The organism is Trichocoleus sp. FACHB-40, from assembly GCF_014695915.1.
Taxonomy (GTDB): domain Bacteria; phylum Cyanobacteriota; class Cyanobacteriia; order Cyanobacteriales; family FACHB-T130; genus Funiculus; species Funiculus sociatus.
Window position 1 is genome coordinate 1 of the sequence record NZ_JACJPF010000107.1, and the last position, 115,343, is coordinate 115,343.

The 115,343-nt window shown below is 46.3% G+C and carries 101 protein-coding genes, 2 tRNA genes, 1 other RNA gene and 2 pseudogenes (1 of these 106 running past the window's edge); 49 read left to right on the top strand and 57 right to left on the bottom strand.

Annotated features, from left to right (window positions below; translation table 11 throughout):
• Positions 1–162, top strand: a pseudogene (locus H6F63_RS30235) (IS701 family transposase); the annotation flags it as partial.
• Here H6F63_RS30235 and H6F63_RS25765 read toward each other — a convergent pair.
• Complete coding sequence (locus H6F63_RS25765; RefSeq protein ID WP_190640162.1) at positions 92–361, bottom strand: hypothetical protein; 270 nt, start codon at positions 359–361, stop codon at positions 92–94. The pseudogene H6F63_RS30235 and the gene H6F63_RS25765 sit on opposite strands and share 71 nt — an antisense overlap.
• A gap of 270 nt (positions 362–631) precedes the next feature.
• Positions 632–796, bottom strand: coding sequence for a hypothetical protein (locus tag H6F63_RS25770; protein ID WP_190640163.1), 165 nt, complete (start codon positions 794–796; stop codon positions 632–634).
• A 64-nt stretch (positions 797–860) separates the two neighbouring features.
• Here H6F63_RS25770 and H6F63_RS25775 point away from each other — a divergent pair, with 64 nt between their 5' ends.
• Positions 861–1,103, top strand: coding sequence for a hypothetical protein (locus tag H6F63_RS25775; RefSeq protein WP_190443720.1), 243 nt, complete (start codon positions 861–863; stop codon positions 1,101–1,103).
• A gap of 4 nt (positions 1,104–1,107) precedes the next feature.
• Here H6F63_RS25775 and H6F63_RS25780 read toward each other — a convergent pair.
• Positions 1,108–1,181: transfer RNA gene (locus H6F63_RS25780), tRNA-Pro, on the bottom strand.
• Positions 1,182–1,317: 136 nt separating this feature from the next.
• Here H6F63_RS25780 and lipA point away from each other — a divergent pair.
• The 4 genes from lipA (at position 1,318) to H6F63_RS25800 (ending at position 5,705) form a co-directional block, all read left to right on the top strand.
• Entirely contained in the window at positions 1,318–2,196 is an 879-nt protein-coding gene (gene lipA / locus H6F63_RS25785; RefSeq protein WP_190640164.1) for a lipoyl synthase, read from the top strand.
• A gap of 101 nt (positions 2,197–2,297) precedes the next feature.
• The gene (locus H6F63_RS25790) at positions 2,298–3,218 is read left to right on the top strand and encodes an NAD(P)H-dependent glycerol-3-phosphate dehydrogenase (RefSeq protein WP_190640264.1); all 921 of its coding nucleotides are present in this window, start codon (positions 2,298–2,300) and stop codon (positions 3,216–3,218) included.
• A gap of 479 nt (positions 3,219–3,697) precedes the next feature.
• Complete coding sequence (gene sigC / locus H6F63_RS25795) at positions 3,698–4,969, top strand: RNA polymerase sigma factor SigC (RefSeq protein WP_190640165.1); 1,272 nt, start codon at positions 3,698–3,700, stop codon at positions 4,967–4,969.
• 280 nt (positions 4,970–5,249) lie between these two features.
• Positions 5,250–5,705, top strand: a complete 456-nt coding sequence (locus H6F63_RS25800; protein WP_190426608.1) for a transcriptional repressor — start codon at positions 5,250–5,252, stop codon at positions 5,703–5,705.
• An 81-nt stretch (positions 5,706–5,786) separates the two neighbouring features.
• Here H6F63_RS25800 and H6F63_RS25805 read toward each other — a convergent pair whose 3' ends face one another.
• The 12 genes from H6F63_RS25805 to H6F63_RS25860 all read right to left on the bottom strand — a co-directional run bounded on the left by H6F63_RS25805 (position 5,787) and on the right by H6F63_RS25860 (position 15,918).
• The gene (locus H6F63_RS25805) at positions 5,787–6,947 is read right to left on the bottom strand and encodes a peptidoglycan-binding protein (protein ID WP_190640166.1); all 1,161 of its coding nucleotides are present in this window, start codon (positions 6,945–6,947) and stop codon (positions 5,787–5,789) included.
• A 258-nt stretch (positions 6,948–7,205) separates the two neighbouring features.
• The gene (locus H6F63_RS25810) at positions 7,206–8,159 is read right to left on the bottom strand and encodes a peptidoglycan-binding protein (RefSeq protein ID WP_190640167.1); all 954 of its coding nucleotides are present in this window, start codon (positions 8,157–8,159) and stop codon (positions 7,206–7,208) included.
• A 70-nt stretch (positions 8,160–8,229) separates the two neighbouring features.
• Positions 8,230–9,093, bottom strand: a complete 864-nt coding sequence (locus tag H6F63_RS29675) for a peptidoglycan-binding protein (RefSeq protein ID WP_190640168.1) — start codon at positions 9,091–9,093, stop codon at positions 8,230–8,232.
• A gap of 599 nt (positions 9,094–9,692) precedes the next feature.
• The gene (locus H6F63_RS25820; RefSeq protein WP_190640169.1) at positions 9,693–10,157 is read right to left on the bottom strand and encodes an SH3 domain-containing protein; all 465 of its coding nucleotides are present in this window, start codon (positions 10,155–10,157) and stop codon (positions 9,693–9,695) included.
• Positions 10,154–11,683 carry an AAA family ATPase gene (locus tag H6F63_RS25825; RefSeq protein ID WP_190640170.1) on the bottom strand — a complete coding sequence of 510 codons (1,530 nt, stop codon included), beginning with the start codon at positions 11,681–11,683 and terminating at the stop codon, positions 10,154–10,156. Before H6F63_RS25825 ends, H6F63_RS25820 begins: the two co-directional genes overlap by 4 nt.
• An 88-nt stretch (positions 11,684–11,771) precedes the next feature.
• Positions 11,772–12,278, bottom strand: coding sequence for a YceD family protein (locus tag H6F63_RS25830; RefSeq protein ID WP_190640171.1), 507 nt, complete (start codon positions 12,276–12,278; stop codon positions 11,772–11,774).
• Between the two features lie 78 nt (positions 12,279–12,356).
• Positions 12,357–12,872: a R3H domain-containing nucleic acid-binding protein gene (locus tag H6F63_RS25835; RefSeq protein WP_190426627.1), complete on the bottom strand. Its 516-nt coding sequence runs from the start codon at positions 12,870–12,872 to the stop codon at positions 12,357–12,359.
• 2 nt (positions 12,873–12,874) lie between these two features.
• Positions 12,875–14,038 (bottom strand): membrane protein insertase YidC, encoded by a 1,164-nt coding sequence (gene yidC / locus H6F63_RS25840; RefSeq protein WP_190436752.1) that lies wholly within the window; start codon positions 14,036–14,038, stop codon positions 12,875–12,877.
• A gap of 175 nt (positions 14,039–14,213) precedes the next feature.
• On the bottom strand, positions 14,214–14,612 hold the full coding sequence (locus H6F63_RS25845; protein ID WP_190436749.1) for a PH domain-containing protein: 399 nt from the start codon (positions 14,610–14,612) through the stop codon (positions 14,214–14,216).
• Positions 14,602–14,982, bottom strand: coding sequence for a ribonuclease P protein component (gene rnpA, locus H6F63_RS25850; RefSeq protein ID WP_190640172.1), 381 nt, complete (start codon positions 14,980–14,982; stop codon positions 14,602–14,604). Before rnpA ends, H6F63_RS25845 begins: the two co-directional genes overlap by 11 nt.
• 73 nt (positions 14,983–15,055) lie before the next feature.
• Positions 15,056–15,193, bottom strand: coding sequence for a 50S ribosomal protein L34 (gene rpmH / locus H6F63_RS25855; RefSeq protein WP_190426639.1), 138 nt, complete (start codon positions 15,191–15,193; stop codon positions 15,056–15,058).
• A gap of 191 nt (positions 15,194–15,384) precedes the next feature.
• The gene (locus H6F63_RS25860; RefSeq protein ID WP_190436742.1) at positions 15,385–15,918 is read right to left on the bottom strand and encodes a DUF2808 domain-containing protein; all 534 of its coding nucleotides are present in this window, start codon (positions 15,916–15,918) and stop codon (positions 15,385–15,387) included.
• A 561-nt stretch (positions 15,919–16,479) separates the two neighbouring features.
• Between H6F63_RS25860 and H6F63_RS25865 the strand changes: the two genes are divergently transcribed.
• The 7 genes from H6F63_RS25865 (at position 16,480) to H6F63_RS25895 (ending at position 28,324) form a co-directional block, all read left to right on the top strand.
• Positions 16,480–17,625 carry a Re/Si-specific NAD(P)(+) transhydrogenase subunit alpha gene (locus H6F63_RS25865; protein WP_190640173.1) on the top strand — a complete coding sequence of 382 codons (1,146 nt, stop codon included), beginning with the start codon at positions 16,480–16,482 and terminating at the stop codon, positions 17,623–17,625.
• 125 nt (positions 17,626–17,750) lie between these two features.
• Positions 17,751–18,041 (top strand): NAD(P) transhydrogenase subunit alpha, encoded by a 291-nt coding sequence (locus tag H6F63_RS25870; protein ID WP_190436737.1) that lies wholly within the window; start codon positions 17,751–17,753, stop codon positions 18,039–18,041.
• Positions 18,042–18,101: 60 nt separating this feature from the next.
• Positions 18,102–19,502 (top strand): NAD(P)(+) transhydrogenase (Re/Si-specific) subunit beta, encoded by a 1,401-nt coding sequence (locus H6F63_RS25875; RefSeq protein ID WP_190640174.1) that lies wholly within the window; start codon positions 18,102–18,104, stop codon positions 19,500–19,502.
• 871 nt (positions 19,503–20,373) lie between these two features.
• Positions 20,374–21,720: a serpin family protein gene (locus H6F63_RS25880; protein ID WP_190640175.1), complete on the top strand. Its 1,347-nt coding sequence runs from the start codon at positions 20,374–20,376 to the stop codon at positions 21,718–21,720.
• Positions 21,721–21,992: 272 nt separating this feature from the next.
• Positions 21,993–24,974 carry an L-glutamate gamma-semialdehyde dehydrogenase gene (gene pruA, locus H6F63_RS25885; RefSeq protein WP_190640176.1) on the top strand — a complete coding sequence of 994 codons (2,982 nt, stop codon included), beginning with the start codon at positions 21,993–21,995 and terminating at the stop codon, positions 24,972–24,974.
• 148 nt (positions 24,975–25,122) lie between these two features.
• Entirely contained in the window at positions 25,123–25,674 is a 552-nt protein-coding gene (locus H6F63_RS25890) for a nuclear transport factor 2 family protein (protein ID WP_190640177.1), read from the top strand.
• Positions 25,675–25,690: 16 nt separating this feature from the next.
• Positions 25,691–28,324 carry a glycosyltransferase family 39 protein gene (locus H6F63_RS25895; protein WP_347276837.1) on the top strand — a complete coding sequence of 878 codons (2,634 nt, stop codon included), beginning with the start codon at positions 25,691–25,693 and terminating at the stop codon, positions 28,322–28,324.
• A 39-nt stretch (positions 28,325–28,363) separates the two neighbouring features.
• On the opposite strand, the gene H6F63_RS25900 is transcribed toward H6F63_RS25895, so the two are convergent.
• Positions 28,364–31,372: a response regulator gene (locus tag H6F63_RS25900; RefSeq protein ID WP_190640178.1), complete on the bottom strand. Its 3,009-nt coding sequence runs from the start codon at positions 31,370–31,372 to the stop codon at positions 28,364–28,366.
• Between the two features lie 241 nt (positions 31,373–31,613).
• Positions 31,614–33,860 carry a PAS domain S-box protein gene (locus H6F63_RS25905; RefSeq protein WP_190640179.1) on the bottom strand — a complete coding sequence of 749 codons (2,247 nt, stop codon included), beginning with the start codon at positions 33,858–33,860 and terminating at the stop codon, positions 31,614–31,616.
• A 759-nt stretch (positions 33,861–34,619) separates the two neighbouring features.
• On the opposite strand from H6F63_RS25905, the gene H6F63_RS25910 reads away from it, so the two are divergent.
• From H6F63_RS25910 to H6F63_RS25920, 3 genes are all read left to right on the top strand, one after another.
• Positions 34,620–35,660: a zinc-binding dehydrogenase gene (locus tag H6F63_RS25910; protein WP_190426679.1), complete on the top strand. Its 1,041-nt coding sequence runs from the start codon at positions 34,620–34,622 to the stop codon at positions 35,658–35,660.
• Positions 35,661–35,743: 83 nt separating this feature from the next.
• Positions 35,744–36,334: a hypothetical protein gene (locus tag H6F63_RS25915; protein ID WP_190640180.1), complete on the top strand. Its 591-nt coding sequence runs from the start codon at positions 35,744–35,746 to the stop codon at positions 36,332–36,334.
• A gap of 62 nt (positions 36,335–36,396) precedes the next feature.
• Complete coding sequence (locus H6F63_RS25920; RefSeq protein WP_190640181.1) at positions 36,397–36,660, top strand: hypothetical protein; 264 nt, start codon at positions 36,397–36,399, stop codon at positions 36,658–36,660.
• A 439-nt stretch (positions 36,661–37,099) separates the two neighbouring features.
• Here the strand turns inward: H6F63_RS25920 and H6F63_RS30240 are convergent, their stop codons facing one another.
• A complete protein-coding gene (locus H6F63_RS30240; protein ID WP_242020125.1) occupies positions 37,100–37,261 on the bottom strand; it encodes a hypothetical protein in 162 nt (53 codons plus the stop codon).
• The gene (locus H6F63_RS25930) at positions 37,251–37,481 is read right to left on the bottom strand and encodes a hypothetical protein (RefSeq protein ID WP_242020127.1); all 231 of its coding nucleotides are present in this window, start codon (positions 37,479–37,481) and stop codon (positions 37,251–37,253) included. Before H6F63_RS25930 ends, H6F63_RS30240 begins: the two co-directional genes overlap by 11 nt.
• A 510-nt stretch (positions 37,482–37,991) precedes the next feature.
• On the opposite strand from H6F63_RS25930, the gene H6F63_RS25935 reads away from it, so the two are divergent.
• Positions 37,992–38,468, top strand: a complete 477-nt coding sequence (locus H6F63_RS25935; RefSeq protein ID WP_190640182.1) for a helix-turn-helix domain-containing protein — start codon at positions 37,992–37,994, stop codon at positions 38,466–38,468.
• Positions 38,469–39,041 carry a PIN domain-containing protein gene (locus H6F63_RS25940; RefSeq protein ID WP_190640269.1) on the top strand — a complete coding sequence of 191 codons (573 nt, stop codon included), beginning with the start codon at positions 38,469–38,471 and terminating at the stop codon, positions 39,039–39,041.
• A 44-nt stretch (positions 39,042–39,085) separates the two neighbouring features.
• Here the strand turns inward: H6F63_RS25940 and bchH are convergent, their stop codons facing one another.
• The gene (gene bchH / locus H6F63_RS25945; RefSeq protein ID WP_190640183.1) at positions 39,086–42,868 is read right to left on the bottom strand and encodes a magnesium chelatase subunit H; all 3,783 of its coding nucleotides are present in this window, start codon (positions 42,866–42,868) and stop codon (positions 39,086–39,088) included.
• A gap of 369 nt (positions 42,869–43,237) precedes the next feature.
• Between bchH and H6F63_RS30705 the strand changes: the two genes are divergently transcribed.
• The 3 genes from H6F63_RS30705 to H6F63_RS25960 all read left to right on the top strand — a co-directional run bounded on the left by H6F63_RS30705 (position 43,238) and on the right by H6F63_RS25960 (position 46,021).
• Entirely contained in the window at positions 43,238–44,164 is a 927-nt protein-coding gene (locus H6F63_RS30705) for an N-acetylmuramoyl-L-alanine amidase (RefSeq protein ID WP_190640184.1), read from the top strand.
• A 148-nt stretch (positions 44,165–44,312) separates the two neighbouring features.
• Positions 44,313–45,386: a peptidoglycan-binding protein gene (locus H6F63_RS25955; protein ID WP_190640185.1), complete on the top strand. Its 1,074-nt coding sequence runs from the start codon at positions 44,313–44,315 to the stop codon at positions 45,384–45,386.
• Between the two features lie 191 nt (positions 45,387–45,577).
• Complete coding sequence (locus H6F63_RS25960; protein WP_190640186.1) at positions 45,578–46,021, top strand: hypothetical protein; 444 nt, start codon at positions 45,578–45,580, stop codon at positions 46,019–46,021.
• Between the two features lie 81 nt (positions 46,022–46,102).
• Here H6F63_RS25960 and H6F63_RS25965 read toward each other — a convergent pair whose 3' ends face one another.
• Together H6F63_RS25965 and H6F63_RS25970 are read right to left on the bottom strand one after the other, a co-directional pair.
• Positions 46,103–47,131: an S-layer homology domain-containing protein gene (locus H6F63_RS25965; protein WP_190640187.1), complete on the bottom strand. Its 1,029-nt coding sequence runs from the start codon at positions 47,129–47,131 to the stop codon at positions 46,103–46,105.
• A gap of 87 nt (positions 47,132–47,218) precedes the next feature.
• Entirely contained in the window at positions 47,219–47,818 is a 600-nt protein-coding gene (locus H6F63_RS25970) for a thioredoxin family protein (RefSeq protein WP_190640188.1), read from the bottom strand.
• A 171-nt stretch (positions 47,819–47,989) separates the two neighbouring features.
• Here H6F63_RS25970 and H6F63_RS25975 point away from each other — a divergent pair, with 171 nt between their 5' ends.
• A complete protein-coding gene (locus H6F63_RS25975; RefSeq protein ID WP_190426728.1) occupies positions 47,990–48,394 on the top strand; it encodes an NIL domain-containing protein in 405 nt (134 codons plus the stop codon).
• A gap of 40 nt (positions 48,395–48,434) precedes the next feature.
• On the opposite strand, the gene H6F63_RS25980 is transcribed toward H6F63_RS25975, so the two are convergent.
• Positions 48,435–49,349 carry a branched-chain amino acid transaminase gene (locus tag H6F63_RS25980; protein ID WP_190640189.1) on the bottom strand — a complete coding sequence of 305 codons (915 nt, stop codon included), beginning with the start codon at positions 49,347–49,349 and terminating at the stop codon, positions 48,435–48,437.
• A 146-nt stretch (positions 49,350–49,495) separates the two neighbouring features.
• On the opposite strand from H6F63_RS25980, the gene surE reads away from it, so the two are divergent.
• The 4 genes from surE to H6F63_RS26000 are packed head-to-tail and all read left to right on the top strand — an operon-like array spanning position 49,496 to position 51,594.
• Positions 49,496–50,173: a 5'/3'-nucleotidase SurE gene (gene surE, locus H6F63_RS25985; protein ID WP_190426733.1), complete on the top strand. Its 678-nt coding sequence runs from the start codon at positions 49,496–49,498 to the stop codon at positions 50,171–50,173.
• A 34-nt stretch (positions 50,174–50,207) separates the two neighbouring features.
• Positions 50,208–50,393: a hypothetical protein gene (locus H6F63_RS25990; RefSeq protein ID WP_190436680.1), complete on the top strand. Its 186-nt coding sequence runs from the start codon at positions 50,208–50,210 to the stop codon at positions 50,391–50,393.
• Positions 50,390–50,671: a hypothetical protein gene (locus tag H6F63_RS25995; RefSeq protein WP_190640190.1), complete on the top strand. Its 282-nt coding sequence runs from the start codon at positions 50,390–50,392 to the stop codon at positions 50,669–50,671. The genes H6F63_RS25990 and H6F63_RS25995 overlap by 4 nt, the downstream gene beginning before the upstream one ends.
• A complete protein-coding gene (locus tag H6F63_RS26000; RefSeq protein ID WP_190640191.1) occupies positions 50,659–51,594 on the top strand; it encodes an NAD-dependent epimerase/dehydratase family protein in 936 nt (311 codons plus the stop codon). Before H6F63_RS25995 ends, H6F63_RS26000 begins: the two co-directional genes overlap by 13 nt.
• Before the next feature lie 41 nt (positions 51,595–51,635).
• On the opposite strand, the gene pgsA is transcribed toward H6F63_RS26000, so the two are convergent.
• Together pgsA and H6F63_RS26010 are read right to left on the bottom strand one after the other, a co-directional pair.
• Positions 51,636–52,157, bottom strand: a complete 522-nt coding sequence (gene pgsA / locus H6F63_RS26005) for a CDP-diacylglycerol--glycerol-3-phosphate 3-phosphatidyltransferase (protein WP_190640192.1) — start codon at positions 52,155–52,157, stop codon at positions 51,636–51,638.
• A gap of 98 nt (positions 52,158–52,255) precedes the next feature.
• Positions 52,256–52,906 (bottom strand): sugar transferase, encoded by a 651-nt coding sequence (locus H6F63_RS26010; protein ID WP_190640270.1) that lies wholly within the window; start codon positions 52,904–52,906, stop codon positions 52,256–52,258.
• A gap of 209 nt (positions 52,907–53,115) precedes the next feature.
• Between H6F63_RS26010 and H6F63_RS26015 the strand changes: the two genes are divergently transcribed.
• A complete protein-coding gene (locus H6F63_RS26015) occupies positions 53,116–53,265 on the top strand; it encodes a hypothetical protein (protein WP_190640193.1) in 150 nt (49 codons plus the stop codon).
• 95 nt (positions 53,266–53,360) lie between these two features.
• Here H6F63_RS26015 and H6F63_RS26020 read toward each other — a convergent pair whose 3' ends face one another.
• The gene (locus H6F63_RS26020) at positions 53,361–58,559 is read right to left on the bottom strand and encodes a hypothetical protein (protein ID WP_190640194.1); all 5,199 of its coding nucleotides are present in this window, start codon (positions 58,557–58,559) and stop codon (positions 53,361–53,363) included.
• Positions 58,560–59,096: 537 nt separating this feature from the next.
• On the opposite strand from H6F63_RS26020, the gene H6F63_RS26025 reads away from it, so the two are divergent.
• From H6F63_RS26025 to cobT, 3 genes are all read left to right on the top strand, one after another.
• Positions 59,097–59,804, top strand: coding sequence for a Crp/Fnr family transcriptional regulator (locus tag H6F63_RS26025; protein WP_190436765.1), 708 nt, complete (start codon positions 59,097–59,099; stop codon positions 59,802–59,804).
• A 191-nt stretch (positions 59,805–59,995) separates the two neighbouring features.
• The gene (locus tag H6F63_RS26030; RefSeq protein ID WP_199298287.1) at positions 59,996–60,823 is read left to right on the top strand and encodes a DUF2232 domain-containing protein; all 828 of its coding nucleotides are present in this window, start codon (positions 59,996–59,998) and stop codon (positions 60,821–60,823) included.
• 3 nt (positions 60,824–60,826) lie between these two features.
• Positions 60,827–62,101 carry a nicotinate mononucleotide-dependent phosphoribosyltransferase CobT gene (gene cobT / locus H6F63_RS26035; RefSeq protein WP_242020128.1) on the top strand — a complete coding sequence of 425 codons (1,275 nt, stop codon included), beginning with the start codon at positions 60,827–60,829 and terminating at the stop codon, positions 62,099–62,101.
• A gap of 56 nt (positions 62,102–62,157) precedes the next feature.
• Here cobT and H6F63_RS26040 read toward each other — a convergent pair whose 3' ends face one another.
• Entirely contained in the window at positions 62,158–62,535 is a 378-nt protein-coding gene (locus H6F63_RS26040; RefSeq protein WP_190640195.1) for a hypothetical protein, read from the bottom strand.
• Positions 62,536–63,016: 481 nt separating this feature from the next.
• Here H6F63_RS26040 and H6F63_RS26045 point away from each other — a divergent pair, with 481 nt between their 5' ends.
• Together H6F63_RS26045 and H6F63_RS26050 are read left to right on the top strand one after the other, a co-directional pair.
• A complete protein-coding gene (locus H6F63_RS26045; protein WP_190640196.1) occupies positions 63,017–63,655 on the top strand; it encodes a phycobiliprotein lyase in 639 nt (212 codons plus the stop codon).
• A gap of 56 nt (positions 63,656–63,711) precedes the next feature.
• Positions 63,712–64,875 carry an extracellular solute-binding protein gene (locus H6F63_RS26050; RefSeq protein WP_199298288.1) on the top strand — a complete coding sequence of 388 codons (1,164 nt, stop codon included), beginning with the start codon at positions 63,712–63,714 and terminating at the stop codon, positions 64,873–64,875.
• Between the two features lie 173 nt (positions 64,876–65,048).
• Here H6F63_RS26050 and H6F63_RS26055 read toward each other — a convergent pair whose 3' ends face one another.
• The 4 genes from H6F63_RS26055 to H6F63_RS26070 form a co-directional block, all read right to left on the bottom strand.
• Entirely contained in the window at positions 65,049–65,600 is a 552-nt protein-coding gene (locus H6F63_RS26055; RefSeq protein WP_199298289.1) for a hypothetical protein, read from the bottom strand.
• Positions 65,601–65,691: 91 nt separating this feature from the next.
• Positions 65,692–67,500: a GGDEF domain-containing response regulator gene (locus H6F63_RS26060; protein WP_190640197.1), complete on the bottom strand. Its 1,809-nt coding sequence runs from the start codon at positions 67,498–67,500 to the stop codon at positions 65,692–65,694.
• Between the two features lie 532 nt (positions 67,501–68,032).
• Positions 68,033–69,157 carry an aldo/keto reductase gene (locus H6F63_RS26065; protein ID WP_190640198.1) on the bottom strand — a complete coding sequence of 375 codons (1,125 nt, stop codon included), beginning with the start codon at positions 69,155–69,157 and terminating at the stop codon, positions 68,033–68,035.
• Between the two features lie 120 nt (positions 69,158–69,277).
• Positions 69,278–69,772, bottom strand: a complete 495-nt coding sequence (locus H6F63_RS26070; protein WP_190426754.1) for a bifunctional nuclease family protein — start codon at positions 69,770–69,772, stop codon at positions 69,278–69,280.
• Between the two features lie 353 nt (positions 69,773–70,125).
• On the opposite strand from H6F63_RS26070, the gene H6F63_RS26075 reads away from it, so the two are divergent.
• The gene (locus H6F63_RS26075; protein ID WP_190640199.1) at positions 70,126–70,812 is read left to right on the top strand and encodes a riboflavin synthase; all 687 of its coding nucleotides are present in this window, start codon (positions 70,126–70,128) and stop codon (positions 70,810–70,812) included.
• Positions 70,813–70,909: 97 nt separating this feature from the next.
• On the opposite strand, the gene H6F63_RS30255 is transcribed toward H6F63_RS26075, so the two are convergent.
• The gene (locus H6F63_RS30255) at positions 70,910–72,724 is read right to left on the bottom strand and encodes a M23 family metallopeptidase (RefSeq protein WP_242020130.1); all 1,815 of its coding nucleotides are present in this window, start codon (positions 72,722–72,724) and stop codon (positions 70,910–70,912) included.
• Between the two features lie 82 nt (positions 72,725–72,806).
• The gene (locus H6F63_RS26085; protein ID WP_190640200.1) at positions 72,807–73,586 is read right to left on the bottom strand and encodes a biotin--[acetyl-CoA-carboxylase] ligase; all 780 of its coding nucleotides are present in this window, start codon (positions 73,584–73,586) and stop codon (positions 72,807–72,809) included.
• 266 nt (positions 73,587–73,852) lie between these two features.
• Between H6F63_RS26085 and pgeF the strand changes: the two genes are divergently transcribed.
• Entirely contained in the window at positions 73,853–74,689 is an 837-nt protein-coding gene (pgeF, locus tag H6F63_RS26090; RefSeq protein WP_347276838.1) for a peptidoglycan editing factor PgeF, read from the top strand.
• A 261-nt stretch (positions 74,690–74,950) separates the two neighbouring features.
• Here pgeF and H6F63_RS26095 read toward each other — a convergent pair whose 3' ends face one another.
• The 4 genes from H6F63_RS26095 to groES form a co-directional block, all read right to left on the bottom strand.
• A complete protein-coding gene (locus H6F63_RS26095; protein WP_190640201.1) occupies positions 74,951–77,488 on the bottom strand; it encodes a hypothetical protein in 2,538 nt (845 codons plus the stop codon).
• A 344-nt stretch (positions 77,489–77,832) separates the two neighbouring features.
• Entirely contained in the window at positions 77,833–79,947 is a 2,115-nt protein-coding gene (locus H6F63_RS26100) for an iron uptake porin (RefSeq protein ID WP_199298290.1), read from the bottom strand.
• 608 nt (positions 79,948–80,555) lie between these two features.
• A complete protein-coding gene (gene groL / locus H6F63_RS26105; RefSeq protein ID WP_190426784.1) occupies positions 80,556–82,199 on the bottom strand; it encodes a chaperonin GroEL in 1,644 nt (547 codons plus the stop codon).
• Positions 82,200–82,279: 80 nt separating this feature from the next.
• The gene (gene groES / locus H6F63_RS26110) at positions 82,280–82,591 is read right to left on the bottom strand and encodes a co-chaperone GroES (protein ID WP_190441269.1); all 312 of its coding nucleotides are present in this window, start codon (positions 82,589–82,591) and stop codon (positions 82,280–82,282) included.
• A gap of 329 nt (positions 82,592–82,920) precedes the next feature.
• On the opposite strand from groES, the gene H6F63_RS26115 reads away from it, so the two are divergent.
• Positions 82,921–83,373: a ferredoxin gene (locus H6F63_RS26115; RefSeq protein WP_190640202.1), complete on the top strand. Its 453-nt coding sequence runs from the start codon at positions 82,921–82,923 to the stop codon at positions 83,371–83,373.
• Between the two features lie 205 nt (positions 83,374–83,578).
• Positions 83,579–84,226, top strand: coding sequence for a response regulator transcription factor (locus H6F63_RS26120; protein WP_190426791.1), 648 nt, complete (start codon positions 83,579–83,581; stop codon positions 84,224–84,226).
• A gap of 64 nt (positions 84,227–84,290) precedes the next feature.
• On the opposite strand, the gene H6F63_RS26125 is transcribed toward H6F63_RS26120, so the two are convergent.
• From H6F63_RS26125 to H6F63_RS26140, 4 genes are all read right to left on the bottom strand, one after another.
• The gene (locus H6F63_RS26125; protein ID WP_190426793.1) at positions 84,291–84,602 is read right to left on the bottom strand and encodes an NIL domain-containing protein; all 312 of its coding nucleotides are present in this window, start codon (positions 84,600–84,602) and stop codon (positions 84,291–84,293) included.
• A 15-nt stretch (positions 84,603–84,617) separates the two neighbouring features.
• Positions 84,618–85,499 carry a sulfate ABC transporter permease subunit CysW gene (gene cysW, locus H6F63_RS26130; protein ID WP_190640203.1) on the bottom strand — a complete coding sequence of 294 codons (882 nt, stop codon included), beginning with the start codon at positions 85,497–85,499 and terminating at the stop codon, positions 84,618–84,620.
• Positions 85,489–86,346 carry a sulfate ABC transporter permease subunit CysT gene (cysT, locus tag H6F63_RS26135; RefSeq protein WP_190640204.1) on the bottom strand — a complete coding sequence of 286 codons (858 nt, stop codon included), beginning with the start codon at positions 86,344–86,346 and terminating at the stop codon, positions 85,489–85,491. The genes cysW and cysT overlap by 11 nt, the downstream gene beginning before the upstream one ends.
• A gap of 184 nt (positions 86,347–86,530) precedes the next feature.
• A complete protein-coding gene (locus H6F63_RS26140; protein WP_190640205.1) occupies positions 86,531–87,646 on the bottom strand; it encodes a sulfate ABC transporter substrate-binding protein in 1,116 nt (371 codons plus the stop codon).
• Between H6F63_RS26140 and H6F63_RS26145 the strand changes: the two genes are divergently transcribed.
• Together H6F63_RS26145 and H6F63_RS26150 are read left to right on the top strand one after the other, a co-directional pair.
• Positions 87,645–87,899, top strand: coding sequence for a hypothetical protein (locus H6F63_RS26145; RefSeq protein ID WP_190640206.1), 255 nt, complete (start codon positions 87,645–87,647; stop codon positions 87,897–87,899). The genes H6F63_RS26140 and H6F63_RS26145 overlap by 2 nt on opposite strands.
• A 283-nt stretch (positions 87,900–88,182) precedes the next feature.
• A tRNA-Thr gene (locus H6F63_RS26150) sits at positions 88,183–88,254 on the top strand.
• Between the two features lie 827 nt (positions 88,255–89,081).
• Here H6F63_RS26150 and H6F63_RS31200 read toward each other — a convergent pair.
• Positions 89,082–89,411, bottom strand: a pseudogene (locus H6F63_RS31200) (cytochrome P450); the annotation flags it as partial.
• A 365-nt stretch (positions 89,412–89,776) separates the two neighbouring features.
• Positions 89,777–91,462, bottom strand: a complete 1,686-nt coding sequence (gene ilvD, locus H6F63_RS26160) for a dihydroxy-acid dehydratase (protein ID WP_190640209.1) — start codon at positions 91,460–91,462, stop codon at positions 89,777–89,779.
• Positions 91,463–91,953: 491 nt separating this feature from the next.
• On the opposite strand from ilvD, the gene H6F63_RS26165 reads away from it, so the two are divergent.
• From H6F63_RS26165 to H6F63_RS26175, 3 genes are all read left to right on the top strand, one after another.
• On the top strand, positions 91,954–92,226 hold the full coding sequence (locus H6F63_RS26165) for a hypothetical protein (protein ID WP_190441290.1): 273 nt from the start codon (positions 91,954–91,956) through the stop codon (positions 92,224–92,226).
• Positions 92,213–93,049 carry a pentapeptide repeat-containing protein gene (locus tag H6F63_RS26170; protein WP_190640210.1) on the top strand — a complete coding sequence of 279 codons (837 nt, stop codon included), beginning with the start codon at positions 92,213–92,215 and terminating at the stop codon, positions 93,047–93,049. The genes H6F63_RS26165 and H6F63_RS26170 overlap by 14 nt, the downstream gene beginning before the upstream one ends.
• 97 nt (positions 93,050–93,146) lie before the next feature.
• Positions 93,147–93,743: a pentapeptide repeat-containing protein gene (locus H6F63_RS26175; protein WP_190441296.1), complete on the top strand. Its 597-nt coding sequence runs from the start codon at positions 93,147–93,149 to the stop codon at positions 93,741–93,743.
• A 104-nt stretch (positions 93,744–93,847) separates the two neighbouring features.
• Here the strand turns inward: H6F63_RS26175 and H6F63_RS26180 are convergent, their stop codons facing one another.
• From H6F63_RS26180 to H6F63_RS26190, 3 genes are all read right to left on the bottom strand, one after another.
• The gene (locus H6F63_RS26180; RefSeq protein WP_242020133.1) at positions 93,848–94,297 is read right to left on the bottom strand and encodes a CAAD domain-containing protein; all 450 of its coding nucleotides are present in this window, start codon (positions 94,295–94,297) and stop codon (positions 93,848–93,850) included.
• A 350-nt stretch (positions 94,298–94,647) separates the two neighbouring features.
• Positions 94,648–95,724: a tetratricopeptide repeat protein gene (locus tag H6F63_RS26185; RefSeq protein WP_190640213.1), complete on the bottom strand. Its 1,077-nt coding sequence runs from the start codon at positions 95,722–95,724 to the stop codon at positions 94,648–94,650.
• Between the two features lie 217 nt (positions 95,725–95,941).
• On the bottom strand, positions 95,942–96,820 hold the full coding sequence (locus H6F63_RS26190) for a 6-carboxytetrahydropterin synthase (protein WP_190640215.1): 879 nt from the start codon (positions 96,818–96,820) through the stop codon (positions 95,942–95,944).
• Between the two features lie 186 nt (positions 96,821–97,006).
• Here H6F63_RS26190 and rnpB point away from each other — a divergent pair.
• The 3 genes from rnpB (at position 97,007) to H6F63_RS26205 (ending at position 99,478) form a co-directional block, all read left to right on the top strand.
• Positions 97,007–97,395, top strand: an RNA gene (gene rnpB, locus H6F63_RS26195) — RNase P RNA component class A.
• Positions 97,396–97,498: 103 nt separating this feature from the next.
• Positions 97,499–98,212: a ribonuclease III gene (rnc, locus tag H6F63_RS26200; protein WP_190422230.1), complete on the top strand. Its 714-nt coding sequence runs from the start codon at positions 97,499–97,501 to the stop codon at positions 98,210–98,212.
• 153 nt (positions 98,213–98,365) lie between these two features.
• Positions 98,366–99,478 (top strand): Gfo/Idh/MocA family oxidoreductase, encoded by a 1,113-nt coding sequence (locus tag H6F63_RS26205; RefSeq protein ID WP_190640217.1) that lies wholly within the window; start codon positions 98,366–98,368, stop codon positions 99,476–99,478.
• Between the two features lie 21 nt (positions 99,479–99,499).
• On the opposite strand, the gene H6F63_RS26210 is transcribed toward H6F63_RS26205, so the two are convergent.
• Positions 99,500–101,578, bottom strand: a complete 2,079-nt coding sequence (locus H6F63_RS26210) for a hybrid sensor histidine kinase/response regulator (RefSeq protein WP_190640218.1) — start codon at positions 101,576–101,578, stop codon at positions 99,500–99,502.
• Between the two features lie 268 nt (positions 101,579–101,846).
• On the opposite strand from H6F63_RS26210, the gene H6F63_RS26215 reads away from it, so the two are divergent.
• A complete protein-coding gene (locus H6F63_RS26215) occupies positions 101,847–102,557 on the top strand; it encodes a RibD family protein (RefSeq protein ID WP_190640219.1) in 711 nt (236 codons plus the stop codon).
• 183 nt (positions 102,558–102,740) lie between these two features.
• Here H6F63_RS26215 and H6F63_RS26220 read toward each other — a convergent pair whose 3' ends face one another.
• The 3 genes from H6F63_RS26220 to H6F63_RS26230 all read right to left on the bottom strand — a co-directional run bounded on the left by H6F63_RS26220 (position 102,741) and on the right by H6F63_RS26230 (position 104,982).
• The gene (locus H6F63_RS26220; protein WP_190640221.1) at positions 102,741–103,031 is read right to left on the bottom strand and encodes a hypothetical protein; all 291 of its coding nucleotides are present in this window, start codon (positions 103,029–103,031) and stop codon (positions 102,741–102,743) included.
• Positions 103,032–103,206: 175 nt separating this feature from the next.
• Positions 103,207–104,595 carry an asparagine--tRNA ligase gene (gene asnS / locus H6F63_RS26225; RefSeq protein ID WP_190640222.1) on the bottom strand — a complete coding sequence of 463 codons (1,389 nt, stop codon included), beginning with the start codon at positions 104,593–104,595 and terminating at the stop codon, positions 103,207–103,209.
• A 24-nt stretch (positions 104,596–104,619) separates the two neighbouring features.
• A complete protein-coding gene (locus tag H6F63_RS26230) occupies positions 104,620–104,982 on the bottom strand; it encodes a DUF2203 domain-containing protein (RefSeq protein WP_190459279.1) in 363 nt (120 codons plus the stop codon).
• A gap of 143 nt (positions 104,983–105,125) precedes the next feature.
• Between H6F63_RS26230 and H6F63_RS26235 the strand changes: the two genes are divergently transcribed.
• Entirely contained in the window at positions 105,126–105,401 is a 276-nt protein-coding gene (locus H6F63_RS26235) for a DUF6439 family protein (RefSeq protein WP_190640223.1), read from the top strand.
• A gap of 93 nt (positions 105,402–105,494) precedes the next feature.
• Here H6F63_RS26235 and H6F63_RS26240 read toward each other — a convergent pair whose 3' ends face one another.
• Together H6F63_RS26240 and rlmD are read right to left on the bottom strand one after the other, a co-directional pair.
• Complete coding sequence (locus H6F63_RS26240) at positions 105,495–105,944, bottom strand: ATP-binding protein (RefSeq protein WP_190422216.1); 450 nt, start codon at positions 105,942–105,944, stop codon at positions 105,495–105,497.
• Positions 105,945–106,374: 430 nt separating this feature from the next.
• Positions 106,375–107,790, bottom strand: a complete 1,416-nt coding sequence (gene rlmD, locus H6F63_RS26245) for a 23S rRNA (uracil(1939)-C(5))-methyltransferase RlmD (protein ID WP_190640225.1) — start codon at positions 107,788–107,790, stop codon at positions 106,375–106,377.
• 75 nt (positions 107,791–107,865) lie between these two features.
• Here rlmD and apcD point away from each other — a divergent pair, with 75 nt between their 5' ends.
• Positions 107,866–108,351, top strand: coding sequence for an allophycocyanin subunit alpha-B (apcD, locus tag H6F63_RS26250; RefSeq protein WP_190422248.1), 486 nt, complete (start codon positions 107,866–107,868; stop codon positions 108,349–108,351).
• A gap of 423 nt (positions 108,352–108,774) precedes the next feature.
• The gene (locus H6F63_RS26255; protein WP_190640226.1) at positions 108,775–109,197 is read left to right on the top strand and encodes a hypothetical protein; all 423 of its coding nucleotides are present in this window, start codon (positions 108,775–108,777) and stop codon (positions 109,195–109,197) included.
• 171 nt (positions 109,198–109,368) lie between these two features.
• On the opposite strand, the gene H6F63_RS26260 is transcribed toward H6F63_RS26255, so the two are convergent.
• The 5 genes from H6F63_RS26260 to H6F63_RS26280 form a co-directional block, all read right to left on the bottom strand.
• Positions 109,369–110,169, bottom strand: a complete 801-nt coding sequence (locus tag H6F63_RS26260; RefSeq protein WP_190640228.1) for a hypothetical protein — start codon at positions 110,167–110,169, stop codon at positions 109,369–109,371.
• A gap of 110 nt (positions 110,170–110,279) precedes the next feature.
• On the bottom strand, positions 110,280–110,825 hold the full coding sequence (locus H6F63_RS26265; RefSeq protein ID WP_190640230.1) for a methyltransferase domain-containing protein: 546 nt from the start codon (positions 110,823–110,825) through the stop codon (positions 110,280–110,282).
• Positions 110,826–110,861: 36 nt separating this feature from the next.
• Complete coding sequence (locus H6F63_RS26270) at positions 110,862–113,093, bottom strand: O-linked N-acetylglucosamine transferase, SPINDLY family protein (RefSeq protein WP_190640231.1); 2,232 nt, start codon at positions 113,091–113,093, stop codon at positions 110,862–110,864.
• 200 nt (positions 113,094–113,293) lie between these two features.
• Positions 113,294–113,860, bottom strand: coding sequence for a type IV pilin-like G/H family protein (locus tag H6F63_RS26275; RefSeq protein WP_190640233.1), 567 nt, complete (start codon positions 113,858–113,860; stop codon positions 113,294–113,296).
• A gap of 123 nt (positions 113,861–113,983) precedes the next feature.
• Positions 113,984–115,306: a class I SAM-dependent methyltransferase gene (locus H6F63_RS26280; protein ID WP_190640234.1), complete on the bottom strand. Its 1,323-nt coding sequence runs from the start codon at positions 115,304–115,306 to the stop codon at positions 113,984–113,986.
• On the opposite strand from H6F63_RS26280, the gene H6F63_RS30710 reads away from it, so the two are divergent.
• On the top strand, positions 115,291–115,343 hold the 5' end (the start) of the coding sequence (locus H6F63_RS30710) for a hypothetical protein (protein WP_277876497.1). 79 nt of this gene lie beyond the right edge of the window; 53 of the gene's 132 nt are visible here — the first part of the coding sequence; its start codon is at positions 115,291–115,293; its stop codon lies off the right edge, out of view. The two genes, H6F63_RS26280 and H6F63_RS30710, sit on opposite strands and share 16 nt — an antisense overlap.

The following is a 115,343-nucleotide window of genomic DNA, read 5'->3' on the forward strand; positions in this document are numbered from 1 at the left end:
CAACGCAATCATATTGGTTTGGCGATTCGAGCGTTTCTACGCCTGGAGATGCATTGGTTCAATACTGGCATTAGTTGGTATGAATCTAAAGTCAGCATTGTTCGTGAGGCTGTGCGCTCTTATTTAGCAGCTCCTTGGTTGACTCTTCCAGCAACTGCGTAAGTCCTGACTCAATTAAAACCAGCTCTCCATCTAGGTCATAGCCAAAAGCATCAACTTCCCAATTTGCTCCCGTTTTCTTGCCAGGAAAAGAACATTTTTCAGCTTCTATTCTATTTAGATCAAGATAAGGGCAAATACGATCATCATTAAGAATTTCTCTGGTCAAATTTTCATATTCTTGTGAGTTATTGTTTGGCATAATCAGCTCTCTGGACAAGTTTAAATAGCCTCAAACTAGGACAGCCAGGCTTTCTGTATAAGGCAAGGAAACAACGATCCCATGATTCTACTTGGGAGCCAGTGCGCGATCGCTCTTTTCCAGATTAGTACATAAACACTAATGAGTAGGAAACCAATTCATAAAAATGTAATCTGTTAACTCCTACAAGCATTGCAGAGACACGATTGCATGATTCTACTTCCGAGACAGTGCGCGATCGCATCCTTCATTTATTCTTCCCACGTACAGCTAAAAAATCCCATCTAGCTGTACCAAAATTACTGGCTGGGTTTTAAACACCAGATGCGATCGCCCCACCCTACTGATATTGATTGTAAAAGCGCGATCGCTCTCAATTTGATTACCACTTTCGACGGATGAACATCTTTCAGAAAATTTCAACACTTGTGACATAACTAACAGCAAAAATTCTGTAGTTACGCATTCTTATGTGTGCCGTGTCCAAGGAGAAAATAAAATGTTTTCACAACCCAAGCACGTTGATGCAGTTGGCGCTGACACCACAGGTAGTGGTTTTCTCACCCCTGATGCTGGCCCTGATACTTCACGCGCCGACTATGCTGATAATCAGGCAGATACGAATGACTCTAGCCACGATTATGACAACGTTGATGAACAAATTCCCGATACTTCACTAAAAGAATCTCAGGCTAACGTTGCCGATCATCAAATGAGGATTATCGGTCGTACATCAGGTTGAAAAATCGGGATGACTGGATTCGAACCAGCGGCCCCTTCGTCCCGAACGAAGTGCGCTACCAAACTGCGCCACATCCCGTTACCATAAAGGCAATCTTAATCCACGATATCACGCCGAATCCCTTTTCACCAACCCACAGCAAGGGAAATTAACTCAAGCAGTAAGAATGCTTGATACTATTAACTCTGTATGACTACAGTGGGAAAAGCGGGTCGTGGCAGTTAAACCAGAATGGTTGCGGGTGAAAGCGCCTCAGTGGGAGCGCGTTGGCAATGTTAAAGAAATATTGCGGGATTTGGGGCTAAATACAGTTTGCGAAGAAGCATCTTGTCCCAATATTGGGGAGTGTTTTAACGCCGGGACAGCAACTTTCTTAATTATGGGGCCTGCCTGCACGAGAGCTTGTCCTTACTGCGATATAGATTTTGAGAAGAAGCCGCAACCGCTAGACGCTACGGAACCGGAAAGATTAGCGGAAGCTGTCCGACGGCTACGACTAAATCATGTGGTGATTACTTCTGTGAACCGGGACGATTTACCAGATGGTGGTGCGTCTCAGTTTGTTCGCTGCATTGAAGCGGTTCGCGCCACCTCGCCAAAGACGACAATTGAGGTGCTGATTCCTGACTTGTGTAGTAACTGGGAAGCGCTGGAGAAAATTCTGCAAGCTGCGCCAGAGGTGCTGAATCATAATACAGAAACAGTTCCGAGTCTGTATCGGCGGGTGCGTCCTCAAGGAAATTATGCGCGATCGCTCGAATTGTTGCGTCTAACTCGTCAGATTGCACCTTGGGTTTATACTAAATCTGGCTTGATGGTGGGACTGGGAGAAACTGATGCCGAAATTCGGCAAGTTATGCAGGATTTGCGCGATGTAGACTGCGATATCTTGACTATCGGGCAATATCTGCAACCCACTCAGAAGCATTTAAAAGTTGATAGCTTCGTGACACCAGCCCAGTTTGACGCTTGGAGACAGTTTGGAGAATCGGTGGGATTTTTGCAAGTCGTCGCCTCTCCCCTCACCCGTAGCTCTTATCATGCTGAACAGGTACGCGAATTGATGCAACGCTATCCCCGAAGCAAATTTTAAATTTCTAGAGGCGAAGTATTGCTGCTGATAATTGGCTGGGATAAGTTAAAATTTCTGCTTGGCAATGCTTCGCCCTAACGGTGATTAATCCAAAATCCAAAATCCAAAATCCAAAATCGATAGTCATTCTGGGATCTGGTGCCTGGGGTACAACATTGGCATCTCTAGCCTCTAAGAATGGCTATGACGTGCGTTTGTGGTCGCGTCAGGGTTCTGTGCTACTAGAGGACATTCTAGAGGGCGCACATATTGTTTTATCAGCCATCTCGATGAAAGGTGTCGCCTCGGTGGTGGCGCAAGTACAATCTTTGCCTGTCTCCCCAGATACCATCTTTGTAACAGCGACCAAAGGGTTAGATCCAGCTACCACAAGTACACCTTCGCAAATTTGGCAAGCGGCGTTCCCCACAAATCCCGTCGTTGTTCTGTCTGGCCCGAATCTTTCTAAAGAAATTCAACAGGGGTTGCCAGCAGCTACCGTGGTAGCCAGCACAGATGCGATCGCTGCTTCATCCGTGCAAGCGGTATTCTCTTCCCCAAGTTTTCGGGTTTATACCAATGCTGACCCTTTGGGAGTCGAACTGGGTGGTACGCTGAAAAACGTCATGGCGATCGCTGCTGGCACCTGCGACGGTTTACAACTAGGAACCAATGCCAAAGCCGCTTTATTAACCCGTGGCTTGACCGAAATCATCCGCATTGGCAACCACTGGGGCGCACAAACTGAAACGTTTTATGGTTTATCAGGACTTGGGGACTTACTCGCCACCTGCAACAGCAGCCTCAGCCGCAATTATCAGGTTGGTTATTCTTTGGCTCAAGGCAAGACGCTTTCTGAGGTTTTAGCTGAATTGGAAGGGACAGCTGAAGGTGTCAACACCACCTCAGTTTTGATTCAAAGAGCCAACGCAAAAGGAATTTCTGTTCCCATATCTTACCAGGTTTACCGCCTACTCCAAGGAGAAATTACCCCGCTCTCTGCGGTTGAGGCATTGATGCTTAGAGACAGCAAGCCAGAGTGATCTGATACAAGGATTTTGGATTTTGCATTAAGGATTTTGGATTGAAAAAAGGTCTTTTCCCAATCCAAAATCCCCAGCCCCCAATCCCCAGTCAGGGAACTTGTGCGAACAATATTCTTTCTAATAAGAGGTAATTCTTCAGGAAATGCTCTTGCTAGTGATGTAGATTAACCTAGCGTATTGACCCAAGTCACTACTCTGGGATTGATAGCTGCTTATACTAGCTCCTAAAGATAGAAATCTGAATCCTTCTGGAGACAGGTTTCTGGAAGTCAAATTGTCCTAGTGTCAGCGCCAGCAGTTGATAGCGATGCGTGTACTAGGTGTCAAAGGAGCGGGGTCAAATAGAAACCCTGTTGGTGGGTGCGAGAAGTAATTAAAAGAACAATAAGCAGTAGTAGTTTCGTCTTGGAGAATGGGAATCCTAAATAAGTAGTGACTAACTGAAAGATTATTCCGGTCGCAATTGAGAGATCCCTATGCCAGCCACCCCTTTCTATACAGAGACAGAATTTGAACCGATCGCTCCTGACTTCAGCTTTGGGCTGTCAAGTCACGGCGACGACGATCGACCACCAGTAGACGATCTCAGTGAGCCTGAGATCGAAATGATAGACGCTCTTGATGAGCAACTCGACGAGTCCCGCCCCTCAGCAAGTGCCAGTCGTCGTACAACCGATTTGGTGCGCTTATACCTTCAGGAAATTGGTCGGGTTCGTTTACTAGGGCGAGATGAAGAAGTCTCGGAAGCTCAAAAAGTCCAGCGTCATATGCGTTTGCTGGAATTGAGAAGTGACGCTGCGACTAAGGGTGATGAAGTAATTAAACCCTATGTCCATCTGATTAATGTTCACGATCGTCTGGCTTCTCAACTAGGGCATCGTCCTTCTTTGGAACGCTGGGCGGCAGAAGCTGGTATTGAAGTAAGCAACCTGAAGCCCAGTTTGGCAGCAGGAAAGCGACGCTGGGCAGAGATAGCTATTCTGAATGTCGAGGAACTAGAGGCGATTCAGAATACTGGCATCCGCGCCAAAGAACACATGATCAAGGCTAACTTGCGCTTGGTGGTGTCGGTAGCGAAAAAATATCAAAATCGCGGCTTGGAATTGTTGGATTTAGTTCAGGAAGGAACTCTCGGACTAGAACGGGCGGTAGAGAAGTTCGATCCGACAAAGGGTTATCGGTTTAGCACCTATGCTTATTGGTGGATTCGTCAGGGGATTACGCGCGCGATCGCTACTCAAAGCCGCACCATCCGCCTTCCAGTTCACATCACCGAAAAGCTCAACAAAATCAAGAAAGCTCAGCGAAAAATTTCTCAAGAAAAAGGTCGCACCGCCACCATTGAAGATATCGGTCATGAGTTAGACATGACAGCCGAACAGGTGCGGGAAGTTTTGCTGCGCGTCCCCCGCTCTGTCTCTTTAGAAATTAAAGTTGGTAAGGAGAAAGACACTGAACTAGGCGACTTGCTAGAAACAGATAGCATATCTCCCGAAGAAGTGTTAATGCGAGAAGCTTTACACCGCGATTTGCAGAATTTGCTTGACGATCTCACCAGCCGAGAGAGAGATGTGATTCAGATGCGGTTTGGCTTAGGAGATGGTCATCCTTATTCCTTGGCAGAAATTGGTCGCGCTTTGGATTTGTCTAGGGAACGAGTCCGGCAAATTGAAGCCAAAGCCCTACAGAAGTTGCGGCAACCCAAGCGCCGCAACCGCGTGCGAGATTATCTAGAATCTTTGGGGTAAAAGAACATAAAAGGTAAAAGGCAATCATCGAATTCTTTCTTTTGCCTTTTACCTTTTATCTTTTACATGATTGCCTTTTAAGTAGTTTCGTCAAAAGTGAAAAAGCAATCATGTAAAAGACATAATTCTTTACTTCTGCTTTTTCCGGTTTCCTTCTATACTTTCCTGCTTCTTGACTGCTTTGCTTATTAATTATCATTCTCAATAAGATAACTTTGTTGCAAATATTCTGGCAATTCGCTATCCTTCTCAATAGGGCTACTTTCTTGAGAAGGTAAATATGTCATTTTATACAGCAACCTCCCTCAAGGCTGAACTCAATGAGCGGGGCTGGCGTTTAACTCCCCAGCGGGAAACTATCCTGAATGTGTTTCAACATCTCCCCAGAGGTCAGCATCTCAGTGCGGAAGACCTATACGAGCTGCTGCACAGCGAAAGTGAGGATATCAGCCTATCCACCATTTACCGAACTCTAAAGTTAATGGCTCGGCTGGGCATTCTACGCGAACTAGAACTGGCGGAAGGACATAAGCATTACGAACTCAATCAACCTTACCCGCATCACCACCATCATTTGATCTGTGTTCGGTGTAACAAGACGATTGAATTCAAGAATGACTCGATATTAAAAACAGGCACCCGAACCGCCAAAAAAGAGGGGTATCATCTGCTTGACTGTCAGTTGACGATTCACGCCGTCTGTCCGTCTTGCCAACGGGCGTTACTGCCAATTTAAGCAAATAGGGGCAGTAGCTAGTACAGCGATGGGAAAACAGCCGCTAAACGAGCGATTAGCTTTTAAAGCTAATCGCCAAAGTTAGAAGCGTCCCTTCACAATGTCATCAGCACTGAGTCCATAGTCACGCTGTGCAGCTTCGACAGCTGCTTTGGTTTGCTTATCGAAAACACCATTTAACGGGCCGTTATAAAAGCCATTTTCTTTCAAACGCTTTTGCAAGGACAGCATACTGGAGCGATCGCTTGCTTTTGCGCTTGCCTTCTGTAATGCTGCTAAAGTATTTGGCCCCACAACCCCATCAGCAGGTAAGCGTTGTTCTTGCTGAAACTTGGTGACAGCATCTTTAGTTTCTTGGTCGAAGTAACCAGTTAACCGACCTTGATAGTATTCCATTTGCCGCAGCTGTCGCTGGACGGCTGCTACCTGTTGGCTGGTTTGACCGAATTGCACGAATGGGCCAGTAGAAACAACGGCTGGTTTTGCCGCAGTCCGAAACTCTCCATTTCCCACACCCAGTAAAGCCGCCTGAGTGTCTGTACCTGCAACGCCATCAACAGGCATTCCCGCCACTTTCTGAAATTGGGTAACGGCTGCTTTAGTTAACGGACCATAATAGCCAGTGGCATTCGCCTTCAAGTAACCCCGTTTTTGCAACTGCTGCTGAAGGGCGGCTACCTCTGCACCCTTGTCCCCTTCCTGCAAAGCGCCACGGCGACGGTTGCTCACCTGTGGAGGGTTCCTCACCTGCGGACGAGTGACCCGTTGACGGTTCACCTGCGGACGGTTAACTAGCAGACGGTTGCTCACCTGCTGACGGTTACTTGCCTGTGTTTGGTTATTCCTCCTTGGAATGCTTAAAGCTGCCTCAGTTTGCGGCCCTACAATGCCATCTGGTGCTAGTCCTTTAGCTTTTTGGAATTGGATCACCGCCTCTGTGGTCAAGGGACCAAAATTTCCAGTGGCATTTGCCCTGAAGTAGCCTAGCTGTTGCAAACGTTTCTGGAGGGTAACTACCTCTGAACCACTTTCCCCAGGCTGAAGCGTTGCCAACGCGACCGATGCCATTCCCAAATAGCTTAAGCTAACTGCCAGCGATAGCATATACATACTCGCCGTGCTGGAAAGCTTTTTGCACTCCAGTCCCTGAAAAAACTTCTGGTTATTGAGGGCAGAAACTTGCTTGATGTTGACGGGTTCCTCGTAGGCAAGAGCAAGATGGATATAGGCAAGAGTTTCCATAATTATCTAGGGCTTCTTTTGATAGCAAGTTTAGCAGGTCAATTTCAACAAATAGACACACTTATAGTAACTATCAGCGGGACTCTTTCACTGCATCCAGCCGATAAGATTGTATAAGCGCATATTGCCTTTCAGCACTGCTTCGGGTTGAAGATATTCTTGCATTCAAATAGGAAGCCTTAGTTTTCTGGCATCTTATATTTTTTACCGCCAGTCTAGCTAGTCGATTAAGAGGCTTGTAAATATATCATATTTTTGCTATTGGCGATAGACTACCCGTGCATCAAGTCCACACGAGCGCAAAAACTCGGACTGACTTTCAGCCCTGTTGTAGTCAGGAAATGCGCCTGTTTGAACGTAATTCCCTAATCTCGAATCTGTCCTAAAATTCACAGAACCAACACGCAAACGCAAACACTGGCGCACGTCATCCAGTTCGTTTTCGCTCCCTGGTACGATCACTACATAGGAAAGGGGACGATTTCTAGCAACAGCACGACGGACTCCCAATTCGTCCAGGGTTTCCCGATCGAGACGACCGTCAGCGAATATATCCCTATCTCTTTGAAACTCCCTGATCGCCTGCCTGGTTCGTGAACCAATAATTCCATCGATGGGGCCAGGGTTGTAACCCAACTGTCTTAACCGTAGCTGAACACTCCTATTAAAAGCGCGATCGCCTTCTCGAAATATGTCTCTTTCACCAAGGTTGTTGGTATCTAATGGTCTGTCAAAATTAGAAAAATCGTCTCTGATACCCGGCAATACGTCATTTCCAAACTCAAAATTGTATTGTTGGCTCTGGGGCCGCCTAACGTTAAATAATGCTGCCCTGGTTGCCGAACCAACCTCGCCATCCGGTGCCAGTCCATTATTTCTCTGGAATTCGATTACAGCTGCTCTGGTCTGCGAACCAAAAAAGCCAGTAATAGATCCCCTGAAGTAGTTCAAATCTTGCAAACGTCTTTGGACCTCTGCCACTTCCGGATCTCTGCTTCCTTGCTGAAGCACCCTCTGTGCCAACGCATCGGAGGCCATGCCCAACACCACCAAAGAAACGGCCAGCGATAGAAAATGAATACTCGCTCTGCTAGAAAGCTTTTTCCAATTCAGTCCGGCAAAAAGTTTCTGGTTGTTCCAGATAGGAGAAAAACTGGCTTCCTTGGGTGTCTCGTAGGCTAAGGAAATATGAAGATATGCTAGAGTTTCCACGGTTATTGCAGTATATTTATCTCGCCAGTCTAGCCGAAAAAATTCATCAAATAGCTATTCCTAAGAGTTGCTACCGTAAGTAAACAACCCTTGCTTGCAACCCACGAGATCGCAGCATTTCCGCTTGGCCTTCGGCGCTAGACGGATTGGGAAATGTCCCTGCATAAATATCTGCATCCTGCCTCGAATCCTTTGGATACGCATTAGACACGTATTGGCGCACTTGTAAAAGCGTCTCGGCACTTTCAGGGATGACTACGACCAAGTAGGGAGAATTTGAACTTCCAAGGTATCCCGCTGCAAACCAGGTTTCCTTCCCAACAATGCCGTCAACACGTAAACCTCTTTCTACCTGAAAACGCTTCACCGCTCGGGCCGTTTGCCCGCCATATTTCCCATCGATAGGGCCTTTGTAGAACCCGGCAGCTTTCAACCTTTGCTGCGCTTCTATGACTTGGGAACCGCGATCGCCTATTCGCAGTCCGCGCACGCTGACACTCAAGCCTTCTGATTGCTTAGTTTTTGTCTTTTTGCCGCCCTCCATGTGACGCTTCAGCGCCGCTAGAGTTTGCGTACCCGCTATGCCGTCAGCAGCTAAGCCATTAGCTGCCTGAAACCGCTTTACGGCAGCTTGGGTTAACTTGCCATAATATCCAGTTACAGGCCCTTTATAGTATTTTGCCGCCATCAAGTTATTTTGCAGCGCCGTCACTTCTGCACCCCTGTCCTCTATTTGCATGGCGCTAGCGCTGGCGATCGCGCTTAGGATAGCTAGATTCAGCGCCAGCGATAGCATATAGATACTCGCTTTGCTGGAAAGCTTATGCCAGTTTAGTCCCTCAAAAAGTTTCAACTTCTTCAGGACAGGCGGAGTACCAGCGTCTGTAGTTTCCTCGTAGGCTACTGCCAGATGAAGATATGCAAGGGTTTCCATTATTGTCCTGCAAAACCAAAACCAATAGGCGCTAATCCACCTTATAGATGTTTTAGCTGCTGTTTTCGGCTTATTTTACGACAATTTAAGGGTTTATAGTTACTTACTTCAGGGATAGTTTATTAAAAATGATAATTGACGGTGTTACTTTGGATAAAATCTGTCCCTTCACACCCATTTAAACTAAACTCTTGGAATCAAAAACTCAGGAAAGCAGCACTGGTAAAGCAGTAATTACCATAACTGCCAGGGAATGTTGACCTTGAGTTAGGGGCAAATAAGCGAAGCTTCTCTTTTCTCAAGCCTGCTATAACAGCAGATCCCAGTTTCTTGTTAGAGTTTTTGTCATACATAATTTGTTATCCATCGGTAAGGTGGAAAATGGCTGTAAGTAATGGTTTTTCAACCTGCCACCCGCTCTTTACCTGCTGGAAAAGTTGCCAGAATATGGCAATTAAAATTTAGCTAATTTTAACATACTGCTCATTTCTTAGGGACGCGGCAATGCCATGTCCCGACGTAGCGCACCCAAGATGCCTGCGCTACGTCGGGGAGAGAAAAATCCCCATTGAAAATTTTAAATTTGCTGGTTGCTACGTTTATTCTGAGTCAACTCGCTTAACGTTACCAGCTTTGATCCAACCTTGTTGTTCGCCATTTTCTAGGCGTACCTGCTGCCACCTTTTATCGTCGCTTTCTTTTATAACCACAACTCGCTGATTGAATCCAACCCCACCAACGCGGCTGGCTTCCAGACTGGGGTTCTCCCGTAGACTCAAGCCTTCTGGCCAGGTGACACTGGCTATGTAGGCTCCTGGTTCTAGCGGAGTCGAGGCTGTAGGAGTGGGACTGGCTGGAGCAGAGGACGCTGGTGTTGGCTTTTTGGACGCGCTGGCTGCCGCCTTGGCTTTCAGCACCGATTTATCGTTTGCATACATCGGTTTCGCGGGCGGTGTTGAGAGTTTAGTCAGGAAGTAATAAGCAGTGGCACCACCAGCCACCAGCAAAAGGGAGATCGCCAGGAAAAAACCTATTAGAAATTTTACTAACCCCGAAAAACTCATGAGGGTGATTCCGGTTGTTGCAACTTATGAAAGCGACTACTCAAACTACAGTGTCTCGAAGCCATACGGGCTTTACCTGCGGCTGCCCAATCTTGTAGAAACTGGATTTGCTCGCTTGCAGTCCGCGCCAGAGGGACAATCTGGCTGGCGGCTTCTAGAATATCATCTACGGTGAAGTCTCGGTTCTGGCTAAATCCAATGTGCATTGCTTCTATAAGCGTTTGCTCAATTTCTGCCCCGGAAAAGTCCGGTGTCTCGTATGCCAGCCGATCTAAATCGTAGCTATTCAAGTTGTGAGGCCGCAGTCGGGATAAGTGTACCGCAAAAATGGCACGACGTTCCTCTGTTTCTGGCAAACCGACAAAAAAGATTTCATCAAATCTGCCTTTCCGGAGCATTTCCGGCGGTAAAGCCTGAATATTGTTAGCGGTGGCAACTACAAAAACTGGGGAGGTTTTTTCTGCCAGCCAGGTAATAAAGGTGCCAAAAACGCGGTTGCTGGTTCCGGCATCTCCTTTACCATCCATTCCAGAGAAGGCTTTGTCAATTTCATCTATCCATAGTACACAGGGAGCTAAGGCTTCTGCGAGTTGAATCATCTGTCTGGTGCGAGATTCTGATTCTCCCACCAATCCCCCAAAGAGTCGCCCAACGTCTAGGCGCAATAGGGGTAGGTGCCAGTGATGGGCGATCGCTTTTGCTGTTAGAGATTTCCCAGTTCCCTGAATTCCCACCAGCAGTAAACCTCTGGGATAAGGTAAACCATATTGCCTAGCTCGTTCTGAGAAGGCACCGCCTCGCCGCAGCAGCCAGTCTTTCAGGTTATCTAAACCGCCAATATCAGAAATTTTCTCAGTTGTCGGATAAAACTCTAATATTTGCGTCTGACGAATGCTCTGACGCTTTTCTTCTAGCACCAGTTCCACGTCTTCGGGACGCAGTTCGCCGTGGGTTGCGATCGCGCGTGCCAAAACCCGTCGAATCCGATCCATTGACAAACCTTGGCAGGAACGCACCAGTTCATCCAAGACTTTGCCGCCGAGAGATTTACCTGTCGCACCTAGCAGACGCTCTACTTCGTTCTTAATTTCTGCTGGTGCTGGCAGGGGAAATTCTATGACTGTCAAAACTTCGCCCAAGTCTGAGGGAATATTAACTTGCGGCGACACAATAACAATGTTTTTTGGCTGGGATTTCAGCCGCCGCGATAAATTCCGAAGTTTTCTGGAGACGGAAATATCTTCTAAAAAGCGGTGAAAATCTCTCAAAAGGAAGATTGCAGGGGAGGCTGCGGGTAATTTTTCTACAAATTCTAATGCTTGTAGGGGATTACGACGACCGAACCCGGCATCGTTGGGGTTGCCTTGGTAGCCATCAACAAAATCCCAGATATAGACTGCGCGCTCGCCCGTTCGTTGAGCGCACTGTGCGATCACCGCTTCTACTCGCTCCTCTTCGGGAGTCGGAATATAAATTGCCGGATAACGGGCGCGTAGGAGCAGTTCAAACTCGTCACTGAAGCTCATATTGTTGTTAAGAAGGCTAATGGCTAATGGCTATTTACTCGCTTGTTCTAAATCCATTAGCCATTAGCCAATAACTAATGACTAATGACTATTTGGGCAGTTGTCTCTTGAGCGCTTCTAAAGCCTCCCAACGCCGATCTGAGGCCATTTCGGAGGCATTTTTATCGCCTGCTTGAATTCCCGAACAGTTTTTGTCACAGAGATTTCTGGGAGGAATTGCTAGACACAGCTGTTCGTACAACCAAACATCGGGGTGAAAATCACCGTATGGCGACAGCATTTCCACCAAATCTTCTAGCGGTGTCTCCCGTTCCAAAGGCCCGCTATCAGGTTTTTCTGCCGCTTCATCTAGCCAAATCATTTCTGAGGTATTAAGGGCTAGGCGGTGGTTATACTGTTGCAAGCAGCGGTGGCAGGTGAGTGTGGTAATTGCTTCTGCAACAGCAGAAACCTCAAGGTAATTTCCTTGATGGGTAACTTTTATCTGTCCGCGCACTGGGGTTAAGGTTTCCAGTTCCGGTAAAAACTCATCAATTTCTATTACTTCGGTGCGCTCTGGCGCTTTTGTCAATCCCGGAATATAAACCGTCTTCATAGTGATTCAGCCATCCTTCTTACAAAATTAAAAATGAAAAATTAAAAACTTAAGCTTTTAATTTTTCATTTTTAATTTTTAACTCCTCAGCCGCACAACCAACCTTCGATCTGGCTCCTGACCTCGACTGTAGGTTTCTAAATCTTCGCTCTCTTGAAAATAGGTATGAACTTGACGACGTTCGGCTGAAGACAATGATTTCATTTCATATTCTTGACCAGTTTGGCGCACCTGCCCTGCGGCATATTCAGCCATTTCCAGTAGTTCTGCTTGCCGCTTTTGCCGATAGCCGTCGAGTTCAATGGTGTACGCTGTTTGATTTTCCCGATCTTGGCCAAGGTTCAAAATCGAATTAGCAAGATACTGGATGGCATCAAGAGCAGTACCTTCAGTGCCAATTAAGGCTTGAATTTGTGCTGGTGTTAGTTTGGTTTCGTCGATAGTCAACCAGTAGCTTACTCCTGATTCTTCTGTTGGCGAGTCAATTGCTGGCTCGATCGCTTGCTTTTCGACTGTAACGCCTGTGGGAAATTTCCCTAACCGCAGAAGTTCTTCCAGCCACTGTTGACCCCGCTGCATTATGCGATCGCTCATGGCTAACTCGAAGCTTTTTTCTTAGATCGACCGGGTTCAAAGGGAAGTGCCTCTCTTTCCTTTGATTTTGTTTCTTTTTCTGTTTCTTTTTCTTGCACCTCTACCATTTTCTGGATATTTTCTGGCAGTGGTTCCCGCGACAGAATAAATGTCTGAGCGGTCTGAAAAATGTTGGCAATGACCATGTACATCAGCACTCCAGCTGGCAAGGGGAAGAACAAAAACATTCCCGAAAACAGGACTGGGGTGATTTTGTTTACCGTCGCTTGCTGTGCGTTTGCGTCGCCTGAACCGCTGTTCTGTCCAGAGAGAACTTGGTTGATATACAAACTGATGCCAAAAAACAGCACCATTCCGATGATATCCCAGTGGATAGTTCCGTCGTCATCAAAAGCGCCCACACGACCAAGCGCATCAATAAATAGGAATCCCTTATCTGCCGCCAGTCCCGGAACTATTCCCTGAATAGTTGCTTCCCCAGGCTGTAAAGCTTCCAGGGTGCCATCTTCATTCAACCGCACCCGATCCTCGCCTTTTGTCACCTTCCAATGAGGCACCAGCTTGGTTTCGGGATAGTCGGTGAGTAGTTGGGACAGGGGTTTTCCCTCAACACTTTGAAATTCTACTTTGGTTTTTTCCCCAATCGCAAGGCGATTGCCCCCAGGCAGCAAAGCTGCAATCGGAGCATGAACGCCATCGGTAAAGTAAATGTTTTGCGGTTTGGTTACAAAAGCTTGCGGTTGGATGCGTTCAATTTGTTCTTGAGGAAATATTTCCAGGTTGACGGAGTAGTTTACATCAGAAAACGGCGAACCCCGCAAAGTGGCGAACAAGGCAAACAGAACTGGCATTTGCACCAACACAGGGAAACATCCTGCCAAAGGGTTGCCAAACTCTTTGAACAGCTTGCTCATTTCTTCCTGCTGTTTTGCCGGATCGTCTTTGTAGAGTTTCTGAATCTCTTCTTGCCGCTTTTTCATCAGCGGTTGAGTAACTTTCATCCGCCGCATATTGCGAATAGAGCCTGCACTCAGTGGATAGAGTGCAAAGCGAATCACAAGTGTCAGCGCCACGATGGCGAGACCATAGCTTGGCACAATCCCGTAGAAGAAATCCAGGATTGGCAGCATGACATTATTGGAGAGAAACCCGATACCAAAGTCCATTCGTTCTGAGTCAAAGAGGGCGCTAGTAACTTGAAGTGAATCTAATCTAAATTTATCTAATGTTTCTCGTTTTGGGGGTTGTATAGCATCACAAAAGCTTCCCTGGCGCTGAATTTAGATTTTAAATGTCATAAATTTCATTGTTCCATCTAAAATTCTTCAGCAAGGAAGAATGCTACCCTAACGACTTGGAGGAACCACCCGGTTTCCCGGTTCTGGCATCTACATTCTCGGTGATGTAATCATAAATTTCCCGGAATCTAGGCAGGGATCTGAGTTCTAGACGGCTACCATCTCTGAGGGTTAGCACCATGTCACCCCAGAGTCCGAGTCCTCTGGGAACTTTAACGGCCTTGACGATTTCTGAGTAGATGATGTCGGTGCGATCGCGCCCCATCCAACCACCTGTCACCGATATCCGGCGATCGGTAATCCGGTAGCGCAACCACAGCGATCGCACAATCGCACCTACTGTCAGCGGCAAACAGATTACTGTGAATCCCAACAGAATATTTATAATCAAATCGCCAATATGCGGCCCACCTTCATAAAAGGTTTCCTCTTTAATCGCCATCTAGTACCTCTGCTTGTGCCAACAACTGCTCTAATTCTCGCAAAATTTGACCATAATCGCACTCAACTGCTGTCGGTCGCACCACCACTACTAACCTCCAGCCTGGTGATAGTCGGGGCAACAGACAGCGAAAAGCTGCTCGAATTCGTCGCTTGATGCGGTTCCGGATTACTGCTCGTTTGCTGACTTTTAAGCTGATAGATATTCCTATCCGTGTCGGCACCTTACCAGTTCCCACACCAGTTGCGCCCCCAAGCGGCGACCTTAGTGCTCGTAAAGTTAAGTGAGTGGTATTGCGCCGCACTCCACTCTGATACACGGCTGTAAAATCTCGCCGATGCCGGAGTCGATTTGCTTTCGATAATGCCACTGGAAACTTCCTTACCTCGGTGGCTTGGAGAAGGTTGAAGGCGAAATTAATTCATCCTTCATCCTCCATCTTCCTAAACGCTAAGGCGATAACGTCCTTTTTTTCTCCGGGCTTTGATAACGTTCTGACCGTTTGTGGTACGCATCCGCGCCCGAAAACCGGATGTTCTTTTTTGTTTGCGGTTAGTGCCGCCGAGAGTCCGCTGAGTCATCGGTGATTACTCCTATAGCAATTGATGCTGTAAAAAAAAGTCACAATTCTCTAGCTTAGCACCAAATCTCTGCGAGTGCCTTTTACCCAATGGCTGGAAGGCTCTCTCCGTAAAGGCAAAATGCCTACAATAATTTGCTCTCTCAGTCCTCTTGCCTGCGCCAAGGACGTGAGAGAAGTTGCTTTTCGTTGTTAATTAATACTCAAAATCCAGGTGCCGAGGTAACGCGGCAACGGTACATCACCGGGAGTGAGGATGGCAGCATTGAAATAATAAACTCCCCCAAAAGGCGGGTTCTTCACGTTAGAGAACACCAATTCTACATTGTTCCCAGCCGGAACTGGCTCCTCCATATAAATTAGAACCTTGTGATTTTCTTTGTCCCAGTTAACCTCTCGAATGGGAAACTTTTTACCTTTGACACGCACCTCCATGCTTTTAGTGTCAAACTTCCCTTTGTAGTAGTCCGGATAAGAAACGATAAACTGGGCAGCGCCTAATTCCATTTTCTTACCGGGAATCTTCAGCCGATAGCGATCCCAATTATCCGATTGACCGCCGAAATCCAAAAAGTAGGACAATTGATTTTGCCGCTCTACACCACTAAAGATGGTTAATCCAGGCAGATTCTGCGCCTGAGTCAGGGTGGAAAACCCCGCAAGCAAGCAACCAGTCGCCGCCAGAGCAGTCAGGAGGCGTCGTGTAGAGGATTTTATGGACAACATAGGCTGATTCCCTCAACTGTAGATAGTGAGATAGTGGGCTGGGCGTTACTAAACTTTACTGTTTTTGACTGTATCAGGTATTTCACAATACCTGATGAATCGGTGCTTGTGACGCGGAAAGCTTATAAAAAGTGCCTCCCGTTGGGGACGCGGGGACGTGGGAGATTTTTGTTTGGTGGCCAAGCGCATGAGCATCTATGGCGAAGAGAGCTGCTGCATCACCGATCTCGCTTAACAGCCATCTTTTTATTGACTAATGTATACCATTGTATAGTTTTTTATTTAATTTTTTGAATAAATTTGACAAAATCAACAGCAACCAGAGGTTTCAATTAATCTTAACTGACGGCACAGAAGCTAATAGCCACCGAAAATTTTTAGGGCAAGCTTTTCCATCATTAAGATGAAAGTTTTTTAAAATTGTCTAGAAGTGTGTGGATATTACAAAGAATGTGCGATCGCGCTCAATCCAAATTCATAAGACAAAATTAAAGATACGGATTGGGATTTAAGAATTAACATAGGATTCCAAAGGGCGGGAAAAATTGATTGGGAGAATTCATGAGAATATCGGTTGCTAAAGAAGTTGAAGTTGGTGAACATCGCGTTGCTCTGGTGCCTGACACTGTAGGCAAGTTGGTCAAACAGGGTTTAGAAGTATGGGTAGAGGCGGGTGCTGGCGAGCAGGCATTTTTCTCTAATGAAGCCTATGAAGCAGCCGGAGCAAAGATTGTCGGCGATACAGCGGCTTTGTGGGGTGAGGCGGATGTCCTACTAAAAGTTAATCCGCCGGCATTGCATGAAGTTCACCAGATGAAGGAAGGAAGCGCCTTGGTTGGGTTTCTCAATCCTCTAGGGAACCCAACATTGGTGCAACGTTTAGCCGAGCAGAAAGTAACAGCTTTCAGTATGGAGATGATTCCCCGCACCAGTAGGGCGCAAAGCATGGATGCTTTGTCGTCTCAGGCGGGGGTGGCAGGTTATAAGGCGGTATTGATTGCGGCGGCGGCTTTGCCGAAGTTTTTCCCAATGTTGACGACAGCAGCAGGTACAATCGCACCAGCGAAGGTGTTTGTGATGGGCGCAGGTGTGGCGGGACTGCAAGCGATCGCTACCGCTAGACGACTTGGCGCTGTAGTAGAAGCTTTTGATATTCGCCCAGCGGTGAAGGAAGAAGTACAAAGCTTGGGAGCCAAATTCGTCGAAGTCAAACTGGAAGAAGAGACTGTGGCGGCTGGAGGCTATGCTAAAGAAGTTTCTGAAGCATCCAAGCAGCGGACTCAGGAAGTCGTAGCCGAACACGTCGCCCAGTCGGATGTGGTAATCACCACCGCCCAAGTACCGGGTAGAAAAGCACCCATACTTGTGACTGAGGAAATGGTAGCTCGAATGAAGCCTGGTTCGGTAATTGTAGATTTGGCAGCCGACCAAGGCGGAAACTGTGCTTGTACCCAAGCAGGGAAAGATGTCCAGCGCAACGGCGTGACGATTATTGGGCCGATTAATTTACCTTCATCTCTGCCAGTTAACGCCAGTCAAATGTATTCCAAAAACGTTTTGACTTTGGTGCAATACCTGATTAAAGACGGTACATTGCAGTTGAATTTTGAAGATGACATCACCAACAGCACTTGTGTCGCCCATGCTGGAGAGATTCGCAATCAACGGGTAAAAGATGCGATCGCTCAAATAACAGTCAACGCATAGTAATGGGGACTGGGAACAAGGAATTTCTGGTTCCCAGTCCCAGGCTGGAAACCAGAATATAGAGGCTAGAGCCTCTTATTGAGACTGGTGCAAGATGTAAGTTTAATGAAAGGATTTGGGAACTGATGACAGAAGCATTGATTGCCGCTTTGTTCGTGTTTGTGTTGGCATCTTTTACTGGATTTGAAATTATCAACAAAGTACCGCCAACGCTCCATACTCCCCTCATGTCTGGGGCAAATGCGATTTCTGGAATTGCCGTGATTGGGGCACTGCTCGTCTCTGGAGAGCGCGATACAAATCTCAGCGTCATTTTGGGCTTGATAGCCGTGGTGCTGGCAACCATTAACGTTGTAGGTGGTTTCTTGGTGACAGATCGGATGTTGCAAATGTTCAAGAAAAAAGCGGCTAGCTAATGGCTAATGGAAAAACAAATTAGCCATTAGCAATCATTCAACTAACAACTAACAACTGATATGACCGATTTTCTGCCAACTGGAATACAACTGACTTATTTAGTCGCAGCATCTTTATTCATTTTGGGGTTGAAAAAACTGGGTTCGCCAGCAACAGCTCGTCAAGGCAACTTATGGGCAGCTATAGGGATGCTGCTGGCGGTGGTGGCAACGCTGCTGGATCGGCAAGTGTTGAACTACCAGATGATTTTGGTGGGTTTGCTGATTGGTTCCGTGTTGGGAGCGATCGCAGCCTATAAAGTAGAAATGACCGATATGCCCCAAATGGTCGGTTTACTCAACGGATTAGGAGGTGCTGCATCTGCCCTCGTTGCCGTGGCAGAATTTGGGCGGTTAGTGGGACATCAAGCCATACCCATCGATGCCAACATCTCGATCATCAGTAGTGTGTTTATCGGTGGTGTCACCTTCACTGGCAGTATGGTTGCCTTTGCCAAATTGCAAGGACTCATCAGCGGTAGCCCAATTACATTTCCCTTGCAGCAACCAATTAATGCTCTCCTTTTGGCAGGCTTTTTTGTTGCCACCGCCTATCTGCTAATCGATCCGCAAAACCTGCCCGTATTCGTGGGCATGGTTGGTATCTCCTTACTATTGGGCGTGCTGTTCGTTATTCCTATCGGCGGCGGCGATATGCCAGTAGTAATCTCCCTGTTGAACTCCCTATCCGGAGTAGCAGCAGCCGCCGCAGGTTTTGTGGTGATGAACAATATGCTGATCATCGCTGGTGCCTTGGTGGGCGCATCTGGATTAATCCTTACCGAGATTATGTGTAAGGCGATGAACCGCTCTTTAGCCAGCGTACTATTCGGTGCCTTTGGCAAAGCTGGCTCGTCTGGCGGCACTGGTGCAGCAGCAGGGGGCGATAAATCTGTCCGCACTGTCGATCCAGAAGAAGGGGCGATGATGTTGGGCTATGCTCGTTCTGTCGTGATTGTTCCCGGCTACGGTATGGCGGTGGCGCAAGCGCAGCACGCTGTCCGCGAATTAGCTGACGGCTTGGAAAAGCTGGGCGTTGAGGTGAAGTATGCGATTCACCCAGTTGCTGGGCGGATGCCTGGACACATGAACGTACTATTGGCAGAGGCAAATGTGCCTTATCCGCAGCTGTACGACATGGATGATATTAATCCCCAGTTTGAGCAGACTGATGTTGCCTTAGTTATTGGGGCAAATGATGTGGTAAATCCATCTGCTCGTCACGATTCTGGGAGTCCTATCTACGGAATGCCAATTTTGGAAGTAGATAAGGCGAAGCACACGATTGTGATTAAGCGGGGGATGAGTGCGGGTTTTGCTGGTGTGGATAATGAGCTTTTCTACAAAGACAAAACCATGATGCTTTTTGGTAGTGCGCGGGATGTGGTTGCGAAGCTGGTTGCTGAGGTGAAGCAACTTTAGGAACACCGCAAAGACACATTAGCGGATGCGCTCTATAGGGCGAAGGAAGAAGTAAAAAAGGCTTGCTGGCGGCAAGCCTTTTTTTTGCTAGAGCAGCTAAAAAAGCTGGAGATTGGTTCAAGGTGTAGAATATTCAGGCGGTTAATAAGCCTGCTTGACTTTTACAGCAAGCATAAAAATGAAGTAGAAAAACCCGTTTTTGGCAACCTTATTTTTTAGTTTAAATTGAATCTATTTTTGTGGTTTAGGGAAAGCATCAAACTCAGCCAAGAGATAAATTAAGCAATTTTCACAGAAAGCAGGGCTAAAATAAAGGTAGAATAAAGTTCTGTCCGTATGCAACTCGATCGGAAATAGGCGTGATACATTGAGAATATCGGCGGCTTCCAAGGAAGTAAAATCAGGGTTTAATTGCTATAGGGATACGCCACTTGAGTCAGCTATCATCAATTCGATGACTGACTGCTCTCAGTAAGGTTTGCGATGATTTGGAAGTGCGATCGCTCGCTTTGAAATCATCTCCCACTATTTCTATTGTGGGTTGTTAAATTCTAAGACTTGAGCCATATCTTGGGAATAGCATCTACCTCCGGTTCGCAAGCAAAGGCTCATCTCCAGCCTACCCTGGCATCAAAAACCGCTCCTTGTTGCTCAAGCCTACTCGCCTTAGAAAGGAAATATCCGTTTTAAGTTTTGAGTTACATATTTTAAATCAATCAAAACCAACAAAGGTGTATAAACAGCTTGCAGCACGGGTTTTAAACTTTTGTGCCAGATGTTTAGTGGGATGAAAGATAGGTTAGGCTAGGTTAACTATAAGCATCTGCTACATTCTCCAAAGCACTGATATGGCATTTTGCATGAAAGCAGCATGAAACAGATCATCGCGGGTTTCACCGCCGCTTTAGTAGGTTTGACGACCACTTTGGCTGGTTCCGCTTTGGCTTGTGAGCCTGGTATCCCTCTGAGTAATAAAACCTCCTCTGCCAATGCAGATGCTACCGCTACCCTGCCCTTAAAGCTTCGCCCTCAGACTCGGACTCCCATAATAATCAGCCAAAACCCATCGGAAAGTGGACAAGCTACAAGAGAGCTGTCTGCTGAGGTAAATACTGTGGTAGAGGGTAACAACGCCTTCGCCTTCGACTTATATAACAAGCTGCGTAATCAACAAGGGAATTTATTTTTCTCTCCCTACAGCATCTCAACAGCACTGGCTATGACCTACGCCGGAGCTAGGGGGCCAACGGCAACAGAGATGGCTACGGTTCTCCACTTCACTAATAAGCCAGAAAACCTACATTCGAGTTTTGCCACGCTCATAACTAAACTGATCTCTAGTAACCCCCAGGGGTATCAACTAAGCATTGCCAATCGGCTTTGGGGTCAGAAGGGATACGGCTTTAGCGATGCCTTCCTCAAAACTAGCCAGAATAACTATGGGGCGGGGTTAGAGCAGGTAGACTTCGCTGGTGCTACTGAACAGGCTCGTGGCACTATCAATAGCTGGGTGGCAAAAAAGACCCAAAACAAGATTGAAAACCTGATTGAACAGGGCATTCTCACCTCGAATACGAAGCTGGTACTGACAAACGCCATCTACTTTAAGGGCGCTTGGGCAAGTCAGTTTAACCCAAAAGATACCAAACAGGAAGCATTCAGTGTCACGGCAACTCAGCAAGTCAAGGTGCCGATGATGTACCAAGAAGCGGCGGTTCCCTTTGCAGATTTAGAGGAGCTGCAACTCTTGGAGCTGCCCTATGCTGATTCGGACATATCTATGGTAGTTCTCTTGCCGAAAAAAGTTAATGGGGTGGAACAACTAGAGCAGCAGCTAACGCCAGACAACCTCCAGAAGTGGTTATCGTCGGTTCGAGATGGGGGTAATGTTAAGATTTGGCTACCCAAGTTCAAGGTAGATTCAGGGATTGAGCTAAGCGATGTACTCTCAAGCATGGGAATGGCGATCGCTTTCAGTAAAACAGCCGATTTCTCTGGTATTAGCCCCAAGAAAGGACTCTCGATCTCGAAAATAATTCACAAAACTTTTGTGGATGTGGATGAGTTGGGGACTGAGGCAGCTGCGACTACAGGTGTTTTAATGGCAAGGGGCGGATCTGGGCAGTTTCGGGCAGATCATCCGTTTGTGTTTTTGATTCGGGATAATCGCTCTGAGAGCATTCTATTCGTGGGTCGTATGGTAAACCCGCTAGAGTAGTCCGTTGTAGCAATTCAAGGCTTGGGTGGGATACATCTGTTGGGGCATGGCATTGTCCCAACCAAGGTGGCGGCAACTTTATAACCGCAATATATTCCACCCAACCCTTGAAACACTATATTTCATCAGTTAAGCGTCATTAGTTATGAGTCATTGACAATCGACAACTGAGAACTAACTAAATTTGCTGCCAATGACGCAATAAACCGAGAAAATAAAAGATAGAGGCTTCCCAAGGTGAAGCTATATCTTGAATTAGGAGTCTGGCAGCTGTGGTTGTACAAATATCTTCTGATAGTAGTTACGAATTAAAAACCCAAGAAATTGCCAAACAGCTGTTGGCAGCAACTAGAGAAAATAAATCCTTTTTTGCCCAAATGCGCGACCAAATGCGCTGGGATGATAAATTACTTGCTTGGGCGATGGCTAGCCCTGGTTTGCGGGTGCAGTTGTTTCGCTTTATTGATACTTTGCCAGCACTACGTAGCAAACCGGAAGTTGCGCGTCACTTGCAGGAATATCTGGGGGATGAGTCGGTTGAACTACCAACTGCTCTCAAGGGGATGCTCAACTTTGCTTCTCCAGATTCTATGCCTGGTACTGTTGCGGCGACAACTGTGAATACAGCGGTTGAAACTTTGGCGCATAAGTACATTGCTGGAGAAAATATTAAGCAGGTAATTAAGACGGTTGAGAGTTTGCGGAAGCAAAAAATGGCTTTCACCATTGACCTTTTGGGTGAGGCTGTGATTACGGAAGCTGAGGCGCAGTCTTATCTTGACCGTTATTTGGAATTGATGGAGCAGTTGACGGATGCGGCTAAGTCGTGGTCAACTGTGGAGGCAATTGACAAGGCAGATGGGGAAGATTTACCAAAGGTACAAGTATCTGTTAAGTTAACGGCGTTTTACTCGCAGTTTGACCCGTTAGATGCTAAAGGAAGTGAGGAGCGAGTAAGCGATCGCATCCGCCTCCTACTACGTCGCGCCGCACAGTTGGGTGCTGCTGTTCACTTCGATATGGAACAGTATGCTTACAAAGACATTACTGTGTCTATCCTGAAAAAACTGTTGCTGGAAGATGAGTTTCGCAGTCGTACCGATGTCGGGATAACAATTCAGGCGTATCTGCGGGACAGCGAACAAGATGTAAAAGATTTGATTCCCTGGCTAAAAGAACGCGGTTATCCCCTGACGGTGCGCTTGGTGAAGGGCGCGTACTGGGATCAGGAGACAATCAAATCGATGCAGAAGGATTGGCCTGTGCCAGTTTATAGCGACAAAGCGGCAACTGATGCCAATTTTGAGAAGATTACCCAATTGTTGCTGGAAAATCACGAGTATCTTTATTCGGCAATTGGCAGTCATAACGTGCGATCGCAAGCACGGGCGATCGCGATCGCCGAAACTCTCAAAGTTCCCCGCCGTCGCTTTGAAATGCAAGTCCTCTACGGTATGGGCGATAAACTGGCAAAATCTTTAGTTGATAAAGGCTATCGAGTACGAGTTTATTGTCCTTATGGCGACTTGCTGCCGGGAATGGCTTATTTAATTCGCCGTTTGCTGGAAAATACGGCTAATAGTTCATTTTTACGGCAAAATCTGGAAGAACGCCCAGTAGAGGAATTGTTAGCGCCGCCTACCCCCTCTAACTCCGCGGTCAACGGGGTAGGGGGGACAAACGGAGCGTTCCCGAATGCGGCTGATACAGATTATGCTGAAATTGAGGCGAGAGCGCGATCGCAACAAGCTTATGCTACTGTGCGCCCCCAACTGGGTAAAACTTATTTGCCGTTGATTAATGGCGAATATGTAAACACAGCAGAAAGAGTTGATTCTGTCAACCCGTCAAATCCTAGCGAAATTATTGGCAAAGTCGGACTGATTAGCATCGAACAGGCAGAACAAGCGATTCAAGCGGCAAAAGCAGCATTCCCCGGTTGGCGGAAGACACCAGTCAGACAGCGGGCTGGTGTGTTGCGGAAAGCAGCAGATTTGATGGAACTCCGTCGCGCCGAATTATCAGCTTGGGTGGTGTTGGAAGTTGGCAAGGCGGTAAGAGAAGCTGATGGGGAAGTTTCGGAGGCGATTGACTTTTGTCGCTACTACGCCGACGAAATGGAACGGCTGGATGAAGGGTATAACTACGATATTGCTGGGGAAACCAACCGTTATATTTATCAGCCGCGAGGCGTGACGGTGGTGATTTCGCCTTGGAATTTCCCGATAGCGATCGCGACTGGGATGGCGGTGGCGGCGCTTGTTACGGGAAATTGTACTTTACTCAAGCCTGCGGAAACATCTTCTGTAATTGCTGCCAAAATAACTGAAATCTTGGTTGAGGCGGGGATACCGAAAGGTGTGTTTCAATACGTACCGGGGAGAGGTTCCCAAGCTGGTGCTTACATGGTGAAGCATCCCGACGTTCACCTGATTGCCTTTACCGGATCTCAAGAAGTTGGTTGTCGGATCTACGCCGATGCTGCGATTTTACAACCAGGGCAGAAACACCTGAAGCGGGTAATTGCCGAGATGGGCGGTAAGAATGGCATCATCGTAGACGAAAGTGCCGATTTAGACCAAGCTGTTGCGGGTGTGGTGTATTCAGCTTTTGGTTACAGCGGACAGAAGTGTTCAGCTTGTTCGCGGGTAATTGTGCTGGAACCAGTTTATGAGGCTTTTGTGGCGCGTTTGGTGGAAGCAACGCGAAGTCTCAACGTTGGGGAAGCCCACTTGCCCAGTACGCAAGTAGGCCCTGTGATTGATGCAACAGCTCAAGCCCGTATTCGTGACTATATCGAGAAAGGTCGCGCCGAAGCCAAACTTGCTTTAGAAATGCCTTCCCCTGATAACGGCTATTTTGTCGGCCCTACGATTTTCACGGAAGTACCGCCAGAGGCGACAATTGTCCAAGAAGAAATTTTTGGGCCAGTTGTGGCAGTCATGCGGGTGAAGAATTTTGAGGAAGCGATCGCAGTTGCCAATAACACCAATTTTGCCCTGACTGGTGGCTTGTATTCCCGCACACCTTCCCACATTGAACAAGCGCAAGCTGAGTTTGAAGTCGGCAACCTTTACATTAATCGTGGCATCACTGGCGCGATTGTCTCAAGGCAACCCTTCGGCGGCTTCAAGCTTTCCGGTGTTGGTTCCAAGGCTGGCGGCCCCGACTACTTGCTGCAATTCCTCGAACCTCGTGTAATCACTGAAAATATCCAACGCCAAGGTTTTGCGCCAATTGAAGGTGTAGATTAAAAAGTTTATTCCCCATGCAAGTAGCTATTTACATGGGGAATTTTTTGATCTAGATTGATCCAGAAGAATTTTTTAATACAGGAAAAAGAACCTATGGATATAAATGTTGTAGCTGTTCCAGTGCTAATGTTACTGGCGGGATATCCTCATGGATATAAATGTTGTAGCTGTTCCAGTGCTAATGTTACTGGCGGGATATCCTCAAGTAGGGTTAAATAACACAGAGTTACAGAAGCAGCAAACTAAAGTTCCTTTGTATGAGGAGCTAAATATTCAGAAAATAAAAAAGCTACCAGAAAAGGCTTTTGTTAAAAAGCAGTTATTGGCAGAAACAAAACAAAATCAGTCAGATAGACAGGCAATAAGAGAGTTGGTCAATAAACAATTCAAGGCTTTAAATGAGAAAAATATAGTAGCTTATATGGATACGGTTGATAAACAATCTCCTGGTTATGACCTCACTAAAGAATTATTAATGGAAGTTTACAAAACCTATGACTTAAAATATCAACTGAATAGTCTGGAGTTTATTCGTATATCTGCTAATGAAGCAAGGGTAAGGATGATTCAGACAACTACGAAGCTGAAAGGCCCTGAGTTTAGGAATAATACGTTAACATCAATAAATATACTGAAGAAAAGAAACGGTCAATGGAAAATGGATTCGACAGAAACAGAAAAAATTGAGTACCTAAATTAGGTTGCAGCTGGATTTTGTGGCTGATAAAGATAAACGCACTCGGTTTAATCCACTACTGGTTTTGGGGATAATTTGGCTGGTTGGGGCGGTATGCGATCGCATTTGGTTTGCCCTTGACCGTTCGGTGCCATCCTGGGATCAGGCAGATTACTTGACAGGCTCTTTAAATTATTGGAAAGCTTTACAACATCCCCAGTGGTTTTCTGGGGAATGGTGGGAGAGTTTTTGGCAACTTTCCTCAAAAGTGCCGCCTTTAACCTATATTGCTACGGCTATAGTTCAAAATCTCTTTGGGACGGGGCCAGATAGCGCCACATTAGTGAATCTGCTATTTAGTGCGATTCTGCTGGCTTCTGTATATGGTTTGGGTGTGCAGCTGTTTAGCGTTGAAGTTGGTTTATGGGCGGCTGGATTGTGCCAGTTGTTACCGGGTCTTTATCGGTATCGTCTGGATTTTCTGCTGGATTTTCCATTGACGGCTGTTGTCACGTTGAGTTTTTATTGTCTGACGGCGTGGAGGAGTAGTCGCAATATTTTGCGCTTAACCTCTCCTTTAAAAAGGGAGGGGAGTCCAATTTCCCCTCACTTTTTAGGGGACGGGATTGAATCATTCGGTCAGCCCCTTCCGAGAAGTATTGAGAGTAGTCGAACCGCAGAGGCGCAGAGGACGCAGAGAAGAGAGTGGTTTTGGGCGGCGGCGTTTGGGCTTTCTTTGGGGCTGGCGTTGATGGTGAAGCAGACGGCGCTGTTTTTTCTGTTGGCTCCGGTGTTGTGGGTGGGTGTTGGTGTAATTCGGCACCGAGCATGGGGACGATTAGCTCAGCTGGTTTTCTCGTTGTTGCTGTCGGTGTTGGTGTTTGGCCCTTGGTATCGCGCTAATTGGTTGCTGATGCTGACATCGGGGAAGCGGGCGACGGTGGATTCAGCGATCGCAGAAGGAGATCCCGCGCTGAATACGCTAGAAGCTTGGACTTATTATTGGAAAATTCTGCCTTATCATGTTTCCTGGCCTTTGTTGCTCGTCCCGATCGTAGGATTGTTGATTTATTGGGGTCGCGCAGCATTTAGCAATCAGAAGGCTCAGCTTGGTAACGAGAATAAATCCAAAATCGGCTGGTTGGCTGTTTTTTGGGTGGGATCTTATTTGCTTTGTTCGCTAAATATTAATAAAGATTCTCGCTATGTGTTGCCTTATTTGCCAGTAGTTGCGCTATTTCTGGCTTATGGTTTGACGCGCTGGGTTGGTCGCTGGAATTACATCCGTTGGGGAACGATTAGTCTGGCGGTGCTGTTGATGTTTATTAACTGGTTCCCCGCGGAAGGTACGGTATGGAAAAATTTCGCGCAAGCCCTCAGTCCCTATGCTCAGCACCCAGTTTATTTAGAAAAAGAATTACCTCACCCCCAGGTAATTAAAGAAATCATTCAAACCGAGCCTTATTTACGTTCGACGTTGGGAGTGTTGCCATCGACTGCCAATATTAATCAGCACAATTTTAATTATTATGGGGCGTTGCAACATTTTCAGGTGTATGGGCGACAGGTGGGGACGAGAAAGAAGCAAGTAGTTCAAGATGCGCGATCGCTTTCCTGGTTCCTAACTAAAACTGGCAAGCAAGGATCTGTTCCCGATGCTCAGGCTACCATTGTCCAAACTGTCGAGCAAGGTTCAGATTTTCAGCTGCATAAAACTTGGAATTTATCCGAAAACAGTAGTCTGAAACTTTATCATCAAAAATCGCCACCCGTACAGGTACAACCGCTATCGGAACCACAAAATAAGGTCAAGTTAGTACATGTAAAAGTACCAGAAATTGCCCTGCCTGGGGTGCCTGTCCCTGTAACCTACGAGTGGACTGGTTCCTGGGAACAGTTGCAATCTGGCATCGTGTTGCTAACTTGGCGTAGCGAAGAGAATACGGAAAATCCAAAATCTCAATGGTTACACGATCGCGCTATTGGGATGGGAAATTTATATCCAGAAATTCTGCCGGATAAATTATTAGCTAAAGGTTTTCGAGTCATTGAACAGACTGCAATGCTGCCAAAAGCTGATACATCTGCTGGGATTTACACCCTGGAGGCGACATACCTGAACCGAAAAACTGGTGAAACTTACCCCATACAAGTGCCGCCAGTGACTCTCAAGATTGACGCTGCTGCTGGTGCTACACCTGCGCCTGAGTTGGATTTAGGGACTCAGTTGCGGACTTTAGCCGCTACTTTACCCCAAGGGACAGCCGCCCTAGAGCAGATTTTTGCGGAAACTGGGCGAATTAATCAGTATGACCCGATTCAAGACTATCTGGTGCAAGCGCAGTTGGCTTTGGAGTATCGACTGCAACGGGAACCAAACCGAGATTTGGCATATGCGCTGGCTTTGTCAAGGGTTTTGAAGCGACAAGCTAAAGATGCGATCGCATCCCTTGAACGAGTGGTGCGACTAGACTCTGAAAATCCCTATGCTTATGCTTATCTTGCCTTTGTTCATCTGTACGAATGGCATCCCAAAAAGGCTCAAAACGTGCTGAAGCCAGCTGTTGCACTCAACCCTAACCTACTCGAAATTAAAGCCTTAAACGGCGTTGCAGCGCTTATGCAGGGCAATTTCTTAAAAGCTTGGCACATCGTTCAGGAAATTAGAAAGTAAAAGGAAAAAACATATAACTTTTTTTTCCTTTTGCCTTCTTTAGAAATAACGCATTAAAACTAATTCTAGTTGTTGGACACCAACTGGCTTGCTGAGATAATCGTCAGCACCAGCATTTAGACAACGCTCTTTATCATCTGCCATCGCCATAGCTGTCACTATCACCACAGGTAGTTCTGCTATATCCGGTTCCTGCCGCAATTGTGTCAGCAGATCCAACCCACTAATACCACCTGTTAAATTGAAATCTAACAAAATCAGATGAGGCTTGAATGTTCGCACCCTGCTGATAAAATTTGCACCATCTATTAAAATTTCTACTGTATAACCAATCGATTTTAGATAGTCATTCAACAGCATCCCGCTGTTTTTATCATCTTCTACAATTAAAATTTTTCCTTGCTCGTTACTTTTAAGCTTTTGTCCATTACTTGATGATTCATGACTGATGATTGATGATTGATAATTTATGACAGATGAAGAATCACTGCCCAAATCCGGTATATCAATAGTAAATGTACTGCCTTTTCCTAGCGTTGAAGAAACTCTCACATCTCCGCCATGAAGTCGGGCTAAACTGCGAGTCAGAGACAACCCCAAACCCGTGCCTGTAAACTGTCGGTTTAGTCCACTGTCCAATTGACGAAATGGCTGAAACAATAACGGCAGCTTTTCTGGGGCAATACCGATGCCCGTATCTGCTACGGTAAATGCCATGCCTTCAGGCTGCTTTTGTACAATTAATTTTACTGATCCTGCTGGTGTGAACTTAATCGCATTAGACAGCAAATTCAGCAACATCTGCTTCAAACGCCGCTCATCGGCTAGGCAGATATTAACATTTGGATCAATTTCGCAGGTGAGTTGCAGCCCCCTTTCTAAGGCCTGCTCTCGCATAATTGTAACTGCGTATTCGCACAAATTCTCGACGTTCACAGCGGTTAAAGTGAGTTGTTCTTTGCCCGCTTCGACTTTAGAAAGGTCAAGAATATCGTTAATCAGCGCCAAGAGATGTTCGCCGCTGCTATGAATGCAGGCAGTGTATTGTTTTTGTTTTTGATTGAGAGTGCCAAATATTTCTTGTAGCAGGAGGTTGGACAGTCCCAAGATGGAGTTGAGGGGTGTCCGCAGTTCGTGGCTGATCGTTGCCAAAAATTCACTTTTTGCGCGACTTCCAGCTTCAGCGGCATCATACGCTTGACGCAATTCGATTTCTGTCTGGATGCGATCGCTTATGTCATAAACTACCGCTTGTAGCACTTGCTGGTTCCCCAACTCGATTGCACTCAGCATCACTTCTGTAGGGAAATCTGTGCCATCTTTACGCCGATGAATCCAATCAAAACGACAGCTGCCTTCTTTTAAAGCAGTGGCTATGCGATCGCAAGCAAGGCTAAAAGAGTCGTTACCATCAGGTTGAGTCGGTGGAGAAAACTCGCTGGGATGTTTGCCGCAAAACTCCTCTAAGTCAGCGCAACCTAATAACTCTAGCGTCGCGCTGTTGCAATCGAAAAATCCTGTTTCATCCAGCAGCATGACTGCGGCGCTGGTTGATTCATAAAGTGTGCGAAATTTGGTTTCTGATTCTCGCAGTGCTTTCTCCGCCTGTTTGCCTTTGGTGATGTCTCGCGTTGTATTCACCGCCAGCAAAACTTCTCCAGCTTCATCAAAGATAGTCGATCCAGAAAGACTCACCCACTTCTGTTCCCCATTCGGACAATCTACAATTAGCTCGTGATTGGTAAAAATTTCTCCTCGAATTGCTCTACTGATAGGTAGTTCCTCAACAGTTGGACAGGAACCATCGGGATTGCGAATTTGTAATTTAGCTAAATAGTCAGTGAAGTGAGGTGCTAATCCCGTCTTAGAGTTAGGTTTTTTAACTTGTCCCTCAAGTCCATATATCTGCGTCGCTGCCGGATTAAACATCACTGCCTGACCATCAGGTTGACTGACAACAATCCCCTCTTGAATTGAATTGAGGATTGCCTCTAGCAGTGCTTTTTCCCGTCCTAACTGCTGGGTGCGCTCTTGCACGAGGTTTTCTAACTGTTCTAGTTCTCGCGCATTGTAAAGAGCGATCGCTGTCTGCTGTGCTAGTTGTTGTAGCAGTTGGATTTGTGAGTTACTAAATAAATTTTCCCCCTGAATATACCCGACAATTAGATTGCCGTAGTATTGGTTCCTAACAAAAATCGGAGCCATCAAGACAGCGGGAATATTCAAAACTAAAGATTCACCATTCAAAATTTCCGCATTTTTTATTTTTATTTTTTCATTTTGAATTGTCATCGGACGATTTTGTAGTAACTCGTCCCTCACCGTTTCCCAGCCTTCAAAGAGCAGCGTTTTTCCCTGCCAAGCTAGGAAATTTCGCCTTTGGTCGCCCTCTGACAAATCAGACCAATATTCGGCTTCAATTAAAAATTGTTTTGATTCAGGCAAGTCGCGGGCTACCATGCAGAAATCGCCGCCCATCGGTTCGAGAGTTTGCCGGACAATTTCCTGCACGACAAATTGAGGATCGAGATTGGAATTCAGGGCGGTGGTAATGCGGTTTATTAAGGCTTCCCGTTCCAGCTGGTGTTGCAACGCTTGCTGAGTTTGTTGGAGTCGTAGTTGCATCCGCTGTCTTTCAATGGCATAGCTTACGGCACGGATCAACCCATGACCGTCTGTATAACCTTTTACGAGATAATCTTGCGCTCCTTCTTGCAAAGCTTTGAGGGCGATCGCTTCATCAGTTAGTCCTGACATGACTACAATCGGGATGTCTGGTGCCGCACTGCGGACTCGCATCACCGTTTCTAACCCGTTGCCATCGGGTAACGACAAATCCAACAAAATTACCCCTACACAAGGCGTTGTCTTCTCTTGGTCAGAAGGGTTAGGCTGCTTGGCGAGGCAAACCTGGCACTCTTCCAGATTAACTACATGGAGCAGCTTTATCTGCGTAGCATTCATTTCCCGCAACATTTCCCGAACCAAACGGGCATCGCCAACGTTATCCTCCACCAGCAAAACGGTGATGGGTTCTTTGATCTGCATGGGCTTTACTTCGCTTGTTGTGCTAGGGGTTTTAGCCTGGGTATGGTCAGATATTCTTTAAGCAGCATTACAATGATCAGTCATGAATTTTAGATTCATTACACAATATTCAAGATGGTAATGTAACATTTCGCATGGTGATTCTATGTATTTTAAATATTTGGGCGTGTCAATAATGTGGGAAGCATTACCAACGGAATTTATTTGAGGTGTTCCTCTGGCTTTTTTGAATTTTTTGTCCCTAATTTATTATAGGAAGAGTGAAATAGAAAGTAGAACCTTTGCCTAACTCAGACTCTACCCAAATTTTACCTTGATGCCTGTTGACAATTTTCTGGCAAATTGCCAGTCCTATGCCATTTCCCGGATAGTCAGATTTTGTGTGCAAGCGCCCAAAGATAACAAAGATGCGCGCGGCGTACTGCGGATCGATGCCGATGCCGTTATCCCTAACAGAAAACACCCATTCCTTGTCACCCAAACGAGCTTCGATATGAATGCGAGGGCTTTGCTGGGAGAACTTGATAGCATTGCTAATTAGATTTTGCAACAGTTGCGTCAGCCCAGCAGCGTTACCTAGCACCACTGGCAGGGGATTGTGAGTCACCACTGCCCCACTTTCGGCGATCGCAGCAGTTAGATTTGCGATCGCTAACAGCAAAACTTTCTGGCAGTTCACCGCGTCAAATGTTTCGGCCCGATGCCCCACCTGGTAAAACGCCAGCAAGTCTTTAATCAGCTGTTGCATCCGGTTAGCACCTTCAACCGCATAACTAATGAAATCATCAGCATCATCATCCAGCTTGCCTTTATAGCGTCTTGCCAAAAGCTGCGTGTAGCTGGCAACCATTCGTAGAGGTTCCTGCAAATCGTGAGAAGCGATATAAGCAAACTGTTCCAAGTGGGAATTAGCGATCGCTAACTCTTCGGCTCGTTGCGTCAACTGTTCTTCAGCGGCTTTGCGGTCAGTAATATCCCTAAAAAAGGCGATATTGTAGGGAATCTGATTGTAGATAATGACTTTAGAGCCAATGTCTGCAAAAAAGATACTTCCGTCTTTTCGTAAGCACGGAATATTTTTGCTATGTCTAATTGTTTCTTTCTCTTTTTCCCGAAGCTTTTCCCATATAACATCTAACTGATCTGGTGGATGAATATCCTTTACAGACATTGATAATAATTCGCTTTCTGAATATCCCAACATATTACAGATTGCTGCATTGGCACGAAGAAACTTTTTTGTCTCTCGATCGGTAATTAGCAGTCCATCCACCATCCCATCATAAATTGCCTGGAGTTGCCCTTTCGATTCTCGCAGCTCCTGCTCAGCTTGGATGCGATCGCTAATGTCTTCAATCACACAAATGAAATATTCTGGTGTTGGGAAGGGGATTGGGGATTGGGGATTGGGAATTGGGAATTGCTGATGGGGAGGACTCTTACCCAGTCCCTTGTCCCCAGTCCCTTGTCCCCAGCTCCCAGTCCCCAGTCCCCTTCCCAACGACACAGTTAAATTAATCCAGACGGTTGAGCCATCTTTACAGATATAACGCTTCTCCATCGAGTAAGTCTCAATTTCGCCAGCCAGCAATCGATCAACTAACGCCAAGTCTGCTTCCAAGTCATCCGGGTGAGTAATATCCTGAAAAGTTAGCTCTAGCAGTTCCTCGCGGGTATAACCCACAATTTCGCAAAGCTTTTGGTTAACTCGTAGCCAGCGACCATCTATCCCCACATGGGCAATGCCAACAGCCGCTTGCTCAAAGGTCGCGCGAAAGCGCTGTTCGCTCTCAAAAAGCGCCTGCTGCACCTGTTGCAACTCTAAAATTTGAGCTGCTAGTAAATTTTCTCGCCTGTGTTTTTCCTGCTGAATTTTTTCGTTGTAGTCAGCAAAGAAATCCGCCAAGTCAGGTTCCTCTTCCAACAAGGCGGTTAGATGAGACTCAGCTCGTAGGTCGGCTTTATATGACAGCTCTGGATAACTTTCTACCCACTGGTGGCACATTTTGATGTAACCCAGAAACGCCACCAAGTGAGCGTAATTAGTTGATCCTAACAACTGACGCAACTGGTTTCGATAAGCTGCTGCACTCTCAGGCTTCAGGAAAATTAAAATCGCATAGTCGTAAAGGCTTTGCTCAGATTGGAGGAGTGCGGTAGATTCTTCTGTATTCTCGATTTCTGATTCCCGATTTCCCGTAGGTGGTGGCGTTTCCAGTAGTTTTAGCAATTCCTTGGCTGTCATTCCTAAAGGTCGCAAGGCACAACTATGGCAAACGATGCAGTAGGGAACTGAGCAATAGCGCGACAGGTAAGCAAAAAGCTTTTCCTTGAATAAAGATGGCAACGGATTATTGACATAAGCCGATAGAGTCTGTTGCCAAAGGTTTTCCAGAATCTGCGGTGTATCGAGTGCAGGTTCAAAAAACGGGGGGAAAAAACCGAATTTTCCTTCTATTTCTGCTTTGATTTCGTCGCTTGTTCGCACTGCTAAAAGCCTCCTTTATCTGGTGGGAATGCCCCACGGGTACGACTTGTCTTCTGCTGGCGAGCGCCGGCAGTTTAGAATCCTCCTGCCGCCAACCCTAATTTAACTTCCTGATCCCGATGATCTTTCGGTGTTTTGCTGCATTCTTAGTGCTTGATATACCCTTAACAAATGATCCCCAGGATAGATGAGCCGACTTGTTGCTTAGTTTTATCTTTATTTATGACACCAGTTTCGCCGCCTACTTTTTGTGTAACGGCATCAGTATCTCGCCATAAAATGTTACCGTCAACCCAACTCTTGCTGGTCGGGGATCTTAAGATAAATTTAACATTTTTAAATTGGTATCCCATCATACATTAGCTTGAGTTGGTACTGAGTCAGTGGTGTACGTTTTTTAAATAGGGAGTTTAATAAAATGCGACTAAATACTTGTCATTGTTGCGGTAGCCCCCTCCTGCGTCATGCGCGGCAAAATGGTGTTTATTGGTTTTGTACCTCATGTCGTCAAGAAATGCTACCCGTAGTTATCGAGAAGACGTCCCCTAGTGAAGTCAAAGTCGTTCAATTATCGCGGACTTTAAAACTTGTAAATACTTAAAGTAAGGCGAAAAGTAAAAGGTAAAAGGCACAAGGTATACGGATGAACAATAACGGTCAGAATGCTTTTCATCCTTAATGCTAGATGATTTCTTGTTTTTACCTTTTTTAAATCTGCCCTGATAAAATCAGCTAGGACACGGTTAGGGGCAGAGCATAATGCTAGCGGCTGTACTTTATGGACAAGAAGATTTACGCCTGGAACGGGTAGCTGACCCTACGCCAGCTGCTGGTGAGGTGGTGATTCAAGTGGCAGCGGCAACGACTTGTGGTACAGACCTGAAGGTTTGGCGGCGGGGAGGTCATGCGAAAATGCTGAAGCCTCCCACTTTGTTTGGCCACGAGGCTGCTGGGCGGATTGTGGCGGTGGGTGAAGGTATCAGCGCTTCGCAGGTAGGAGTTCGCGTAGTTGCTAATAACTCGGCTCCATGTACAAATTGTTTTTTTTGTCAACGTCAGGAATATTCTCTCTGCCCTAATTTAACTTGGAATAACGGCACCTTTGCAGAATATCTAAAAATTCCCGCCCAGATTGTGCAGCATAACCTGTTGCCGATTCCCCCAGACTTGCCAGATGCGCTGGCGGCGATGACTGAACCTCTAGCTTGCGTGCTGCACGGGGTAGCGCGTTCTAATGTGAAACCTGGAGATAGGGTAGTAGTGTTGGGAGATGGGGCAATTGGGCTGATGTTTGTAGCCAAATTAGCATCTGACTCTTCAGCGGAAGTCATACTATTTGGCGGCAATGACCAGCGGTTGCAGATTGGGAAAAAATTGGGGGCAACTCAAACGTTTAATTACCACAAGCAGGCAGATATAGCAAGTGTGGTAAAAGAGCTAACGGATGGCATGGGTGCGGATGTGGTGATTGAGGCAACAGGTGTGCCGAGTGTTTGGGAGAGCGCGATCGCATCTGCTCGTCCCGGTGCTACCGTAAACTTATTCGGCGGTTGTCCGCGAGATACCACCATCACTGTAAATACAGAACAGCTACACTACAGCGAACTCACTTTAAAAGGCGTTTTTCACAACACGCCAAAGTATGTCCGAGATGCTTTATCCTTGTTGGCGAGTCGGACAATTCCCTTTGAGTTGCTAATCAGCGAACATCAGCCTTTAAAGAATTTAGAGCAAGTATTCCAAGATATGAAGAATCGTAAGGTGATTAAGGTCGCCATCGACCCCAGCGTGGCATCTTAGAAGTAGTAACAACACCTAACGACTAAAGTCGCCCTTGTACTACTAATGAATTGTTTTTTTTCTGGGAAAGTTTTAAGGATTAGATGAAAAGCGTCAAATTGTTATCAGTTTTATCCCTGGGAATTTTACTAGCATTGGGAGCCAGTCGTGCCGATGCTTTACCGGGACAGAGAACAGAAGAGGTGACTGCATGGATTAATTCTAATCCCACTCTTCGCCCTGCTGTTGGTGATGGGCTAATCGTGCAAAAGAGTAATACGCCTGCCCAAAGATTTACCTTTCAAGCAACTGTGTTCTCGCCGGGCAGAATTACTTCTATCAGAGAGCGCGGTACAATTCGCAGCGAACGCTTTAATTTTTATGACCAAATTAATGGCGTTACTCCCGAACGCCTGAAGGAATCTTTGCGGGTAATTTATGGCCCAGATATCTATCAAGATTACGACCGTTCGAGACTTGTGTATGAATATCCCACGCCCCTAAGTGTAGACTTATCTCGTCGTCAGGCACTGCCGCTTTTGAGAGCGCAGCAGGGACAATTACGATTAGGAGAGAGATTTGCTTACTGGATGGAAATTGTCAACACCAAGGAAGGTAAGGCTTACAACGGTCAAATGACAGTTTTCCTCAGAGAAGATTTAGATAAGATGGAAACTGAATTACGCGATCGCTAAATCCCAGTCATTAGTCATTAGTCTTAAACTAATGACTAACGATAAATAACAGCTGTAACTACTTGTCCTTATCCTTTTTTTTCCCCTTTCCTTTTCCCTCTGAAGGTGTATCAGTAGTTTGTTCAACAGTTGATGACTGTGGAATTGGTGACTGTACTGTTTGGGTTGACGCTGCTGGTGAAGGTGAGATTGATGCTGCTGGCGATGGTGAGATTGACGCTGCTGGTGATGGCTGCGGAGTATCAGATGGTTTTAGCGCAACAACTAAGCCAGTTACAGCAGTGAGAATCGCCGCAGTTGAAGTTATGATGCCCGGAAGCGTGTGAAACCATCCTTGTGCTTTTGGTTCGTCAGACATAAGTTTAGTTCTAGAATTTCCTCTTTCCTGAATACGGCTAATTACTCGCCGTTCCGAATAAACGAATGCGAGTATAACAAATGTTATCCTATGGCGAGAATGGGAAATTTACTTAGGGAGAAAGAGAATGCGATCGCATCTTTCTTTCATTTCTCCTTCAACAGCTAACCAATATCACCACCTTACAACTGACAACCCATGAACTTCTCTGAAATGCTCATCACGCGATACCAACGTTAATTGGTATTGCTGGGTAATAGCAGCAATCCAAATATTATTTTCAGGGATAGGTCGCCCTTTCTGTCTTAAAATATTTTTTATTTGCCCATACTCGTGTGCTGTTGCTGTGTCGCACACCAGTACAGCACTGCTAGTTGCAAACTCATCTATTCATGCCAAGTTAGCTGCTACACGGGCCGACTTTCGAGCGCCATAATAAAGTAAAGTTCGCCTAACACAATACTTGCGACAAATACAGCCTCAGCCTCAACTATATGCTGCTGAACTGAAGTGTCCTGTGCAAAGAGGGCAATGACAATATTAGTATCTAGCAGGAACCTACCATTCATTCAAATCTACCTGTTCGCAGCCTTCTTTTATTGCCTGTGCCATAAGATTTAGATCATCTGCTGGGATAGCGCCAGCAAAGGGCAAAAGTTTTTTACCTGGAACACCAACAGGCTTTGTCATTACTAAAAATCGAGCAAAGTCCAGCACTTGCTGTTGTTGCTGCGAACTCAACTTGTTTAACTGATTAATAATTTCTTTCTCAACAGATGGGTTAGCCATAATGTGTCCTGCTGATTCAACGGTCAAGCTTTCAATTGCGGCATCTGGTTTATTTTAGGGCGATCGCTCTCGTCAAGACTAAGATTGATGCAATTGAACCTAGTGGCGAGACAGCAAGCGATCGCGCTAATGTCCTACTTCGCTAACGTGTACTCTTTTCAGGTCAAACTTAGTCTGAGCGATTTATAGCATTTATTCCCTCAAGATAGATGTCTTCGAGAGGGAGCAATCGCGCTTTTGTTCGCATCTTTCTTCAACAACTCATCAGCCCCACCCAACACGAGTAACTGGTAGCAACCGGATGCTAGAAGCCTGAAGCAAACAGTGCACCGCTACGTCAAGGCAAAACCAGAGTTATTTCGCTTGTTTCGTTTATTGCGTTCCTTTCGCAAGATTGTTATTATAATATAAGTGATATTACTTATGGCAATCCAACTCCTCGTTTGGAAAAGTAGGACATCCTTTTCGTAAATACGCGCTTTTATATTAGATAGTGCGAGGCCAATCTGTATGAAATTCTCTACGTACCCAATCTCTGAACCCATTGCGCCTACGGAAGAAGACGTTACTCTTGCACAAGTCAGTAGCCGGAAATTGGCATCTTACTTACAAAATAAAGGAGCTTCTCGTACTATCGCAGTAGTGATGCAAGATGACACTACGGGCGAGAAAGTTACTTTACCGCCGGAAGCGTTTCGTCTGCTCGTTGATATTTTGGCACAGATGGCAGAAGGCAATGCCATAACACTTATACCGATACACGCAGAACTCACCACTCAAGAAGCTGCTGACATCCTGAATGTTTCCCGTCCTTATTTAGTAGGGTTGCTAGAGTCTGGAGAAATCCCTTTCCGTAAAGTTGGGACACGCCGTCGGGTGCGTTACCAAGATTTAATGAACTACAAAAATCGAATTGACGCGGCACGCAGGCAAACTCTTGACGAACTGGCTGCACAAGCTCAAGAACTTAACATGGGATACGAGTGAATCTTGGCAAATTTCACGGCTGTCTATGATGCGTGTGTCCTATATCCAGCACCGCTTCGTGATTTGTTAATGGAGCTTGCGCTCACGGACTTGTTTAGAGCGCGTTGGACAGATGCGATTCACGACGAGTGGATACGAAATGTTCTGAAGAACCGTCCCGATCTCACACTCGAACAGCTCACCAGAACTAAAAATCTGATGAATGCCAACGTCCGAGATTGCCTTGTGACAGGTTACGAGGCAATTATCGCAGGGTTGCAACTGCCAGATCCGGACGATCGCCATGTTTTGGCAGCAGCAATCCGGTGTAATGCTAGTGTAATTGTCACTTTTAACTTAGACGACTTTCCCACCCAAGCACTTGCATCTTACAGCGTTGAGGCTCAGCACCCAGATGCGTTCATCCTACACCTGCTTGACCTTAAACCAGCAGCAGTCTGTGAAGCGGCACGAAGACAAAGGAACAGGCTTAAAAATCCACCTAAGACACTTGATGAATACCTGGATACGCTTCTAAAGCAAGGACTTCCACAGTCAACTGCTACACTACGGGAGTTGTGTTATGAGATATAGCGTTGTAGGCGGTACAGGTGCATGAGCGAAGCTTTCCATACTCTCTAAAGTGTCACGCCTTCAATTTCTGCATCTGATAACTCATACAATTCGCGCAACTTCTGCAATTTGTCCTCATCGGGTTGCCAGAAACCACGACCATTTGCTTCTATCATTCTACCGACAATATTGCGGAAGGCTTCGGGATTGGCTTCTTGCAATTTCTTCGCCATTTCTGCATCTAAAGCATAGGTATCTGCTGCTTGGTCGTAAACCCAATTATCGGTAAAATCAGCAGTAGCACCCCAACCAATTAGTGCTGTCATGCGCTGCGAGATTTCGTAAGCACCACCTGAACCTTGATTCGCCATTGCTTGCGCCCATTTAGGGTTAAGCAACTTAGTGCGATACTCCATTCGCAGCAAGTCTTCTAATTTGCGGGGTGTCGTATCTTTCGAGAAACTTTCGACAAAACTGGCGTTAACTTTTTTACCTTGTTGTTTTTCTGCTGCCCTTTTCAAGCCGCCAGTGTTGGCGTAATATTCTTGAATATCGGTGATACCATATTCTACAGAGTCGATTTCTTGGACAATGCGATCGCATTTATCCAACAACTGCGTCAAAACCTCTGGTCTAGCTTGACCTTTATCTTTTCTACCGTAACTAAAAACATTGCGACTTTGCCAAGTATCGCCCAACTCATCACCTGATTCCCAACTGGAAGCGACAACTTGATCGTTTACCAAAGAACCAAAATCACCCGCAGGATTAGAAAATAATCTCGCCGTTACATTCTCTACACCCTTGGCTTTTAAGGCTAAAGCGTGCTTGCGAACAAAGTTTTTATCTTCCGGTTCCTCAGCATCAGCAGCACGTTGAAATAAATCATCAAGTAGTTCGATAATATTTACAAAGCTATCGCGAAAAATGCCAGAAAGATTCCCTAAAACATCGATACGAGGATGATTTAACTGGGATAAAGGTTTTAATTCGTAACGGACAATCCTGCCAGTTCCTTCTTTCACTGGTTCAGCGCCTACTAATTCCAGCAAAATTCCCAGAGATTCACCCTTAGTTTTAATCGCATCCAAACCCCACAACATTACCGCTACAGTTTCCGGATATTGACCATTTTCCTGAAAGTGTTGGTCAATAATTTTTTTAGCAATTTCTCGACCTTTTTCATAAGCCGCAGGTGAAGGCATTCTATAAGGATCTAAAGCATGAATATTGCGACCAGTCGGCAACACACCAGCACCATCTCTTAACAAATCGCCCCCCGGTGCAGGCGGAATATATTCCCCATTAAGCCCTCTGATAAGATTCCTTAATTCTTCCCCAGTTTGCACCAACAAATCCCGAATCTGTATAACCTCCTCCTCTCTACGTTCTGGGGGTCTCGACGGTTCAGTTCCTTCTACAATCCCGCGCACAATACCCTCTGATAACTCCTCGCCAAAATAAGCCTCAAGGTACGACACCATCTCCTCTGAATTAGGCGCTTCACCCAACGTATGCAACCCAGATGAAAAAAGCCGATTTTCCAGAACTTGCAGATACTCGTACAACCGCACCAAATAACTATTAAAGACATCAGCACTAAACATCCTGGCATTTTCAGGAGTAAAGGCAATTCCTAAACGTTTCGCATCCTCAAAGGGACAATCTGCATCCAAACCTATATCTAAAATCTTTTTGCAGATGGCTTCTTTGAGAACGTAATTTTTATCTGTATCTTCCCGATATTCCGCGATTAATTCTCGCAACGTCACCAATTCCTTATACAACCCAGCCCGACCATAAGGCGGTACATTGTGAGAAATTATTACCCCATAGCCGCGACGCTTGGCCAAAATTGATTCGGAAGGATTATTTGCCGCATATACATATAGATTCGGCAAATTTCCTAACAAAATATCTGGCCATGAATACCCAGTATTTCCCAGCGGAGATCCCGGCAACCATTCAACCGTTCCGTGCATCCCAAAGTGAACAATGGCATCAGCTTGAAAATCATTTTGTAGCCACTTGTAGAAGGCAGCATATTGAGGATGTGGTGTCAAATCTCGCTCAAACATTAGCCGCATCGGGTCGCCAGAAATCCCCAATGGTGGCTGTACGCCTATCCAAATATTTCCTAGTTGTATCCCACCAATTTGAAATTCATCTCCATAAGTTTTGATACCAGTTCCGGTGAGAGATTTCCACTGTTTTTCGATGCGGGTTGTGAGTAGGTATCCTAGCCATTTTTCTAGGGCTTTGACGTTGACGGTTTTTACCCCTTCTACTTCTAAACATTTTATTGCCTTCTCTCCTTCAGCGGTGAGGGCTGGGGTGGGGTTCTCATCCGCTTCTTTCACTAATCGAATTAATTCTTCGCCGTCTTCTGGTAATTCCCCAATGTTGTAACCTTGGTCTTTGAGTGCATGGAGAAATTTAAGGAGACTACGTGGTACATTCAACAAAGCTGCTGTACCCGTTGCACCATATCCCGGCGGAAATCCATACAAAATTATGGCAATTTTGCGTTCAGCGGTAGACTTTTGTCGCAAGGAAATCCATTTTTTCAACCTTCCGATTAACCGCTGGACTCGTTCTGGAATTAAGTAAATATCTTCTCCTACCAAACCACCGAGAGGAACTGGATCAATCGCCCCGTCGAGTTCTGGTAAGGCATACAAAACGACACTTTGTAATCCGCCAACACCCTGCCGCGTCCAAGAATGGATATCTTGAATTAGTAGGGGTGCGGCAACGATATAAGGTACATTCTTGGCGGTGAGAATGCGTTTTGCTACTTCCACCTGTCGCCCTGCTTCCATCGACCCCGCAGGGCCACCTACGAGGGGAAAACCAATCGTAGAAACAATGGCATCCACTGGCACTGCTTGATCACACAGCGAAGGAGTTTCAATATTACCGAGTTTTCGTTGGGCGATTTCGTAATTAGTTGTTATCCAATCTCGCACCGCCACATGGCCTTCAACTCCGTTGATAAAAATTGGTAAAGGTATTAACCCAGCTTTCTCAAACTGGCGAATTAACTGAGGGATGTAAGGCTGTTTTGTAATTACGTGTTTGCGATAAAGCAGAATTCCAACAACTGGGGATTGGGAATTGGGAATTGGGAAATCTTCCTTCCCCAGTCCCCAGTCCCTAGTCCCCAGTCCCCAGTCCCGTTGATACCAATCTAAATATGCCTTTGGTGATTCAAAAAATTCTTGATGATCCGGATGCAGTAATCCCATGTTGGGGGTTTCAACTGGCGGCGGGATTTCTCCTACCTTCAGCCCCAAATATTTCTCTACTATAGTCCAGAACATAGAGGCAACATTTTCTGTTCCTCCAGCGTTCCAATAACCGTAGATAATTAGCCAGTTGCGTAAGTCTTGTACTTTTTGCACTGGCACGAATTTTAATAATTTTGGCCCAACTTTTAAAAAGCTAATATAACCAGCAAGTTTGTCTTCTTCTCGCCCGTTGCTGAATTTATCGAGAATAAATTTCACAGGTTTGGGCATTCCCTTGGGATTGTCGCCAATTTTGAAGGCACCTATCTGAGTGAGGCTCATCAATTCCAAGGCTGACTCGAAGACGAGGCGAATGGGGATGTGTTGTGCGCGATCACGCAACCACAAAACTTGGTCATAATCAAATAGCAGACTGCCAAAGAAGACATCTGCCCCCTGGAGTGCGGCTTCTACGGCTTCTGGTTCCGTTGTGAGAGCGCGATCGCTAAACACCCGGATATCCAGTTCCCGACAGCTTGCTTGTGCCAGATCAGCCGCTTTCCGGTACAGGTCAGCGTTGAAAGATTCAAACCCAGCAATTAGAACAATGCGTTTCATGCCGTACAGTTAAAAGGTTCCTAGTCTCGATCTTAAGCAGGAATTGCTATTGCAGGGTATAACTAGCGATCGCCTCCCCTGCGGTCATCATAAGCAATTTCACCCATTCGCCCAGATAAAGTCTGGAACTGAATCAATCTGATTTGTGCTTTCTTCCTGATGTGCCAGCAGCCGTTTCGTAGTAGCCGCTATTGCCTCTTGCCCTACTTATTTAAGACAAAATTAATATTATCTTGTAACAAAATATAACTGTTTAAGTGAAAATAATGGACAGAAAATAAGGTAAAGGTTTTACTATAAAAGTTGCCCTAAACTTTCGGAAACTTAGTTCAACAGAAAATTTGTCATCTCTCAAAGGAGCTAACTGCAATGGAATACGGAATTGATATCGGGCATAATTGTTCTCCCGACACGGGAGCCAGAGGAATTAGAGTTGAAGATGTGATGACAATGGAGGTGGGGACTAGAGTTATATCCAAGTTAAAATCTCAGGGGCATCAAGTTGTAGAATGCAAGCCTAAAAGTGCGAGTAGTGTAGGCAATTCCCTATTGCAAAGATGCAATATAGCCAACGCTAATAGAGTGAACCTATTTGTATCTATTCACTTTAATGCTTTTAACCGTGTAGCTAAGGGAACGGAAGTATTTGCAGCCAGCGATACAGGCCGAAAGATTGCCCAGCCCATACTAGACAATATAGTTAAATTGGGATATTTCAACAGAGGCGTTAAAGATGGTTCGCACTTGTATGTAATAAAAAATACAAATATGCCCGCCATTCTGGTTGAGTGTTGTTTCTGCGACAACCAAGAAGATATGAATCGGTACAATCCAGAAGCTTTGGCGAATGCTATTGTCACCGGATTAACTGGAAAATCTCCAACGCCTCCCGCTCCAAACCCAGCTAAAGATAACGAGATAATCAAACTACAGCAAACCTTAAATAGGTTAAAAATAACCGATAGCAGTGGCAAAAAGTTGGTAGAAGATGGAACAATAGACCATGAAACTAGAGCAGCTACCCAAAAGTTTCAGTCCATTGTAGACATCACTGAAAATGGAATTGCCGGCCCTACTACGTGGATTGCACTTAATCAGATTCTTGCCAAGCCAATACTAAGAGCAAATCATGCTGGCGGTACAGCTGTAAAATACCTGCAATACCGCATAGGTGCAGAAACAGATGGCGTTTTTGGTCCGGGTACAGAGGCAGCAGTTGAGAGATTTCAAAAACAAAATGGCTTAACTGCTGATGGCATTCTGGGGCCGCAAAGCTGGGTTAAATTAATAGGTTAAAGCGGCGTACAACTTTACTGGGGTAATACCTCCCTTCTTTCAAGGGGTAGCTTAGAAAAAAGCGACTAACGTTTTGCCCCGCCAACCGCCCATAAATTGGGAGTTAAGGTATTGCCCACCCTACTACTGTTCAACTCAGGTAAAATCTATGGCTTTCAATATCAGTGTTCTAAAATTGCCTACAATCAAAATTGGCTCTAATGGTTCAGCTGTTAGTGCTTGGCAGAGCTATTTGAAAGAAGCTGAATATCCGATTGGGACTGTTGATGGAGACTTTGGCAAAATAAGTGATACCGCTACCCGCAGCTATCAACAAAGAAATAATTTGCCCGTCACTGGAGTTGTAGATAATACAACTTATACCAAAGCTTTGAGCGACGGGTTTATTTATAAAGTTCCAAATCTTACGGCGGCATTGTTGTTAGCTTACCTGCGCTTTGGTGATCCAGAGGTAAAAGATTTACAAAAGTCTTTGAATACTATCTTGGTTCCAGATTTGGGAGTAGACGGAGACTTCGGTGCCAGAAGTACGCAGGGCTTAGCTCAAGCTTACCTACAAAGAGATGTGCGCTTGCGTAGCGAATTAGAGGAGCTGCTTTCTGCAACTACTAAGCAGAAACTGGGAGCAGACTTTACCGAAGCAATGGATATTCTCATCAACTATGCTAAAAGAATTAGATTTCGTTTGAGTGGACAACATTGGTATGACTTTTTTCCAACAAGCAAGTCTATTTCTGATTTAGCTTCTCCATTCCGCGAAAAGGTACTAGGATTTCAAAAAGCTTTAATCGACGCAGGCGCTCAAACAATTATCGCCGCCACTTATCGACCTCCACAACGAGCTTATTTGATGCACTATGCTGCTAGAATTTCACGAGGAAGTATTAAGGCAGAGGATGTGCCGCGCTTTCCGGGAGTTGACATTCAATGGGTACATTACACAAATGCGGTGTCGGTGAAAGCGGCAGAATTGATGGTAGATGCTTATGGGATTGGCGGTAATCCTGTTGCTCTCAAATCTCTTCATACTGAAAGGTTGGCGATTGATTGGAATATTACCTGGGATGGTATCCTAAAAATTAAAAGACGAGATGGAACCATCTTTAATATCAGCGCTCCTACTAACGGTGCCAGCAATACTATTTTGCACAATGTTGGTGCTTCTTATGGTGTGTATAAGCTATTGAACGATCCTCCACATTGGTCATATAACGGTCGCTAAAAAGGCTCTCATGCGCTCCCCCTAATCGTGTTACAAAAGGGGCAGGAAAAAGGCAAAAATTAAGAAGTTTTTGCCTTTTTACTTCTAGCGATCGCATTTACAAAAAATGTTTTATCTGCTGTTGGGGTTGGCTACAATTATTCTTAACGAAAAGCAAAGACGTAATATATCCCATCCTACGCTCTCGTGCCATGCAACCTCAAAGAATTAACCTTCGCTCAATCATCATCCGCAGTACAACGATAGCGCTGCTGGCGCTAGTGGCTGGGTGTGACTTACTGGAGCCACCCGTAGCATCACAAACTACGCCAAACCAACCCGCCGCGCCTCCCATTTCAGCAGAGGTGGGTTTAGCCAAACATCTCAAAAAAATTGGAGCGAAATTTTACGGTGCTTACTGGTGTCCTCACTGCACGGATCAAAAGCAAATGTTTGGTGAAGAAGCAGTGAAGCAAATAAACTATATTGAGTGCGATGCTGGCGGTAAAAATCCGCGCCCAGACCTCTGCAAAAAAGCTGAAATTGAAGGCTATCCCACCTGGGAAATTCAGGGAAAGCAATACACAGGTGTGCTGGCTTTGCAGAAACTTGCTGATATATCCGGGTATGAAGGCGATCGCAACTTCAAAAACTAAACCCTATAACTCCCAGCATTTTTCCTCGTTCCCAGTCTCAGGCTGGAAACGAGAAATGTTTCCTTTAACAATTAGCCATTATTATTTTGGCTGAACTTGAACTTGATACTGAGAAGGAATCTTTTCCACTCTTCCAGCTTGCGCTAAGGCTTGATAAATCGCAGCCGCAACCTCAGCTCTCGTAGCCGCCTGAGTTGGTTTTAGCAAGTTGGTTTTTGGGTAATTTACCACAAGACCGGATGCCGTAGCTGCTGCGACCCCTGGCTTGGCGTAATTAGGAATCTGCGGAGCATCTTGATAAGCCTGTAAAACTTGGGCAGGATTAGCCGGTGGTGCCAGCCCTAAGCCACTGGCAAGGGCAACGAAGACTTGCGCTTTGGGAATTTCTTGATTGGGGAGAAAGATATTATTTGGATACCCTTTTAAAAAACCCGTTGTAGCAGCTTGCTTAATCGCTGCGTTTGCCCACAATCCAGCTGGAACATCTTTAAAATTAGGTGCGTTTTGAGCTGATTGTTTGTTAAAAGCCTTCTGCAAAATTGCAGCAAATTCGGCTCTAGTTATCGGTCTATCCGGGCGAAAAGTGCGATCGGTAAAACCGGCGACGATGTTACGCTGAGCCATTGCCTGTATGTAAGGACGCGCCCAGTAATTAGCAGGAATATCGGTGAAGTTGAGCGCCCTCGCGGGGGGTGAAGCTGTGGGTGTTGGGGAGGGAGTCGCAGACACAGTTGAGGAAGGAGCTACGGCCACTGGGGCAGGAGCTACGACCACTGGGGCGGGAGCTAAGGGTATGGTTCTCGAAGCCGCTGTGGGGTCTACTGGTATCGGTACGACTGGGGTGAGGTTTCCCGAGGCTTCTGGCGTTGAGGGATCTATGGCTTGGGGAAGGGGCGACTCTTGTGGCAATACGGGCGGTAGTGGGGCTGCTGGCGTGGGACTCGCAGTGGCGTTAGGAATCGGCAAGCCTGTCAGATTCAACCCTTCATCTTTTCTACCTATCACCCAAAAGAAAATCGCGCCAATGGCGGCAAAGGCTACAACAATGCCTATCAACTCATCAAAGCCTAGTTGAGAGGATCTTGGATCGGGGGGCGGTGGATTCGTCATTTGCCATCCTTCATGCAGCAAATAGCTTATAACCCAAAGCGGTAAGCCTAGTCATCCTCCTAGAGTAAAATTAAACATTTTGCATTTTTAATTTTTGACTTGACTACCGTGGCTGCGAGGATCGTCAGGGGTGGCTTTTGCTGGGGTGACGGGCGCTTCAAAGGCAGATAGTTGCCCTGCTTGGGTATAAGGTAGGGGTAAGGCAGCAACTAAAGCTTCAATGTTTGCCTGCATAATGGGACGAGGCATTTCACCAAGGGTTTGAGCGATCGCTTCCCCATTTTTCCCAAAATACACGAAATGCGGAATGCCATCGACTCGGTAGCGCAGCATCTCTGGCAACCACTTGTTATTATCCACGTTCAGCATCACAAAGTTCACAGAGTCCGCGTACTCTTGTTTGAGTTCGCCCAAATCCTTTGCCATCGCCTGACAGCTAGTACACCAGTTGGCATAAAATTCCATTAGCGTCGGCTTACCATTACTCAAAGCCACTTCTAACGGTGCGGATGTTTGCGCCTGTGCGTCGAGGGAAACTGAACTTGTCTCGGTTCGCAGTCCGAAAAATAGGGCAACGGTGAGGATAATTGCTACCATTGCAATCAAGAAATTTCTGATGCGTTTCCCGCCGTCTGCTGGCGGCTGGGTTTGGGGAGTTACAGTTGTTTCAGGTGAATTCACAGGCATTGAAGATTTTGTTTACGATTTGTATATAAGCTTCCTTTAGTTTACTAAGGGGATTAGGAATTAGGGATTAGGGATTGGGGATTGGGGATTGGAAGGACTCTTACCCAGTCCAAGAGTCCCCAGTTTTTAATCCCTAGCCCCCAGTCCCCAGTCCCCAGCCCATCCCCTGCTGTGAAAAAACGAGTAACGCTGACTTTTCCGAAACGCGCAATACAAATGCCAGTGACTTATCGACTGGCTAAAGATTTTAATGTTGCGGCGAATATTATTCGCGCTCAGGTGGCACCGAATCAAATTGGTAAGCTGGTAGTGGAACTTTTGGGCGATATTGATGCGCTGGATGCGGCGATTGATTGGATGCGATCGCAAGATATCAGCGTTTCCTTTGCCAGTCGGGAGATTGTTATTGATGAAGATGTCTGCGTTGATTGCGGACTTTGTACTGGTGTTTGCCCTACGGAAGCCCTTACTTTAGATCCGCAGACATTCCGGCTAACGTTTATGCGATCGCGCTGCATTGTCTGCGAACAGTGTATTCCTACTTGTCCCGTTCAAGCAATTTCCACCAATCTTTAATATCGATTATTCACACCCTCCCCCATTTGAATACTTATGTTTATTCAAGGGGAATTGTGTATACCCATTCACGGTAATTATCGTCTCGATTTTCGGTAATTGCTGTCAGTTTCTCCCTAAGCTTTTCAGTTATGGGTCTAGTTGTTGATAACTCGTAGTTTTCAATTCTTTTTACTGGGGTTATCTTAGCAGCAGTCCCACTTAAAAACACTTCGTCAGCAATCAAAAGCTCAGATTTATCAACGGGCCTTTCTATAGTTTTAATTCCCATATCTTGAGCGATTGTAAGAATGCTCTCTCTAGTTATGCCTTCTAAAATATCTTGTTCAACTCCAGGGGTAATTAGTTGCCCATTTCTCACAATAAAAATATTCATCCCCGAAGCTTCACAGACTTTGCCTTGAGAATTCATTAAAATCCCTTCGTCAAAACCGGATTCTACAGCTTCAGTTTTGGCTAGAGAAGAAGTAATATAAGCTCCTGTAATTTTACCTTTCAGGGGAAAGCTGCGATCTTCTTGTCGATACCAAGAACTAATGCGACAGCTTACTCCTTCAGGAGACATATAATCTCCTAACTCTAATCCATAAACGAAAAACTGTTTTTCAATGTTATGAAGTCTGGGAGCAATACCTATATCTGAGGTGTAGATAAAAGGTCGAATATAAAAAGACTTACTTGGCTTATTAACTCGGACAAAATCGACTATAGTATTTTCGATTTTATCCGCTGGCAAATCGTAGCAAAGAAACTTAGCACTCTGACTCAATCTTTGACAATGACGGTCTAATCTAAACAGCAAAATTTGTTGATGGTTTTGGGGATCGGGGATGCCGCGCAATCCTCCAAAGGCTCCGGTTCCATAATGCAAAGCATGGGTAGCGATGGAAATATTTGCCTCAGCAAAAGGCACAAATTTGTTTTGGAAGTAAGCAAAGGGTAAAGAATTAAGCATACTAAAAGTATCTGGTGAGTGTTATCACTATAGAATAATCTTACAAAATTTAACTATAAATTACTTTGATAGCGCTTGAATTATTTTTATAGTTCTGATTTTAGTATGGCTTGGCAGAACACTACAACACTACTCTCCAAATATCTATGACGTTCATTATCACCAACGACGACGGAATAGACGCTCCTGGTATCCGAGCGCTGTACAAGGCGATGAATGGCAATGGCGTAATTGTTGCTCCCTGTGACCATCTATCGGGTTGCGGTCATCAGGTGACGACGACTAGAGCGATTCATCTCAAGCGACGCTCTAATGTTGAATATGCGATCGCAGGCACTCCCGCTGATTGCGTTCGCATTGCCTTGTCACATTTATGTCCAAATGTCAAATTCGTACTTTCAGGCATCAATGCTGGAGGCAACTTGGGAGTTGACTCTTACATCTCAGGCACCGTGGCAGCTGTGCGCGAAGCGGCGATGCACCGAGTTCCGGGAATTGCCGTTTCTCATTATCGCAAAGGGAAGCGGAATGTTGATTGGGATGTGGCGGCGCGTTGGACAGCTGGAGTTTTAGCAGACTTACTGACTCGTACCATTGAACCGGGAAGCTTTTGGAACGTCAATTTACCACATTTGGAACCAGGAGATCCCGATCCAGAAGTGGTATTTTGCGAACCCTGTAAGCGACCGTTGCCAGTAAATTACCGAATTGAAGGTGATGATTTTTACTATGTAGGAGAATATCAAAAACGCGATCGCACTCCCGGAAGTGATGTTGATGTTTGTTTTTCGGGCAAAATTGCTGTCACTCAACTCAGACTGTAAGATGAGTTTTGGCAAAAATTTAGAATAACAACTTGTGGAACCATCAGAATTACAGTATCTAATTCTTAACGCTCTGGACACCTTAGAACTACTTAGCAATGCGGTGTATGATGAAGAAACAGGAATTTGGGTAATTGAAACACCAAGCTCTGTATTACCTTATGCCCGACTCCTGCAAAATGGCGATATTGTTCCTATGAGATGGAGATCGGAACTATGAAAGAACTGACTGAAGTCCAGAAACAAGAGTCCGAAAGATTAAAAGAACTTTTTGCCCGATCTCGGCAACGCTATCTAGATGCTGGGGGAGATCCTCGAAAGCGTCCAATGGGCCGTAAAGGTGATGACTACTTAACAGATTCAGAGAGAAAAGAAATATTTGCGATTGCACGACGTGGCGTTCAAATCATTGGCGATGAAGTTCACTGCGAAGGACGTTCGTGGAAAATTTCAGACAAATTGGCAAAAAATGAGGATGGTGCAGAATGCGAATCTTAATGATGGGTGGAACCCGGTTTATTGGGGTTTATCTAACAAAAATGCTGGTGGAACAAGGGCATGAAGTCGTACTTTTTAATCGCGGCAACAAGCCTGCACCAGTTGAAGGTCTAAAACAAATTCATGGCGATCGCACTGATGCCTCGCAACTAAAAGAAAAATTATATTCAGAAAATTTTGACGCTATCTTTGATAACAACGGGCGGGAACTAAGCGACACCCAACCTTTAGCAGAAATATTTAAAGACCGGGTGCAGCATTTTGTCTACATGAGTTCTGCTGGTGTTTATCTGAAGTCAGACCAAATGCCTCATGTAGAAGGCGATGCTGTCGATCCAAAAAGTCGTCACAAGGGCAAGTTTGAAACAGAAGCTTACCTGATCCAACAGGGATTACCTGTTACATCTATTCGTCCTACATATATTTACGGGCCTCAGAACTATAACGATTTGGAAGCTTGGTTTTTCGATCGGATTGTGCGGAATCGCCCGATTCCAATTCCCGGAAATGGCTTGCATATCACCCAGTTTGGTCATGTGAAAGACTTAGCGGCGGCGATGGCAGCAGTTTTGGGGAAATCTCAGGCAGTCGGGCAGATTTATAATGTGTCAGGCGATCGCTATGTCACCTTTGATGGGTTAGCGCGTGCTTGTGCTATTGCTGCTGGGAAGTCAGACCAAGATTTGCAAATTGTCCATTACGACGCGAAAAAGTTTGATTTTGGGAAACGCAAGGCTTTTCCTATGAGAACTCAGCATTTCTTCGCTTCAGTTGATAAAGCCAAAACTGAACTAGGTTGGCATCCAGAATATGACTTAATTTCTGGGCTGAAAGACTCGTTCTTAAATGATTATCTCGCCTCTGGTCGCGACCAAACTGAGGTAGATTTCTCAGTTGATGATGAGATTTTAAAAGCAGCCTGATTTAATTCTCGTTCCTGGGCTGTGGCCTGGGAATGAGAACCCTACCCTATCGGTTGAGCGCTTTTTTGAGGTAATACATAAATTGCGCCAGAAATCAAGGTAAGGACAACAGAAACCCAGAAGGCAACCAAAGAGTAAATTTGCCATGAGTCAGGTAGGGGTGCGATGAGGAGTGCGATCGCGAGTATCTGACTGACTGTTTTCAGCTTCCCCCAAATATTGGCACCAGTGATGGTAGTTTGGTTAACGCGCCAACCTGCGATCGCTATCTCTCGTCCCAAAATCAAAAATACACCCCATGCTGGAACTTGATTTAACCCAATCAGCGCCAGTAAAGGAGCTAACACCAATAATTTATCAACTAAAGGGTCAAGAAACTTACCCAAATCTGTAATTTGATTTAGTTTACGAGCTAAGTAGCCATCCAGCCAATCTGTAGCCGCCGCAACCAGGAAAATTGCCAGACTGATCCAGCGAGTTTCAGTTGTTGGGTTTTGCAGGAAATAGAGCAGAAATGGTAGAGATAACAAACGAGATAAAGTGATCCAGTTAGGCAGATTCATCAATAGTTATGATTTATGAGGTAGCCATTAATTACTACCGTCATCATAAAACAAGAGACGCGATTTATCGCGTCTCTACAATTCATAACTAAAAAATTTTAGCAAGCGCCTTTCTTATCCAAAACTGCCATTACAGTCTTGAAAATTAGGCTGATGTCGTAGATAACCGACCACTTGCGTTGGTAGTCGATGTCCATACGAACGATTTCTTCAAAGTCTTCCACAGTAGAACGACCGTTAGCTTGCCATTCGCCAGTGATTCCCGGCTTAACATTCAACCGTTCCCAGTGATGACCGTCGTAGTTCTTAACTTCATTGACTGTGGGTGGACGGGTTCCCACCAGACTCATATCCCCCATCAGAACATTCCAAAACTGAGGAAATTCGTCTAAGCTAGTGCGGCGCATAAATCTTCCCACGCGGGTAATGCGAGGGTCATTTTCATTTTTAAAGATATGCCCTTTTGCCTGGTTCTTCACCAGATGCTGAAGCTTTTCTGCGCCAACAACCATAGAACGAAATTTCCAGATGCGGAATTGGCGACCGTGCAGACCGCAACGAATCTGGCTGTAAAATACTGGGCCGGGGTTATCGAGTTGCATAGCGATCGCTACTGGAATTGCGATCGCAGCCGTAATCCCTAAACCTACAATGCCTCCTAAAATATCAATTAGGCGCTTCGCTTTGCTAGTAACCGATGGATGATGTTCGGCTTGTTTTTCACAATCAACTAAGTAGAGTTCATCCATTTCTGGCGAAGCAACTTTTTTGGATTCCCGGAAGCGATAAGTAGTAATCACAGTTCTGTAGTTGGTTTCTATAATTTAGGCTTTCTATATGTCAATATAAGCAACACCCTTCCCACTTGGAATGTCCAAACCACTTATTTCACCGAATCTTTAAGGATATTCGGCTTTTATATATTTAGTGTTTACGCGGTTGACAAAACTGCATTGATATGATTTCAGGGTTGCAAGTAGAGATTGGGGATTGGGAATTGGGGATTGGGGATTGGGAATTGGGAATTGGGGATTGGGGATTGGGGATTGGGAATTGGGAATTGGAATTCGGTAAGAATCTTGCCCAGTCCCCAGTCCCCAGCCCCTAGTCCCCAGCCCCTAGTCCCCAGCCCCTAGTCCCCAGCCCCTAGTCCCCAGTCCCCAGCCCCTAGTCCCCAGCCCCTAGTCCCCAGTCCCCCAATCCCTAAATTATTGCCAGTTCTAACAAATTGACCGCTAGTGGGTCGTCCAGTTTTTGCTGAGTACCAGCCAGGACGCTACTTAAATAACGCCGCCAAGCCTCGCTTTGCTGTCCATTCATGCGATAAAGCTGCGTCGCCTCTTTCTCGAAAAGAGGTGCGGAAGCGATCGCCTGATAATCAGGATTTTGTGCCGAGGCGGGAGTTAGTAAACCCGAAGCGGTTTGTGACGGCACCAGACCAGCAGGCATCTGACCGTCCAAAAGTGCTATCACGCGAGAAAAGCAAACCCGTGTATTAATACCGCGATACTCTAGTATCTGCAAAATTTCCTCAACTGGAAGCGGTTGGGAGGGCAGTGCGCGTAAAAGTTCCAAAAGCAGAAAATAGTCGCTGTACTGCTGCGTTTGTTGTTCCAACAGTTGGGGATATAACGGTAAAGTAGCCAAACCGTAGGCAACCGGACTACAGCTTCGGGTTGCTTGTTCGCCTGACCAGACACGAAATGTCGTATCTGTGTCCCGAATCAAGATGGCTTTTGGTAATTTTTGACGCAGCCATTGGGCGATTTCACCGATGGCAGCAGTTCCGCCAGTACAGATGATTTGCTTAATCCCTGATTCGCGTATTCCTGTCTGAATTAGCAGGGAATTTAGCTTCTGATTGAGTTGTTCAATAAACGGTTTGAACACCCGGTTTTCTAGGGCTTGGCGCGTCACCACGCAGGAATGTTCGCCCAGTTCCAGGGTATAGCTATCTTGGTGTTGAAGAATCCGTTTTAGATAACTAGCGGCTTCTAGGAGTTTTTGTCCTAGAGGGGAACTTTGCAACAGCGATGATAAGCGATCGCGTGTCGCCAAATCCGGTTCACCCGCCTTAGGAAAGATGAGGGATGAAGAATGAAGAATAAATGAAGATTCTAATTTATCTTTTATTTTGCTGCCTTCATCCTGCAAAAGCAATTGACAGATAATGTCTTGGTCAATGGCATTACCCGCATAGGCAAAACTTTGGCAAGCAAAGTCGGAATGAGTTAAATCTTCCCGATTTTCCGGTAAATTTACCAAAGCGAGTTCTGTTGTGGTGGCACCAGCATTGATTGCTAAAGTGGGGCCTCGCCAGGGTACTTCTGGGAGTGTCGCACCTTCAATTCCTGCCAACACAGTAGCGATCGCATCCTCAAGAAAGAAAATTTGCTCTGGATGCCCCACCAGCTTCGCCTCCAGCAAGGCTTCCCGAATATTAAAGCGGTAGGTATCCCCCCACTGGGCAGGGCAACCCACAATCGCACCGCTTAAGCGGCTCATCGCTGCATTCAGCGTAGATGGCTTTAGACCAGCAGCACCTACTAAATATGAAGGAGCTTGTTCTGAGGAAGATAGAGGGCTTTCCTCGCCTTGTAGGGGTGTCAGAGTAGCTAATAAAGCTTTCAACGAGCGCCCAATCCAGCACAAAGAAATTGGCTGGTCAAGCGACCACTGCAACATTGGCTCCCAGTTTTTCCCGGAGACAGAATAGTAAGGAATGCCAACTTTCAAGTATGGCTTAAAGTTTTGGATGAATATCCCTTCTTTACTATTGGCAACCGATGTTGGAGCAACAGCGATCGCTGCTACTGATGATCCCGGAATATTCCCCTCTGGCCCTATGTAGGTTACAGATGGTAAACGAAAGCTGGTTTCGTTTGACTCTGGCTGTTGGGATTTCATCCAATAGATAGGATATCTTTCGCCAGTGGAGCAATTTAACAAAACTGCGGAAACACCAGTTGTCCCAAAGTCAATTCCTAAATACCAGGTATAGTTGCTGACATCTTCCGAGGCGGCTTTTTTTAAAGGATGAAGGATTAAGGATGAAGGACTTTTAAGATCAAATCCGGTTAATTGTCCATCATTAAAACCCTTTACCCCGAACCCCTCTGCGTCTGTCCCCACTGGAGGCGGAGGCACACTATCTGGCAAAGTGAGGTTCTTCAGAAATGCTGGTTCAGCAAGCGGTGATATCAAAGGAACCGGGTTGAAGGACGAAGGATGAATAAAGTTTTCGGTAAAAATCTGAGATTCAAATATCGCTTCCACCGAAAAATCTGTTTCATCCTCCCTGCTTACGGCTTCCTCATTCGGAGTCACTATTTGTTTTTTTTTTTCCGAATCTGACGATGGGGGTATATCTAGATTCAAATCGTCGGACGTTAGAGTTGCCTCATTATCAAAAGCTTCGTTAAAGGCTTCGTCAAAGGATTCTTCTTGGGATGCGATCGCATCCTCTGGTGCGATCAGTTCCTCCAAGCGTAACAATTCCAACTCCCAATCCATATCATCTGATTGTGTTGTTTCTCCCCCATCGCTTTCTGGCGTTTCTTCCCAATCCCAGGAGGCTAAGTATTCATCATCAGAATCAGAAGGAATGGCGTTTTCTGTTTCCACCCGACTTAATTCTTCTAAAGATAATTCCACCGCTTCATCCCACCCATTGAATGTTTGCTGGCTGGAATTTGATTCAGGTGTTTCTGACAACTCCCAAGAAGCTAAGTATTCATCATCAGAAGCGATCGCGTTTTCTGTTTCCACCCGACTCAATTCTTTTAAAGATAATTCCACCGCTTCATCCCACTCATCGAATGTTTGCTGGCTGGAATTTGATTCCGGTGTTTCTGACAACTCCCAAGCAGCGATCGCATTTTCTGGTACTGCTGTCTGTTCTTCCTCCGCTGTTAATTCCTTAGCTGGAGGAAGCAGACCAATCACCGTGTCTGGAGGTGGATAGAGCGGTTCCCAGGTGTATAATGACGCATCCCATTCAGACACAGATGGTTCTGTTTTCTCCGGCTGTTTAGGGGAATCTTCTTGGTGTAACGCTTCACTTTGAGACTGCGCCTGCTCATTTGGCACACCAGCAGACACATTCTCTGGAAAACTATCCAAGTTTAGATCGTCCCAATCCTCCATCAACACTTCATCCAGTGCTGTGTCTGCCACAGTTTCTTCAAATAAGTGAATTTCTTGATTTTCACTCCTGTGGATTTCGTCTAGTGCCAGTTCCTCTTGAGTAAAAGGCTGCTGCGCCATCAATTCCCCGGTTAACTCGGTTCCAAAAATCTCCTCTTGTTTAAGGAAATCGCTATCAGGTGCCTCTAATCTATACAGATTTTCACCTATCTGCTGAGCTGTCTCCAGAATTTCTGTTTGTTGCTCTCGGCGGCTAGTAGGTGTCTCGAAGCTAAAAAGGTCTTCACTCAGCAGTTGCAAAGTCTCTTGATCCAGCCAAAATTCTTCTGCTTGGCTACCAGAAGCATCTACTGCCAGCAGATCCTCGTCTGGCGAAGCTGGAATATAGGTATCTTCTGGTGGAGACAGGCTAGGTGTCTCTGTTTCTATTGCTTGCTGAGGTATGGTTGGCTCTATTTTCTGAATTTGAGTTATTTCTTGAACGGTAGTTTCTATAGCAGAACTCAGGGATTCATCTGTCAGCGCCTCCGGAAATAAATCAGCTAGCGACGAGATGACCAGATCCCCTGGTTCAACATCGCTATTGGCGGCTAAATTTGTTTCGGCGGCAAAGATTTCTTCACCCAAACGGCTAGCAATTTTGGAGGGTTGCTCTTGCTCATCTGCCGCGATGGGTGCGATCGCTTCTGTGTCTATCTGAAAAACGGTTGCTTCCCAATCTTCCGGAAACAAAGCATTTTCCCAAGGTCTTGTCTGTGGCTGTACAAATGTCGGCTCATCCGACGAATCTATCAGTCCGGCAAACAAAGCATCCTCTAAAGACTGTGTTGTAGGTTCTGTAATAGATTCGGGGGATTTTTCTGTTGCTCCTAGTCTCCCCCTCTCTCCTTCTTCCTGAGCCGTATGTTGTGACTTTTCCACCCCAGTCTCACTCAGCGGTTCCGCACCAAACAAACTATTAAAAAAAACGTCTAGTTCGTCTTCCCGTGTTTCAGGAGGCACGGGAATTACAGCATTCAGCTGTAGGAGGGTTGTCATATCATCGTCATCCAGACTATCCAGATTTAGAGCGGATATATCCATCTCCATCAGTCCTTCATCACTGTCGGCTGCTGCGGATGGCGATCGCTCCTGTCCCTGTACAACCCATGTGCTAATAGTCGGATTCCCCTCCGGACTTGGCTCCTCTACCAGTTCCACCGATCTAGCTGGCAGTTCAATACCTGGATACGGTAATTGTGTGGGAGGGTTGTCAGCATTAGGCGAGAAGCTTCTGTAATTTTGTGAAGGCGAGAACGGAGCAATATTTGCCTCTCTCCAAGGTGCCTGGGTTGCAGATTGCCTGGGTTCCAGGTTGCCTGGGTTTTGCGGCCTTGTAGTCGCGTCTGGGGGTGACTGCAATTCAGAAATCCGCCTAGAGGAGGATTGCATTATGGTAGAGGCTTCTTGCTGTAACTGCTCACTCAGCTGATTTACCAACTCGGTAAACCTGACCTCACTCTGCTGCCCCAAATTGTGAATCTTCTCCAGTCCTTGGAACAAAGACTCTTGATAGCTGTGAATATTGCGCTGTAGCGTCTCGAAGACGGAACAAATAGTAGAATCCAGCGTTATCAACAGTTGATCGGATCGCGCCTGTAGCATTTGCAGTTGTTCCAGGCGCTCACGAGGGTGTAGCGGTGCTGGATTGTTTATCTGGCTGCGGTCGTAGGCTGGGCCAGAGGCGGATGGTGGCGTTTGTTGGGATGTATACGCCAAATTCATAAATTGGGCTTCTAGATTCGTCAGGCTTTGAGCCATCTGTTGCGTCAGGGTTTCCTGCAAGCGACCAGAAAGCGCCTGCAAAAATTCGGAAATCATTTGCTGCTGGGATGCCTGTTGCTGGGTAAGAGTTCGATAGTGCAGCCGGGAACTCTCCATCTGCCGAATTTCTGAAATTAGCGACTCCCGTTGTTGGCGCAGCCGCTCCATTTCCGCCTGTAAAGGCCCAATTAAGCCGGAGCGCAACGAGTGCATCTCTTTCTCAACCGCTTGCACAATTTGTCGCCCCGTTTCCTGCGATCGCTGGAGGTGCTGCTCTTCAACTACAGCATTGGATTGCTGTTGTGCGGCTAAATAATTACGAACTTGCTCCAAAAGCCGCCGCTGCTCTTGGACATCGACCGATCTGAGCCAAGGACGACGGGAGCTGGCCTTTTGGAGGATGCTGTCAATGTCAGCGATGATTGTTGAAATTGAATCTGTTTCGTGAGTCACAAGGGAACCCCCGCCTAGAACGATTGCCCAGTTATCAAAAGCTACTATACTGCTACTGGCTATAATGTTAGACTGCGTGAGCGACAACAACTAAATTTCACAGGGTTCTACATCTACCGGGTGAAGTATTTCAAAACGGGTAATTATAAATGTAGATATATTCAGGAGCGATCGCCCTCAAGTGCCGCCAACCGCGTAACAAGTACGCGATCGCCATAAAATAAAGCGTTTGGAGTAGAATGTGAGTTTTGCTTTTGAACGATCGGCAACTGGTAGTGAGTTTACCGTAGAGAGGATAATAACGGTAGAGTCATTTCTAAATAGGTGCCTCTTGCCTGGGAATGGATTGGCACCTTCGTGCCTCTTGTCCAGCAAAATTGTCTTCGAGTGGGGCAACGCCACCTGCTGTACTATTCTGGCAGTATTGCTGAAAAGTCCAGCTCTTATTATTGCTCTGCGTTAAAACGCTACCAGCTAGCCCCGATGAAGTGGGCCACTAATTATCCGTTTAAAAGCGTTTACTTTTGCGATGGCCCGATGGAAGACAGATACAACTCCCGCGAATCAAATTCTAATCTCAATTCGTTGATTGTCTCCGCTCCTTTGTTTACTGGCTTACCAGACATTGTTGTGCAGAAGGCAACGTCTCATGTCGTTACTCGTACTCATCCAGCAAATCAGGTGATTTTGCTGGAAAACGACTGGGGCGGCTCAGTATATTTTATTTTGGAGGGTTGGGCGAAAATTCGTACCTACAACCTCGATGGCAAAGAAGTTACTCTCAACATTCTTGGGAAAGGAGAACTCTTTGGCGAAATGGCAGCACTCGATGAGGTGCCTCGTTCTACGGATGTGATCACATTAACTCCCACAACGATTGGCAGTATGCCCGCTGCTGATTTCGTTCAGTTAATTAATAATGAACCCCTAGCAGGCGTGCGGTTGGCTCAGCTGATGGCAAAACGTCTGCGTCAAGTTAACCGTCGTCTCCGGTTGCGAGAATCGGACAGTATGTCGCGTGTAGCCGATACGTTGTTATTTCTCGCGGAAGGGCAGGGAAAAACTGCACAAAAAGGAATTAATATCCCGAACTTGCCTCATCGCGAATTAAGTAGTCTCAGCGGACTGGCGCGGGAAACAGTGACGCGGGTACTGACAAAGTTGGAGAAAAAAGGGCTGATTATGCGCGATCACGATATTCTCTGTATTCCCGATATGGGAGCCTTGGAACGACTAATCGTCTAAGGGAAACTTAGGCGTGGGGAGTGAGGCGAAAAGTTGGAAATAAATAACTTACAACTCATAACTTTGTTCCCAATCCCCTATTTATCAATAAAAAATCTGGCTTTTCGGCAAAATCATCAATGGTGCCAGGGAACGATCCGCCTCAAAGTTAGATAAAGGTTAAATTAAAATCTGCCTGTTTTAAAATTTGCATGAGCGATCCTTTTAAAGACGGTGAAGGCGATCGCCCCAGCGATCTGGAAACGGAAAATCAGCCGACCGGACTGGCGAACGCAGCAAGAAAAAGTACCACTGGCCCTGAAAGCTTTAATCCACAATTGTCTGGAGACACGGATAGAAGCGACACAACAGGGACAACCAGCGCCCCACCAGACAATTTTTCTGAAGTTAAGGTGAGTGCGAAGTCTCCCCTGATATTGGTGGAAACTGCCTTTTTAGCTAGTACCTCTAGCTTGATTTGGCTGATTAATTATTACTTTCCCCTGGGGCCGCTGTTGCGAATGTTTTTCCCGGTGCCAATTGCTTTGGCATACTTGCGCTGGGGATACCGCGCTGCTTGGATGGCGGCGTTGGTTACTGGGTTGCTGTTGTCGGTGCTGATGGGGCCTACCCGCAGTATTCTCTTTGTTATCCCCTATGCTTTGATGGGTGTCCAGCTGGGGGCTATGTGGAGGCGCGGGAGTAACTGGCTGTTCTCGATTGGTATAGGTGGGATTATTGGCACGTTTGGATTCTTTTTTCGGTTTTGGCTGCTGTCAATTTTACTAGGCGAAGACCTCTGGGTTTACACGACAAGCCAGGTGACGGAATTGGCAGAGTGGATATTTGTCAAGCTAGGGTTGCTCGCCCAACCGAGTCTTTATGTGGTTCAAGCGATCGCATTCGGCATGGTCATCCTGAGCAATATCATTTATCTATTCGTGGTGCATCTGGTGGCTTTGGTGCTACTGGATCGCTTAGGCAACCCAATCCCCCGTCCGCCAAACTGGGTACAAGTTTTATTAGATTATGAGGAATAAAGGATGATGGGAGAAGAAAGACAAGGGACTGGGGACTGGGGACAAGGTACTGGGGAAGAGATACAAGGGAGATTTCCCAATCCCCAATCCCCAATCCCCAATCCCCAATCCTCAATCCCCAATCCCCAATCTCCAATCCCCATTAACGTCTACACTCAACACGAACAGGGACACCGCTGGCTCCAGCGATATCGAGGACAGCCAGCGGTGTTTGCTTGTATTTTAGGATTTACTGACACCGCCTTGATCCCCGGCATTTCTGCGGCTGGTGCAACGCCAGAAGATCGGCGATACACTGCGATCGCAGATGCTGAATTTTTGTATAACGGCCCTCGCCAACAGCCTCAATACCCTCTACCTCCCCTGCAAGCGGGAGCTTCACCAGTGCTAATCTCTCGCGCTGCAATCGAGGGTCTGAATATTCCAGTTTATTTATTTAATGCAGGTTTGCCCCAGCCGCCGAGTGTCCCAACAATTGATTTAGGGGGCTTTCCCGCCCGGTGTCTCAGTCAAGGAAATGCCCTGGAACTAACAACGGTCAAACATCTGCTCCAGCAGGGGCTTAGGTGGGGAGAAAAGCTGGCGGCAAATATTCCCAATGGGTATTTAATTCTGGGCGAGTGCGTGGTGGGGGGAACCACAACGGCTTTGGCTGTTTTAACTGGCTTGGGTTTCCCGGCTGTTGGTAAAGTCAACAGCAGCCACCCCAGTTGCAATCATTCTCAAAAGTGGGCTGTGGTGCAAGCTGGGCTACAAGCGGCGAGGATTGGGGAATGGGAAGACAAAAAAGTTGCTGCCTTCTCTTCCCCACTCCCCAGTCCCGGCGAAGCAATTGACCCTTTGCAGCTGGTGGCGGCAATTGGAGATCCGATGCAAGTTGTGGCGGCGGGGATGGCGATCGCTGCTAGTCGTAGCTGCGGTGTTTTGCTTGCTGGTGGGACGCAAATGCTGGCTGTATATGCCTTGATGCAGGCAATATCACGTCAATGTAACCTGTCCTGGCAACCAGAACAAGTAGTGGTAGGAACAACCCGCTGGGTGGCAGAAGACTCTACGGGCGACACTATTGGATTAGCAAAAACTATCAACCCAGTTTCCCTAATGGCTACTGGGCTAAGTTTTGCGGCTTCTCGTTACCCTCAACTGAGGGCTTATGAGCAAGGATATGTCAAAGAAGGTATGGGTGCAGGGGGATGCGCGATCGCAGCTACACTAACCCAAGGCTGGCACCAAAAGCAATTACTCTATGCTATTGAAACGTTAATAGAACGTTGTTGAGGTATTGAGTATTCAGTATGAAGTATAAATTTAACCTTTATCCTTCTGACTGTTGCTTAAGAGTGGATTCTTTTAGAAAGTAACTGTTCTTCCAAGGCGGCGATGCGATTATAAGCGGCTGTAAGTTGTGCGGTTAGGCGTTGGATTTGAATTTCCGGCGACAATTCCTTTTCACTACTCTTGAAGTTGCCGTCTAAACCGTTGGTATCAACCAATACATCCTTATGCTCCATCACTGAAGTCATACTGCTGTAGCTTTGATACGAGTAGCGGCTATTATTGGCTCCTATCGGCGGGGGTGTACCAACTTGGACAGGCGCTTGCTTGCTTTGCGACAGAGAGTCAGAGACTTTCTGATTCAGCTGTTCGAGCATTTCGTACACGACATCAACTTTATGACTTAAAACGACAATTTGCTTTTGAAGTGAATCCATGCAATTTCCTGGTGTGTAACTTCTCCGATCTTCATGTTATGAAACAACAGTTCAAATAGCGTTTTACTTATCAATTATTTAACTATTGGGTAAGATAAATTTTTTCACCAGGAGTTAAGCGTCTGTAAGACGCTGTATCCAGCATATAGATAGACATGACTGAGCGATTTCTTGGTTGCCCGATTAATAAACTATGACTGGAAAACTTGCGATTTGGAAGCTTTATGGTAAATTTCGCTCTTTTACGGCTATCTTGGTTGATTTTTATCTTCAACATTAAAAAATTTATTAGTTAAAAGCATGGTAAAAAAATATACTCAGTAAATACGAAAATGCAGGCTATGTATGATGTTCCGGCGGGGGCAAAAAAATATTGAATGTTATAAATATTGTCTGTACACAAGAACACAAAGTTATGTTAATTTAATCAAATAAGCAAAATCCTTTTTATTGACGTAAATTTAGCCATTTAGAAGAAAAAATGCTCAGCATAAGAGAGTTTTTTACCGCTTGCACAGGAGTATGGACAACCGAAAGAACGTATCATTCTGTCTTAAGCGGTCAGGTGGAACGCTCTTATACAGAATTTCGGGTAGAACCCCTGACGCTGGAACAAAAGCAGCCAACTTTCGAGTTTTACTCGTTAAATGGAATTAAGGTAGACACTGATCAGGTGAAGGAAGATGATCATGTCTGTCCGGGGTTTGCGATCGCGTTTGATACCATCTCGGAAAAGGGCGAACAAGTAGCGATGAGTTTGAAGGCGCTATTTGTGCCAGATGCTTACGTGGTGTCAGAAGAATCGCCAGCCAAAAAGCCTTCTCTACCCATCGCCGCTGATGTTCCCGTCGGGGAAGAAGTCATTGAGGGTTTTTATCTGCGGGATGAGGGATACTCAGAACCAGGAGCGATTGTGGGGCGCTTTACTTATCAGCCTACTCGCCAAATCCTGGAAATGATAACTTACTATCGCCGTTCCGTAGCAGTGGATCAAATGCGGATTGTAGAGGATGATATCCGCTTACGCACGATTATTACCTACGAACGCCCTCAAAACGGCGAACCACCAACGGTTATTGAATTGGTAGGCTTTGGGGTAGAGCGGCGACAAAAAAATTAAAAAGAAAAAATTAAAAAGGCATTTTGCCTTTCTAGCCCCTGTTTTCACGACAGTTTATGATAAATCGACGGTCTTTTCTGCTGGGTGCTGGAACCCTGGCAATGAGTCAGCTGCTTGCAAGTTGTGGGAGTTCCCAAAACCCAGCTTTAAGAGTCAAACTGCTGAAAAATTCCATTCCCGCTCAGCTATTAAATGAATTTCGCCAGAGCCTAAAGCAATCAGCTACTCTGGATTTTACGCCAGAAACACAATTAAAAGAGTTATTTACCCGTCTGGAAACTTGGCACAAACCAGGGGAGACGGGAAAGGGTTGGATGCGGATACCCTTTATTACAAAGACACCAGTGATTGCTGACTTAGTGACGTTAGGAGATTACTGGTTAGCACAAGCAATAGAACAAAAGCTAATTCAACCAATTGAGCCAACCCAGACAGCAGGATGGAAGCAGTTACCGCGTCCTTGGCAAGAATTAGTAAGACGCAATGCACAAGGACAGTTGGACGCTTCGGGAAAGATTTGGGGCGCTCCTTACCGCTGGGGAAGCACTGTTATTGTGTATCGCCGCGATAAATTCAAGGCGTTGGGATGGGAGCCTAGAGATTGGCAGGATTTGTGGCGAGAAGAACTGCGCGATCGCATTTCTGTTTTGGATCAGGCACGAGAAGTTATTGGTCTAACTTTAAAACGGCTAGGTCATTCTTATAATACGGAAAACCTGGATAAAGTTTCCGACTTAAAAGACGCTCTTGCTAAGTTAAAAGGGCAGATTAAGCTTTACAGTTCCGATACCTATCTGGAACCCCTACTTATAGGAGACACTTGGCTAGCGGTGGGTTGGTCAACTGATGTGCTGCCAGTTCTAAAAAGCGATCGCAACCTCGCCGCCGTAGTTCCTCAGTCAGGAACCGCTCTCTGGGCAGATGTGTGGGTGCGACCTGCTGCTGCTTCTAAGTCTGAAGATACGGCAAATATCGCCTCTCTCCAAAACCAATGGATTGATTTTTGTTGGCAGCAAAAACAAGCCTTGGAAATTTCTTTATTCACTCGCGCCGCCTCACCAATTATCACAGGCATGAATCGATCTGAGTTACCAAAATCTTTACAGACAAATTCAGTGTTACTGCCAGATACTCAGGTTCTAGAGAAAAGCGAATTTCTCTATCCCCTCTCTCAATCTACGGCCCTTAAGTACCTTTCTCTGTGGCAAGAAATCCGCTAAATGAAAAATTCTCGTTCCCAGCCAGAGAGGGGAACGAGAATTTTTCATTTCTGGTTAGCGTAGGTTGGGAACCTCGGCTAATATTCAATTATTTTTAACTTTTTAAGCCATTGAAGGAGGCAGCGCCTCTAATAACTTCGTTCCCAGTTTCTGACTAACAACGAGGATAATTTTTAATTTCTAGACCGAACCCGCCAACTATCCTGACCAATGGATTCTATATTCAGATCGCACACAGGGTTACTGGTACTAAAATCACAGGTGTAGGTAGCCAGTGCCTCATCCGGCTGGTTAACAATAAAAACTCTAGTGCTGTAGCCGAAATCTCTAGCAACCGTACCCATTTTGTTGACAAAACTATAGCGCCCCATATAGTCCAAAATACTCCAAAGTTGGCGGTTTACTATCAAATCCACCCGACGCTCATTAGGGTACGCTAACCAGTTCTCCAAAAGTTTGCCACCGAACTGTTCGTCAGCCCACCAGAGGCTAGGATTTGTTAGCCCTGTCTCTGACATACTATTTGCTGTGATGACATTGCCTCTTGGCGGTGTTGCCTCCGGATTGAGCAGTTTGAATTCTAAAGGTTTGGTAGAAGGCAGCAGCACGGATGGTGTTTGTGCCTGCACTAAAAAAGGCGATAGACAATAAATAATAGGGAATAAGTAATAAACAATATTTTTTCCGGGTTGCTGTTTCCTGTTTTGTTTTCCTTGAGGTTTCATTTTTACTTACTTTAATCTCGTCTCTATTATTGTCTAAGGATTGTTAGCTAAGGTTCCCGGCTTTAAAAGCGCCTACTACAAGGGGAAAAGCTTAAAGTAACAAACGTTTACCCCTAAATAGCATTGTTTCCATCTCAGCTGCTGGGATGGGACGACTGAACAGATAGCCTTGCATAGCATCGCACTGCTGCTGGCTTAAGAATGCCAGTTCAGCTTCGGTTTCTACTCCTTCCGCCGTGACTTTGAGATTGAGATTGTGAGCCAGTTGAATTACGGCAGTCATAATTGCTTGATTTTGGGCATCGCTGGTGACATCAGAGACAAAAGAACGATCGATTTTTAAGGTATCAAAGGGAAATTGTTTGAGATAGCTCAGGGAAGCATAGCCTGTACCAAAATCATCAATGGCTATGTCAATGCCCAGTTGCTTCAACTCGTTTAAGGTAGCGATCGCGCCTGTAGCATTTTCCACCAAAATGCTCTCAGTCAGCTCTAATCCCAAAGTAGTTGGATTAACACCGACACTTTCTAATATCTGCACAATTCGCTGACTCAGCTCCGGTTGACTGAATTGCCGCCCCGACAAATTCACCGACACCCGGAACGATGAAAATCCAGTATCTCGCCATCTCTGAGCTTGAGCGCAGGCAGTTTGCAACACCCACTCCCCAAGCGGAACAATCAAGCCTGTCTCCTCTGCCAGAGGAATAAACTCTGCTGGTGAAACCATTCCCCGGACGGGGTGCTGCCAACGCACCAAGGCTTCAGCACCGATGATTTTCCCACCGGAAAGATTTACAATCGGCTGATAATAAACCTGAAATTCTTTTTGTTCTAAGCCACGACGCAGACTGGCTTCTAGCTCCAGTTCTTCGCTAGAACCGACATTTATATCTGGAGTGTAAAACTGATAGTTATTCCCTTGAAGTTTTTGGGTATAAAACATCGCCGCTGAAGCTTTCTTCATCAGGCTGTCTAGATCCTGCCCATTGCTTGGATAAAAGGCAATGCCAATGCTGGCAGAGAGGAAAACTTCACCGCTTTCTAAGGTAAAAGATTCATTGATAGATGAGACTATGGCTTGGGCAACACTGGCAACCATTTGTCTTTGACTTAAGGTTGCTAGAATAATTACAAATTGATCAGCATTTAAGCGAGCGATAGTGTCCTGTTTGCTAAGACAGGCTGTTATCCGTTCGGCAATTTTTTTAATTAATCTGTCGCTATTTTGATTCCCTAAGCCCTCGTTGATGCGGTTGAACCGATCCAATCCCAGGTATAGAAGTGGAACCCAACTGTGGAAGGAAGCTTCGCTGATGGGGATTTGGGATGGTAAGAATGTAGATTCTAATTCCTCCCTGCTCCTGAACCCGTCTAGCTCTCTCCCCCGCTCCCTGTTGTCTATTATTTGACTGAACCGTTCTCGCAATAGCAACCGATTGGGAAGGTTAGTAATGTTGTCGTAATAAAGTAAGTGATTTAGTCTTTCTGCTGCCTGTCTGAGTGCTACGGTATAGGGTTGAGTAATGGCTGTTTGTCTTTTTAGGCGGGCAGCGATCGCGCCTAGCAGTTCATCTGGCGTACACGGCTTAGTTACATAGTCGTCCGCGCCTAGCTCCATACCTTGACGCAAATCGCCTCGTTCAGCCTTAGCGCTCAGGAAAATGAAGGGAATTGTCGCCGTCATCGGATCTTGACGTAGCGTTTTCAGCACCCCATAACCGTCTAGTTCGGGCATCATAACATCACAAATAATTAAATCGGGGCCGATAGCCCTTGCCATTTGTACCCCGATTAAGCCATTTTCTGCACCAGTAACATCGAAATTTTCTGCCTCCAGCAGTTCTAAAATGTTGTAACGGACAAATTCTTCGTCTTCTATTACTAAAATTTTTTTCATAGCTTTCTAGTAGTCTTGTCCTTTTCTCTATAATTAACAACTGCTTGCTAACGACCACTTCACAACCAGCGCAGTATCCACATTATCCCTATATTTAAATATTTATTTACATTTTTTAACCTTCTTAACTTGTTAATTATAGCTAATTCTGTTTCTACCAGAAAACGTCACGGCTATTGCTAATTACCTGAAAAATTGCTTTGTTTAGGCTTCCGTTTTCTAAAGAATCGTTAATAGTTTTATTATTCATCCACAATTCTGCTTTTTTACAAGCAAAAGAAATTTATTGGTAATATTTGAAAATTTTAGGGAATATTTGATTAAATAAGAGAGCAAATCGCTCTCTTGTTTGGGCAGTAATTTTTATTCCATGCAACCTTGGAAACGTTTCTGCTATAGACAAAATTCGGCTTTGCTGAATGGAAAGAACCTTTTTAGGGACTCCTGTACTGGGGACTGGGGACTAGGAGGACAAGGAAGCTTTCCCAAAGTCTACCCAATCCCCAATCCCCAATCCCTAATCCCACGATAGTTATTCCCAAAGCCGACGGCCAGCTCGCCCATTGAGACGCTGGTGCGAGTCTCGCAAAAGGGCTGGGATGTCCAGATTTTGGGGACAATGGGGCAGACAATCACCACAGTCGGTGCAGCGATCGCCTTTGCTTCCCCAAAACCAGTGGCCTGCGTTTTCAAACATCCGGTAGCGGTATTTACCATACTCGGTCATGTCGTAAGCAACAGCTAAATTACGCAGCCGCAACACTTCCGGGATATTGATATTTTCTGGACAAGGTAAGCAGGCGTAGCATTGGCTACACAGGTCAGTGGAGAGAGTCTCTACTAAATGAGTCTCCAAGCGCCCAAGAACTTCAACTTCCGCCTGGGTGAGAAATTCATCGCCCTCAGCCACAGTCAAAGGCTCCCTCAGTTCCTCTGGGTTAGCTGCACCTATACTGAGGGTGGTAATCCGGCGATCGCTTAATAAAAATTTGTAATTTAGCTCCAGCGGCGAGAAAGGTTGACACAGATGTTTCAGGGTTTCTGGTGGAGTGTAGAGTTGTCCTCCTTTATCTGCTGGCGAAATAATAAAAATGCCCATATCCTTTTGGTGAGCTAACTCAACCGCTGGGGCATTGTGCTGAAAGAAGTAGTAATAGTGCAGGTTAACAAATTCAAACAGGTCGGTGTTAATCGCCGCCAGAATGACCTCCAGCGGTGCGTGAGTGGAAAAACCAACGTGTCGGACGCGATCGCTATTTACGGCTTCCGCTACCGCCTGCATACAGCCGGACTGCACCCAGTCCAGATGTTCCCAAGTATTGATGCCATGAATTGCCAGACAATCCACGTAGTCCAGCTGTAGTCTCAACAGGGACTCGTCGATGCACTGACGCATAGTATCAGCGTCAGGTGTCGGCGGAATTTTAGTGGTGATGTAAAGCTGCTCTCGTGACAGAGGTAATCCAGCTTTTAAGGCAGCACCAAGATACTGCTCGCTTTTGCCATAACCTCTAGCCGTTTCTAAGTGATTAATTCCTAAAGAAACAGCTTGATGTACCGTCTGGCGTGCATTTTCTTCAGAAGCCAGACAGCGCATAGTTCCTATAGAAAACACCGATAGTGGTAGATTCGTTTTTCCAAACCGCCGATAACGCATATCAATTTTGGATTTTAAATTTTGGATTTTGGATTAAATAGCGCTTAGTCAAGCCTATGAATCTTTACTTGGAGGCTAGATGCCCCAATTCTTCAATCTAAAATCCAAAATTAAAAATTGCTACTCGCTCAAACCTCCTCGCTGAATCAAATCCTCTGGCCTGAGCTTGGAGACAAAATCTCGGAAGGCTCGGCGTTCTGCCTCGTCAGCATCGCGGTCAACGGGAATTGAGGCATCGGCAACGACTTCTTCCATCACCCAGATGGGACTATCAGTGCGGATGGCAACAGCGATCGCATCGCTAGGACGAGCATCAATCTCCTTCTTTACCTCACCTTGGCGAACGCTCAGGATCGCGTAAAATGTATTGTCCTGAAGTGAGTGAATAATGATTCTCTCCAGAGTCATATTCCACGCTTCTAAAATATTGACAATCAAATCGTGAGTGAGAGGGCGGGGAGGAGTCTGTTTTTCCAAAGCACTGATAATTGCCTTTGCCTGATCTTGTCCAATGTAGATTGGCAATGCCCGTCGCTCCGAAGCATCTTTGAGCAATACTATCGGACTGCGCGTGACGGCATCTAATGCAATTCCAGCAACTCTCATTTCAATCATCAGCTTGGCCTCTAGAACACGGTAGGCGTCGGGGTGGGTAAAGCAAAGCTATAAACTGGTATTAGACGGATCTGGGATTTAATAAATACGCTTGCGGTTCTAATCACCTTACCAAGCGACGGTACAACCAGCTGTGAAGACTTGGTTAAGTTGGGATCAACCAAGCTGTATTTCCCAGTATGCCGCAGTCTTAGGTCGATTGGGCTGGGAATTTTACTAAAAAATATAGACCTCGTATTGTCCGTTGCTAATTGCTAAGTGCTAATGGCTAACGGCTAATTGTTTTAATCCATTAGCCAGAGCCATTAGCCAGAGACTAATCACCGTTATTTACCTAATTTCAGCGAAAAATAGTGTTTACCGGATTAATTCAAGCATTGGGAACCATTTATCCCTTGGGAGAAGACCGCTTTGAGCTTTCAGCCCTTGGAGATGCCTCCCAGATGATTTTACCGACTCTTGCGATCGGTGACAGTGTGGCAGTTGATGGCGTTTGTCTGACGGTTGAGGAGATTTTGCCCGAAGGTTTTGTGGCAGCCGCTTCTCCGGAAACTCTCAAACGCACAACTTTGGGACAGCGACAGCAAGCCGCCGCCTATGTGAATTTAGAAACGTCTCTACGGGTTGGCAGCAAGCTGGGGGGGCATTTTGTGACTGGGCATGTAGACGGAATTGGGTATTTAAAGGAATCTTTACAAACCTCTAACTCTTGGGAGATGCGCTTTGCGGCACCTGCGGAAGTTGCACGGTACATCATCCCCAAAGGCAGCATTGCTGTCAATGGGGTGAGTCTAACGGTGGCAGATTGCGACCAGGCTGGCAGCTGGTTTAGGGTTGCTGTAATTCCTCACAGTTATGCCGAGACGAATCTTGCTTATTTACAGACTGGCGGTTTGGTAAATTTGGAAGCCGATATTCTGGGCAAATACGTAGAAAAATTTCTGCGTAATCCAGCTATTGCGGTTGAGGAAGAGACCGCCGCTACTGTTGGGTTGCATAATATTACACCCTCATTCTTGGCAGAACACGGGTATCTGTGAAAGGGTGTAGCTATGTTTCCCCGAATCTTGGGGCAAGACAGGTCAAAGGCAAAAGAGAGAAAAAAATATTAATCTTTTGCCTTTGACTTTTACCTTCTTAACTGTCTGGTTGGATTGTTTGAGGAGCTGTTTGAGGAGTTGTTTGAGGAGTTGTTTGAGGGGTTGTTTGAGGGGTTGTTTGAGGAGCTGTTTGAGGAGGTGCCTGGGCTACTTGTAAGGCTTTGATCAGTTGCGCCAAACCATACTCTAGTTGAGCGCCTGAGTTCATCGCCATCCAGCCTGATTCCGTTAACTGGCGGACTTCAAAGTGGAGATGGGGGCCTGTGGAATTGCCAGTGCTGCCAACTCGCCCAATTACGGTTCCCTGTTCGATAACTTGACCTGGTTGGACAAGGATTTCTGAGAGGTGAGCGTAGAGGGTTTCTTGGGTTTCGTTGTGCTGGAGAACAATGGATTGACCGTAACCGCCCATCCAGTCCGCGATCGCTACTTTACCAGCGTATGCTGCTAGAACTGGCGTTCCCATCGGTGCGCCCAGGTCAGTACCTGCGTGGAATCTGCGACTACCCGAAATCGGATGCACCCGCCAGCCAAACATTGAGGTAATTGGTGCCGGAACCGCCAGTGGGAAAATTAAGCTGGTGTTGCCGTTGCTCAAGCCTCGAAAAATGGTAGGAATTGGTGGCTTGTAACTGGGTACATTTTGTGGTGTGTACTCGCGTTCTGACTGGAAGTTGGAAGCGATCGCAGTCGCTGAGGAGGAAGTCCTGTTGCGACGATAACGAGTGCGATTACTGCGATCGCGAATCGGCCCAATTTGCACAGGCCCGGCAGATGCCAGCAGGGTTCCCCGGCGGTTATTGCGTTCTAGCCTAGATGCCAGACGAGAGCGGCGTAACCCGGAGCGGTTTCCTACAGCCCTGATAGCTTCTGTTACTTCAGCTCGATTCCCGGACTCTCTAGCCCTGATAGCTTGCCGTACCTCATTTCCGTAAGTTCTACGGCTTCTGGGAGAAGAAGCTAGGTTAGCGGTTACGCGATCGCGTCTTCTGGAGGCTACCCTACCACCACCACAAAGCCCGCCGGATACTCCCTCTCCGCTTTGTAAAACACTTTGACATCCAGTTGAGCGTTCCGACAACACAACCTCAGGCGGTTCCTCATAAGAGCCACTAGGCTCCTCGCCTCCACTCGTCGCTCCAAGACTGTAATCTGTAGGGTCGATGTAGTTATTGTTGTAGTCGCTGGAAGCGATCTCTGTCTCCCCTGGTTTGCTGGGTGCAAGCTTAGGAGGCTTCACATAAGAAATCCCGTTCGGCTCCAACAAATTTGGGGCAGAAAGTTCTGGTTCTCTAGATACGGCAGTTGACTCCACTGCTGGTGCTGAGCGACGGCGGCGAACTACAGTAGGCTCGGCGGCGGGTGAATAGCGGCGGCGGAAAGCAGTTGAAGCTTGCTCTAATTCTGGTGCCAAACGGCGACGGCGGGAAGCAATTGGCTTTGGTGTTGAGCGGCGGCGGCGGGAAGCAACTGGCTTTGGTGTTGAGCGGCGGCGAACTACACTAGGCTCTGACGCTGTTGGTGTTGAGCGGCGGCGAACTACACTAGGCTCTGACGCTGTTGGCGCCGAGCGACGACGGGGGACAAAAGCCCTTTCTGGTTGTGCAATAGAGCGGCGACGTGCAGCCGGAGGTGCTGGCGGACGCGGCGAGTTTGACTCAAATCTTACAACAGGCGGTGCTTCTTGGGTTGTGGACGAGCCTATGTTGTCTATACTCGGATCGGTCTGCGCCACAACCCAGCCGCTGCTGATAACTCCGATACCGCCAATCCAACTCAGTCCCTGCATCAACACTTTACGGCGGCAGAACAAGCCAAACAAAGTACAACTAGGGTGGTTTCGCTCTTGCATTTGGGAATCACTCCTCATTTAACTGGCTCTCAATAGTTAAGTCTGGTAAGTCTTCACCCATTTCACCCTGGAGCTGGAAAAATCACCGTTCATAGCCCAGACTGATTGTACCGGGCTGGAGGCAAATTTCTTCGGCTGCGGCTCCTGAGTACAAGCGGACTCGCAGTTCGCCAGTAGGTGCGACTCCCACAACGACTCCAGAACGTCCGTCTACGATTACACAACGACCCTTGCTAGTGAGAAGCTCTAAGTAAGAGGGTAACAGAGTCTCTATCTGTTTCGGCGAGGCGTATTGGTATCCGGTAAAAATTCCCTGTAGAGTAATTGCTGCTAAAATTTCCAGGGATGGAATTACTTGTTGTGGTTGCTGTTCAAAGAATGATTGTAGATTAATTCCAGTTTCAGGCACTGGGTTAGCCCAGTTAATCCCTACGCCTACGACTGCTTTGGTAATTTTTCCCTGCTGCACTCTAGTTTCGGTGAGAATGCCGCCTAGTTTGCGCCCCCAAAGTATTAAATCGTTGGGCCATTTAATAAATACTGGGATGCTGTGACTACGCAATGCTGTGGCAATTCCCCAAGCACTGCATAAAGTCAGAAGAGCGCTATTTGTAGCTGGTAGATTGGGAGCAAGGGCTAGGGATAGGTAAAGTCCACCGAGGCTTGATTGCCATTGGCGGCCCCACTGACCCCGCCCAGCAGTTTGTTCAAGAGCGATCGCTACCGTTCCCGGTTCTGCCCCTTGCTCCATCAATTTCCAAACGGTTTGGTTGGTGGAAGGAAGTGTCTCAAATATATGATAGGAAAGCTTTAGAGGCACTTCCCCTATCGAGGCTTCCAGCCCATGTTGATTAAATGCCACATCTTAGACCAGTTGCAATAACCCGCCAGAGATTAAAATTTCTAGCTAATAGCCTTTAGTCCTCTTAAGAGGACTAAAGGCTGATCATATAAAGATTTCAGTCTATTTTAAGGGACTTTCGCTATTAGCTAAGAAATAAATTTATTGGCGGGTTTTGAGGCTTCTTGAGAATGGGGCAAGATGTCAATTAAATGCCGCTGATGCAAAATCACTAATTGGTTACGTAAGTTAACATGATCTCACTGACATTTGAGGAGTGTTAACAGATGGCAATGCTTTCCCGCACCGATCTGAATTTGGGCGCAGGAGAATCGCAAAATCTTACTAATATCTGGAATTGGCATAATTGGGAAGGATTGCCCTATTTAACTTGTAGCTTGCTAAGAAACCGGCCTCACGGTTTTTTTACGCAACAATTTTCGCCACGCTATCCGGCGGAATTAGTGGGGGTTTTACAGCCCGACGCTCAGGTTTATCGAGTTAAACAGGTGCATGGCAATGTTGTTATGACACCTTCCCAAATCGAAGGTGCTGCTGATTGTCAAGAGTTACCCCCTGCTGATGGGATTGTGACGGAACTTGCCCAGCAGTCGGTGTGGGTAGCAAGTGCTGATTGTACTCCGGTTTTGATTGCTGATACTCAGACGGGGCAGGTGGGGGCAGTTCATGCAGGTTGGCGCGGTACTGCCAGGAAAATTGTTCCGCAAGCGATCGCTCACCTTCTAGCAAACGGGTCTCAACTGCAAAATCTGCGTGTGGCGATGGGGCCTGCGATCGCTGGTGAAGTTTATCAGCTTTCTGTTAATGTAGCGGCTGAAGTTGGAGCTAGCATCATACCACAGCTAGACCCAGAAAAAGATTTAGAAGCAATTTTGGATGCCTTGCAGCAGTTGTCAAATTCGCCTCTGTTGCCAGATCCACAACCAGGACGGGTGCGCTTGGATGTGCGGCGAGTCAACGAGTTGCAACTAGAACAGATGGGAATTAGTAGCGAACAAGTAAGCGTAGCACCTCACTGTACCTACCAGGAACCAGAATTTTTCTTCTCCTATCGGCGGGACAAGCTGAAAAAAGTTCAATGGTCAGGCATTGTTAGCATCTAGAAAGCCAGAAAGCCTTCCGTTGTGCAGGCTTTCTTTGTTCGGCCTTGACTACTCTTCGGGAAGGCGAAGCACCTACAGTTGTTAAGGCTACATAAAGGAAAAAATCGCCTCCAGTTCATGACCTGGAGGCGATCGCTATATCACTTTTCTAACTCAAGTGAGCAGTACCCTAGTCTTGGCAACTCGTCTCCTGTAGCCAAGAGCGCGAGTTGCACGTTTTTCCTCAAATCAGAGCATCAGCATTTGATTGAGTTGTAGCTACTATTGACCTGTAGCGGGTAAGCCTGTTGTGCCTGTAGCTGGAGCTGTTGTGCCTGTTGTACCTGTAGCTGGAGCTGTTGTGCCTGTAGGGGCTGGAGCTGGGGCTGTAGAAGCTCCGTTATCATCGTCGTCATCGTCACCGTCGTCATCGTCACCGTCGTCGTCACCTTGCTCAGTGGTTGTGCCAGAAGGTGATGTAGTCGTCGGTGTGGTTGTGGTGCCGGTGGTAGGGGTTGTAGAGGTTCCGTTATCATCGTCGTCGTTATCGTCGTCGTCGTTGTCGAAACCTTCGGGGTTAGAAACCTGAGTGGTCGGAATCTCATACAGACCAGTCATACCAGGAATGAGCTTACTTGTTGGGCCTACTTGCTGCCAAGCTTGCACCACCCGACCTTGGTCATTTTTGTCTTTGTAATGACCGTAGGCGTTACCGCGACCGTTATTTTGGCGTTCAACCAGCAAAATGCGATCGTTACTACCGCGCTCAACGGATACGCTGACGCTGGCATTACTGCCAGGGGCGAAAACGGGGTAGAGTCTTGAAGAACTGCTGACGAAAGCGTTATTTAGGGCGATCAGGTTGATGGTTTGCTCGTTGTAAAGTGTGACAGTCGTGCCTGAGCCACTGCCTGAGCCTGAGCCACTGCCTGAGCCACTGGCTGTACCTGAGCCTGAGCCACTACCTGAGCCACTACCTGAGCCTGTGCCGACACCAGTACCAGTGCCTGTGCCTGTGCCTGTACCTGTACCGACACCAGTACCAGTGCCTGTGCCTGTACCTGTGCCGACACCAGTACCAGTGCCTGTGCCTGTACCACTACCACTGCCGCCGCCGAAGCTGCCACCGCCGCTGCCGAAGCTGCCGCCGCCGCCGAAGCTGCCGCTGAAGCTGCCACCGCCACTGCTGTAGTAGTTATCGATGTTAACGTTATTGTTCAGGTTAATGGCGAATTGCTGGTTTTGCGAAGAGTAGAAGCCTGTGTTGTTGTTTACATTTGCCCCAGCGCCATAGCTATAGCTGCTGTTGCCATAGTAGAAATTGTTGGTGGTGCTGCTAGCAGAAGCATCGTATGAAGCGAAGTTACTGGCGATCGCACCTACCTTGAATTGGGTACGACCCAGACTATCTCCCTTGGCTGTGAAACCATTAGAGCCATCTTGCTTAAATTCAAACTCAGTTCGGCTCTGCGGGCTGACATAGCTAACAGTTCTGCTGCCTGTCACCGTGGTGATACCAACACCTTCCCCTTTAACTTTAAAGTCGATCGGAGAAGTGTTAACACCAGATGAAAGTTTCAGTTCGCGGATGTTAGATCCACCCAGTTGAATGTCAGCGCCATTTACGGTGCCTTCGACCGTGAATTTTTGGTCTCCTTGACCCTCAATTTTGAATTTGGTTTGGGCAGTATCGCTTTTGAAAGCTAGCTTGCTGTCAGTGCTGGTGAAGCTTTGAGCGATCGTTGTGCTGCTAGTTGTGCTGTCGTCCCCAGTGCCGCCTGTGGTGGTGCCGCCAGTTGCTGTGGTGCCGCCTGTGGTGGTGCCGCCAGTTGCTGTGGTGCCGCCAGTTGCTGTGGTGCCGCCTGTGGTGGTGCCGCCTGTGTTGCTGCCTGTGTTGCTGCCTGTGGTCGTGCCTGTGGTCGTGCCTGTGGTCGTGCCTGTGGTCGTGCCTGTGTTGCTGCCTGTGGTCGTGCCTGTGTTGCTGCCTGTGGTCGTGCCGCCTGTGGTGGTGCCGCCTGTTGCGGTGGAAGTGGTACTAGGTTGCTCGGAAAAAGTGTTAGTTAAGCTTCCGAATCCTTTGCCCTCAATCTCGAATTTTGTTCGTTGCCCCACAACAACTGGAGGAACATTAGGAGTGTTGCCACTTCCGGCACCGAAACGAACAGTTGGAGGCAAAGCAATGGAACCCGAAGTCAGTTGTCCATTATAGGGGCCAACTTGCAGGAACCCACTTCTGGAATTAAAGTTTGTCTGAGACTGAGTAGATAGCGTAATAGGATCCAGTGGCAGGAAAACAGGGGGAGCGTTACCTGCCACCTTAGGAGTAATCAACGAGCCTGTCAAAAAGGCATCGGTGGTAAAGGAATTTAATTTGAAGTCTATTCTTGCTGGGACATTGGTGAACGGAACTAGAAAACCGTTAGATGTAGAGGCTATCCCAGATAAGCCGCCAAGTAAGGTAGCTTCGTCACCCGCCCCAGGAGTACCAACGTTGCCAGCACCAGTATCTTTGAAACTGGCTGCTTGCGGTTTGAAAGTAGCAGTGTTTGTGTTTCCGGAAGTGGTTTGAAGTTGAAGACTGTTGACGGTAGCATCAAACAGAACTGGAGCGTTAGGAGTGGAGCCTAATTGATTTTGTATCGTCGAAAAGAAGGCAGCTGTTCCTGCGACTGTACCGCCTGTAATCTGAACCCTCTGGGCTTGTCCGCTTGTAGTCGTAGTCGAAGTAGCTTGTTGGGCTTGAGCGTTGGAGGCAAGAGCGATCGCTAAGCCTCCGGCTAGACCTAAACAAACAGCATACTTATTTGATTTAGCAATCATGTAAGGACTCCATCAGTGAGTGAATAACAATGTAAGGAACCGTTCTAGCCCAACTCGATACTCAACAAGGGAAAATAAGTGCTTCTGGAATTCATCCTGAGCAAGCTCAGAACTAGAAGTAATAGAAAGTAATAAACAAGGTTCTGATTTGATTGGCGTTTTAGCAATCGGGGGCGGGTATGACTGGGATAAAAACATCAGTTCATACTGTCCTTTAGCCTTGCTGCGCCTTTCTTAAGTAGATGACGCTTTTATTACCAAACCAGTTCCCAGATTACTTAGAATTTTTTTTTGTTTTTTCAGGGCGATTATAAATCGCCCTGAAAAAACTGAACGCCTCTGACTTAGAAGGTAAAGGTAGTACGGATTGAGCCTATAGTTATGGTGTCGTTATCGTCGTTGTGAAGTGGATTAAACAGCACAATGACTCCAGGCGTGATGGTGATATTGTCGGTGACTCGCAAGCGGTAGAAAGCTTCTACATGAGTTGTGCTTGATGGCTGACCACCTTCCTCTCCGAGTCCACCTTTGCTAATAAAGTCGGGATAATTTCTTCCAGTAGGAAGGTCGCTACTGGTAATTTTGGGAGGCTGACCGACATAAATCCCGCCGAGGTTGCCTTGACCAAACAAATCGGGGAAATTCAGGTAAGCCATCCAGTTCACTGTTTCCACAGTTCCCGATCCGACTTTTACATCTGAAGTTGTATAGCCTCCCCAACCGCCAAAAGTAACGCGGGGCGTGATTCGCCATTCCAGGCTGGCACCAAAGGCATTGGTACTAATCGGAGAACGGTTCGACCCGCTAAAGATTCCGAAATCGACGATATCGTCGCCAACACCAGTATTCAATCTTCCAAACGGAGAGTAGGAATTGACGTATTGCACGGCAACATCAATGTTATTGGTGGGCGAAACGACCAATTGCGCCCCGGCTGCGGTTTCTCCGTCATTTCCGCCAAAAATGCCGCCACGGAAGGAATCTGCTGGACGGCTGGCTGAATAAACTGCCTGCAAGCTAAGGCGAGTGCCAAGTTGCCAGTCAAAGCCTATGCCGCCGCGACCGCCAGTGTTAATAATCGGGTTGCGTTGGGCAAAGCGGGAAAGCGGCCCTTGACCAGCACTTTCTACACGATTAGCTCCCCGGAAGACGTTAACCGGGTTGACTCCCTCTGGCCCGACGATGAAGGCAAAGTTATTGCCGAGCAGTTGGCGATAGGTGAGGTCACTCAGCACCACGTCGTTACCTGTGTCTCCTTCATAACCCAGAAATATCTGGTCGTTCAAGGTACGAGGGCCTGTATTGCCTGCTCCTGCTTGCAGTCCTGTCAGCAAGAGACTGCGAGGGCTAAACTGGGTAAACAGACTCAACTGTACGTTGCTAATGACATTGATATTCGTGTTCTGGTCTTCAAATCGCAGGTTAAGCAGTTCAAAATCATTGTCATTGCGTCCCTGAACGCCGAAAACTGCTTGTCCAAACAGTTTCGTGGTGGTGGAGAACTGATTTGCTTCTAAGAATGCGGTGCGACCTTCCAGATTATCCACACGCGATCGCAATGTCGCAATTTCTGTCCCAAATTCATCCACTAACCGCCGCAAGGTCTCTAAATCCTCTTTGGTGGTGAAGTCTGCTGTGCTGGCAGCAATTAATTTCTCAATCTGTTGCAAGCAAGAATTCACACCAGCAGCAAATTCATAGCGGCTCAATGCTCTGTTGCCGCGAAATGTGCCGTCAGGATATCCTGCTATACAACCGTAGCGTTCTACTAAACTCCGCAGCGCTTCATACGCCCAATCTGTCGGTTGCACGTCACGCAACTGGGAAATATTGGTAACTTGTCCCATTGGATCAGCTTCCGCTGCCTCTGGATCGCCCATTTCTAGAGGATCGGCGAGTGGCAAGGTCTGATCGTTGGCATTTTCAGATGGCAACGCTTGCGCTTGCACTAAGTCTAGTGTTGTTGTCTTAATAGGAGTCGCCAAACTGCGAACATCTGTTTGGGTTTTCTCAACTGAAGCAGATGTAGTCTCTAAGCTCTGACCGTTGTTGGCAGCAACAATGGGGGTATTGGTCAATGACAAATCAGCGGCATCGCTGGTTGTCGGTTGCGACTCGGCTTTGGCGGTAAGGGGCGCTATCTTCGGACTAATAGCTGGTAGTGTTGCTGGTGTTGCCTCGGCTTCTTGTGTTATTAGCGATAATTCCGCAGATGTGGAGATTTCAGATGTCTCTTCAACTGGTATTGCAGTAGATGTTGACTCTGTTGTATACCCTGCCGTTGCTAAATCTGTAGATGCCGAGAATCCCTGATTTGAAGACTCGACTGTTTCAGCGGTTGTAGCTGCGTTGACATCTGGTGCTGCTAAGCATGGGGCAATGCTAACCGCAAGCAAACCAAAGGCTGTAAATACTAGCGCTGAGGATGCTGTCTTCTCTATTCTTAAAGGGGATTTCACGGTCTAAAACTCCTCAAAACACACCATCTTTGCTCGGATTCTACACGAATTTTAGGTCAATTGCTAAGAAGGTTATTATTACTTTTTACAACTAAATTTTTTGAGGGTAAAGGTGACGTATACCTATAGCTAGATGTTCCAGAAGAATTCCGGAACTTTCCCCACACCATTTGAAGATAGTATATTATTTTTCAAGCGAATACTTAAAGTGATTTTGTGCAACAAAGGTTTAAGCGTATCTACTTATTTAAAACTATTGGTTGAGCCAAGTATGACAATTTTTTTTAAATAAGCAAGTATATTTACTGAGATGATATTAGAAAAAGCGATCGCACAATAGGGAATATCTATTTTCCGGCTTTGATTAATTGTTTCAGTTTTCAGATGGCTTTTGCCATTTTTATGCTTAGAATAGGTTGTCAAAAAAACACAGTTGTGGTTAGTATTAGCGACTCGGAAATATAAACGCGATCGCCCTCTGTTCCTGTGCGCTCTATAGCGAAGAGGGCTAATGCGTCTTTGCTGTTTAAACAAAAAAAATAGATGTCTCCACTAGGAGACATCTGTTTTAATAGTTGGGCGGGCAGAATGCCCGCTCAAAGCGAGAATTAGTAGTCGAAGTCGCCGCCCATGCCAGCGCCAGCGCCAGCACCAGCACCAGCGCCATCCTTAGGCTCAGGCTTGTCAACCACGATACACTCAGTTGTCAGCACCATGCCAGCGATAGAAGCGGCATTTTGCAGAGCGGAACGAGTCACCTTAGCAGGGTCAACGATACCAGCTTCAAACATATCGACGAACTCATTGGTCGCCGCGTTGTAGCCAACGTTGAATTCTTTCTCTTTGACGCGCTCAGCAATGACAGCGCCATTCTGTCCGGCGTTTTCAGCAATCCGCTTCAAAGGAGCAGCCAAAGCACGAGAAACGATCATCGCACCTGTCAACTCTTCATTCTTCAGGTTGCCAGTTGCCCACTCTTCCAGTTGGGGAGTCAGGTGAGCCAGAGTTGTACCACCGCCAGGAACGATACCTTCTTCCACAGCAGCTTTAGTGGCGTTGATGGCATCTTCCAGACGCAGCTTCTTGTCCTTCATTTCCGTCTCAGTGGCAGCACCAACTTTGACTACTGCGACACCACCAGCAAGCTTAGCTAGACGCTCTTGCAGCTTCTCGCGGTCGTAGGAAGATTCGGTTTCATCCATTTGACGGCGGATTTGTTCGCAACGAGATTTAACAGCTTGTTCGTTGCCTTCAGCAACAATTGTGGTGCTGTCTTTGGTCATGGTGACGCGACGGGCTTTACCCAGCATCTCCAAGCGGGTGTTTTCCAGCTTCAGACCAGCATCTTCGGTGATTAGCTGACCGCCGGTGAGAACGGCGATGTCTTCGAGCATGGCTTTGCGGCGATCGCCAAAACCAGGAGCTTTGACAGCAACCACGTTCAGCACACCCCGCAGTTTGTTGACTACCAAGGTTGCCAGAGCTTCTTTCTCAATGTCCTCAGCGATAATTACCAGAGGACGACCAGCACGAGCTACTTGCTCCAGCACTGGCACTAAGTCTTGTACTAGAGCGATTTTCTTATCGGTGATGAGCAGGAAAGGCTCATCCATGATCGCTTCCATCCGCTCCATGTCGGTAGCGAAGTAGGGAGAGATGTAGCCTTTGTCGAAGCGCATCCCTTCGGTGATTTCGAGTTCGGTGGTCATGGATTTCCCTTCTTCTAAGGAAATCACGCCTTCTTTGCCCACTTTGTCCATTGCTTGGGCGATCATCTGCCCAACTTCATCGTCGTTACCAGCAGAGATAGCTCCGACTTGCGCGATCGCTTTGGAATCTTCTACCTGACGGGCGTGTTGAGCAATCTGCTCTACCAGGAAGCCAATAGCTTTGTCAATACCGCGCTTCAGGGAAATTGCATTGGCTCCAGCAGCAACGTTCCGCAACCCTTCTTTGACCATTGCGTGCGCGAGAACGGTAGCGGTGGTGGTGCCATCACCAGCAGCATCATTGGTTTTGGAAGCAGCTTGACGAATCAGCGCTACGCCAGTGTTTTCTACGTGGTCTTCAAGTTCAATTTCTTTGGCGATAGTGACACCATCGTTAACGATTTGCGGTGCGCCAAACTTCTTCTCTAGCACTACGTTACGGCCTTTGGGGCCGAGGGTGACAGCCACGGCTTCTGCCAAAATGTCCATTCCCTTTTCTAGGGCGCGACGAGCGTTTTCGTTGTAAATGATGCGCTTAGCCATATATTTCCAGGTTTTCGGTGAGTTATGTGAATTTTGATCTTTAAACAGCTAATTGCGATTAGCTATTAGCCATTAGCTATTTAGTTAACTACGGCTAAAATGTCTTTCTCTGACAGCAGGACGTACTCTTCTGTGCCAAGTTTGATGTCTGTGCCAGCGTACTTGGAGTAGAGAACTTTGTCGCCGACGTTGACTTCCATCTCAACACGAGCGCCTTTATCATCGCGCTTGCCAGGGCCCACAGCGACTACTTCGCCGACTTGGGGTTTTTCTTTGGCGTTGTCTGGCAGAAGAATTCCACCAGCGGTTTTCTCTTCAGCGGCGCTCACTTTTACAAATACGCGATCGCCTAGAGGCTTAACGGTGGATACACTCAGAGATACAGCAGCCATACAAATAAAGCTCCTACAACAGGTTTGACATCTAAACGCGATCTTCGTCGCGTTCTAAATTTAGCACTCTCGGCTCCTGAGTGCTAATTTAGCGGAGTAAGGTGTGCGATCGCAAGCAAGTTCTGCAAAATTGTGTGTACGGGTTTCCGAACAAAGATGGGAACTGGGGAAGAGGTGAGGAGGTAAGTCAAAGGAAAAAGTCAAGAATTCTTTTTTTGCATGAGAGCTTTTTTCCTTTTCTGCCGCCAGTCTGCTAAAAGAAAAGTTGGAACTGCCAACGTATTGTCAAAGACGCGAAAAGCCAGAGTTTGCCCAAGAAAGAAGTAAAAATGACTGAAAATACAGTAGCTCAATCTGAAGCCCAGATTCTAGACACCTGTAAGCCACAAGACCAAGATGCTATCCTCGCGTGCGTCCAGAGCTTAGGACTCAATCAAATTCAAAGACACATCTTCATATGTGCTGACCAGACTTTAGCTCAATGCTGCTCCAAGGAAGCCAGCCTAGAATCGTGGAATTACTTAAAGCGTCGCCTCAAAGAGTTAAAAATTGACAAACCCACCGAAACTCGCCCCAACTGCATTTTCCGCACCAAAGCCAACTGCTTGCGAGTTTGCGCCTCTGGCCCAATTCTAGTCGTCTACCCAGACGGCGTATGGTATCGCGGGGCGACTCCGGAAGTAATAGAGCGGATTATCCAAGAGCATCTTATTGGTAACAAAATCGTACAAGAATATGCTTTTTTAGTTCATCCGCTACCAGAACCCTATACACTAACATAGTAGCTACGTTATATTCTTCCGTATACCTACTAGATCCTTATCGTTGCCACCCATGTAAGTAAGTATAATTATTTGGTTATAAACAGGATTTAGCATTTGTCTAGACCTAGTACAAACCAATACAGCAGGGTGTCCGAAATAACGTAGAGTCTACTTAGAATACGGTTGTAAAATTCACGAATCCAGGCTTGGCGAGTGGGACACCATGAAAGACACCAGTGTAAGAGATAACAAACGACTGTTGCTGATTGATGATGACCCCAACCTGATTTTGCTGGTCAAGGACTACCTGGAGTTTCGAGGGTACGAGGTGATCACTGCGGAAAACGGTCGGGAAGCTCTAGAGGTTCTAGAGCAGGACATTCCTGACATGATCATCTGCGATGTGATGATGCCGGAGATGGACGGAATTGCCCTCGTACAACACGTAAGAGAAGACCCCCGCATCAGTTGGATTCCAGTTTTGTTCCTTTCCGCGAAAGGTCAAAGTCAAGATCGGGTGAAGGGACTTAACACTGGGGCTGATGTCTACATGGTTAAGCCATTTGAGCCTGAAGAATTGGTGGCGCAAGTGGAATCGTCCCTTAAGCAAGCCACTCGCCTAATTCATCATCCAAGTCGAGGAACCGAGGGAGGATCAAAACTTCAGGTACCTGAAACCGTAGAATTAACGCCGACTGAGCTAAAAGTTGTTCAGTTTGTGGCACGAGGTATGGCAAATCGAGAAATTGCCGAGCAGATGAATGTCTCTCAGCGGACGATTGAAAGCCATGTGTCCAATATGCTAGGTAAAACCAGTCTCCATAACCGCACGGAGTTAGCTCGGTGGGCAATTGAGAGTAACATGGCGTAAGTCGATTTGGGATTTTAGATTTTGGATTCTAGATTATTAATCCAAAATCTAAAATCCCAAATTGTTACCAGCCCTCTTCTTCTTTATCTGATTTTCTCCAAATTTCTAAATCCATTTCATCCAAGTAGGTGAGGGCGCTTTGAAGCTGGCGAGTTGTCCCTATCAGTTCCAAGTCGAACCAGCCATCATCTCTGGCATTTGCGCCTAGTAAGGCGGCAGCAATATTCACTGTGACACCGTGGTGAGAAATTAGGCGGGAGATGACTGGTTCTTCCTGGTATTGCTTGGGGATGCGGATTCTGACCCTAGTTTTAGTGAGTCGATTATCTTCGGGTGCGGTAGTTGAATTCACTGTCAATTCATTTGTGCTGTGCATAATTATTAACGTCTCCTATTCAACATCTTCGATACGGGTTTTACGCTCTAAAATTTCTTTCAGAACGAGGGTGACTAATGCCAAACCACCAAGCAGTACGGCGGCGGAGAATGCTGATTGAGTTTGATATTGCTTGTAGGCTTCCTCGACAAATAAGGGCAGGGTTTGAGTTTTGCCAGTGATGTTGCCAGACACAACTGAAACAGCACCAAATTCGCCCATGACTCGCGCATTGGTCAAAATGACACCGTAGAGTAAACCCCAGCGAATATTAGGTAGGGTGACGCGCCAGAATATTTGCCAGTCACTGGCACCCAAAGTTTTAGCAGCTTCTTCCTGATCGGAACCTGCTTCTTCTAATACGGGAATTACTTCGCGGGCGACAAATGGCATAGTGATAAATGCACTTGCCAGCACCATTGCAGGCATAGCAAAAATAATTTTAATGTTTGCTGCTCCTAGCATTGGCCCAAACCAGCCATTTCGTCCGTAGAGGAGGACAATCATTAAACCTGCGACGACGGGGGAGACTGCGAAGGGTATGTCTAAAAGGCTAATGACAAAGGCTCGTCCCCGAAATTGATGTCGTGCGATCGCCCAAGCTGCACACAGCCCAAAAACTGTATTAATCGGCACGACAATTAGGGCAATCAAAACTGTGAGCTTTACGGCATGGAGAAAACCAGGTTCTGCTAGGTTGTGGAAGAAGGGCGCGATTCCTTCTCTAAATGCTTGTATAAAGACGTTGAAAGCGGGGATGAATAAGATTAAAGCTAAGTAAGCGATCGCTAAACCAATCAAAGCGAACTTTACCCAGCCTTGCTCCTTTTTTGGTGAAGATAATGGGGAATCCCCTGAACCTGGATTAAAAGACTTTCCTGCTAAATTAGAGTTCATAACGTCGTCCCCAAGCTTGTAAAAGGTTAATTGCTACAAGTACCAACAGCGAAATTCCTAACAGGACGGTGCCAATCACAGTCGCTCCAGCATAGTCATACTGCTCTAATCTCTGAATAATTAGCACTGATGAAATTAAGTCCTTAAATGGAACGTTGGCGGCTACAATTACAATCGAACCGTATTCGCCAACAGCACGGGAAAATCCTAGTGCCACGCCTGTCAAAATTGCTGGTAATAAAGGCGGCAAAACAACGCGCCAAAATGTCTGCCATTTAGATGCACCTAAAGACCAAGCTGCTTCTTCGATTTCTTTTTCCATTTCCTGCAACACAGGCTGCAAAGTTCGCACTACGAAAGGCAAGGAAATAAATAGCATCGCTACTCCCACGCCCAAACGAGTAAATGCTACTTTAATTCCTAAAGGTGCCAGCAGAGAACCAAGCCAGCCGTTATCGCTGTAAACGGTTGCTAAGGTTAAACCTGCTACTGAAGTAGGCAAAGCAAAAGGCAGATCAATGGCAGCATCAATTACGCGCTTGAATGGGAAATGGTACCTAACTAAAATCCAAGCAATTAAAACGCCAAAAACACCATTTATCAATGCGGCAATGAATGCTGTAATGAAGGTGACATCGTAGGTTGCAAGTGCAACTGGAGTGGTGGCAATTTTCCAAAAATCAATTGCTCCTACTGTTGTTGCTTTCAACATCAGCGCCGCCACAGGCAGGAATAACATTATTGTGAGATAACCTAATGTTATTCGCCAAGGCCAAGAAACTTTGCTGAGCTGGCGAAATGGGTTTTTGCGAATGCGATCGCGTTGAGGAGGAGCGGATACAGCCATATTTTGAAGAATGAAGATCGAGGTTTAGAAGGAATCGAGGCAGAGCCTCTATTTTCTCGTTACTCAGCTTCCGGATAGTAAGGAGGGGAGTCATTTTTCGTTTCCAGGCTCAACCTGGAAACGAACTTAGGGAGGCTGAGCCTCCCCTAACATAAGGGGAGAATTTGATTAAGAAATCAGCATTTTATTTGCTGCCAGCCTGAATTTTGTCAAAGATTGCTCCATCTTCAAAAAACTTCTGCTGGATATCATCCCAACCACCCATATCTTGAGCAGTAAATAGGGTTTTAACTGGGGGATATTGGTTAGCCACTTCTTTTTCTACAGTGGTGTCAACTGGTCGGAATCCTACTTTGGCAAATTCTCGTTGAGCTGCTGGTGTAAACAGAAACTTGACGAAGGCTTCAGCCGCTTCCCGATTTCCATGTTTATCGACGTTTTTATCTACAACAGCAACAGGGTTGTCAATAGAAATATTAACGTCGGGTACTACATAAGGCAGTTCTTGGCCATTCTGCTTAGCCAAAAGCACCTCGTTTTCGTAGTTGATTAAAACATCTCCTTGTCCTTGCTTGAAAAATACATCGCTGGCTTCACGCGCATCTCTGGGTAGCACGGGAACGTTTTTAAAAACTTTGGTGGTGTAATCGAGCGCTTTAGCATCGTCACCCCCAGCTTGGGTTATGGAACCCCACAAACCTAAGAAATTCCACCTCGCGCCGCCAGAAGTTTTTGGGTTAGCTGTAATTACTGCTACGCCATCTTTTGCTAAATCTGCCCAAGTTTTAATTGCTTTAGGATTGCCTTTACGAGTAACCAAAGCGGCGACAGATTTATGCACGATCGCATTGTTGGGAGCTTCTGTTTCCCAACCTGGTTGAATTAGTCCAACTTTCTCAATTTTCTTGGTGTCCAGCGCTAATGCTAAAGCGACTACATCGGCTTCTAAACCATCAACTACAGCACGAGTTTGGGAACCAGATCCACCGTAACTTTGGTTGAAGGTGACGTTCTGGTTTTTCTCCTGTTTCCACGCTTGTTGGAACTGGGGAATAATTTTCTCGTAGGCGGCGCGGGTGACGGCGTAGGACACGAGGGTTAGTTGTACATCGCCAGTTTTGGCAGCTGGGCTGGAACCACCAGCGGTTGTTGTCGGGGAATTAGAGCTGTTGGGGGAGCAAGATGCGATCGCTACACTCAAGCTCACCCCCACTAGGAACAAAGATACAAAATTCCTAGATTTTAGCCAGCTTCTAGTTTTCGATGCTATCGGCTGAGTCACCTGTTGCCACAGACCCATGAAACGTTCTCCTATAATCTCCGGTTACTCTGTCGGGATACCGTACTTAAGTTGTTATATCTTACAGCATCTAGGAGAAACTGGGGAGTGGGAAGCGCCGCTTGTGCTAGATATTTTTCCAGGGGTTATCTTCGCCACCCACGTAACGGTATACGCGATCGCTATGCTTGGGAATTCGATTAAACCTAGCGTTAGCTTGGCAAGGTTTTTTTATAAAAATTTACAAGCATCAGTCACAATTAGGTTTTTGTAACTGATGCGATAAGATTTGAACTTATTAATAAAGGTGCTATTTGTGCCAATGCATAAAAAGCCGCGAACCAGATGCTTGAACTGTGAAAGAGAGACTAAAAGAGCAGGGGTACAAGTATTGTGATAACGGCTGTCAAAGCGACCATAAGTACACACTTTATGTAGTATTTTTTCAGCCGTGTAAGTTGTGTTAGCTGACTTCGATGGCGATCGCGTAATCTAGAGAAATTAATAGTGAGTCAGGGTTGCGAATTGAGCGCAACTTTGCTATGCTTAATTACTGTGCTGGTGTAGCTCAGTGGTAGAGCAGCGGTTTTGTAAACCGCCGGTCGCAGGTTCAAATCCCGTCACCAGCTTTATTTCAGGCGATCGCTATTAAAAGCCGCCGTGAATAAAACTATTAATTATCTTTATCGGAAGCAAGAATTCCTCTAAGTTCCTGTAATAGGTCGTTCTGCTCCTGCCTAATTGCCTCTAGTCTGGTAAGAATAGATTTCAGTCTTTCTTTATCTTCGTGGCTGATTGATGTCGAGATTTCAGGATTAAAATTTAGTACATTCGCTTCGTGCTGTTTAATTGTCAATCTCCCAACTCCGAAATTACCAAGCGGTTTAAAGCTGGTTATTAAAGAATAAATTAACTTGAAAGGGGCTTGTAGTATATACAAGAAACCTTTTTCGACAATAGAACCGAATGCTTTAAACAATTGCCACAGGAGAAAAATAACTAACAGAAGGATAATTCCGCTAAGAATTGGGTGATTAACTCCCCAAAGTAGTGCTTTAGTTGCCCAGGAAATTACTGGATGAGCATCAATCCAAACCTTGATGGTATCGAGACGGCGCTCTATTAAAGCACTGAGAGATTTGTCAACTTCTGTAGAAACTGCATTGCTAAAATTTTCAGCTTTTCTCAAAGTACCATCAACAGAATCTTTTAAAGAATCTCCTGTTTGCTTTGCCGTTTCCGTTAGAGTATTGACGGCTTTACCTGTGGTTATCGTCAGTTTATCTTTAGCTTGAACAGCAGTTTCAACACCTTTGTTAGTAACGTCGCTAACGCTGAAAGCTGCTTTTTCCGCCTTTTCAATCAGAGAATCTTTGGTATTTTGAAAGACTTCAGAAAGGCTTTCAAATTTATTATCAAGTGCTAATGCCATACAATTCACAACTGCTGGTAAATGAACGCGCAGCCCATCTTCGGGGCGACAGGTGGGAACTTGTACAGAATCTAAACTTTGATTGGGTACAAGTTCCCACTGGTAGCCGCGCAGCAAACGGGCGGCGACTATTTTCATTTCCATTTTGGCAAATGCAGTTCCAAGACAGATTCTCGGCCCGCCACCGAAACCAATTAAATTAAAAGGATGCTGTTTGTGTTCTTGGCGCTGGGGGCTGAAGCGGTCTGGCTCGAAACGCTCTGGTTCGGGGTAAATTGTTGGTATGCGATGGGTTGCCAGAATTGAATATAGTGCCATCCACCCGGCGGGAGGATGGTAGCCTTTAAACTCAAAGGCCATCTACTTCAGGAATGGGTTTAGTTATTTATGTGAACTAAGTTAAAGTTTTTTCTGTTCTGCGTTCCAAGCCTCTGTACTTTTGGGAATCCTAAGATTATAGAACTTGGATCAAAAGCAGTGGGATACTACGACTTTAACGATCATTTTTGGTCGCCGGAGGAAGTTTGTGGCAAGGTGTCAAAAAAAGATGCTCCAAAACGATTTTGGAAAACGTGGAAACTGGTAGGAGTTGTTGCGACTAGCCTAAAGCGCGTTTCATTTGGCAGATTATAGAGGTTTCAGTAAAAGTTTTTGGGTAGATGCAGGGGAAAATAAAATTCCTCTGCATCTAATCATGAATAGACAAGGGAATTCACTTATCAACCCAAGTTTAAATCTGTCACGGCACCAACACTGCTAGACGATACCAATTTGGCATATTTTGCCAATACGCCCTTTGTATAACGGGGTGTGGGTGGTTGCCAAGAAGCACGTCGCCGCTGTAATTCTTCGTCGGTGACGTTGAGGTTTAACAGCCGATTTGGTGCGTCTATGGTAATGCTATCGCCTTCTTCAACGAGAGCGATCGCGCCCCCTACAGCCGCCTCTGGTGCCACATGACCGACTACCATCCCATATGTACCGCCAGAAAAGCGTCCGTCGGTAATCAAGCCTACAGCATCTCCCAAGCCAGTACCGATAAGGGCAGAAGTAGGAGCCAGCATTTCCCGCATTCCTGGGCCACCTTTGGGGCCTTCGTAGCGAATCACCAGCACATCACCACGATTAATCTTGCCCGCCAGAATTGCCTGTAAGCAAGCTTCCTCCGATTCAAACACCCGCGCGGGGCCTGTCATTGTTGGTATTTTGACTCCGGTAATTTTAGCTACAGCGCCTTCTGTTGCCAAATTTCCTCTCAGGATGGCTAAGTGTCCCTGTGCATACATGGGGTTATTCCAAGGACGGATGACATCTTGGTTAGCGGATGGCTCCTCTGGCACATCTGTCAACACTTCGGCGATGGTTTGCCCGGTGACGGTGAGGGCATCGCCGTGGAGTAGACCGCGTACTAGGAGCATTTTCATTACCTGCGGTATTCCACCAGCTTTGTGTAAATCATTTGCTACATAGCGACCGCTAGGTTTGAGATCGCACAGTACGGGAACTTTAGCGCGAATTGTTTCAAAGTCGTCGAGAGTTAATTCTACGCCGACGGCATTAGCGATCGCCAGCAAATGTAAAACGGCATTTGTGGAACCACCCACTGCCATGATCACAGAAATGGCATTTTCAAAAGCCTGGCGGGTGAGAATCTGACGCGGCAAAATTTGTTTTTTAATTGCTTCTACTAGCACAAAGGCAGATTTTTCTGCACTGTCGGCTTTTTCTGCATCTTCTGCTGCCATCGTCGAGGAATAAGGCAAACTCATCCCCATTGCCTCAAAAGCACTAGACATAGTATTAGCAGTGTACATTCCGCCACAAGAACCAGCACCAGGGCAAGCCTTGCGTTCTACTTCCTGCAACTCCGTCTCATCAATTTTCCCAGCGCTGAATTGTCCGACAGCTTCAAAGGAACTGACAACAGTCAAATCGCGCCCGTTGTGATGACCCGGTTTAATCGTACCGCCGTAGACGAAAATGGCGGGAATATTTATTCGAGCGATCGCAATCATCGCTCCTGGCATATTCTTATCGCAACCGCCAATTGCCAGTACCCCATCCATACTTTGCCCGTTACAGACTGTTTCAATCGAGTCTGCAATTACTTCTCGCGACACCAGGGAATATTTCATTCCCTCCGTCCCCATCGAAATGCCGTCACTGATAGTAATCGTGCCGAACTTCTGAGGCATCGCACCAGCTTCTTTAGCCCCGCTCTCAGCCCGTAAAGCCAACTCGTTTAACCCCATATTGCATGGAGTAATAGTGCTGTACCCATTGGCAATGCCTACAATGGGTTTAGTGAAATCCCGATCCCCAAAACCCACAGCACGCAACATCGCCCGGTTGGGCGATCGCTGTACGCCTTGGGTTACGACTTGGCTCCTAAAATTGTCCGGCATTCTCTATCCTTTACTGACTATCAGCCATTACTCGAAGAGCTTTGATTTTCTTGGCGCTTGAGACCAAAATCTCTCTATTAACTAGATTACAGGAATCTCCCTGTGAAATAGCTGTCTTTTGAGTGCTGATAAGCGCCGAGGTATTTTGTAACAATTAGACTTAACTTAACGGACTAGAGCAGTCAAGTTACGAATAGGATTTTGTAGCAAATTTTGACACTAGCAATAGCGGTTATCTGGATGACTAAGGCGATGCCAATGTCCTCAATCGCTTCGTTAGCCAGGCGAGATAAGAGTGACTTTCTCCCACCCTAAAGCTTACGGTTATAGTGTAAGCTCTGCCGAACTCGCGGCTACTAGCTCTTGAAAGTTCCCATGACCGCCGACGAGAGCATCTACATCGGCTGTCTAACAATTAAGTAAGCCGACCCTGACTCAAACGTGATATCCACCGTTTTTGAGTCTCGATCAAAGTGAAGGATCTAATACAAATGTCCGCTGTACCTTTTTACCCAAAAGGTTTTACGCCCTCAAGGTTTCACGATGAGTATAACTTCCTACCTCAACGTGTCTTGGTTCCGTGTGAAAACTTCAAATTTTCGATTCCGACACCGATTTTTGGTGTTGATTTTCTATCATTCCACTATTGGGCGGTGGGTATAGAGCGCGATCGCCAATCACCAGACGCTATAGGAAAGAGCTTGAGAGCCTTTTTTATCAATAGCGGCAGTACCTATGAGGGAGGTCTAGATGGATGCCGATGAAGTGAAACAGCTCTACGCCGCAGGTCAAAGGGATTTTCGGGAAGTAAACCTGCGGAAGGCAGACCTGATGGGCATTGACCTTAGCGAAGTCAACTTACGAGGGGCGGATCTGCGCGAGGCTAACCTGATTGGGGCATTAATGATCGGTGTTAACCTCCGAGAAGCGAATATGGCTGGTGCCATCCTACGTGCTAACCTGAGCGAGGCTAACCTGATTGGAGCCAACCTGAGCGAGGCGAATCTGAGTGAGGCGAATTTGAGCGATGCTAGCCTGCGAGCCGCAAATATGAGTGGAGCCAATCTGAGAGGAGCTAACCTGAATTACGCTCTTTTAAGTGAAACTATTCTCCGCGATGCCAATCTCAGCGGAGCAAAACTCATGTATGCACCCTTGAGTCGAGCCAATTTGACGAATGCCATCTTAGTTGGAGCCAACATGGAAGGTGCTAACTTGACGAATGCCATCCTGATTGGAGCCAACATGGAAAAGGCAAATTTATCCAACGCTATCTTGAATGGAGCGTCTGGCATTGGAGCGAACCTAACTGCGGCAGACTTGAGCCGAGCTAATCTAAGCGGAACCAATCTGACAAATGTCAATTTGTCTAAGGCAAATCTTAGAGGAGCAAATATATCTTGGGCAACCCTGCGGGGAGCTAATCTCAGCGGAGCCAACCTGTACCGCTCAAAACTATGCTGGTCTAACCTGACTGGGGCAACTTTAACTGAAGCCGTTTTGATTGATGCCAACCTAAATCGGGTTAACCTCCGCGATGCGGACATGAGCGGTGCCATAATGCCTAATGCAGCCACTCACGAATAGCTACCGAGTTGTGCGATTTTAGATTGAAGAATTGGCGATTAATGTATCCCAAATTCTTAATTTCAAGCTAATCGGAAGCAATTTAGAGGCAGTAGATATGGATGAAGATGAAATTTTAAAGCGATATGCTGCTGGAGAACGGGATTTCCGGGAAGTGGATCTCAAAGGAGCCAACCTAGAAGGAGCCAACCTGTGTCAGAGCGATTTAAGGGAAGCAATTTTAGAGGGAGTTAACTTGGTGGGAGCCAACCTGCGGGGGGTAAACCTGAGCAAAGCGGATCTTAGCGGAGCTAACTTGAGTCGATCTGACCTTACGGGTGCTGATTTAACAGGTGCCGATCTGATTGGGACGAATTTTGATAATGCCAGATTAATTGGTGCCAGACTGGTTAAAACTGAACCGATTGGAGCTGAACTCTCCGGGGCAAACTTGACGGGGGCAAATCTGACTGGGGCAGATTTGAGAAGGGCAAACCTGAGCTATGCTAACCTCAGCGATGCGATCCTCTGTCAAGCCAACCTGAGTAGCGCCCTACTAATTGGGGTTAATCTGAACAGAACCGACTTAATGGAAGCGAATCTCACTCAAGCCGACTTAACTGAAACCGACCTGAGTGGAGCCGATTTGAGCGGAGCAAATTTGGAAGGGGCGGTCGTGCCGATAGTCGGCGATCGCTCTACTTTAAATTTATGAGCTACAGAGAAGCGATCGTCACCCAAATGCGATCGCCCTCTATCATTTATTTGTAGAGACGCAATGCTCCTCGCGTCTCTACTTTTTTGAGCCTAGAAAATTTCCTAGCTCATGGTGTCTTGACCGATAACTTGCCCCTTGAGAGTTTTAAACTCTTCTGATAGCTCCTGACGATTAGAGGCCCGCAGTAGATAACGGTAAACAAACCAAGCTGAGTAGCCAATTCCTACCAGTTCAAAAGTAGGCGCTAGCAGGGGAATATCATTGATGGCATCCAGCACCGCCAACGTCACCTTAACGGTGATGACACTAGCTAATATCAGACCCAACGTGGTAAGCGGACGCTGGTACTCGGAGAAAAACTCACCCAAGTACTCTGGTAGTTCTGCGAAGAATCCGGAAATTTGTTCTCCAATTTGCCGCCACTTTTCTGATGATTCGCTGGCTGGGGGTAGTGCTGCCAAGCCCCCCGGTGCGTCAACTTTCACTTCTACCTTGGCCTTCTCAGCATCTGGGGCGATATCAGAATATTCAGACGTTTGCATGGTATCCATTTCCTCCATATGGTTGTCTTAAGTACCACTGTTTATTGTTTATGCAAGACAGCTGGGTACAATTACGGGGTGAATTACTTTTGCTCATATTATCAGACACCCCTGAAATACTTCATTGACTCCAGCATTTTTTCTGTTAAAACTTAGTGATAATCCGGACTGAGGCGGCCATACATCCCCCAAAAGCGGGACTAGAGGAAATTTAAAATTAAAAAAATTAAAAAACTTTTTTGCTGGCTATTAGTTTCAGGTAGATGAATGAGAAACAAGAGCCTAGAGGTATACGGTAGAGGTATTTCTTGAGAACGCCAAAAAAATACCTGGAATCAATAAGTTACTTTAATTAATTTTTAACTATTCATTAAACCTTGGTGGTCGTATTCCATCACTTTCGCGTAGTCGCCCAAAGCATAGCAAGCGACTCTGAGACTTCCTAGAGCCTGCCCCTCTATCCGGCGGTCTTGGAGGACTCGTGCCATGAATAAGCGTTGCTCGTAGTATTCAATTGCTGTAGCGTAGTCTCCCAGTGCCTCGTAAGCTACTCCTAGATGGGAAAGTGCCTGCTCTTGGGCGCGGGGGTCATTTATAGCAATAGCGATCGCAAGGCGCTGTTTAGCATACTCAATTGCCGCCTGGTAGTCACCAATGGCATAGCAAGCATTCCCCAAGTTTCTCAGAATTTGTGCTTCGACCCGGCGATCGCCACTTTGCTGCACCAGTACCAACCGCTGCTGATAGTAATCAATTGCCTTGGTGTAATCCCCTACGGCATAGCAAGCATTCGCCAGATTTCTCAGGATCTGCCCCTCTGCCTGATCGTCTTGGATATTCCGCGCTACTGTCAAAGCCTGATTTTGGTAGTCAATGGCGTTAATGTAATCTCCTAGAGCCTTGTAAGCTAGTCCGAGATTGTTCAGCGCCGCCACTTCTCCTGTGGAGTCTTTGAGTTCTCGCACCACCATTAGACTCTGTTGCTGATGCTCAACGGCTTTGGCGTGGTTGCCCAGGTGACGGTAGGCATTGCCGATATTTCCTAGCGCCTGACTTTCTAAACGTCGGTCTTGGATGACTTGGGCGATCGCTAAACTTTGCTTAGAATACTCAATTGCTTTAGCAAAGTCTCCCAAGGCGTAATACACGAGTCCGAGATTGCCAAGGGTTCTTCCCGCTCCCCGTCGGTCTTTGAGTTCGCAGTAGGCTGCGTGAGCCTCTTGAAAAGACTGCACGGCTTCCTCCAATTGACCATACTGGTGCTGCTGCACCCCTTGCTCGATCAGTTGGTCGGCTTGCGCTTTTGGTAAATGGTTTTTCGTTCTCTGCACCTCGCTACCAGCGGTGTTATTACTCGTAGACACAAGGGTTTCCCGCCCCTCCTGAGGTATGATGCTTTCTGGTTCGCAGTTGTGGTATGTAACCGGGCAATCCATTTTTTTCTCTCAAGATCGTAATTCGCTAGCACTCCGAAACGGCATGAGGCTATTGTTGTCTCTTTCTATAGTTCCCGAATTGGCAAGTTAATTTACCATGAGTTGCTCAAATTCTGGGAAAAAGTTTGATAAAGACAGCAAAAAGCTTGTGTGAAGAACAAAGGGAGGCTAAAGCCTCCCTAATTCTGCTTTCATTGATATCGCGACGGGTGAACCCTCAAGCGGAAACCTGAGTCAGAACGCGATCGCTATTTTGCATCTCACCTGCGTCTGCAACGGTGTCAGTGCAGTAAACTTCACAAGAATTATTCGGGCTTTCAACCAGTTTTATCTTATATAGCTCAGCTCCTAGTTTTCGAATCGGAGAAGACAGAAGATTGCGAATATGCACGGCGATGTTTTCTGCCGTGGGAACAACTAAGGCAAAATAGGCAATGTCTTTGTTCAGGAACGTATGATCGAACGGCTCCACCACATAGTCATCTACTACCTTTTGCAAAGCTCCTAAATCGACAAGCATCCCAGTGCGGGGGTCAATTTCGCCTTTGACCGTCACTTCCAGATGATAATTGTGACCGTGACCATTGGGACGAGCGCATTTACCATATATCTCGCAGTTTTCTTCATAACTGAGATCGGGAAGCGCTAGCCGATGAGCAGCGCTAAAGTGGGTACCAATTGTCAGATAAGCTTCCATACCGTTTCCTTGATAGTCAGCCCAGAGTTCAGGATGTTCAAATAGTTGAATATTTACCAGCGGTAAGTGAGGAGCGAGTCGCTGCCAAATGGTTCGCGCTAGATTTTCTGTTGTGGGTAGAGTTTGTTGAAATTCCCACCAGGCATCGTTTAGATAAGAGAAGTCTAACTGGCTGGTGACTTCCTGCTTGATAACCCGTTTTACCTGTGACAAGTTCTGCACCATGCCATACTTATCCAGTTCGCCCGCCAAGGAGACAAACAGAACATAATTGTGTCCGTGTCCAGGCGACTGAGTGCAGCGACCAAAGCGCTCAATATTCTCTGCTTCACTCAGTTCTGGCAACCAGTACCGATGACTTGCTGAAAACTGAGCGCGGCGGTTAATGATGCATCTCATATTTTCTTTACTCAGTCAAATTGTAAAGTTACATTAAAAGTTCTTTTATCAGGATAATCTAATTTCCGCTGTTGTTCTTTAAGTTTTACTAAATTTGAGTATTTATGCTGAAAAATGTCGGAAAGCAAAGTGATAATTCCGGTTATAGAATAGCGCTTGAAATTATGCAACACTGGATCTTGGGAGAGAGTAGGCGCAGGTGGTTGCGGACTCGTTCATACCGAGTCTGAGGAAAGTCCGGACTCCCGAAAGACCAAACTTGCTGGGTAACGCCCAGTGCGGGCGACCGTGAGGATAGTGCCACAGAAAGATACCGCCAAGCAATTTTGGATTTTAGATTCAAAATTGCTTGGTAAGGGTGCAAAGGTGCGGTAAGAGCGCACCAGCAGCGTCGAGAGTCGCTGGCTCGGTAAACCCCGGTTGGGAGCAAGGTAGGAACCACGGTTGGTCTTTTCCCGGTTCCGCTAATTTAACCGCTTGAGGCATCTGGTAACAGGTGTCCCAGATAGATAACTGCCCTCCTGGCGGCACAGCTGCTAGGTAGAACAGAACCCGGCTTATGTCCGACTCTCTCCCTCTATTTTTGATTTGGGATTTTGGGGCAAAGCATTTGTGAGCAAAAATTGTAATTGATCTCAGGCAATTATCAGGGGCAATGCTTCGCCCCTATATCGGTTTATGACTTTCAAAGATCCTCGCCGTCAGAAGCAACTAGAGAAATTAATTCAAAAATTGGGACTCCCAGAACAGGCACCAGTGCAATGGTCGCTTCTTGATTTGGCGCTGACGCACCCAACAGTCTCGCCATCGGGAAATTATGAGCAACTGGAGTTTTTGGGGGATGCCGTAGTGCGGATGGCTGCTTCTGAGTTGTTATGGGAAATTTATCCGAATTGTTCGGTGGGTGAGTTTTCGGCGATTCGGAAGGTATTGGTGAGCGATCGCACTCTCGCCCGAATTGCTGATAGTTATGGGCTGGATCGCTACCTACTGGTTTCTGAAAGTGCTGCTGGCGATAAAGCAGGTTTGACATCGCGGATGGCAGACGCTTTTGAAGCTGTGCTGGGCGCACTCTACCTAAGTACGCATACATTGGAACTGGTGCGCCCGTGGCTTGACCCTCACTTTAAATATCTGTCATCAGAAATCCGCACTGACCCAGCCTACCAAAATTATAAAGATGCCCTGCAAGAATGGACGCAAGCCCATTACCAAACACTTCCAGAATATCGCGTCAAGGAAAACAGACGATTTCATGGCGATCCAGAGCGTTTCGCAGCTGAGGTTTGGTTTCAGGGGCGGCTATTGGGTCAAGGCAAAGGACACTCTAAAAAAGCTGCCGAACAAGCTGCGGCTAAGGAGGCTTTTTTAAGCATAGGCGATGAAGAATGAGGGATTGGGAATTGGGGAAAAGTCTTACCTAGCCCCTAGTCTCCAGCCCCTAGTTCCTAGCCCCTATTTCCCAATCCCCAGCCCCAATCCCTAGTCCCTAGCTCGGTCAGAAGTTATTCTGGAGTTTAAACTGATTGTTCAAAGTTTAAATTAATGGCTGATAGCTTAGAGAGGATTGGGGTTGCTGTGTTGGGCGCTGGGCGATGGGGAGTACACTTGGTGCGAAATTTTCTGGAGCATCCCCAAGCTCGCCTGGTGGCGGTGGTAGACCATAGCCGCGATCGCTTGGAGGCAGTAAAAAAGCGGTTTGAGTTAAACTCTGATGTTGTTCTGGCAACTGAGTGGTCACAAGTGCGCTTGATGCCAGAAGTTCAGGCAGTAGTGATCGCTACCCCAGCTTCTTCGCACTACAATCTGATCGCTGATGCTCTACGTCTTGGCTATCACGTCCTGGCAGAAAAACCTCTTACCCTCGACCCATCTGACTCTTTGCAACTGTGCGAGTTAGCTCAACAACAGCAGCGGCAACTTTTTGTAGACCACACCTATTTATTTCATCCAGCTGTTGAGCGCGGCAAAGCTGTAGTTCTCTCAGGCATTTTGGGGGATTTGCGCTATGGTTACGCCGCCCGTACCCATTTAGGGCCAGTGCGCTTTGATGTTGATGCTTTATGGGACTTAGCCATTCACGACATCGCTATTTTTAACAACTGGCTTTCGGAAACACCTACTCAAGTGCAAGCCAATGGTACTGTCTGGCTACAGGAAGCCGAATCCCAAATCCCAAATCCACAATTTAATACCCCTCAATCCCCGCTAAAAAAGGGGGGTCAAAATACAAGCGGTTTGGCTGATTTAGTTTGGGTGACGCTTACCTACCCCAGTGGCTTTCAAGCATTTATTCATCTGTGCTGGCTTAATCCTGATAAACAGCGACGTTTGTGTGTAGCGGGAAGTGAGGGAACTTTAATTTTTGATGAGTTACAGACAGAGACACCCCTAACTATTCAGCATGGACGGTTTGGAAAAACCGATAGTAGTCCTTACACGCCAGTTAATCAAAGCCTTGAAGTGGTCAGCCTGGAACCGGGCGAACCATTAGGGAGAGTTTGCGATCGCTTTCTTTTATCTATCCGCCAAAACCAACCTTCTGCGATTTCTTCCGGTTGGGTTGGTGTCCAGCTAGTACAGATTCTCAGTTGTTTGAGCGAATCCTTGCAACAGGGAGGACGAACAATTATTGTTCCCCAGGCAATTAAAAATTAGGGATTGTTCAATTTTTCCTTTTTAATTTTTAGCTCCATTGGTAGATTCAATTGGCAAAGCTGAAGGATCTAATATAGGCAAAGTAATCTCAACCGCCGTGCCAAAACCTATCCCAGCACTCGACAAAGTAATGCTACCTCCCATTAATTCCATTAAGTTTCGGGAAATAGCAAGACCAAGGCCTGTGCCGCCAAACTTGCGCGTGGTTGTACCATCAATCATCACAAAGGGGCGAAAGAGTTTATGCTGTTGAGCCGGTTCAATACCTATCCCGGTATCCTGAACCGTCACAACAACAAGCAAAGGCGGTGAAAGGCGTTCTTTGGCAGAACTCAAGGCTGTTGGCGAGAGGCTGCGAGAAAGGTTAGAGACTGATTCTTCAGGCCTTGCCTCTTGCCCTCCTACTAAGGAAGGGCTAGGGGAGGAGAGGCTGTGGGCAGCCTGTTTGGCATGATGCTTCTCTATGCGGATGGTAATGGTGATGCTGCCTTGGTCGGTGAACTTCGTAGCGTTGCCAACGACATTCAGCAGCACCTGCTTGAGCTTTGCGGGATCAGCATGGACAGTAATTGGCTCTTGCAGGTCTGGCGTAATGAACTGCAAACCTTTCTGATTAATTTGAACAGCCTGTAAATCAATCACATCCTTGAGCAACTTTCTCAAATCAAGTGGCTCTAAGACTACGGAAAGCTTGCCTGCTTCAATTTTGGCAATGTCCAAAACATCATTGATAATTCCCAGCAGGTGAATAGCTGCATCATCGGCTCGCTGTAAAAAATCCATTTCCTCTTCTCGATCATCGCAGCAGTCATCCCGTACCAGTCGGATGCAGCCAATGATGGCATTTAGAGGAGTTCTTAATTCATGGGAAGTATTCGCCAGAAACTCATTTTTCAGTTGGTTAGCTGCTTGTGCTTCTTTCCATGCAGTTTCGAGTTCTTCTGCCCAAGCTTTGAGCCGCTCTACCATACTATCGAGGGCTTCAGATAATTGATTGAACTCTCGAATTTTGAAGTTGTGGGGAACTCGGTCTATTGAGTGTAGGTGTCCCTCAGTTCCGGCGTAATCTCGCAATTGCTCCAGAGGTAGCGCCAGTTCGCGAGATATATACAGGGTTGCTAACAGGCTAGCGGCGATTAAGCCAAATGTCAGAACCACCAGAACTTGTTGAATTTCTGTCAGACCAGAAAGGGCGCTGTCTAGGCGAGTGACGGCTAAGATAATCCACTTGTGATCTGGCTGGGTGGTAATGGGACTGGAAATTGCGGAGTAGCCAGCTAGTAATTCTACACCATTTTTTTCAAAAGAGAACAGGTGGAGAAAGTTCGGCGGTTGATCTGCGATCGCATTCTTCATCACCGTTTTGAGTCTTTCGCCATCTGCCTCCTGCTCAATATTTCGCCCCACTCGCTGGGCGATTGGATGCGCCAAAATCGTTCCATCCTGGGCAATTACCACCGGATAGCCCATTAAAGACCCCGGCTTGCCACGCTCTTGTTTAAGCAAGGCTGACTGGACGCTCAGGGCATAACGGAGGGAACCTGTGCTGTCATAAACAGGCGCACTTAAAACCAACCTGAGTTGGCTTTTTGAGGCATTTTTACTCGGCTTGGCAGTAGAATCTAACGGTGAGGTTCCCGGAAGTAGCGCTTTCACCTGCACTTGAGAGGGGTCTAAGAGTAATGCCGTTTCTTGCTGTGACCACTCAGAAGCTGAAAATGCACTAATTGCCTGTTCCCCGCAAGTGCTAGCGGCAAGATTTTGGGTGTCGATGCTGACGAGCTGAAGGCACTGGACTTGCGTAGGCAATTGTTTAGCGAGTTGTCCTAAAAATTCTTGCTTTTGGTATGGCGATCCCGATTGCAGCACCACTGATTCACTTGCACTCACCAGGTTGGTAGAGAGCGTTTTGATTGACTCGCTAATGCTCTCTCCTTTCTTAACCGCGCTTTCGGTAAGATTTTGGCGAGCTGTTTCCAGTATGCTAGATCGTGCTTTTCTGTAGGTTACATACACCCCCATCAGTAGCACCGGGACGCTCAAAAGCAAAATGCGTGACAGCAGGATGCGACGGAAGGAGGATTGACCCGGCTTAGCCATAGGAAGTCTCTAATTTGAGGTGTAAAACCCAAGCTGTAACAACTATAAATAACTCACCTTGCCAGAATGGGGTATTGATTAGCCTACTTTTCTTCTTGGTTAATCGTGTCGGGCAAGCGATACTTTTTGACAGATCCATTACATCCTAGAACGGTTCTTTGATTCTCGTATAGCCTGGGGAGGTTGACTTTGCAGAATTTCTACACCAAATACCTCAGTATAAAAAATAATTAATGTAAAATTAATTATTTTATCGCCTTGAGCAGCCATGACTGCAAATCTTGCCGGGAAACGCCCTTCGACGACCGTTGTTTTAGCTATGAGTGCTGATGGCAAGATTGCGGATGTGCGGCGCGATCGCGCAAGGTTTTCTTCTGGTAGCGATCGCACTCACTTGGAAAAACAAGTTTCTCAAGCTGATGGCGTTTTGTTTGGTGCAGGTACTCTCCGCGCTTATGGGACAACATTGAGCGTTTCTAATCCAGAACTACTCACCTTACGACTACAGTGTGGCAAATCGCCGCAGCCTGTGCAAATTGTTTGCTCCTCATTAGGGGATTTAGATCCCCAATGGCGCTTTTTTCGTCAACCTGTACCCCGGTGGTTGCTTACTACAGAGGCTGGTGCTAGACGCTGGGAAGGACGCGCAGAATTTGAGCGGGTGTTGGTGGTTGAGGCGACAAGAAAGGGATTCAACTGGATTGCTGCTTTTGCCCAGTTTTGGGAGTTGGGGTTGCAAAATTTGGCTGTTTTGGGGGGCGGGGAACTGGTAGCATCGCTGTTTGCAGTTGATTTGATCGATGAATTGTGGCTAACTGTGTGTCCAATGATTCTGGGGGGTGCAACAGCGCCTACACCTGTGGAAGGTTCGGGATTTTTGCCAGATTTGGCACCTCGTCTGGAATTATTGTCAGTTCATACAATTGAACAGGAAGTTTTTTTACACTATCGACGACAACGTGATCCAGTTAATTTATAGTTGTAAAAATGCTATCTTTCAACCCGGTTTCGATAAATTTATCGGTTTTATGGGCGTTCAGCAGCCATAAACAAATTGCTATATCCACGACTTAAAACATTTTGCTTTAAACCACATTTCATCGTTCGACTGAGGCTCACAAACGTCCGCCATTCGTAAATCTTGAGCCTAAAATCAAGCGAATCAGGAATGCGCGATCGCTCTGCCAATTCGCCTTAACACCCGCACTACATCATACAATTCATTGCGACGACGGTAGAGGGAGAAATCATCTGACAAAGCATACTGCGGTTTGCCTTGTTTAACCAACTTTATGAGCATGAAAGTTTCGCCATTAGTCACCATTCCAAAAGCTGGTCTGTCAGAATTGGGGCTAGCCATCATATAGGTTAGAGCCTGCGGTATTGCCAAAGAGAAGGCGAAGTTTGTACGCTTCGACTCAACTACCAAAACCCATAATTGCTCTTGCAGCACTAAAACATCAATACTTCCCCGATAGATTTCCTCTTTGTCTTCAACAGAGATTTGTACAGTTGGTTCCGCACTTATAGAAAAATTCGTCGCTGTCTGCTTGCGTGAGGTTAAATTTATCCTCTACCTGAGCAAAAGTAGTGATGTTTTCGGCAATAGGAATTATTGCCGCCACTGCTTAAAAATCCACAGTCAAAGGCGCACGCGGGAAAGGAATTACATCTCGGATATTGCCCATTCCGGTCATAAATTGCACCAATCTTTCAAAGCCTAAACCAAAGCCAGCATGAGGTACAGTTCCGTATCGGCGTAAGTCGAGATACCACCAATAATCAGCCGGATTTAAACCTTGAGCTTCTATCCGGCGCTGTAAAACTTCCAACCGTTCTTCTCGCTGCGAACCCCCAATAATTTCGCCTATTTTTGGTGCGAGGATATCCATTGCCCGGACGGTTTTTTCGTCGTCGTTCAGGCGCATATAAAAGGCTTTTATTTCTGTTGGGTAATCGGTGAGGATAACGGGTTTCTTGAATACTTCTTCTGCCAGATAACGTTCGTGTTCTGACTGCAAATCCAAGCCCCATTTGACGGGATAATCGAAGGTTTTATCAGTTTTTTCAAGGAGCGCGATCGCATCCGTATAAGTCAGGCGCTCAAACTGGTTATTGATAATATTTTCAGCGGTGGCGAGAACGGAGTTATCAATTCGCTGATTGAAAAACTCCATGTCTTCGTGGCAAGTTTCCATCACATACTTGAAAATGTGCTTCAGGAAGGCTTCTGCTAAATCCATGTCGCCTTCCAAGTCGCAAAAAGCCATCTCAGGCTCCACCATCCAAAATTCTGCCAAGTGGCGAGAAGTGTTAGAGTTTTCTGCCCGGAAAGTGGGGCCAAAAGTATATACATTGCTAAAAGCCATCGCCATAACTTCGGCTTCCAGTTGTCCGCTGACGGTAAGGTAAGCGGGACGACCGAAGAAATCTTGGCTGTAATCAACCTCTTGAGCCTCTGTACGGGGAACATTCTTCAGGTTGAGGCTGGTGACGGTAAACATCTCTCCCGCGCCTTCACAGTCGCTAGCGCTGATGATGGGAGTGTGAATCCAGAGGAATCCCCGCTCTTGAAAAAATTGGTGGATGGCGTAAGAGCAGGCGTTGCGGACGCGGAAAACTGCGCCAAAGGAATTAGTACGCGATCGCAAGTGTCCAATTGTCCGCAAAAACTCAAACGAGTGGCGTTTCTTTTGCAGGGGATAACTTTCGGGATCAGCCTCCCCATAGACTTTCACCGTTTGGGCCTTTAACTCAATCCGCTGTCCTTTCCCCAGAGAAGGTACTAGCACCCCAGCAATTTCTACGGATGCACCAGTATTTAGCTGCTTAATTACCTCGGCGTAGTTTGGCAAATCCTGATTGAGTACAATTTGCAGGTTAGCCATTGATGAGCCATCATTGACTTCCAGAAAGGCAAATTCCTTCGATTCCCGTTTCGTGCGTACCCAGCCCTGAACTGTGACAGATTCTTCAGGTTGACCATTTCCTAAAATATCTACAATCCGCTTCACCATATTTCTACCTCGCCCAAAATCAATCTATCCAGCACAGGACTTTAGTATCCAGCCTACAACAATGCCCAGTCCTGCAAAGCGGACAGCTTGCCAAAAAGGTTCTTTAAAAGCGTCCCAAGAAAATAGACGGCTTTCTAGGTTAAATTCTATGGTTTCGAGTTCTTGTTTGAGGCGCTGTAACTCGGCTTGCACTTCCTGGGATCGGTTGCGACGTAATTCTTTCTGCACAGAGTTTAAACGCTGCTGAAGTTCACCCTGACGCTGCGTGTCTTGCTGCACTTGAGCATAACGTTCTTTGAGGAGGGCAAGATTTTGCTCAACTTCTGCGATTTCTTGGCTTAAATCTACTTCATCGCTGGACGATGGCAGGGGCGCTTCGGGCGGCATACACTACAGTAGGGATAAATACGATACCTTCAAGGGTTTTGTGGAGACGCGATATATCGCGTTTTGAGTTATGAGTTTTAAATTAACAACTCTTGACTCCAGGCTCCTAACTTTTCCCAATTACCAATTACCAACTTTACAGTATGTCTCAACCCACCCAGCTTTCTAAAACCGCCATTTTGAACGAATTTACTACCTTAGAACTAGCTCAAGCCCTAGCAGAACGTCTTGCCATTACTCCCAATGATTGGCATCGTCTCAAGTCTAACCGCAAAGTTCGCGCTGGCGAACAAGCCGCCGCCGCACTGGTATTTCTCCTAAAAGATCAGTCAGAAGAAGCCTTGGTTCGCTTCCAGCAGGCTTCCGGATGGCTAGACAAATCTATCTCAGCACCACCTTGTCCAACACATGGTCGCTAAAGGAAGGCAAAAGTAAAGATAAAAAAGAAAAGTTAAACAAAAAAGTTAAATTAGTTATTAAACTTATTTTTTTGTTTTTTACTTTTGCCTTTTTTACCGAATCAGAGGGTTACGGAAGCGATTTTTGACTTGCTTGCAGAGTCTCAGTTCCGTTCCCTGATTGTTCCAGTGAACTTGATCGAAGATTTGGTGTAGGATACACATCCCTCTACCGCTTTCAGACTCATCGTGAGGGAGGAATTCTTCGGGATCGCAACGGCAGTCACAGGGAGGAGAAAAGCCCACTCCTTCGTCTGAGATTACCCACCAATACTGACCTTCTACCACCGAAAAGCGTACCGAAACCGTTTTACTAGGATCTAGCTTATTCCCGTGTTTCGCCGCATTGACTAGCGCTTCTTGCAGCCCTAGTCTAATTTCCGCTTGCCACCTTTCGGGAATCTCTGCTAGCAGCAGATCCAGAACGGGGCAAAGATAGAGGGTAGAAGCGAAGCTAATCATGCCCGAAGTTCGTCCCATCGGACGCTGTGAGATAGCAATCACTCAAAAAAACCTCTAGACTTTCATTCAATAGAATTAACAGTCCGATCCTGACGGGTATGCGCGTTAGCGCTATACACCTTTGAGACTTGTAAGTTTTGAGGCTTGTAGTTTTGGACTCATCTTTTCGTAAGGGAAGAAACAGCATCATAGGTATCTTCGAGATGATGTCCAGGCTTTATACGCCTACGCCACAAGCTTTGGATTTCCTATGCAAAGCACGGTAATCTCATTTTTATTAAGATGAGATTAATTACCTTTTTGTTGGTTCGCTGCTGGTTTTGGCAAGTTTGCCAACAAAAAGCGACTAATTCGCTTGCCTTGTGACCTCTAGAGGTGTGGTTTCCAGCCCATAAGTAGTAGGGAAAACCACCTCCTTTATTGTAACAAAATCTGCGAAAAAAGCTACCTTTAAGGTGAACAAAAAGCTTGGTTAGGTGGGATCGTTTAGTACCAAGAAGGCGGCGCACTCGACGTGAGACGTTTGCGGGAAGAAGTCAGCGGGTTGTACACGGGTTAATTGATAGTCGCTATTTCCTTGAGACAATAATTTGAGGTCGCGGGCTAGGGTAGCAGGTTTACAACTGACGTAGACAATCTGGCGGGGCTTAGTTTTGAGGAGGCTTTCGAGTACAGCGCGATCGCATCCCTGGCGCGGGGGATCAATTAACACAATATCTGGCGTGACATCTAGCTGCGGTAGTAATGTCTCCACTGCTCCCGTCTGAAACGTCACATTGGTAATATTATTCAACTGAGCATTCAGAGTTGCTTGTTCAACGGCTTCTGGTTGCACCTCCAAGCCAATTGCTTGCCGCACCCGCTGCGCCAAGGGTAGAGTTAAGGTGCCAATGCCGCAGTAGGCATCAACTAGCACCTCGTTGCCTTGCAGATTCAACTGATCTACAATGACTTGCAACAATCCTTCAGCTTGCTCTGTATATACCTGGAAAAATGTATCCGGGCGCACCTGGAACTGTAAGCCAGCGAATTCCTCGCACAAGTAAGATTGACCAGCAATACAACGAGTTTCTGTCCCAAAAATGGCATTTGTGCGGTCTGGGTTGAGATTCAGCGAGACACCCACTAACTGTGGATAGCGAGTTAGCCATTCTTGCGCTTGAGCCTCAATATCTACCAAGTTCCAGTCTTTTACTACCAAAGTCAGCAATATTTCACCAGTGCGTCGTCCAATCCTCAGGGATAGGTGACGTACTTTCCCCCGGTGCAGTTTTTCGTCGTAAATTCCCCAACCCCGTTTTTGGATGTCTTGCTTGACTTCAGCAAGTAGGGGATTTAAGCGGGGATCTTGCACTGGACACTGATTCAGGTTAATCAGGTGATGGCTGCCTTTTTGGTAGTATCCTGTTTGTACTTGACCTGTGGATGACCTTTTTAGGGGATAGGTGGCTTTGTTGCGATAACCTAAAGGAGATTCCGCTGCCAGGAGGGGAGCGACTGGTGGCTGGTTGAATCCGCCGATGCGTTGTAGGGCTTGAATGACTTGATTGCGCTTGGCTTCAAGCTGAAACTCATAGTTAATATGTTGCCACTGACAGCCGCCGCACTTATCTGCGACGATACAGCCAGGGCGGATGCGCGAAGCGGACGCTTCTAGTATCTCGTGCAGCTTACCATGAGCGTATTGGGGTTTGACTCGTACTAATCGAACTAGGACGCGATCGCCGGGAACAGTATCTGCTACAAATACCACTCTGTCCCCGATTCGTCCCACTCCTTCACCGCTATCACTGAGATCGCTAATGACCGCTTCTACCAATTCACCTTGTTTCCACTGAGCTTCATTAGCCCCGTTGGCACCCGTATCCAGCACTTTTGTTAGTGACATAGTATTTCCTTCCCTTTATTTGTGTCCCACCAAGTCGTTAAACTAACGAATGATATCCCGATATATCCCAATACCATGAGTGTAATAAGCCAAGTTATTCTCAAAGCCGACGACGAACTGCGTTATCCCAGCAGCGGCGAACTCAAGAGCATCAAAGAATTTTTGGAAACAGGGCTACAGCGGACGCGGATTGCTGCCACGCTAGCCGAAAATGAGAAAAAAATTGTTCAAGAAGCCAGCAAGCAACTCTGGCAGAAACGCCCCGACTTTATCGCCCCTGGCGGTAATGCCTACGGGGAGCGCCAACGGGCGCTATGCCTGCGCGATTATGGCTGGTACTTGCGTCTAATCACCTACGGAGTCCTCGCAGGTGACAAAGAACCGATTGAAAAAATTGGTTTGATTGGTGTGCGGGAAATGTATAACTCCCTCGGCGTTCCTGTTCCAGGCATGGTTGAGTCAATCCGTTGCTTGAAAAAAGCATCTCTTGACTTACTGGGAGAGGAAGATGCGATCGCAGCCGCTCCCTACTTTGATTACATCATTCAAGCCATGTCTTAATTCTAGCGTTTTTAGCCCTTAGCCCAAGTGGGCGATAAGCGTAGTAGGGAGGCGATAAGTAATTCTGCTGATAGGCGATAAAAAGTTGCCCATTCCCAGAATTCCCTATCGCCTCAATTGCTAATCTGGATTGCTAATAATTACAAACAAAAAACCGACGGTCCCTCTACAGAACCTGTCGGCTGGTCGTGTGTTCCCTATTGATGACTCGGCTAGAGTTCAGTCGTCTCTTAGTATGCCCATTCAGGAACTTGTTGAAGACGATATCGATCATCTTTTCCTGTGATCCTAATCACAGAAGAAAATAACTCGCAAAGCTTCCTCGGCAGCCTATAAAAATTCTGACAAAAATGCCGAAAGTTTACCATTTCAGTGTAATGTCGTGTTAAACAAATCCGTCGCTAAAATGAGCGCCACTAATGAATGTCTTTCCTGAAGAAATTGCCTTGGGCAACTCTGGCACTGCTTCTGGTTACATATAGCGTATTCGGCTGGTTGTTTTCCTCTAATTTCTCTTGGAATTTTTGGCTGATTGAAACAGCTTTAGTCATACTCATTGCTTTGCTTTTAACCGCTCCCCTAACACTCCTGAGAGCCTTTTTCTCCCAGTGGATGAACTCCGACACCAGAGCTTTCCTCTGCGTGATTGCAAGTGCTTTAGCCGGAGTTTTCATCATGACATGGTTTAGTTTTTTTGCTCATATTCTTGTTCTACTCTCAGCAGGGGCATTAACCAGACTAGACCTTCAGACTGCTGGTTTCAGTGGAACACAATCGTTTTGGATTATCGCGATTGTATCGATGGCCGGGTTTAGTCTAGGGGTGTTGTTAAACCAGCTGATTTAGCAAACAAACACGCCGCATCTATTCAGCTGACAATGGACACTGTAAATACCGTCACAAAGGATAAGTCGCTGGATGCGAAATTTCCGGAAACTAAAGAAAGCGTTTAACTGTCCTCTTGCTCTACAGTGGTTTTGCTGTAGGGCAGTTTTATTTTTGAAGCCCAGTATCCCTTTAATCTTTTTCCGGTAGCTGAATCCGCACCTCTCCTTCCGGCGTAATAACAACTTTGCCACCTAACCCCTCAATGCGACTTATCGCAATCTGGCGTGTGCGATCGTCAACCGCATTCTGTAAAACCATTGACCAAGCACCCACTTGAGCATACTTGCTGTTAGGATTGCGGGCTAAAAATTGGGCAGTTTGGCGAGAAATAGCGGCTACATTCTGACTCTCTGGATCAGCATAAACACTCGCCCACTCCGCTGCCTTTTCAAATGATTTCCTAGCAGCTTGGGCATCCCCTAAAAACAACAATTCATCAGTCCCTTTATAACGCCAGACATAATAAGACTTTGGAAGCGGCTTCTTGGCAATCGACCTTAACCCTTTCTCCATAAGCGCAACAGATTTTTCTGGCATACCTGCATACATAGAAATACTGGTAGGAAGAAACTGATACATTTTTAAGAAACGCGGATCTCGCTCCACAATTATCTCAAAATATTCTTGACTAAGACTATAACCAGTCTTTTCCCGTGCCGCTTCATCACCGAAATACGTCAAAAATTCCAAAAATGTCCAGTTTGCAAAAAGATTATTAAAACTAAAATTAGGAATATTTTGAAGCAGATTGAGGCGTAATTTTTCTGACTCAACTTCTCTTTTTGAATATTCCGTTGAAGCACTTTTCGGCTTCGTCCTGAGTTTGTTTAGTTGAGGTACTTGCAGGAAGCCAATTGTTAACATACATAATATAGAAACGATGAAACCACTTATCAATTGGCTTAAGTTCTGACGAGATAGAAAGAACATCTAGTAAACTTCCTAAGTTATGGCAAGAAGGTAGACACTATCACAGTTTGTGCTACTTTAAACCTTAGCTCAAAATGAAGTGCCGGAAACTGTAATTAGTGAGTAATCGTCTAGCTTTTAAATGTTTCAGCCTTTGTTGCCACTACATTGAGACTAATTAAAGTATCTACAAGCCGAAGGCTGCTACAGTCCTTAAATAAACCAAACTCTGGTACTGCTTGATAGTTTTGAAAGCCAGCTTCCTCTAAGTACAAAGCTAAAATATCAACATCAAAACCTACCTTATGAACATCATACTGATTAGTTTGACCACCAAAGATAATTCGCATGATTTGGTATCGCTCCATCGGCATTAAGCTAGGATGAAGATAAAGCCAGCATAAAACTTTTAAATCAGGTACGCTGATAAAAAGCTTTCCGTTTTGTTGAAGTACGCGATACCATTCTCTAAGAACGTTAATTAATTCATCATTAAGTCCATAATAAAAATGTTCCAGAACATGACTTGCATAGATTGCTTCAATAGAATTATCTTCAAATTGAGTTAACTGGGCAGCGTCGCCCACGAAATCAACTTCTGGACGAGCCTCAATATCTAATATCTTCCAGTCGGGATGCGGTTCTGTCCCTCCAATATGGAGCTTAAGTGTTGTCATGTCAACAGCCTCATCAATTTCAATTTCAATTAAATTCTATCTGCTTTCAAGATACTTAGCCCACATCTGCTCATAGGCTTTTTCCATTTCGCGGGTAAACTGCTTAGCATTCCATAATGGAGATGTTTGCCTTGATTGTTTTAACCGCCAAGCTATTTTTTGGCGCAAAGCAGCTTCTTTCCCCAAGCGGACACCCCATTCCACATATTCTTCATCTGTCCACGCAATTCCCTCGGTTACGCCTACATTCATCAGCATGGTATAACTGTTACGCGCGGCAAATTGCTCCCCAACTCGCGTTACCAATGGAATCCCCATCCAAAGAGTTTCCAATGTAGTGGTAGCTCCGTTGTAGGGATAGGTATCTAGTACCACGTCAGCAATGCCCAAGTTGGCACGGTGGATAGATTCTAAGCCGACCTCTGGGAGGAATCGCAGGCGATCGCTATTTACGCCCTCTTCTTCGGCAATCTGGTTAAAGAAGATTTTGATTGATTCTTGGTCAGATAAACCTTTGATTAAGAAATAACTATCTGGCACTTCTTTAAGAATCTTCATTTGCAACCGTGCTGTATCACGATGACGCTTAAAGCCCCTTTGAGCGCTGAAATATATCACTGCATCGTTGGGAATATCCAGATGATCCCGGCGTAGAGTTGGCACAGCCACTTCAAAACCATCGACAGCTATATAGGTTTGGGGCAAACGCCAGATTTTCTCTGAGTAGTAATCTTGAGCAGAGTCTGGTAAAACATAGGGGTCAGCGATAAAATAATCAATTGCAGGTAGTCCCGATGCATCCCAGCCTAACCAAGTAACTTGAACAGGCGCAGGTTTCAACGCCATCACCTCACAACTGATATCCAGGGTGATACTATCCAGATCAATTAATATATCGATTTCATCCTGATAAATTTGTTCGGCAATTGCAAGACCATCAATTCCCAATTTATGGGCTTTGTTCACCTGCTCAATAAGTTTTTCTTCTAAAGGGTCATTTATATATGGTTGATAGTTTACCAAATAAGCATTGACCTCAAATCGCTGTTGATCGTGATGCTGAAAAATCCAGCGTGCTAGCCAGCCTACAGAATGGGTTTTTAGGCAATGGGATAAATATCCAATTTTGAGAGGTTTAGTAGGAACATTTCTCGGATTAAGCAATGAGCGTTGATGATATTGTTCCGCTTGTTCTTTAGCATAAAAATGAACATTAGACTGACAAACCTGAACTACTCCATTCTGAATTGAACGGTTACTTCTGGGAGCATCTTTAAAATAAGGAAAGAAAAATGACGGTGTAAACAGACGAAGTGTCGGCGTTTGGTCGAGAGAAAGAGGATTTTCCTTAATTAGTGACAGGAGTAATGATTCGTGCTGACCAAAAGCAGCAACTGCTTCTTCCCAATAACCGCCAGCACTCATTAACCCTCTCAAAATTAAATGATTAGCAAAAATTTTATCGGGTAAGGTTTGCATTAGAGAGTAGCACAACCTAGCCGTTTTTATGCCTTCATCATATTGACCAGCATTCTGATAAAAAGTAGCTAAATGCCTCAAAACCTCCTGATTTTTAGCATCTAAGGATAGAGCTAAATTAGCAATATGAGCTGCCAGGGCGAACAGCTTCATCGAATAACCAATTTTGATCGATGCAGACAGGAGTACATCGAGCAAAGCTTGAGATTCATGAACATAAGATAAACAGGCTTCTGTGAACTCAATCGATAGTGGTTCATGCGGTGCGTAATCCAATATGCTCCGTAACACCTCCAGCATTAAATCAGGGTTAACTCCTGTTCCTTCCCCTGACTGGAGCATCTGGATCAGTCCCAGGGAAGTGAAATCTTCTCTAGTAAGGGTGTCAAGTTCGATTGAGAGTCGAAGCAGATGTAATAAATTATTGATATCGCTGGGGTTTATCTCCCTGATATGCTGTCGGATTGCCCAAGCAACTGAATAGTCCGCAAGCACCTCGCGCCGTTCGGCTTCGGTTTGCAAAACTTGGAGCAGTTCCGTTGTTGCAAGTTCAACCTGTTCTGGCGTTGCTTCTGCCATTGCCAGCATCCAGGTTGTCTGAGCCTCTGCCTCTTGCTCCTGTAATAGCAATAGTAGCCCCAAATGCCAGTAGTGGGATCTGATATCAGGTTCAGCTTCGAGCTGCTGTTCATAGAGGTTGGCGGCCTCTCGATAGTCCTCTTGGATTAGATATTGATAGGCTTGCTGCTGCCAGTTTGTCACATCAGTAGGAGATTTTTCACCAGTCATAAAAGATTGTTTTTTGCAGTGAGCATATCACTCGCATTCTTCCAATTAAAACTCTGCGAGATCACTTTCCTCGCTATTATGTAAATAAAACAAAGTGGGTAGAATATACTACCCACTCTAGCAAAAGCTATAATCAAGCCTTTTTAATTAAGCCTTACTAACACCAGTAAAGCGCCAGCAGAGCGAGACTTTCTTCTCTACTACTTAATGGCGTCGTAACCGGCAGGGCAGGTTTGTCCGCCAGCAGCTGGAGGAGCTACAAGTTGCTGGCCATTCACACCGCCGGTTACAAGAGCCTTCTGACCTTCGCACAATAGGGCCAGCGTGGTTGCCTCACTTGTAGCTTGCACTGTTCCTACCCCTACGCCACCAATGTATGCTTTGATTGGAGCCGCTGCTAATACCTGCTGTGCCTGGTTGGTGACATTGGAGATACCAGTGCCCGGAGCAGTTGCAGGCTGAATCACGTATTTATAGTTAGTCGTCTGGGTTGCGACGCCAAGACCCAGCTTACCGAAGCCATCATTAGCCGCAAAAGTATTTTTCTCTAAATAGTAAGCTTGCTGTGACCGATTCATTGAGCCGACATATGTCTTAGCTTCAGACTGCTTAGCTTTGTTGGCTTGGTTAAGGAAGGATGGGAGGGCAATGGCAGCTAAGATACCAATGATGATGATAACGACGAGAAGTTCAATCAGAGTGAAACCTTCGTCTTGCTTTTTCTGATTTAGGTGTTGCAGGAACTTAGCTTTTAGTTCGGTCTTCATGAAAGGTTTCTCCTTGAGGTGCGGGATGCTGTAACTTCTATCTGTTGGATTTAACTTACCCACTTCCGCTCACTTTCATATCACCCTGTGAAAAAAAAATTTTAGGGATACATCCCAGCAACCTTAGGCGCAGCACTCCAGCAGCACGTAACCAAGGCTCTCCAGCCGAGTCAGTAGCTGTTTGACTATCTCAAAAGCCTCTCCCTCATCTGTAGGCTCTAAAGTTACAGGATGAACAGGTCTGACTTGCTTCCAGCGCTTCACCAGAGACATCATCGACTGAGACTCGTCCAACAATGGTAGCAGGCACACTGCACTTGAGCTGTCTATATTGACAAACCCCTCATGAATGGGAAGATGCTGGCTAATTTCAAACATTCTTAGCTCAGAAATACAAGCTACAAGGTCTTCTCTTAATTTCGGGGTTCTCAGTTGAGGATGCAGAGACACCTGCGCTTCTTGCCAGTGACAGGTCGTCCACTCAGAAATTGGTACAAAAGGCTTGGCTTGGTTTATATGACCGCACCAGAGGTCAATCAGACGATGGACAGGATGTAAAAGTTCAAACAGATGCAGTTGCTCTTCCACAGAAGTTTCGGGGAGAGCTAGTGCCAGAAATGCAGGTAAATCGTCAGGATTATTAAACAAATCCATTAAGTCCCATCGTCGCCACTGCACCATGCTGATGAACTCTAAATCAGCAGCTCTCAAAGCCGAGAACATTTGAGGTATAGTAGAACCTTTATCACCTAGAAGTAAGTGATTTGCTAGAATCCGCTCGTCTTCTATTTCATAATTAGGATTCCAGGTCTGCAACTTGAGAAGAACTTGATCTTTCATAGCCCCCATAGTTTCTCGAACAAAACCGATTTCCATCTCTTGGGGGTTCTCATCCATAAAACCCATCATTTTAAAAACTTCTTGAGCGCGAAAGAAAATGCTCCTCTGTAGTGAACTATGCAGGTTAGTACGAATGATTCCTTCTGGTTTTAAAACGGCTTTCATTGCCTGCAATCCTAAAACTGCATCAGGTAGGAGATAAAGGACTTCATCATTGTTAATGTAGTCAAACTCTATGCCTAAAGTTGGCAAATCCTCTATCAAGAGGGTATAGAATTCGGCATTCTCAAATCCGTGGTGTTGCAAGCGTTGACGCGATAGTTTTACAGACTCCTCTGATAAATCAATTCCTACAATTTTTGCGCCAGGATTAGCTTCAGCTAGAATTAAGGATTTGTAGCCGCTGCCACAACCTGCATCTAAAATCACTTTACCTTTAGTGTCTATAACCTTTTGGTTTCTTAAATAGTAAGGGGTTACTAGGTTATGAATATAAAGCAAATTAGGGTCAGACTTTGGTGATTTATCTAGTGGAACTCTAGGATAAGGAGAAGTTTCAAATTGCTGACGGATTTTTTCTAGTAAATCTGATGTTTGGTCGTTCATTGGAAATTTATCCTGATGCTGAGTTTTTGCCTGTCTT

What these genes read in the sequence shown, in the direction of transcription:
- H6F63_RS25765 (WP_190640162.1), bottom strand. Translation starts at nt 361, where the DNA reads ATGCCAAACAATAACTCACAAGAATATGAAAATTTGACCAGAGAAATT.
- H6F63_RS25770 (WP_190640163.1), bottom strand. Translation starts at nt 796, where the DNA reads ATGTCACAAGTGTTGAAATTTTCTGAAAGATGTTCATCCGTCGAAAGT.
- H6F63_RS25775 (WP_190443720.1), top strand. Translation starts at nt 861, where the DNA reads ATGTTTTCACAACCCAAGCACGTTGATGCAGTTGGCGCTGACACCACA.
- sigC (WP_190640165.1), top strand. Translation starts at nt 3,698, where the DNA reads ATGCCAGCCACCCCTTTCTATACAGAGACAGAATTTGAACCGATCGCT.
- H6F63_RS25800 (WP_190426608.1), top strand. Translation starts at nt 5,250, where the DNA reads ATGTCATTTTATACAGCAACCTCCCTCAAGGCTGAACTCAATGAGCGG.
- H6F63_RS25805 (WP_190640166.1), bottom strand. Translation starts at nt 6,947, where the DNA reads ATGGAAACTCTTGCCTATATCCATCTTGCTCTTGCCTACGAGGAACCC.
- H6F63_RS29675 (WP_190640168.1), bottom strand. Translation starts at nt 9,093, where the DNA reads ATGGAAACCCTTGCATATCTTCATCTGGCAGTAGCCTACGAGGAAACT.
- H6F63_RS25820 (WP_190640169.1), bottom strand. Translation starts at nt 10,157, where the DNA reads ATGAGTTTTTCGGGGTTAGTAAAATTTCTAATAGGTTTTTTCCTGGCG.
- H6F63_RS25825 (WP_190640170.1), bottom strand. Translation starts at nt 11,683, where the DNA reads ATGAGCTTCAGTGACGAGTTTGAACTGCTCCTACGCGCCCGTTATCCG.
- H6F63_RS25830 (WP_190640171.1), bottom strand. Translation starts at nt 12,278, where the DNA reads ATGAAGACGGTTTATATTCCGGGATTGACAAAAGCGCCAGAGCGCACC.
- H6F63_RS25835 (WP_190426627.1), bottom strand. Translation starts at nt 12,872, where the DNA reads ATGAGCGATCGCATAATGCAGCGGGGTCAACAGTGGCTGGAAGAACTT.
- yidC (WP_190436752.1), bottom strand. Translation starts at nt 14,038, where the DNA reads ATGGACTTTGGTATCGGGTTTCTCTCCAATAATGTCATGCTGCCAATC.
- H6F63_RS25845 (WP_190436749.1), bottom strand. Translation starts at nt 14,612, where the DNA reads ATGGCGATTAAAGAGGAAACCTTTTATGAAGGTGGGCCGCATATTGGC.
- rpmH (WP_190426639.1), bottom strand. Translation starts at nt 15,193, where the DNA reads ATGACTCAGCGGACTCTCGGCGGCACTAACCGCAAACAAAAAAGAACA.
- H6F63_RS25860 (WP_190436742.1), bottom strand. Translation starts at nt 15,918, where the DNA reads ATGTTGTCCATAAAATCCTCTACACGACGCCTCCTGACTGCTCTGGCG.
- H6F63_RS25865 (WP_190640173.1), top strand. Translation starts at nt 16,480, where the DNA reads ATGAGAATATCGGTTGCTAAAGAAGTTGAAGTTGGTGAACATCGCGTT.
- H6F63_RS25870 (WP_190436737.1), top strand. Translation starts at nt 17,751, where the DNA reads ATGACAGAAGCATTGATTGCCGCTTTGTTCGTGTTTGTGTTGGCATCT.
- H6F63_RS25875 (WP_190640174.1), top strand. Translation starts at nt 18,102, where the DNA reads ATGACCGATTTTCTGCCAACTGGAATACAACTGACTTATTTAGTCGCA.
- H6F63_RS25880 (WP_190640175.1), top strand. Translation starts at nt 20,374, where the DNA reads ATGAAACAGATCATCGCGGGTTTCACCGCCGCTTTAGTAGGTTTGACG.
- H6F63_RS25890 (WP_190640177.1), top strand. Translation starts at nt 25,123, where the DNA reads ATGGATATAAATGTTGTAGCTGTTCCAGTGCTAATGTTACTGGCGGGA.
- H6F63_RS25900 (WP_190640178.1), bottom strand. Translation starts at nt 31,372, where the DNA reads ATGCAGATCAAAGAACCCATCACCGTTTTGCTGGTGGAGGATAACGTT.
- H6F63_RS25910 (WP_190426679.1), top strand. Translation starts at nt 34,620, where the DNA reads ATGCTAGCGGCTGTACTTTATGGACAAGAAGATTTACGCCTGGAACGG.
- H6F63_RS25915 (WP_190640180.1), top strand. Translation starts at nt 35,744, where the DNA reads ATGAAAAGCGTCAAATTGTTATCAGTTTTATCCCTGGGAATTTTACTA.
- H6F63_RS30240 (WP_242020125.1), bottom strand. Translation starts at nt 37,261, where the DNA reads ATGAATGGTAGGTTCCTGCTAGATACTAATATTGTCATTGCCCTCTTT.
- H6F63_RS25930 (WP_242020127.1), bottom strand. Translation starts at nt 37,481, where the DNA reads ATGGCTAACCCATCTGTTGAGAAAGAAATTATTAATCAGTTAAACAAG.
- H6F63_RS25935 (WP_190640182.1), top strand. Translation starts at nt 37,992, where the DNA reads ATGAAATTCTCTACGTACCCAATCTCTGAACCCATTGCGCCTACGGAA.
- bchH (WP_190640183.1), bottom strand. Translation starts at nt 42,868, where the DNA reads ATGAAACGCATTGTTCTAATTGCTGGGTTTGAATCTTTCAACGCTGAC.
- H6F63_RS30705 (WP_190640184.1), top strand. Translation starts at nt 43,238, where the DNA reads ATGGAATACGGAATTGATATCGGGCATAATTGTTCTCCCGACACGGGA.
- H6F63_RS25955 (WP_190640185.1), top strand. Translation starts at nt 44,313, where the DNA reads ATGGCTTTCAATATCAGTGTTCTAAAATTGCCTACAATCAAAATTGGC.
- H6F63_RS25960 (WP_190640186.1), top strand. Translation starts at nt 45,578, where the DNA reads ATGCAACCTCAAAGAATTAACCTTCGCTCAATCATCATCCGCAGTACA.
- H6F63_RS25965 (WP_190640187.1), bottom strand. Translation starts at nt 47,131, where the DNA reads ATGACGAATCCACCGCCCCCCGATCCAAGATCCTCTCAACTAGGCTTT.
- H6F63_RS25970 (WP_190640188.1), bottom strand. Translation starts at nt 47,818, where the DNA reads ATGCCTGTGAATTCACCTGAAACAACTGTAACTCCCCAAACCCAGCCG.
- H6F63_RS25980 (WP_190640189.1), bottom strand. Translation starts at nt 49,349, where the DNA reads ATGCTTAATTCTTTACCCTTTGCTTACTTCCAAAACAAATTTGTGCCT.
- surE (WP_190426733.1), top strand. Translation starts at nt 49,496, where the DNA reads ATGACGTTCATTATCACCAACGACGACGGAATAGACGCTCCTGGTATC.
- H6F63_RS25995 (WP_190640190.1), top strand. Translation starts at nt 50,390, where the DNA reads ATGAAAGAACTGACTGAAGTCCAGAAACAAGAGTCCGAAAGATTAAAA.
- H6F63_RS26000 (WP_190640191.1), top strand. Translation starts at nt 50,659, where the DNA reads ATGCGAATCTTAATGATGGGTGGAACCCGGTTTATTGGGGTTTATCTA.
- pgsA (WP_190640192.1), bottom strand. Translation starts at nt 52,157, where the DNA reads ATGAATCTGCCTAACTGGATCACTTTATCTCGTTTGTTATCTCTACCA.
- H6F63_RS26010 (WP_190640270.1), bottom strand. Translation starts at nt 52,906, where the DNA reads ATGGATGAACTCTACTTAGTTGATTGTGAAAAACAAGCCGAACATCAT.
- H6F63_RS26015 (WP_190640193.1), top strand. Translation starts at nt 53,116, where the DNA reads ATGATTTCAGGGTTGCAAGTAGAGATTGGGGATTGGGAATTGGGGATT.
- H6F63_RS26025 (WP_190436765.1), top strand. Translation starts at nt 59,097, where the DNA reads ATGGAAGACAGATACAACTCCCGCGAATCAAATTCTAATCTCAATTCG.
- H6F63_RS26030 (WP_199298287.1), top strand. Translation starts at nt 59,996, where the DNA reads ATGAGCGATCCTTTTAAAGACGGTGAAGGCGATCGCCCCAGCGATCTG.
- cobT (WP_242020128.1), top strand. Translation starts at nt 60,827, where the DNA reads ATGATGGGAGAAGAAAGACAAGGGACTGGGGACTGGGGACAAGGTACT.
- H6F63_RS26040 (WP_190640195.1), bottom strand. Translation starts at nt 62,535, where the DNA reads ATGGATTCACTTCAAAAGCAAATTGTCGTTTTAAGTCATAAAGTTGAT.
- H6F63_RS26045 (WP_190640196.1), top strand. Translation starts at nt 63,017, where the DNA reads ATGCTCAGCATAAGAGAGTTTTTTACCGCTTGCACAGGAGTATGGACA.
- H6F63_RS26050 (WP_199298288.1), top strand. Translation starts at nt 63,712, where the DNA reads ATGATAAATCGACGGTCTTTTCTGCTGGGTGCTGGAACCCTGGCAATG.
- H6F63_RS26055 (WP_199298289.1), bottom strand. Translation starts at nt 65,600, where the DNA reads ATGAAACCTCAAGGAAAACAAAACAGGAAACAGCAACCCGGAAAAAAT.
- H6F63_RS26060 (WP_190640197.1), bottom strand. Translation starts at nt 67,500, where the DNA reads ATGAAAAAAATTTTAGTAATAGAAGACGAAGAATTTGTCCGTTACAAC.
- H6F63_RS26065 (WP_190640198.1), bottom strand. Translation starts at nt 69,157, where the DNA reads ATGCGTTATCGGCGGTTTGGAAAAACGAATCTACCACTATCGGTGTTT.
- H6F63_RS26070 (WP_190426754.1), bottom strand. Translation starts at nt 69,772, where the DNA reads ATGATTGAAATGAGAGTTGCTGGAATTGCATTAGATGCCGTCACGCGC.
- H6F63_RS30255 (WP_242020130.1), bottom strand. Translation starts at nt 72,724, where the DNA reads ATGCAAGAGCGAAACCACCCTAGTTGTACTTTGTTTGGCTTGTTCTGC.
- pgeF (WP_347276838.1), top strand. Translation starts at nt 73,853, where the DNA reads ATGGCAATGCTTTCCCGCACCGATCTGAATTTGGGCGCAGGAGAATCG.
- H6F63_RS26095 (WP_190640201.1), bottom strand. Translation starts at nt 77,488, where the DNA reads ATGATTGCTAAATCAAATAAGTATGCTGTTTGTTTAGGTCTAGCCGGA.
- groL (WP_190426784.1), bottom strand. Translation starts at nt 82,199, where the DNA reads ATGGCTAAGCGCATCATTTACAACGAAAACGCTCGTCGCGCCCTAGAA.
- groES (WP_190441269.1), bottom strand. Translation starts at nt 82,591, where the DNA reads ATGGCTGCTGTATCTCTGAGTGTATCCACCGTTAAGCCTCTAGGCGAT.
- H6F63_RS26115 (WP_190640202.1), top strand. Translation starts at nt 82,921, where the DNA reads ATGACTGAAAATACAGTAGCTCAATCTGAAGCCCAGATTCTAGACACC.
- H6F63_RS26120 (WP_190426791.1), top strand. Translation starts at nt 83,579, where the DNA reads ATGAAAGACACCAGTGTAAGAGATAACAAACGACTGTTGCTGATTGAT.
- H6F63_RS26125 (WP_190426793.1), bottom strand. Translation starts at nt 84,602, where the DNA reads ATGCACAGCACAAATGAATTGACAGTGAATTCAACTACCGCACCCGAA.
- cysW (WP_190640203.1), bottom strand. Translation starts at nt 85,499, where the DNA reads ATGAACTCTAATTTAGCAGGAAAGTCTTTTAATCCAGGTTCAGGGGAT.
- cysT (WP_190640204.1), bottom strand. Translation starts at nt 86,346, where the DNA reads ATGGCTGTATCCGCTCCTCCTCAACGCGATCGCATTCGCAAAAACCCA.
- H6F63_RS26145 (WP_190640206.1), top strand. Translation starts at nt 87,645, where the DNA reads ATGAAACGTTCTCCTATAATCTCCGGTTACTCTGTCGGGATACCGTAC.
- H6F63_RS26140 (WP_190640205.1), bottom strand. Translation starts at nt 87,646, where the DNA reads ATGGGTCTGTGGCAACAGGTGACTCAGCCGATAGCATCGAAAACTAGA.
- ilvD (WP_190640209.1), bottom strand. Translation starts at nt 91,462, where the DNA reads ATGCCGGACAATTTTAGGAGCCAAGTCGTAACCCAAGGCGTACAGCGA.
- H6F63_RS26165 (WP_190441290.1), top strand. Translation starts at nt 91,954, where the DNA reads ATGTCCGCTGTACCTTTTTACCCAAAAGGTTTTACGCCCTCAAGGTTT.
- H6F63_RS26170 (WP_190640210.1), top strand. Translation starts at nt 92,213, where the DNA reads ATGGATGCCGATGAAGTGAAACAGCTCTACGCCGCAGGTCAAAGGGAT.
- H6F63_RS26175 (WP_190441296.1), top strand. Translation starts at nt 93,147, where the DNA reads ATGGATGAAGATGAAATTTTAAAGCGATATGCTGCTGGAGAACGGGAT.
- H6F63_RS26180 (WP_242020133.1), bottom strand. Translation starts at nt 94,297, where the DNA reads ATGGATACCATGCAAACGTCTGAATATTCTGATATCGCCCCAGATGCT.
- H6F63_RS26185 (WP_190640213.1), bottom strand. Translation starts at nt 95,724, where the DNA reads ATGGATTGCCCGGTTACATACCACAACTGCGAACCAGAAAGCATCATA.
- H6F63_RS26190 (WP_190640215.1), bottom strand. Translation starts at nt 96,820, where the DNA reads ATGAGATGCATCATTAACCGCCGCGCTCAGTTTTCAGCAAGTCATCGG.
- rnc (WP_190422230.1), top strand. Translation starts at nt 97,499, where the DNA reads ATGACTTTCAAAGATCCTCGCCGTCAGAAGCAACTAGAGAAATTAATT.
- H6F63_RS26205 (WP_190640217.1), top strand. Translation starts at nt 98,366, where the DNA reads ATGGCTGATAGCTTAGAGAGGATTGGGGTTGCTGTGTTGGGCGCTGGG.
- H6F63_RS26210 (WP_190640218.1), bottom strand. Translation starts at nt 101,578, where the DNA reads ATGGCTAAGCCGGGTCAATCCTCCTTCCGTCGCATCCTGCTGTCACGC.
- H6F63_RS26215 (WP_190640219.1), top strand. Translation starts at nt 101,847, where the DNA reads ATGACTGCAAATCTTGCCGGGAAACGCCCTTCGACGACCGTTGTTTTA.
- asnS (WP_190640222.1), bottom strand. Translation starts at nt 104,595, where the DNA reads ATGGTGAAGCGGATTGTAGATATTTTAGGAAATGGTCAACCTGAAGAA.
- H6F63_RS26230 (WP_190459279.1), bottom strand. Translation starts at nt 104,982, where the DNA reads ATGCCGCCCGAAGCGCCCCTGCCATCGTCCAGCGATGAAGTAGATTTA.
- H6F63_RS26235 (WP_190640223.1), top strand. Translation starts at nt 105,126, where the DNA reads ATGTCTCAACCCACCCAGCTTTCTAAAACCGCCATTTTGAACGAATTT.
- rlmD (WP_190640225.1), bottom strand. Translation starts at nt 107,790, where the DNA reads ATGTCACTAACAAAAGTGCTGGATACGGGTGCCAACGGGGCTAATGAA.
- apcD (WP_190422248.1), top strand. Translation starts at nt 107,866, where the DNA reads ATGAGTGTAATAAGCCAAGTTATTCTCAAAGCCGACGACGAACTGCGT.
- H6F63_RS26255 (WP_190640226.1), top strand. Translation starts at nt 108,775, where the DNA reads ATGTCTTTCCTGAAGAAATTGCCTTGGGCAACTCTGGCACTGCTTCTG.
- H6F63_RS26260 (WP_190640228.1), bottom strand. Translation starts at nt 110,169, where the DNA reads ATGTTCTTTCTATCTCGTCAGAACTTAAGCCAATTGATAAGTGGTTTC.
- H6F63_RS26265 (WP_190640230.1), bottom strand. Translation starts at nt 110,825, where the DNA reads ATGACAACACTTAAGCTCCATATTGGAGGGACAGAACCGCATCCCGAC.
- H6F63_RS26270 (WP_190640231.1), bottom strand. Translation starts at nt 113,093, where the DNA reads ATGACTGGTGAAAAATCTCCTACTGATGTGACAAACTGGCAGCAGCAA.
- H6F63_RS26275 (WP_190640233.1), bottom strand. Translation starts at nt 113,860, where the DNA reads ATGAAGACCGAACTAAAAGCTAAGTTCCTGCAACACCTAAATCAGAAA.
- H6F63_RS26280 (WP_190640234.1), bottom strand. Translation starts at nt 115,306, where the DNA reads ATGAACGACCAAACATCAGATTTACTAGAAAAAATCCGTCAGCAATTT.